Genomic DNA, 86,547 nt, shown 5'->3' with positions numbered 1-86,547 from the left:
CCGACCACCACCAGTTCCTTGATGCCTTGTTCGTCGAGGATCGCTTGCAGTTCGGTTTCGCGGAACGAGTTGACGAAGTGCTTGAGCACCACCGGTTCATCGGCGCGGTTGAGCACTTTCGGATGCAGCTTGGCGCCTTCCGAACCCGGGGTGAAAAACGGCGCGTCCGCTGAGGTGAATTCGTGGCGAATGTGTATTACCGAATCACTGTTCTCGCGGAACGCGGCGATCAGCCGGGCGGCATTGTCGGCGGCGGCATCAGCACCGGCCAGCGGCCACTTGCCTTGGGGGAAGTAGTCGTTCTGGATATCGACTACGATGAGCGCTTGCTTGGCCATGGGTGTGTCCTCGATGTATTGGCTGGAAGTGGCTTCAGTATTGGTGCTGACCAGCGATTCGAGGATTGGCCGCACCGACAATAGACAGGGGAAAACTGACAATGGGCGCAGAAAGGGCTGCCATCGCTGAACTGGGCGTGCTGATCTATCCCGGCGCGCAGATGGCAGCGGTGCATGGTTTGACTGATCTGTTTGCGGTGGCCAACCGGATTGCTGCCGAACATCAGGCCGCGCAGTTGCCGGTGCTGCGGGTCAGTCACTGGCAGGTCGAAGGTAATCAGCCGCCAACGCGCACTTACGCCAGTCATGCGAGTGACGACAGCGCTTTGCTGGCGGTGCTGATTCCGCCATCGATCGGCGGGTTCTCGGCGGCGCAGGCGCCGGCCAGCCTGATGCAATGGTTACGGGATCAACATGCCCGCGGTGCGACGCTGGGCGGGGTTTGCGTAGGCTCGCTGATGCTGGCCGAGAGCGGTCTGCTCGATGGCCGCAGTGCTACCACTCACTGGACTTCGGCCAAATCTTTTGCCGAGCGTTACCCGAAGATCAGGCTCAAGGCGGATACGCCGATTGTCGATGACGGCGACTTGATCACCACGGCTGGATTGATGGCTTGGTCGGAACTGGGATTACGTCTGGTCGACAGGTTGCTCGGGCCGAGCATTGCCACCGGCACCGCGCGATTTCTGGTGATCGAGCACAGTGACAGCGCCAGTGAGTGCGGCAGTAACTTCGCGCCGATTCTCGGGCATGGCGATGCGGCGATTCTCAAGGTGCAGCACTGGCTGCAAAGCACCGGTGCGACGGATGTTTCGCTGACGGCGATGGCGGAGCGGGCGGGGTTGGAGAAGCGCACCTTTCTGCGGCGTTTTCGCGCGGCGAGCGGGTTGAAACCGACCGAGTACTGCCAGCATCTGCGGGTGGGCAAGGCACGCGAGATGCTGGAATTCAGCAATGGCACGATCGATCACATTGCCTGGACGGTGGGCTATCAGGATCCGGGCGCGTTTCGCGCGATATTCAAGAAGATCACCGGGCTGGCGCCGAGTGATTATCGGGCGCGGTTTGGTGTGACCCCAAACCCTAAAGCATCCATTACCTAATGTGGGAGCGAGCCTGCTCGCGAAAGCGGTGGATCTGCGAAATTGCTGTCCGCTGACACTACGCCTTCGCGAGCAGGCTCGCTCCCACATTGAATTCCACAGGGCCATAGATCGTGCAAATTGCCTGGATTTTACGGGCCGTCGTGCAGATTGAAACAGGCGTGGTGCCAGCACGATTCTGGCAAGTTTCTGATTGGACTAGGATTTTCGTAGAGCGGCCGTTGGCCTGATCTCTGCACCTCTCATCGCTACAGTCATCGAACCGATGGAAGGGGGACGCATGACCCCGACACCCCGCAGGAAAATCGTCGTCGCCCACTCGGTGCGCGCCGACGCACCGCAACATGAAGTACAGACCAACAAGTCTCTGGCGCGATGGCTGGCGCAGATTCTCGGATGCAAATTCGGCGGCAGCTACGACCCGGACAAACACCGTGGCCGTGACCTGTATCTGCTACCGACGCAAACCATCGTCGGCACGGCCAGCGCTAATCAGCTCGGCATCAAAGGCCCTGATGATCTGTGGGGCGGCTTTGTGGAACATGACTTCATCTGCACCAAAGCCATCAGCCACGGTTTGCGCAGTCATCTGGCCCATGCGCCGCAAGGCTGGTCGCCATTATTTTCCGAGCGCGTGCGTAACGTGGTGCTCGATGGCCTCAGCGTGTTTGCGCTGGAAGATGCGCGGCCTGCTGCCGAGCATTTGCTGTACAGCGGCCCTATTCGCTTGAAGCCGGTTCACGCCTGCGCTGGTCGTGGCCAGGAAGTGATCAAAAGCCTCGACGCCTTCGACGAAATCCTCGCCCGCCCCGACAGTGCAAAGCAGTTCAGCGAGGGCGTAGTGCTGGAACAGGACTTGAGTGATGTCGTCACCCACAGCGTCGGCCAGTCATTCATCGGCGACAAGGTGCTGAGCTACTGCGGCGATCAATACTTGACCAAGGATGCCCACGGCGAAGACGTTTACGGCGGCTCGAACCTGTTGGTGGTGCAGGGTGGCTATGATGATCTGCTGGCGCTGGATCTGGCGGATGATGTGCGCCTGGCCATCGAACAGGCGCAGGTTTTCGACAGCGCCGCCGATGAAGCTTACCCGCGTTTCTACGCTTCACGACGCAACTATGACATCGCCCAAGGCCTGGACAGCAACGGCAAAACCCGCAGCGGCGTGCTCGAGCAATCCTGGCGCATGGGCGGTGCCAGCAGTGCCGAGGTCGCGGCGCTGCAAAGCTTCGTCAACGATCCGGGAATGCGCGCGATTCGTGTGTCTTCGGTAGAAACCTACATCGATCAGCCGCTACCGGCGGACGCCATTGAGGTCTATCGCGGACCGGCTGAGAACAGCGAATTTCTCCTTAAATACGTAACGGTCAAATCCTATGACGGCTAGAAGCGAAAGCATTCAAATCGACATTGATGATGAACAGATGAGCGGGACCTTTCTCAGTCCCAAATCGAAAGTGCCGGGGGTGTTGTTCGTGCACGGTTGGGGCGGTAGTCAGGAGCGTGATCTTGAGCGCGCCAAAGGCATCGCCGGTCTTGGTTGCGTGTGCCTGACCTTCGACCTGCGCGGGCATACCGGCGGCACCGGGATTCCGCTGACCCGCGTTACCCGCGAGGATAACCTGCGTGATTTGCTCGCGGCGTATGACCGCTTGCTCGCGCATCCGGCGCTCGACACCTCGGCGATTGCCGTGGTCGGCACCAGTTATGGCGGTTACCTGGCGGCGATCCTCACCTCGCTACGCCCTGTGCGCTGGCTGGCGTTGCGGGTGCCGGCGCTGTATCGCGACGAGCAATGGCACACGCCCAAGCGTGAACTGGACAAGGCTGATTTGCGTGATTACCGCAGCACGCTGGTGCGCGCGGACACCAATCGCGCCTTGCACGCCTGCTCGCAATTCACCGGGGATGTGTTGTTGGTGGAATCGGAAACCGACGATTACGTGCCTCACGCGGCGATCATGAGTTATCGCGCGGCGTGCCAGCAGACGCATTCACTGACCCACCGGATTATCGACGGCGCCGATCATGCGCTGAGTGAACCGGTGTCGCAGCAGGCGTACACCTCGATTCTGGTGGACTGGATTACCGAGATGGTCGTGGGTGAACGGTTGAGCATCATTCAGTCGGCTTGATCTTTCAGTGTTCTCTCGGACGCCTTCGCGAGCAGGCTCGCTCCCACATTTGGAATGCATTCAACCTGTGGGAGCGAGCCTGCTCGCGAAGAGGGCATCAGCCTCAGCACGCCTCTCAGGAAGGTTTCTTCTCTATTCGCAGCGCCTTGGCCTTGGCCTCAACCACCAAATACATCACCACCGTAATCAACAACGGCAGCAGAAAATAAATCGCCCGATACGCCAACAGTCCCGCCACCAGACTGCCGCGCGAAGCCTCATGTTGCAGCAACGCCACAAACACCGCCTCCAACACCCCAAGCCCCGCCGGAATATGCGTAATGACCCCGGCAATCGCGCTGATCAACAACACCCCCAGCACCAGCGGATAATCCAGTTTGCTCGGCAGCAACGTGAAAATCACCGCCGCCATCAGTGACCAGTTCAACGCCCCCAGCAGCAATTGCAGGACTGCCATACGCAACGACGGCAGGTTGATTTCCACGCCGCGAATCGACCACTCGCGACGTTTGGAAAACTGACACGCGGCCAGATAGCCGACGCTGATCAGCAGCAACAGCACGCCGATGCCTTGCAGCGCACTGCTGCTGATTTTCCAGCCCGGCGGCATTGTCACCAATCCACTGCTGAACACTACGCCAGCAATGGTCATGTAGCCGAACCAGTTGGTCGCCAGGCTCAAACCGAGAATCTTGGCGATGTTGCTTTTGCTCACGCCAAGACGCGAATACAGCCGATAGCGCATGGCGATGCCGCCCACCCACGCGCTCAGGTTCAGGTTGAACGCATAGCTGATGATCCCCACCGGCAGAATCTGTTTCCAGGTCAGGTCCTGGCGAATGTAGGTACGGCCGATCAGGTCGAAACTGGCGTACACCAGAAAGCTCAGCAGTGTCAGGCTGGCGGCGATGATCAGTGTGCGCACCTTGAAGTCGGCGAGGGTTTGCAGCACCTCGGCCCATTCGATGCGCGTGGCGAACATCGTCAGCAACACGATCAGCGCGAGGAAAAACAGCAAGGTCAACGGGCGTTTCCAGCGGCTCCATTTCGAGTGCGTTGCTGGCGCCGAATGCTGGGCGGAATGCACCTCGGAATGGCTCATGAGCGGTCACCTCGAAACGGCTTGAGTCTTGGTTTGTGCGCTGGCAGCCAACCGGCCATCGCCGGGAAATGCCGCAGGAAGTGGAACACCAGAAAACCTACGGTCATGTGCCAGATGCGGCCACGCGGCGACTTGCTGGGGTCCATGGCTTTGCAATGGTTTTGACTGAGGTCTTCGAGGCGTTCGAACAGATGCTGATTGAACGCGCGGTCGCGGATCAGCACGTTGGCTTCGAGGTTGAGCGACAGGCTCAGCGGGTCGAGATTGCTTGAGCCGACGGTGCTCCATTCGTCGTCAACCAGCGCGACTTTGCCGTGCAGCGGGCGCTGACAATATTCGTGAATCTGTACGCCGGCCTTGAGCAAATAATCGTAGGTCATGCGCGCGGCGAGTTTGGCCACCAGCATGTCCGGCTGGCCTTGCAGAATCAGCCGCACTTCGACCCCGCGCCGCGCTGCATTGCGGATTTCCCTTAGCAAGCGGTAACCGGGGAAGAAGTAGGCGTTGGCGATTACCACGCGGCGTTTGGCACGGCGCAGTACCTGTAAATACACGTCTTCGATGTCGGAGTGGTGCTGGTCGTTATCGCGGAAGACCAGGCGCACCTGACCATCGTGATCAGTGAAGGCCATCTCGGCGCGACGCTGGCGCCGGCGTTGCCACCAGAAGCGTGCACGACCGGGACGACCACTTTGCAGTAGGGCGAAGTGGTGAATGTCGGCGACCGCTGGCCCCTGCACTTGCACCGAGTAGTCCTGCTTGGCTTCGGGGCCGAAATCGGCCAGGTGATCGCCGGAAAAGTTGATCCCGCCAATGAACGCGATCAACCCGTCGACCACCACGATCTTGCGGTGCAAACGACGGAACCAATTGGTGCGGATACCCAGACGTTTCGGTGCCGGGTCAAAGATTTGCAGGTGTACGCCGGCTTCGCTCAGCGCGGTCAGATAACCGGTAGTCAACTCACCGCAACCGAAACCGTCGAGACTGACCGTGGTGCGCACACCGCGCCGGGCAGCGTCGATCAGAATCTCCTGTAATTCGGCACCGACCTTGTCTTCGAAAACGATAAAGGTCTCGAGGAGGATTTCACTCTTCGCCGCGCGCATCGCTTCGAACACCCGCGGGAAATATTCCTCACCGTTTTCCAGCAACTCGACCCGATTGTTGCCCTGCCAGCGGTACTCGACATCAACGTGGCCGGGCTCGCGGATCGGCGGGTTGATGGCGATCGGTTCCACGGCGGATTTCTCCAGCGGCGCGCTGCTCATAGTTCGATCTCTACCGATAAAGGAACGTGGTCGGAAAGGTGCGACCATGGCCGGTTCGCCAGGACTTTCGGCTGGCTGGCCTTGAGGTTGCGCACGTAAATACGATCCAGCCGAAGTGCTGGCAGGCGCGCCGGAAAACTGCGCGCCGGCTTGCCTTGATGCTCGGCGAACACCTCGCGCAGGCCACAGGGTTTTAGTTGCACATCGGCGCGCTGGCGCCAGTCGTTGAAGTCGCCCGCGACAATCACCGGTGCGTCATCCGGCAGCTCCGCTAGGCGTTGCATGAGCAAATCCAGCTGGGCGTTGCGATGACTTTCGCGCAGACCCAAATGCACGCAGATGGCATGCACTTCGGTGCCGTCACCGGGCAGGCGCAGCACGCAATGCAGCAGGCCACGGTTCTCATGGCCGGTGATTGAAACATCAAGGTTGTCGTGGCGGATGATCTGGAATTTCGACAGCAGTGCGTTGCCGTGGTCACCCTCCGGGTACACCGCGTTGCGCCCGTAGGCGAACTGCGGCCAGAGGCTGTCGGCGAGGAATTCATATTGCGGCATCGTCGGCCAGTTGCTGTAGCGCTTGGGATGATGCTCATGGGTGCCATGGACTTCCTGCAGGAACACCACATCGGCGGCAACGCTGCGCACCGCTTCGCGCAGTTCCGGCAGGATGAAGCGCCGGTTGAGCGCGGTAAAACCCTTGTGGGTGTTGACCGTCAGCACGGTGAAGGTGCGCACAGAAGGCGCGACCACCGAGCCTTCATCCGTGAAGCCGACCGGTTCTGGAATGCTCATGCCAACACTCCTTCGCCAGCAGGTTCGCCGGGGCGGGTGGCGAGGTTTTTATCCAGTTCGAAGCGATGTAGCAGATCGCGGGCGTCATAGGGCGCGCGGACTTTGATGTCGTTGTCGAAGTAGCAGAACACTTCGCGGGATTTGCGCGCGCGCGGCTTCAGGCGTGGTGCAATCAAATGCGCATCTTTGGGTTGCTCGCCGTGGTGCCAGGCGTCAATGCGTTCAGCCCAGCGCTTGAGGGCCGGGGCGGTGTAGCCGCTGGCGTAGAGTTCTTCGGCACCGTGCAGGCGCAGATAAACAAAGTCGCTGGTGAGATCTTCGCGATACGGCCATTTGTTGGCGGTGTCGGCGATCACCAGCGCGGTGTTGTGGCGTTTCAACAAGCGCACGAATTGCGGATCGATGAAGCTTTCGTTGCGGATTTCCACCGCGTGGCGCAACGGTTTCTTGCGCCAGGCTTTCAGGCTCGCGTGGCCGTGCAGGTGCGAGTCATGCTGATGGGCGAGGGTGGCGGCGGCTTCGGTGTCGTGGGGCAGTAGCGCGAGGAAATGTTCGAAGCGCTCGGGATCGAATTTGAAGTTTGGCGGGAATTGCCAAAGGATCGGGCCAAGTTTTTCCTTGAGTTCCAGCACCCCGGAGGCAAAGAAATTGGCCAGCGGTTTTTCGATCTCGCGCAAGCGACGGATGTGGGTGATAAAACGCGGGGCTTTGACGCTGAAGACGAAATCGTCGGGTGTTTCGGCGTACCACTGCGCATAGCGTTCGGGCCGTTGCAGGGCGTAGAACGATCCATTGATTTCGATGCTGTTGACCGCCCGCGACGCGAACTGCAATTCGCGTTTTTGCGCCAGTCCCTTGGGGTAGAAGTCCCCGCGCCACGGTGCGTAGCGCCAGCCGGAAATACCGATGTGAATCGTTGCCATGCCGCCCTCCCGTCGAAAGTCCTCGTGTTGCCGGTATCTTTTGATGACTGCGGGCGGTGCGGGAAAGTTTCGATGGTATTACGGACGGTCACGTCTTAAGGCCTAAGATCAAAAGCGCTCCCCCTCACCCCAACCCTCTCCCCCAAGGGGGCGAGGGGGAAGGGAGCCGATCTTCAGGGTTCTCAGGATTCGAATTCGACTCAGGACTTTCAGATCGGTGCAGTCAGATCAGGCAACTCGGTCAGTTCCCTCTCCCTCTGGGAGAGGGCTAGGGTGAGGGCGCTCTTGAACTTGCTGTGCAATTACCGATCAGTTCCTTACAGGTTCAGCCAAGGGAGATCGGAGTTTTGGTCAAGTTCAGGATCGCCATTCTGCTGGGAGCATTGCTGTTTCTCGGTGCCAGTGAAATCGACGCCGCCGCGCTACCGGGCATCCCGGCCGCCACCGAAGAAGCGGCCAAACCCGAACCGATTGTGCAGGGTGGTCTGCTCGGTGCAATCAGTTCGAGCATCGACGACGTACAGGACAAACTCGATCTCAACGAACATTTGGTCGACGCCTGGCGCCTGCGTGCCGACCGTGCAGCCGATGAAGTCGACAAACTGGTCAACCAACCGTCGAATCGCTCTGGCTGGAGCGTCGCTGGGGATTTTCTTACGCTATCGGGCGTCTGGCTCGGTAGTTTCGCGTTATTGACCGTATTGGGCAGTCTGTTGGCCAAGCGCCTGCGTCAGGGCCGCTGGTTGCGCACCCGTCAGCGCAGCCAGGATTTGCTCGGTTACTTGCTGCCCTACACCGTGCCGGCGCTGATCTGTCTGCCGCTGACCCTGTACGTCAGCCATTTTCTACAGGCCTCAGTGGGACGCGCGCTGGCGCTGTGTCTGGCCTACGCCACCAGCAGCGGCATCTTTTCCACTTCGATGTTGCTGTGCGTGGTGGTGATGTTCAACGTCGGCCATAAACGTCCGGCGGCGCGGATCATTCGTGATTATTGCCCGCGTCCGCTGTTCCTGATCGGCTTCCTCGCTGCTCTCAGTGATGCGCTGACCAGCCCGCAGATCGCCCGTCAATTGGGTGGCAATATCACCAGCAGCGTCGCGGTGTTTACCGGGTTGGTCGCCTCGATCATTTTCGGTTTGCTGGTGATTCGCCTGCGTCGCCCAGTGGCACACCTGATCCGCAATCGCTCGCTGAGCCAACGGCTGAAACAGCCCTCGTTGCAGGAGTCGTTGCGGATTTTTTCCGGGTTGTGGTATTGGCCGATCGTGCTGATGGTGCTGGTCTCGGCGGTAAATCTGATCGGCATCGGCGAGGACAATCAGAAAGCTTTGCGCTGCGCGCTGTTCACCACAGTGCTGCTGATCGGCACGGTGTTCCTCAGCACGATCCTGCAGCATCTGTTCAAGTCACGAAAGGCAGAAGCAATCCAGCGCAGCAGTGCCTACAAGGAGCGGTTTCTCAGCCTGTTGCACGCCTTGCTGCGGATTGTCATCGCCATTGCTTTCATCGATATTCTCGGGCGGATCTGGGGCGTGTCGTTGCTCGATTTCGCTCAGAGCAGCACGGTCGGCCGTGCGATCAGCAACGCGCTGAGCAGCATCGGTCTGATCTTCCTGGTGACGTGGTTACTGTGGGTGGTACTCGACACGGCGATTCAGGAAGCGCTGAAACCGCCGGTCAGCAAGCGCGGCGCACGCCAGCCAAGTACGCGGGTAAAAACCATCCTGCCGCTGTTGCGCAACGCGATCAAAATCATCCTCGTGGTGATCTGCGCGATCACCACCATGGCTAACCTGGGGATCAACGTTGCGCCACTGCTGGCTGGTGCCGGGGTGGTCGGCCTGGCCATCGGTTTCGGTTCGCAGCAACTGGTGCAGGACGTGATCACCGGGCTGTTCATCATCATCGAAGATACCCTGTCGATTGGTGATTGGGTGGTGCTCGATTCCGGGCATGCCGGCACGGTCGAAGGGCTGACCATTCGTACTTTGCGTCTGCGCGACGGCAAGGGTTTTGTGCACTCGGTGCCGTTCGGCCAGATCAAGGCTGTGACCAATCAATCGCGGCAGTTTGCCTTTGCGTTTTTCTCGGTGCAGTTCACTTATGACACGGACGTGGATAAAGCCATCGAGCTGATCCGCGAGACTGGAGATTCGATCCGCGAAGACCCGTTCCTCAAGTACAACCTGCAAGGGCCGCTGGATGTGTTTGGCGTCGACAAGATGGATTTGAACGGCGTGGTGCTGACGGCGCAGTTCCGTACGGTGTCCGGTGGGCAATATGCGGTGAGCCGGGCGTTCAACCAGCGTTTGAAGAAGCTTGTGGATAACAGCCCGGTGGTGCACTTCGCGCAGACTTATCCACAGCAGGTTTTGTTGCCGAAGCGGTCGCAGGAGGGGGCAGTGGTGGCGAGCGAGGTGCCGCAGGAATCGCGGACTTAACGCAAGATTATGTGGGGCAGTGCCGGCCTCTTCGCGAGCAAGCTCGCTCCCACAGGGGGAACGCGATCAAACTGTGGGAGCGAGCCTGCTCGCGAAGACGTCAGCCCAAACACCCTCAATGCCGGATCAGCTTGCTGCGCACCTGCTCCATACAAATCTGATCCAGCTCCAGCCAGAATTGCTGCTTACCGGCAATCTCCGCCGCCGCCGGCAACCCATCGCGATACACCAACCGATTACTCACCAGTGCCGGCACTTTCACCCCCGGCAACAACGTCCCGGCCAGGTTCAGCGGATCGACCCCGCACACCGCGACCAGACTGCCGTCATGCGGCCGCCGTCGAACTTCGCGCAACAACGGAATCGCTTCGGGCAAGGCAAACTGTTCCCCCGCCAAGCCACTGACAAACCGCCCGCCGCGAATCTCGCCGCGCGCTTCCAGCCGATGAAACGTGCGCAGCAATTCGCGCCAACTCGGCAACCAGTCCGCCTCACGCTCCAGCAAACGCCAGAACACCACGCCATAGCGGCGCAGCAAGGTCATGGCTACGTGCTCTAGCGCCTCGCTGTTATCCACAGCCGCCCCGCGCCGCAGCAAGGCCCAGCGCCCGGCATCATCCATCCCACCGATGAACGCCCCGCGCCCGCGACGACTGCTGCGCTGCTGGCGCTTGCTCGCCGGGGTGATCAGCGCGCGCAGGCCGGCGAAGCTGTCGGCGTTCACCAACCCGGCGCCGACCAGTTCCTGCAAGGCAATCTCCAGTTCGGTGCGCAGCAGATGTGCTTCATGAATCAACTCATCGAAAAACAGTGCGCCCTGCTGACTCAATGCTTCGAACACCTTCTGGGTTTTCGGCGAGAGTTCGCTCACCGGCGTCTGTTCAGCCAACGCACTCCACAAACCGACCTGACTGCGCGGCAGCAATACAATCGGCGTGCTGCGCAACGCCGTGCCGCTGATTTTTTGCCGGGCACTGAGGCGCGTCCATACCAGTCTGCCGTTGCGGCACAGATCATCCAGCCAGCTCGGCGAATAATCCTTGAGCCGCGCCGGGAGAATGTCGCTGTCCCACGCTGAAGCCGCCGCCGCGTAGCCTTCGAACTGGCTGACAATCTCTGGTAACACGGTGCTGCCCTGACCGCGTGTCGAAGGCGAGAGATGCTGCCAGTCGAACAGAAACCGCATGAAATCCTGCAGCGCTACCGGTTCGATTTCCCGGCGCAGGCGTTTGACCGTGTAGCGATGAATGCGCGCGAGCAAATGCCGTTCGCACCATTCCTCAACGTTGACCTTGGGCGTGAATTGACCGCGCAGCACGTAACCTTCGCGCTCCAGTTGCGCGAGGGCTTGATGGACTTGAGCGGCCGGCAGCGCCAGCGGCTCGGCAATGGCGGATAACGGCAGAGGGCCGAACGCACCGAGACGGGCGCGGAGCACTTCGACCAGCGCCTCATCGAAAGTCCAGGCTTCATCGAACCCCGGTAACGCCTCCAGTTCGTCTTGCAATTTGGCCTGTGGATAAAGCGCTTGCAGACAGGTCAGGCGTTCGCGCGCGAACCACAAGCCATGCTCCGGGTCGATCTGCAAATGACCGGCGCGACCGCTGCTGGACAGGGTTTCCAGCCACTCTCGCCAGCCTTCGTTCGCTTGCACTTCCGCCTCGCTGATACACGCCAGGCTCATCAGCGCTTCATGCATTTCATCCACAGCATTCGGCGTCGGCCAGGCTTCTTCGCGCACCGCGTTAATGGCGTCCGCATCCAGCGCACCGAGATCATCGGTCGATTGCGGATCGCTCCAGCGCCGGTTGATCACCGCTTGCGTACGCCGTTCTTCCAACGGAGCATCGTCGAGAAAGCTGTACGGCCGCGCACTGAGGATTTCTGCCGCGAGCGGCGAGGGCGCCGGCAGATCACGACTGATCAAACGCACCTCGCCACGCTCCATGCGCCGCAACAGATTGAGCCAGCCTTCGCTGTCCATCGCCTCGTGCAGGCAATCGTCCAGCGTCTGTTCGATCAGCGGATGCTCGGGGATTTCCCGCTCACCGGCGAGGTTTTCCAGGCAGGCGATCTGATCGGGAAACACGCTGGCAATCAGATCTTCGCTTTTCATCCGCTGCAACTGCGGCGCGACTTTGCGTCCGCCGGTAAAACGCGGCAATGCCAGCGCCACCCCGGCATTCCAGCGCCAGCGCACGCCGAACAGCGGCGCATCGAGTACCGCTTGAATGAGGACGTGCTCGGCGCTGTTGCTGTGCAGGTAGCGCCAGATGTCATCGAGTTCAAAACTGTGGCTGGTGGACAGCGACAGCACGATCGCGTCTTCGCTGGCGGCCGCCTGCAATTCGAAATTGAAGGTGCGGCAGAATCGCTTGCGCAGGGCCAGACCCCAGGCGCGGTTGATGCGGCTGCCGAACGGCGAGTGGATGATCAATTGCGTGCCGCCGGACTCGTCGAAAAAACGCTCCATCAAAAGTGTGTCTTGCGAGGGCAGGGCGCCGAGGGTCTGGCGGGCGCGGGCGAGGTATTCAACCAGTTGTTCGGCGCTGGCGCGGTTGAGGCCGAGGGTCTGCGTCAGCCAGTCGAGCGCGGGTTGCAAGTCTCCGGGGCTGGCGCCGAGCAACGCGTCGAGCTGTGCTTGCAGGCGCGCCACGGCGAACGACAATTCATCGCTGCGCCCCGGCGCTTCGCCGAGCCAGAACGGAATGGTTGGCGGCTGGCCGTGGGCATCCTCGACCCGCACCTTGCCGGTTTCCACGCGCAGAATACGATAGGACGTGTTGCCGAGCTGGAACACGTCGCCAGCGATACTTTCTACGGCGAAGTCTTCGTTGACGCTGCCGATGTTCAGGCCTTGCGGCTCGAGCATCACGCTGTAGTCGGCATTATCGGGAATGGTGCCGCCGCTGGTTACGGCGGTCAGTTGCGAACCACGCCGCCCCCGCAAAGTGCGGCTGACGGCGTCGCGGTGCAGGTACGCGCTGCGGATGCCCTGGCGACCGTTGTAGCCTTCGGCGAGCATGCTCAGCAGGGCCTGATAGTGTTTTTCGTCAAGGTCACGGTAGGGCGAGGCTTGGCGGAACATCGCGAGCAAGGCGTCCTCCGGCCATTCCTGACAACTGACTTCGGCGATGATTTGCTGGGCCAAAACATCCAGCGGCGCGACGGGAATGTGCAGGGTATCGAGTTCGCCACGGCGCACGCAGTCGAGCAGGGCGGCGCATTCGATCAGGTCGTCGCGGGTGGTGGCAAACAACCGACCCTTGGGCGTACCGCCGACCTGGTGCCCGGAACGGCCGACCCTTTGCAGAAAACCGGCGATGGAACGGGGCGAGGCGATCTGACAGACCAGATCGACTTCGCCGATATCGATACCCAGTTCCAGCGAGGCGGTGGCGATCAACACCTGCAACTCGCCGCGCTTGAGCCGTTGTTCGGCGTCGAGACGGAACTCCTTGGCCAGACTGCCGTGGTGCGCGGCTACCGCGTGCTTGCCAAGGCGTTCGCTGAGGTGCCGGCTCAGGCGTTCGGCCAAGCGTCGCGTGTTGACGAAAATCAGCGTGGTGCGGTGCTCGCGGGCGAGTTCGGCGAGGCGGTCGTAGACCAGCTCCCAGACATCGTTGGCCATGACTGCCGACAACGGCACGGGCGGCACCTCGATGCCCAGATCCCGTGGTCGGGCGTGGCCGATATCGATGATTTCGCAGGGGCGCTCATGACCGACCAGAAATTGCGCCACGGCTTCGACCGGTTTCTGCGTGGCGGACAGGCCGATGCGGGTCAGCGGTTCGGCGCAAAGCGCCTGCAGGCGCTCAAGGCTCAACGCCAGGTGACTGCCGCGTTTGCCGGCGGCTATCGCGTGGATTTCATCGATGATCACGGTGCGCGTGGTGCCGAGCATTTTTCGCCCGGATTCCGAGCCGAGTAGAACGTAAAGCGACTCCGGTGTGGTCACCAGAATGTGCGGTGCCGATTTGCGCATGGCCGCACGTTCTTTCTGCGGCGTGTCACCGGTGCGCACAGCGGTGGTGATTTGCAGCTCGGGCAGGTTCATCTGCCGCAGTTGCCCGGTAATTCCGGCCAGCGGGTTTTGCAGGTTGATGCGGATGTCGTTGGACAGCGCTTTCAATGGCGAGACGTAGACCACCAGGGTTTCGTCGGGCAGGCCGTCGGGGTTTTCCAGGCCACGGTGGACGAGGTCGTCGAGCACGGCGAGAAACGCGGTGAGGGTTTTGCCCGAGCCGGTGGGCGCGGCGATCAGCGTCGAGCGGCGCTGGCGGATCAACGGCCATGCGCGGGCCTGGGCGGCGGTAACCGTCGGGAACGTGTTGCTGAACCAGGCGCTGACGGCGGGGTGAAAGCCTGCCAGGGCCGCGTCCGTGGGGATGGGCAGATTCATGGATTAAGTTATGCGGGTGCAGGGGGGAAGATGCAAGTACCGCTCAGGATCTTCAGCGTCTAGGCGGGCCTCTTCGCGAGCAAGCTCGCTCCCACAGTGGATTTCTGTAAGCCGCAGACCTCTTGTGGGAGCGAGCTTGCTCGCGAAGGGGCCAGTTGCCACGACACAAATCCCGGCGATGTACACTTTACGGATGACGGTTGCGCACTAAACCCGCAAAATGCAACGATTCCGGCAATTATCGACGACGGTTCCACAAGAGCCGTCGCTAAAGCCATCGTTCCAATCAGACTGGGCCTGCTGACTCTATGCGAATGCGCCTTATGTTACTGGGCGGCGGAAATGCCCTTGGGCAGGCGCTGATTCGCCTCGGTGCGGAGGAAGACATCGGTTTCCTCGCCCCCCGCCCGCCCGAAAACGGCTGGGATGCCGCGAGCCTGACCCAATTGCTCGACGACACCCGTCCCGATGCATTGATCAACCTCGCCTACTATTTCGACTGGTTCCAGGCCGAAACCGTCAGCGAAAGCCGCATGGCCGGGCAGGAACGCGCGGTTGAGCGTCTGGCCGAACTGTGCCAGCACCACAACATCGTCCTTGTGCAGCCCTCCAGTTATCGAGTGTTCGATGGTTCGCGCGCCACGGCGTACAGCGAAAAAGACGAACCGGTGCCACTGGGCTTGCGCGGTCAAGCGTTGTGGCGCATCGAACAAAGCGTTCGCGCCACTTGCCCGCAACATGTCCTGCTGCGTTTCGGCTGGCTGCTCGATGACAGCCCGGACGGCACCCTCGGACGTTTTCTCGCCCGCGCCGAACAACCTGAAGAATTGCTCCTGGCCGATGACCGTCGTGGCAATCCGACGCCGGTCGATGATGCCGCGCGAGTGATCATTTCGGTGCTCAAACAACTTGATTGCGCCGCGCCGCTGTGGGGCACTTACCATTACGCAGGCCACGAAGCGACCACGCCGCTGGCGCTGGGGCAAGCGATTCTGACCGAAGCACGCAGCCTGCATGCGCTGGCTATCGAAGCACCGACCGCCCAGGCCCACGCCGCGCGGCCGGACGCTGCCGAGGAACCGCAACACGCGGTGCTGGCCTGCAAGAAAATTCTGCACACTTTCGGGATCAAGCCGCGCGCCTGGCGTGCTGCACTCCCGGGCTTACTGGACAGGTTCTACCGTCATGGCTAAAGGGACTGTATTAATCACCGGGGGAGCCGGTTTCATTGGCTCGCACCTGACCGATGCGTTGCTCGCTGCCGGGCATTCGGTGCGCATCCTCGACGACTTGTCGACTGGCAAACGCAGCAACCTGCCGCTGGACAATCCGAAGGTTGAACTGATTGTTGGTGACGTCGCTGATGCGGCGCTGGTGGCCAAGGCCATGCACGGCTGCAGCGCGGTCGCTCACCTGGCGGCTGTGGCGTCGGTGCAGGCGTCGGTGGACGATCCGGTGAAGACTCACCAGAGCAACTTCATCGGCACGCTGAACGTCTGCGAAGCCATGCGTCTGGCCGGCGTCAAGCGCGTGGTGTATGCCTCCAGTGCGGCGGTGTACGGCAACAACGGAGAGGGCGAGTCGATTGATGAGGACACGCCCAAAGCGCCACTGACGCCTTACGCCGCGGACAAGTTGGCGGGCGAGCATTATTTCGATTTCTATCGTCGCCAGCATGCGCTGGAGCCAGTGATTTTCCGCTTCTTCAACATTTTTGGCCCGCGTCAGGATCCGTCCTCGCCGTATTCCGGGGTGATCAGCATCTTCAGCGAACGCGCGCAGAAAGGCTTGCCGATTACCGTGTTCGGCGATGGTGAACAGACGCGTGATTTCCTTTATGTCGAAGATCTGGTCGATCTGCTGGTGCAGGCGATCGAAAAGCCTGAGGTGGAGGTCGGTGCGGTGAACGTCGGCTGGAATCAGTCGATGAGCCTCAAGCAGATGCTTGAAGCACTGCAAGCGGTAGTCGGTGAGCTGCCGCCCGTCAGCTACGGCCCGGCGCGTTCCGGCGACATCCGGCATTCGCGGGCGAACAACGCTCGTTTGCTGGAGCGCTTCAAGCTGCCGCAGCAGACGGCGATGAGTGTGGGGCTGGCGCGGTTGCTCGGTCGCTCCTGAAAATCCCCTCACCCTAGCCCTCTCCCAGAGGGAGAGGGGACTGACCGAGGTGTTCTTTCGAGTTACACCGACGTGAAATACCGAGTCGAACTCAGGTTTGAAAGGCACCCAAATCGGCTCCCTTTCCCCCTCTCCCTGAGGGAGAGGGCTGGGGTGAGGGGGATGATCAACTCACGCTACACAATTGCGGCAAACATGAAAAAGGCGCCCTTTGACAGGCGCCTTTTTCACGGCCGGAATATGTCGCTATTCCTGTGGCGAGGGGATGTTATCCCCCGATCAACTGCGTACGGTCGCCGTCAGTTCTATGCCTGCTCACCACCAAGCCTCATTCACCACCACGTGAACGTTCGGTAACTCGACTTAGAACTTATAGCCCAAACCAACCATGTAGATGAACGGATCGACGTCGACGTTGACCCGTGCGCGAGTGCCCGGTGCAACGGCGTTGTTCTCGACGGTGGCGCGGGTGTCGATGTCGATGTAACGCACTTGGGCGTTGAGCATGATGTTATCGGTCAGCATGTAGTCGGCACCGACCTGCCAGGCCAGACCCCATGAGTTTTTCGCCTTGAAGTTGCTGAAACCGTTGGCGCTGGCTTCGCTGCCGACGTGTTCGTCATAGATCCAGGTGTAGTTGATGCCACCGCCGACGTAAGGCTGGAACGGCGACTTCGAATCCAGCGGGTAGTAGACAACGCTGAGAGTTGGCGGCAGGTGTTTCAGGGTGCCGAGCTTGCCATTGGCCGCTGGCAGGGCAGTGCCCTTGAGCTTGACGTCATGCTCGAACGGCGTGGCCGCGAGCAACTCGAGGCCGACGTGATCGGTGAGCATGTAGGCGAAGTTCAGACCCAGTTGGGTGTCGCTGCTCATGGTCGCCTTGCCGCCCAGATTGGTGCCGCTCAACGGACCCTGATCGACCTTGACGCTGGAGCTGTCGGCCTTCGGGTTGACGGTGATCGCACCGGCGCGGATGAGGATGTCACCGGCTTCGTGGGCGTGGGCGAGCGGGGCTGCGAGCGCAAGGGCAAACAGCGAAGCGCTGAGCAAGGACTTGTTCATGGGGGCTCCGAAAGGACGTTAGAAATGTCTGATGTCCTATGGTACGAAGCCAACTGATACGGTCTTTTGACTCAGCTCAATGAAACAGTGAAGGGGCAGATTTCTGTGGAACCTTGAGGGCCTCTTCGCGAGCAGGCTCGCTCCCACCCTGGAATGTGATCACCTGTGGGAGCGAGCCTGCTCGCGAAGACGATAGATCAGCCAATACAGAACTACCGGGATTCACTCCGGCAGCTCATACACATAGATCTTGTCGGCATCCATCTGATACCCGGCATCCGCCAGCTCGCTGCTCGACGCCTTGACCTGCAACGGCCCTTCGACCCAGTACGGCTGATACAGCTCATCGAGCTTCACGCCCAACTCGCTTTTGACATGCACAATCTGGTTCGACGGCGGTGGCGGCACATGGATGCAGGCGCCGAAATAAGGCACCAGCAAAAAGTCTGTGGTGCGCCCTTCTTCGTTGACTTCCAGCGGCACGATGTAGCCCGGCAAACGAATGTTCTGCCCGTCGAGCGACTTCACCACCGGCGCATTCGGCATGTCCTGCTTCGCCGCTGGCGCCGCCTCGGCAGACAACGCATCGCCCATCTTCGACAGGTCGTGCAGTGGGGTCATGTTCGGCACTTCCGGCGCGGCGTCCGGCGGAATCATTTCCGACCACGTCAGGTCTTTCGGCGCCGCTGCCCACACGGGTAGGGCGATCAGCAACAGCAGCGCGAGTGCAGCGCGGGGCATGGTGAACATCCTCATAAACGGATCGACAGGCCATCGGCCAGGGATTGGCGATAAGCGCGCCAGGCCGGCACGCTGCCCATCAGCAGCGCGGCCGCCAGAATGCCACCGAGCAGCGTCCATTCATACTCGCTCGGCCATGCCAGCGGCAGATACAAACCGTAATTGGCCTGCACGTAACCCTGCGCAGCGGCGATGCCAACGTACAGCAGCGCTACCCCGGCGATCACCCCGGTCAGCGCCAGTGCGAAAGCTTCGAGCACCAGCAGACTTGCGATGTGCCACGGCCGCGCACCGACCGAACGTAGAATCGCCATCTCGCGGCGACGTTCGTTGAGGCTGGTAAGGATTGCCGTGAGCATGCCGATCAACCCGGTCAGCACCACGAACAATGAGACCACGAACAGCGCTTTTTCGGCGGTGCTCATCAGGCTCCACAACTCCTGCAGGGCCACGCCCGGCAGGATCGCCAGCATCGGTTCGCCACGGAATTCATTGATTTCGCGTTGCAATGCAAACGTGGAGATTTTGCTGTTGAGGCCGAGCATAAACGCGGTGATTGCTTGCGGCGTCAGGTCCATGTTGCGGGCCTGATCCGCCGTGATCCGGCCGTTACCTCGCGCGGGCACACCGTTGTGCCAGTCGATGTGAATCGCCTCCATGCCGCCGAGGCTGATGTGCAGCGTGCGATCGACCGGGGTGCCGGTGCGCTTGAGAATGCCGACCACGGTGAACGGTTTGTCATCGTGTTTGACCAGGCTGATTGCCGCCACACCGTGGGCCAGCACCAGTTGGTCGCCTAGCTTGTAGTGCAGCGCGCCGGCCACTTCCGCACCGAGCACCACTTCAAAAGGATCGGTGGCAAACGCACGACCGTCGGCCAATTCCAGATGCTGCTGGCGACCGTACTGGTAATGCTCGAAATACGCTTCAGTGGTGCCCATCACCCGGTAACCACGATGCGAGTCGCCGAGGGACATCGGGATCGCCCACTTCACTTTCGGGTTGCTGGCGAAGTGTTCGAAGCTGTCCCAGCGAATGTTGTTGGTGGCATTGCCGATGCGGAACACCGAGTACAGCAGCAGGTTTACCGAGCCGGAGCGCGCGCCGACGATCAGGTCGGTGCCGCTGATGGTGCTGGCGAAACTGGCTTTGGCCTCGGTGCGTACCCGCTCAACGGCGAGCAACAAGCAAACCGATAGAGCGATCGCAAATGCGGTGAGCAGAGCAGTAAAGCGGCGGTTGGCCAGGCTGGCCATGGCCAAACGAAACAGATACATCTCAGACCTCGGCAGACGTGGCGGCGCGATTGAGTTCGGCCAGGGACAGATGACGGTCGAACAGCGGCGCCAGGCTCTGGTCGTGGCTGACGAACAGCAGACTGGAACCGGCCTCGCGGCATTCGGCGAACAGCAGGCGAATGAAGTTTTCCCGGGCGTCGTAATCCAGTGCCGAAGTCGGTTCGTCGGCGATCACCAACTCTGGCTGGCCGATCAATGCGCGTGCGGCGGCAACCCGTTGCTGTTGGCCGATCGACAGTGAATCAGCACGACGACTGAGGATGCTTTCATCCTTCAAACCCAAGTGGGCGAGCAGGGTGGCGGCGGCTTGATCGACACTGCCATGTCGCTGTTTCGCTCGCTGGGCGCGCAGTTTGGAAAAGTGACACGGCAGCTCAACGTTCTCGCGGACCGAGAGAAACGGCAGCAAGTTGAACTGCTGGAAAATGTAGCCGGTGTGATCGACGCGGAAGGTGTCGCGAGCGCCGGCGGAGAGTTCGGTCAGCTCCTGGCCGAGCAGGCGAATGCTGCCGCGAACGGGTTTCTGCACGCCGCCGAGCAGACCGAGCAGGGTGGTCTTGCCGCTGCCGCTGGGGCCTTTGAGGAACAGGGTTTCGCCGGCTTCCAGACGAAACGCCGGGATGTCCAGCAACGGCGGGTGACCGGGCCAGTTGAAGCCCAGGTCGGACAGTTCGATGAGTGCTTGGGTCATGGCACCAGTTTCAAAGTTGTAGACAGAACCCCTGTAGGAGCTGCCGAAGGCTGCGATCTTTTGATCCTGATCTTCTTAAAGCAAGATCAAAAGATCGCAGCCTTCGGCAGCTCCTACATTGGATCGCGGTGGATCACAGGGGATTTTCGGTGTGATCAGAATTTCAGCGAGGCAGCCTTGGCCGTCACTTCAGTACCTTGCTGGCCGCTGGCGCTGATCAGTTGTACCTGAATTTTCTGCGTCGCCGGGAAGGTCTTGAAGACGTTCGCCAGATCCAGCGTCTTCAACGCGCCCGGTGTGGCGCAGTTGAACTGATAGTGCGCGTGGATTTCGCTGTGGTCGTGGTGATGCTCGTGCCCGTCCTTGTCCGCTTCATCGTCGTCGTGATCATCGGCATCCGGTTTGTCGCCGAACAGCGGGCTTTCCAGTTCCTGGCTGACCACTTTGCAACCGGCAGCAACAGGCAGGCTGAACAGGGCCAGCGGTTTTTCCAGCTGCGCACGGGCAGCGGCAACTTTGGCTTTGTCGGCATCCGAAGTGGCGATGTGTTCGAACCCGACGAGGTTCATCGCCGGGCTTTCCAGCTCAAGCTCCAGGGTCTGGCCATCGAGCGCAGCGTTCAGGCGACCCACGCCATGTTCGTGCGCGCCAAGGCTGCCGTGTTCATGGTCGTGATCGTGCTCATCGGCAGCATGGGCGATAGCCAGCGGCAACAGGGCAAACGGCAAAGCGAGCAGCAGACGACGCATGGCGGTCTCCGGGAAGTAAAGTGAAGAGTTTGTTATGTAATCTTATAACGAAAGTGCGCAGAGTTTGCCCGTGCGCTTGGCGTTGCACAAGTCCCGTGGGAGCATGCACGTCAGAAAAGTGCGGGAGCGAACTCAATGTTGCGGATACGCGGAACCGTCGGCGATGTGCCGGTGGATTTGACGGTGGAACTGGATGACGGCGATTGGGCGAAGCTCGGTTCAGCGCTGAATGGGCAGGCGCCGGTTGCTCAATCTGAGGCGGTCGCATCAGCCCCGGCGGCGAAACCGCTGAATCAGGACGATGCCTTGTGGCAGTTGGCCAAGGATCTGTTGCGCAAGGCCGGACAGCTCAGTGGGCCGGATCTGCTTGATCAACTGGAAGGCCTGACCGGCAGCGCGGCGGCGGGCAAACGCTTGTTGGTGCGCCTGCGTCACAGTGCGGACGTGAAAGTGGTGAGCGGCGGGGATACGCCGCTCTACAGCTGGATCGAATGAACCGCAAAAGATCGCAGCCTGCGGCAGCTCCTACATTGGAATGGGATTACACCCCTGTAGGAGCTGCCGAAGGCTGCGATCTTTTGATTTAATAAAGCGCAGCAAACATCTTGCGGCGGTACACCGTCACCAGCGGGTGATCATTGCCCAGCAGCTCGAACACCTGCAGCAAGGTCTTGTGCGGCAAGCCTTCGCTGTAGCTGCGGTTGCGGATGAACAGTTTCAGGAGTGCATCCAGCGCCGCTTCGTATTGCTGGCGAGCGAGTTGCTGGATCGCCAGTTGATACACCGCTTCATCGTCCAGCGGATCTTTCGCCAAACGCGCTTTCAGGTCAGCGGCATCCGGCAGATCACGCGCCAGGCCAAGGAATTTGATCTGCGCCTTGGCCCCGGCCAGTGCGGCGTTGTGTTCGTCGCTCTTGACTGCATCCAGCACGGTTTGCGCTTCGTCCAGCTCGCCGCGTTCAGTCAGGCAGCGCGCGTAGAGGATCAGCGCTTTGGCATTGGTGTTGTCTTCATTGAGCATCACCACCAGCGCCGCTTCGGCGTCGGCGTAACGGCCGTCATCGAACAACGCCTGAGCCTGCTCGAACGGATCGGCGTCAGCGGGCGGCGGCATCTGCACATGCGGCTCAAGCAGGGCGCGCACGGCGGATTCCGGTTGTGCACCGGCAAAACCGTCGATCGGTTGACCGTCCTTGAACAGCACTACGGTCGGCAGGCTGCGAATGCCGAAGCGGGCGACGATGTCCTGCTCGATGTCGCAGTTGACCTTGGCCAGCAGCAACTCGCCCTGATAGCTCTCGGCAATGCCTTGCAGCATCGGCATCAGCGCCTTGCACGGCGCACACCATTCGGCCCAGAAATCCACCAGCACCGGTTTGTTGAAGGAAGCCTCGATCACCGACTGGTCGAAATCGGCAGTCGTGGCGTCGAAGATGTACGGCGTTTGCTGACTCATGGGGGATCTCGTCAAAGCGTGGATGGGGCAACTATACGGCTTGGCGGGGTGTGGCCGGAAGGCAGAGATGAGTTGTCCGGCAGGACGCCTTCGCGAGCAGGCTCGCTCCCACAGGGGAACGCATTCCAAATGTGGGAGCGAGCTTGCTCGCGAAACTTTTAGTCACGCCGCGCGTGGTAAAGGCTGACATGCCTGAACTCTTCCGGCTCAGCCAGATCCGGCAAGGTCATCGCCTCAAGCATTTCAATCCGCTGATACAACGGATGGCGAAAATCCCGAACCCGCGAATCCGCCACCAGCGCCTCGCGGCCACGGCTTAAAAACGCATCGAGCAACGGCAGATTCGCCCGGTCATACAACACGTCCGCCACCAGAATCAGATCAAACCGATCAGCCTCGGCAAAGAAATCTGTCGAGTAGCTCATCTGCACATCATTGAGCTCGGTATTCGCCCGGCACGCGGCAATCGCCAGTGGATCGAGATCGCATGCCACGACTTCCAGCGCGCCGGCCTTGACCGCCGCGATCCCGGCGATCCCGGAACCGGCGCCGAAATCCAGCACACGTTTACCGCGCACCCACTCGGGAAATTCCGCCAGATACCGCGCCACCGCCAGACCACTGGCCCAGCAGAAACCCCAATACGGTGGCTCGTGCAGAATTCGTTGAATTTCTTCCTGACTGAATTCGCGATCCATGTTGTCGCCATCGATCAGCCATAGCTGTAAATCAGTATCCGGCAACGCACAGACCTTGAGTCTGGCGTCGCCGAGCAATTCACCTAACGCCCGTTGCAGGTCGAGCGGTGCATTCATGGTGCTTTGACAAACTGCAGTTGGCCCAGCGCCTGAGTGGTCGGCTGGCTGATGGTTTGCGAAGGCAGATGCAGGATCAACTGACCGGACTGGCTGGCGCGCCCGCGCAGTTCAACCCGCGCACCGGCGGGGAAGGCGTCCGGGTTGAAGCGCAGGCGGAACGGCAGAATCTGGTTGTTGCCGATCAGGCTGGAACTGGCGAGCAATTGTTGCGGGCGATCCTTTTCATCGATCACCAGCAGCGCCAGTTCGACTTCGGCACCGGCCGGCACGCCTTGCAGGGTGCCGCTCAGTTCGCGTTGATAGGCCGGCAGCGGGCCAAGCTCGGCGGCTTCCTTGGCTTTTTTCTGCGCCTGTTGCGGCGCAGGGCCCGGCGTTGGCGGCTGGGGCTTGGGTGCATCGCTGCCACAGGCCACCAGCAGGCTGAAAAGACTGAGCAAAACGAGCGGACGTAACGGCATTGGATGCTCCGGCAAAATGAAATCCATGGATCAAACGATCATGCCGTTCTGTATACCGCAAAGCCTATGGCTTGTCTTGCCACCGGGATGCGCTACCATGGCCCTCCCTTTTTTTGTTGCCAGCCACCATGCACTGTCCCTTCTGCGGTGCCAACGACACCAAGGTCATCGACTCGCGTCTGGTCGCCGAGGGCGAACAGGTGCGCCGCCGGCGTGAATGCCTGGCCTGCGGCGAACGTTTCACGACGTTCGAGACGGCCGAACTGGTGTTGCCGCGCCTGATCAAAACCGACGGCAGCCGCCAACCGTTCGACGAAGAAAAACTCCGCGCCGGCATGCAACGCGCGCTGGAGAAACGTCCGGTGAGCGTCGAGCGCCTCGAATCCTCTCTGGTCCACATCAAGCACAAGCTGCGCGCCACCGGCGAGCGCGAGGTCAAATCCCTCGTGGTCGGCGAACTGGTCATGGCCGAGCTGCAAAAGCTTGATGAAGTCGCTTACATCCGTTTCGCTTCGGTGTACAAGCGCTTCCAGGACCTCAACGAGTTCCGCGAAGAAATCGACCGCCTCGCCCGCGAACCGGTGAAAGAATGACCACTGCCGCCGAGCAGGCCATCCTCGACGCCCACTTCATGGCTCGCGCGCTGGAACTGGCGCGCAAAGGTCACTACACCACCCACCCCAATCCTCGGGTGGGCTGCGTGGTGGTGCGTGACGGGCAGATTGTCGGCGAAGGCTGGCATGAACGTGCCGGCGAACCGCATGCCGAAGTCCATGCCCTGCGCGCCGCCGGTGAGCTGGCCCGGGGCGCGACCGCTTATGTGACCCTCGAACCGTGCAGCCACCACGGCCGTACGCCGCCGTGCGCCGATGCGCTGGTGAATGCCGGTGTCGCTCGAGTGGTGGCAGCGATGCGTGATCCCAATCCGCAAGTCGCCGGACGTGGTTTGCAGCGCCTGGCCGACGCGGGTATCGCCACCGAAAGCGGTGTGCTCGAAGCTGAGGCGCGCAAGCTCAATCAAGGCTTTCTGAAGCGCATGGAGCACGGCTTGCCGTTCGTGCGGGTCAAGTTGGCCATGAGCCTCGATGGTCGCACAGCGATGGAAAGCGGCGAGAGCCAATGGATCACCGGTCCCGCTGCTCGTTCGGCAGTCCAGCGTCTGCGCGCTCAGGCCGCCGTGGTGCTGACCGGCGCCGACACCGTGCTGGCCGATGGCGCGCGCTTGACTGTTCGTGCTGACGAACTCGGTCTGGACAGTGAGCAAACCGCGCTGGCCATGAGTCGCCCGCCGCTGCGCGTGCTGATCGACGGCCGCCTGCGCGTGCCGCTGGATGCGCCGTTCTTCAAGGCCGGCCCGGCGTTGGTCGCCACCTGCGTCGCGATCGAAGAGCAATACGCTCACGGCCCCGAGTGCCTGATCGTGCCGGGTGATGACGGTCAGGTCGATCTGCATCAATTGCTGATCGAACTGGCCAACCGTGGCGTCAACGAGGTGTTGATCGAGGCCGGTCCGCGTCTGGCCGGCGCTTTTGCTCAGCTCGGTCTGGTCGACGAGTTCGTGATCTTCATCGCCGGCAAGTTCCTCGGCTCCACGGCGCGTCCGCTGCTGGACTGGCCACTGGCTTATATGAAGGATGCGCCGGAGCTGAAAATCACTGAAATTCGCGCGGTGGGCGATGACTGGCGAGTCACTGCCATCCCTGCTCAAGCGGCGAGCGTATAATTCCCGGCCATTGCGTTAGCGCTGGCTTAGTTCTCAAGGAGAACCCCATGTTTACCGGCATCATCGAATCCATCGGCAGTATCCGCGCACTGACCCCAAAGGGCGGTGATGTGCGGGTCCACGTCGCCACCGGCAAGCTTGACCTGAGCGACGTCAAACTCGGCGACAGCATCGCGGTCAACGGCGTTTGCCTGACGGCGGTTGAGCTGCCGGGCGACGGCTTCGCGGCCGACGTCAGCCGCGAAACCCTCGACTGCACCGCCATGAATGACCTGAAAAGCGGCAGCCCGGTCAATCTGGAAAAAGCCCTGACCCCGACCACCCGTCTCGGCGGGCATCTGGTCAGCGGCCACGTCGACGGCGTCGGTGAAATCGTCTCGCGCAGCGACAATGCCCGCGCCGTGGAATTTCGCATCCGCGCGCCGAAGGAACTGGCCAAGTACATCGCCCATAAAGGCTCGATCACCGTCGACGGCACCAGCCTCACCGTGAACGCAGTCGATGGCGCCGAGTTCATGCTGACGATCATCCCGCACACCCTGAGCGAAACCATCATGGCGTCGTACAAGCCAGGTCGTCGGGTGAATCTGGAAGTCGACTTGCTGGCGCGTTATCTGGAGCGTCTGCTTTTGGGCGACAAGGCCGCAGAGTCGGCATCCGGCGGCACGATCACCGAAAGCTTTCTGGCCGCCAACGGCTACCTCAAATCCTGACTGAAGGGGGTGCCTTGTGGCGCTCAATAGCATCGAAGAACTGGTCGAAGACATCCGCCAAGGCAAGATGGTCATCCTCATGGATGACGAAGACCGCGAGAACGAAGGCGACCTGATCATGGCCGCCGAATGCTGCCAGGCCGAACACATCAACTTCATGGCCAAGCACGCCCGCGGCCTGATCTGCATGCCGATGAGCCGCGAACGCTGCGAACTGTTGAAGCTGCCGTTGATGGCGCCGCGCAACGGTTCCGGTTTCGGTACCAAGTTCACTGTGTCGATCGAAGCCGCCGAAGGCGTGACCACCGGCATCTCCGCCGCTGACCGTGCGCGCACTGTGCAAGCGGCTGCCGCCAAAGACGCCAAGGCGGAAGACATCGTCAGTCCGGGCCACATCTTCCCGTTGATGGCTCAGGCCGGCGGCACCCTTGCTCGCGCCGGCCACACTGAAGCGGCTTGCGACCTCGCGCGCATGGCCGGTTTCGAACCGAGCGGTGTGATCTGCGAAGTGATGAACGACGACGGCACCATGTCCCGTCGCGCTGAGCTGGAAGCTTTCGCCGCTGAGCACAACATCAAGATCGGCACCATTGCCGACCTGATTCACTACCGCATGATCCACGAACGTACCGTTCAGCGGATTGCCGAGCAGCCACTGGACAGCGAACTGGGCCAATTCAACCTGGTGACCTATCGTGATTCGGTGGAAGGCGACGTGCACATGGCGCTGACCCTGGGCACTGTTTGCGCTGAAGAACCGACGCTGGTTCGTGTGCACAACATGGACCCGCTGCGCGACCTGCTGATGGTCAAGCAACCGGGCCGCTGGAGCCTGCGCGCCGCCATGGCGGCGGTTGCCGAGGCGGGCAGCGGTGTGGTGCTGTTGCTCGGTCACCCGCTCGATGGCGACGTGTTGCTGGCGCACATCCGCGAAACCGGTGATCAGGCTGCGCCGAAAAAACCGACCACCTACAGCATTGTCGGTGCCGGTTCGCAGATCCTGCGTGACCTCGGCGTACGCAAAATGCGCTTGATGTCTGCGCCAATGAAATTTAATGCGATATCCGGTTTCGATCTGGAAGTTGTAGAATACGTGCCCTCCGAATAATGACCGGTTGTTTCCGGACTCCGATTCGCGGCAAATAAATCACTGAGGGACGCGTAGCAGACGCGTCCCGGCTCTTTAAGAGAACTGACGAATGACCCTGAAGACCATCGAAGGTACCTTCATCGCCCCTAAAGGCCGCTACGCTTTGGTAGTGGGCCGGTTCAACAGCTTCGTGGTTGAAAGCCTGGTCAGCGGTGCAGTTGATGCCCTGGTTCGCCACGGCGTGAGCGAAAGCGACATCACCATCATCCGCGCACCTGGCGCCTTCGAAATCCCGCTGGTAGCGCAGAAAGTCGCCCAGAAAGGTGAATTCGCAGCCATCATCGCCCTCGGCGCGGTCATTCGTGGCGGTACTCCGCACTTCGAATACGTGGCAGGCGAGTGCACCAAGGGCCTGGCCCAGGTGTCCATGGAGTTCGGCGTGCCGGTCGCTTTCGGCGTCCTGACCGTTGATTCCATCGAGCAAGCCATCGAACGTTCCGGCACCAAGGCCGGTAACAAAGGTGCCGAAGCTGCCCTGTCCGCTCTGGAAATGGTCAGCCTGCTGGCACAGTTGGAGGCCAAGTGATTAGCGACGAAAGCGATCGTTTCAACCCGCGCGATCCAAAACCAGCGGATGCCGGCAAGCCCTCGAAAAGCGTCAAGCGTCGCGAAGCCCGTCAGCTCGCGACCCAGGCGCTGTACCAGTGGCACATGGCCAAGCAATCGCTGAACGAGATCGAAGCGCAGTTTCGCGTTGATAACGATTTCACCGATGTCGACGGTGCCTACTTCCGCGAAATCCTCCACGGGGTTCCGCAGTTCAAGACCGAAATCGACAACGCCCTGACGCCTTGCCTGGACCTGGCGATCGAAGAGCTCGACCCGGTTGAACTGGCCGTTCTGCGCCTGTCGACCTGGGAATTGCTCAAGCGCGTCGACGTGCCGTACCGCGTGGTGATCAACGAAGGTATCGAGCTGGCGAAAGTCTTCGGTTCGACCGACGGCCACAAGTTCGTCAACGGCGTGCTCGACAAGCTGGCCCCGCGCCTGCGTGAAGCTGAAGTGAAGGCGTTCAAGCGCTGAAACGCGCTTGAAACCTCAATGGGCGAATTCGAGCTGATCCGCAATTTCTTCGCCGCCGCGCCCTGTGCGCAGGGCGGCGAAGGCGTTGCTCTGGGGATCGGTGATGACTGCGCCTTGCTCGCTGTTTCCTCCGGGGAACAACTGGCAATCTCTACCGATACGCTGGTGGCCGGTGTGCATTTCGCCGATCCCTGCGATCCGTTTCTGCTCGGTCAGCGCTCGCTGGCCGTCGCGGTCAGCGATCTGGCCGCCATGGGCGCCACGCCCGTTGCCTTTACCCTTGCCCTGACTGTGCCGACGGTGACCGCCGATTGGCTGCAAGCCTATGCCCGCGGTTTGAACCGTATGGCGCAGAGCTGCGGCGTTACATTGGTCGGCGGCGATACCACGCGTGGGCCGTTGAGCCTGACGGTGACGGTGTTCGGTCGCGTGCCTGCTGGTCAGGCATTGACCCGTAGCGGTGCGCAGCCGGGCGACTTGCTCTGTGTCGGTGGCGAACTGGGCAATGCGGCCGGCGCCTTGCCTTTGGTGCTCGGTCAGCGTGAGGCCGAAGCACACATCGCCCAACCGCTGCTCGATCATTACTGGTCGCCGCAACCGCAACTCGCCCTCGGCCAGGCCCTGCGCAGTAAAGCCACCTCGGCGCTGGATATCTCCGATGGCCTGCTCGCCGACTGTGGCCACATCGCACTGGCATCGAAGGTGCGACTTGAGATTGAACGCGAGCGCGTACCGCTGTCGGATGCTTTAGTGGCGTTTCTCGGTCAGCGCGGCGCCGAGCGTGCCGCGCTGAGCGGTGGCGATGATTACGTGCTGGCCTTCACCCTGCCGTCCGTCGAGTTGCCGGCGCTGCTGGCCAATGGCTGGCCGATCCATGTGATCGGTCGTGTGTCAGAAGGTCAGGGCGTGATTCTGCTGGATCGCGAAGGGCACGACATCACCCCGCAAATCCGGGGCTATCAACATTTTCAGGAGACACCGTGACAGATCACCCGAAACAGGTTCCGGCCGAATTCGTTCCGCCGTCGGTCTGGCGCAATCCCTGGCATTTCCTCGCGTTCGGCTTTGGTTCCGGCACCCTGCCGAAAGCTCCGGGCACTTGGGGTTCGTTAGTTGCACTACCCTTTATCCCGTTGTGGCAGATGTTGCCCGACTGGGGTTACTGGCTGATGCTCGGCATCACCATGCTGTTCGGCTTCTGGCTGTGCGGCAAAGTCGCCGACGATCTGCGGGTACACGACCACGAAGGCATCGTCTGGGACGAGATGGTCGGCATGTGGATTACCCTGTGGCTGGTACCGGAAGGCTGGTACTGGTTGCTCGCGGGTTTTCTGGTGTTCCGCTTCTTCGACATTCTCAAGCCATGGCCGATTCGCTGGATCGACCGGCATGTGCATGGCGGCGTCGGCATCATGCTCGACGACGTGCTGGCCGGTGTGTTCGCTTGGCTGGCGATGCAGGGGCTGGTGTGGGTTTTCGCCTGATTCCAAGGGATATCAGGGTCAAGTGAGGGGACTAGGGATGGCTCGACGCTGGTTGGCGTTAGTGGTTTTGGCTTTGCTGAGTACCGTGGCCGGTGCGCAGGAAGCAGCGCCGACGCCGGCGGTCATCCATCTGGCCAGCGAAGACTGGGAAGACTACACCGCCGCTGATGGCCATGGCCTTGGCTGGGACGTGTTGCGCAAAGTGTTCGAACCGGCCGGAGTAAAGCTGGATATCCGCAGCGTGCCATACACCCGTTCGGTCGGGCTGGTGCAGTTGAAGGAAGTCGACGCGCTGGTCGGTTCCTATCGCGACGAAGCCGAGCAGGTGTTGTATCCACACTGGAACTTCGATTCCGACCACATCTACGCGTTGGGTCTGGCGAGCAATCCATCGCCGACCCAGGCGACGCTGGGCAAATATCGTCTGGCCTGGGTGCGCGGTTATCGCTACGAAAACTACCTGCCGAATATCAAGCGTTACAACCAGATCCAACGGCGCACCGGCATTTTATCGATGCTCAAGCAGGGGCGGGCGGATTACTACATCGATGCGTTGACCGAGATCGAGGCAGTGCTCAAAACCGCAGCAGATCCGGCGCTGTATCGCTATTCACATCTGATCGAGCTGCCGTTGTTTCTCGGCTTTGCCGACACTCCGCAGGCGCGGGCACTGATGGCGCTGTATGACCAGCGTATGGAGCAGTTGGTGAAGAGCGGCGAGTTGAAGCCGATCTTCGAGAAGTGGAAGCAGCCGTATCCATTCACCTCGAATTGACCACGTACCCTTGTGGGAGCGAGCCTGCTCGCGAAAGCGATGGTTCAGTCAGCATTGGGGCGACTGACATGACGCCTTCGCGAGCAGGCTCGCTCCCACAAGGACCTACGCTAGTCAGTAGTTATCAAACTTTTTGATCGTTATGCCCGATAATTCAGCCTAAGCGTCTGTAGGAACCTGCTGTTACAATGCCGGCCTGCGAATTTTCAGACTCTTTAGATCAGGAGCACACCGGTGCCTGTCGTCTTTGTCGCCGCTTCCAAGCTGCCAACGCCTTTTGCGCAATTCACCATGCACGGTTTTCTCGATGAAGCCACTGGCCGCGAGCACGTCGTGCTGAGCCTGGGTGAAATTGCCGACGGTGCCCCGGTTCTCGGCCGTTTGCACTCCGAATGCCTGACCGGCGACGCTTTGTTCAGCCAGCGCTGCGACTGCGGCTCGCAACTAGAAGGCGCGCTCAAAGCCATCGCCCGTGAAGGCCGCGGCGTATTGCTTTACCTGCGTCAGGAAGGTCGCGGTATTGGTCTGCTGAACAAGATCCGTGCCTACGAATTGCAGGACGGAGGCGCCGACACCGTTGAAGCCAACGAGCGTCTGGGCTTTGCCGCTGACCAGCGCGACTACGCGATGTGCCTGCCGATGCTTGAACATCTGGGCGTGAAATCCCTGCGCCTGATGACCAACAACCCGCGCAAGGTCAAAGCCTTGACCGACATGGGCATCACCGTCGCCGAGCGTGTGCCGCTGCACACCGGGCACAACCCGCACAACAAACTCTACCTGGCGACCAAGGCCAGCAAGCTCGACCACATGATGGGCAATGAGCATCAGGGCGAGGTTGATCGCGCGTGACCCGAGGTCAGGTGCGGCGCCGATTGTCGGTCGATTGGTGGAAATACCTCGCGCTGGCGCTGGTGCCGTTGTTCGTGCTCAACGCGTTGTTTGGTCAGGGCGCAGGGATTCTGCCGGTACTGGCGATGCCGTTTTTCATTGCCGGCGTCGCGTCGATGTTTGTCAGCCTGAAGTTTTTCGGTCGCTATAAACATGCGCTGATCGCCACGCAAAAAGCCCTCGATACCCCGGATGAACCGGCCGCGTGGATTGCCCTCGCAGCCCGTCGCCGTGCGGCTTTTCTCGTGGCAGCCTTGCCGGCGTGGATCGGTGCACTGGCGGTGTTTGTCGGTCTTGAAGCCGTACCGCTGATGCTGCTGGCGCTGTCCACGGCGGTGCTGTTCTACCTCTACCGTATCCCGCGTCAACTCGGCTGATGCGCCGTCTGTGGCTGGCGGTTCTGCTGCTGGCCGTCAGTGGTCCTGCGCTGGCGCAACTGCGAGTTGTCAGCCTCGCACCGTCCCTTTCTGAAATCGTGGTTGAACTGGATTCGGCGGATCTGTTGGTCGGAGTGCTGGATGCCGGAGAGCGGCCGGCGGCGATTGCCAGCGTTCCGTCAGTCGGTCGCTATGGCCAACTTGATATGGAACAGCTGCTGAGCCTCCAGCCTGATTTGTTGTTGCTGTGGCCCGGGAGTGTCGGCCCGGCGCAACGTGATCAATTGAAACGTCTGGGTATCCCGACCTTCGTCGCCGAACCGCATTCCCTCGAACAACTCACCACCCAGATTGAAGCCATTGCCGCACAAATGGGGCGGCCGGAGCGTGGGGTGGTGCGAGCGACCGAACTGCGCAAACAACTCGCAGAACTCCGCCAACGCTATCGCCGCGATGTGCCGTTGCGGGTGTTTTATCAGGTGTGGGACAAGCCGCTGTACACCGTCGGTGGCGGGCAGATCATCAGTGATGCACTGCAAGTGTGCGGGGCGCTTAATGTGTTCAGCGATCTGAGTCTGCCGGCGCCGCAGGTGAGTATTGAGGCGGTGTTGCAGCGCGATCCTGAAGTGATTCTGGCGAGTGATCAGGCGCAGCTGAATGCGTGGAAGGCGTGGCCGCAAGTAGCAGCGGTGAAGCAGGCAAAGTTACTGTTGGTCACCGACAAAGGCCTTGAGCGCCCAAGCGGCCAGATGATCAGCGCCACCGCCAAGCTTTGCCAATTGATCGCGCCGGACAGGTAACCCTGTAGGAGCTGCCGAAGGCTGCGATCTTTTGATTTTGCTGTTTGACTGAGTCGGAGTCGCCGAAGATCAAGATCAAAAGATCGCAGCCTTCGGCAGCTCCTACAGGGGATTTCAGTGGATTTCGGGAGTCCAGGTTACCCCAAACATCCACACCCGACCTTCCTCGCGATAGCCATACTGGCTGCCGTCATAGCTGTAGTTCGCCCGGCTATAGCCCTTATCGAAAACGTTATCGACCTTCAGATCCAGCTTGATCTCGCGATTCAACGCCCAACTGCTGCGTAACCCGAACAGCGCATAGCCGCCCAGCGCCTGCGTATTGTCCTTATCGTCATAATTGCTGCTGACCGCCTGCCAACTGGCACCGACGCTGATTTGGTCAAACTGGCGATCGAGATCCCAACTCAACGTCCGCCGCGCACGCCGGGCCAAGGTGTGCCCGGTATCCCGATCGCGGGGATCGATGATCGCTACGCCAAGGTTGCTCTGCCAGCCGAACAGTTCCTGCTTCAATGCCGCTTCAAAACCGTTGATCCGCGCCGACGCGACATTCTCCGGGCGTGAATTGCTGCCGAAGATAATCGCGTCTTCCAGGTCCGTACGGTAAATCGAGGCTTCGAGGCGGCTGCTGTCGCTCAACTGGCTGCGCCATTGCAGCTCGTAGCTTTTCGAGGTTTCCGGTTTCAGATCCGGGTTGCTGAAGTCCGGGTAGTACAGGTCGTTGAAGGTCGGCGCGCGGAAGCCTTCGCTGTAGCTCAGCAACAGATCGTTGTCCGGGTTCAGCGGCAGGGTGAACGTGCCGCTCCAGGTGTTCTGGCTGCCGAATTGTTGATTGTCGTCATGGCGCAGACCCAGCTCCGTGGAAAAACTGTCGGCCTGATAACGATGCTGAATAAATGCGGCGCGGTTCCAGCGGCTGTCCTCGTCAAACGCGGTGCTGCTGTTGACCCGGTCTTCGTACCAGTCGCCGCCGAGGATCAGGCTGTTGCGCGCGTCCAGTGTCAGGTCGTTCTGCCAGTTCACCGAGTCGCGGTAGGTGTTGAACACCGTGCGTTCGTCGCTGAGCTTGTCGAGGGTCTTCTCGCGGTTCTCTGTGTGGCCGAGCTCGACGCGGGTTTTCCAGATCTCGTTGACCCGGGCATCGACGTAACTGCTGACGCTGCTGACGTTGAAATCGCTGTACGGCTGCTGTTGCACAGACTCGAACGTAGTCATGTCGAAGCGGCCGAACGGGTTGTCGAACTCGCCCTTGCCACGGTTATCCAGCAGGTTGGCGCCGACTTCGATGTCATCGGTCAGCGCATGGCTGAGGCTCAAGCTGACGGATTTATTGCGGTAGGCGTCGTGATCGCCATCGCTTGGATACGACTCATGGGTGCGATCAATCCCGGCAGTCTCATCTAGGCTGGCACCGAGATTGAAGCGGGTTTTGTCATCGCCCCCGGACAAGCCGAGACTGCGCTGCCACGTTTGGTTGCTGCCGAAACCGACGTGCATCCGGGGCTGCAAACCCTGCTCAGTGCCGCGTCGGGTGAAGATCTGAATCACCCCGCCAATCGCATCGCTGCCGTAAATCACTGAACGCGAACCGCGCAGCACTTCCACGCGCTCGATCTGCTCGATGTTCAGATGCTGCAGGTTGCTGTCGCCGGAAGTGGAACTGCCGATGCGCTGGCCATCGACCAAAACCAGACTTTGCGCCGACTGCGTGCCGCGAATGTAAATCCCCGGCAGACTGCCACGCCCGCCGGCCTGCGCCACTTGCACACCGGGGACGCGCCGCAGCAGGTCCGACACGTCGCTCGGTTGCAGGCGGTCGATGTCTTCGCGGGTAAATACCGTATTGGCGGCGCTGCTGTCGTTGCGGGCTTCGACCTGGCGATTGGCTGAGATCAGCGTGTCCGGCAGTTTCAATGCCTGATCACGCTCGAAGGTGTCGGCGAGCGCTTTGACGGATGGCAGCAGGAAGAAGGGCAGGGCGAGGCGCGAGAGTTTCATCGGTGGTCCGTTGACGCTTGGGGCGGATTCAATTTGGCAGTGACACAAACCACTGTGGGAGCGAGCTTGCTCGCGAATACGGTGTGTCAGTCAAAAATGAGTCGACTGACAGTCCGCTTTCGCGAGCAAGCTCGCTCCCACAGGGTTTTGCACAGGTATTGCGTTTATTTGTCGAGTAAAGCCAGACGCTGACGAATCGACGCTTCGATCCCGGCCTCATCCAGCCCGCACTCGGCCAGCATTTGCGCAGGCTTGGCGTGCTCGACGTAGACATCCGGCAAGCCCAGATGCAGCATCGACTTGAGAATGTTCTCGCGCGCGAGGAACTCGCTGACCGCGCCACCGGCGCCGCCCATGATCGCGTTCTCTTCGATGGTCACCAGCAGTTCGTGGCTGTCGGCAATCTCGCGCACCAGCTCTTCGTCGAGCGGTTTGACGAAACGCATGTCGACCACAGTGGCATCGAGTTTTTCAGCGACTTTCAGCGCTTCGGCCAGTTGCACACCAAATACCAGCAGGGCGACTTTGCTGCCCTGACGACGGACGATGCCCTTACCGATTTCGATCGGCTCGAGGTCTTTCTCGATGGTCGCATTCGGACCATTGCCACGCGGGTAACGCACTGCCGCCGGGCCGTTGTAGAGGTGGCCGGTGGTGAGCATCTTGCGCAGCTCGTTTTCATCGCTCGGGGTCATGATGACCATGCCCGGGATGCAACGCAGGTAGGACAAGTCGAAGCTACCAGCGTGCGTCGGGCCGTCTTCGCCCACCAGACCGGCACGATCGATAGCGAACAGCACATCGAGGTTCTGCACCGCAACGTCATGCACTAACTGGTCGTAACCGCGCTGGAGGAACGTCGAGTAGATCGCCACCACCGGTTTTGCGCCTTCACAGGCTATGCCGGCAGCGAATGTCACAGCGTGTTGTTCGGCAATCGCCACGTCGAAGTAGCGCAGCGGGAAACGTTCACTGAACGCCACCAGATCCGAGCCTTCCTTCATCGCCGGGGTAATCCCGACCAGACGTGGATCAGCGGCGGCCATGTCGCACAGCCACTCGCCAAACACTGCCGAATACTTCGGCCCGCTGGCTTTCTTCGGCGCGGCGGCCGGAGCGTCAAGCGGTTCGAGTTTGGTGATCGCGTGGTAGCCAATCGGGTCAACTTCCGCCGGGGCGAAGCCTTTGCCTTTCTTGGTGACGATGTGCAGGAACTGCGGGCCTTTCAGATCGCGCATGTTGCGCAGCGTGGCGATCAGCGTTGGCAGGTCGTGGCCGTCGATCGGGCCGATGTAGTTCCAGCCCAGCTCCTCAAACAGCGTGCCGGGGACCAGCATGCCTTTGGCGTATTCTTCGGTACGACGGGCGATTTCCCAGGCGCCGGGCAGGCGCGACAGGACTTTCTTGCTGCCCTCACGCATGCTCGCGTAAGTGCGGCTGGAGAGGATCTTCGCCAGATAATTCGACAGACCGCCGACATTGCGCGAGATCGACATGTCATTGTCATTGAGGATCACCAGCATGTTGGCGTTCACTTCCGGCGCATGGTTCAGCGCCTCGAAGGCCATGCCGGCGGTCAACGCGCCGTCACCGATCACCGCAATCGCCTTGCGATCACTGTCTTGCAGGCGGGCGGCAATGGCCATGCCCAGCGCTGCGCTGATCGAGGTGCTGGAGTGGCCGACGCCAAAGGTGTCGTACTCGCTCTCTGAGCGGCGCGGGAAAGCGGCGATGCCGTCCTTCTGACGCAGGGTGCCCATGCGCTCGCGGCGACCGGTAAGGATCTTGTGCGGATACGCCTGATGCCCGACGTCCCACAGCAGACGGTCGTCCGGCGTGTCGAAGACGTAATGCAGCGCGATGGTCAGCTCGATCACGCCCAGGCCGGCACCGAAATGCCCACCGGTCTGACCGACCGTGTAGAGCAATTCCAGGCGCAACTCATCGGCCAGGGTTTCCAGCTCGGCTTCGCCTAACCGGCGCAGGCCGTCCGGCGTATTCGCGCGGTCGAGCAGGGGCGTGGTCGGGCGCTTGCGGGGAATCTCATGAAACGTCGTGGGCATCAGGCGAATCGTTATAGGTATAAAAGATGCGGCAGTTTACCTGATGCATCGCCCCCTGCCCACGCGTTGGTCTTTTTTGGCGGATACGCCGTCAGTTGCGCCGCTCGACGATATACCGGGCCAGCTCGCGCAACGGCTCGGCGGCCGCGTCAAACGGTCGCAGGGCGTGCAGGGCCTGATCGCGCAGTTCCAGCGCGTAAGCCTTGGCCGCGTCGAGACCGAGCAGCGCCGGGTAGGTCGGTTTGTCGCGGGCAATGTCGGCGCCCTGGCGTTTACCGAGGGTTTCGGTATCGCTTTCGACGTCGAGGATGTCGTCCTGCACCTGAAAGGCCAGGCCGATGGCCTGTGCATAAGTCTGCAGGGCGCGGAGTTCATCCTGCTCGGCACGGCCACTGGCCAGAGCACCGAGTTTGACGCTGACTTCGATCAGCGCGCCGGTCTTGTGCCGGTGCATCTGTTCGAGGGCTTTCTGATCGAGTTTGAGGCCGACCGAACCGAGGTCGATGGCTTGACCGCCGACCATGCCTGCCGGACCAGCGGCGTTAGCCAGCGCGGTGACCATTTGCAGGCGGATGTCACTGCTGCAATCGCTCAGGCGCGGGTCGAGCAGGGCGCTGAAGGCCAGACTCTGCAAGCCGTCACCGGCGAGAATCGCGCAGGCTTCGTCGAATTTCTTGTGAGTGGTCGGCTGGCCGCGACGCAGATCGTCGTCGTCCATCGCCGGCAAATCATCGTGAACCAGCGAGTAGGCGTGGATCAGCTCAACCGCGCAGGCCGCACCGTTGGCTTGCTCAGCCTTGCCACCGAGCGCTTCGCACGCAGCGTAAGCCAGCAGCGGACGCACGCGTTTGCCGCCGTTCATCACGCTGTAGCGCATGGCTTCGTAAAGCCGCGCCAGCTCCGGCAGCGGCGCGTTGAACAGGGTTTCCAGCGCCGCGTTGACCCGGGTCTGGCTGCTCGCCGTATACGCCGCAATCATTCTGGCTGTTCCGCGTCGAAGGGTTCCTCGGCGAGTTCGCCATCGCGCTCCAGCAGCACTTGCACCTTCTGCTCGGCTTGCGCCAGCGCTGCCTGGCAGTCACGGGTCAGACCGATGCCCTGCTCGAAAGCGGTCAGCGAGTCTTCCAGCGACAGTTCACCATTCTCCAGACGCTCGACCAGTGTTTGCAGGTCGGCGAGGGACTGTTCGAAATCCAGTGCAGCTTTTTTGCGGGCCATGGCGGCGATTTCCGGTTGACGTTAAACCGGCGCGACACTAGCAGATAGGGGGGTTATGGGCAAATGAGTAGGGGGTCTACGCTCATGCAAATGACCAAGATTTTTCCTAGGCTTTTGTATTAGCAGAATCAGCATGTGTTGGCATTCGATCAAGGTCGTAGAGAAGAAGGAGTGGCGGTGTGCCATCTTCAGTGTGTCTATAAAGGAGATAACCCAGATGGATGTTGCACACTGCACTTTGAATGGTGAGAGCTACACCGTTCGGCAATTTGAAGGTTTGAGTGAACACCATGTCGCACAGCTTCGCCGTTTTTTGGCTTGCCCAGTATGCGCTGGCCCGGCGTTCTATCGAAAAGAGTCAACAAGTGGGCAGGCGGCTTGCTTTGGTGCTAGACCACACACGCCCGGGTGTTCCTTGGCCGCCGCAGAGCCACGATATCGTGGAGGTGCAGGACCTGATCAAGTCGAGCGCATTAATTCAGGTGAACGGATTGAAATCGATTTTGTTTACGGTGCAGGCCCAGTAACTCATATAAATCCGAATGATCCAGCGAATCCACAAGGGCGAGGAGGGCGATTCGTAGGAGGAGGAAGCGGTCCTCGTAATGCCGTCATGCATCGACGTCTAAGCACGTTGCTAAAAAATCTTATGCATAGTGATGGTTTCAGGAACTCAGACCAATTAATTGCCATGCCAGCAGGTGAGTTCCGAGTCAGGAACTTTTTTGTCGAGTTCTCTGATATCGACGGGAGTCATGAACGGGCGTATCGCGGCTACTGGGGCATGATTTCCGATGCTAAGGGCGATGGTGGCGGAAGCCTTTGGTTAAACAGTGGCGGACGTGATGATGTGAGTATCGTGATTCCCAATGAGCTTGTGAACGTGTTCGCGCAGCGGTTCAACGTCGACGATATTGAGGAATTGGCGGGTGCTTATGCGCTTTTCCTGGGTGAGCTAAAAGTCTCGCAAAACGGCAAGGCTTATTTGGCTTGCAATGATATTCAGGCGATCTCCGTGAGTCTCGCCGAGTAACAATGGGTCGAGAGATTTCAACTTTGTAGCCCTTCACATGCTTATTCGGCTCATTTTGTGAGCCGAATAACGCCGCTATTCGGCTCACGTCCAACATACCTGCGTGATTCCCGCCGCAAATCCACATGTATCCGATTGTTAAAAAACCGCCGAATCGCTAATCTTCGCGCCTTCTACGACCCCATATTCACGGGTCTTTCAGACGAAACGCAGTTTTCACCGCTGTGAAGTACCGAGGATCGGGTGCAAGGTTTCGTTCAGGCATGGCAGGAGGCTTACATGCGTTCATTTCTTTGGCTGCTGATCGGCCTGGCCTGCGCGCCGGCGCTGCTGGCGGCGCCGACGGCCGAGGTATCGGAACCGGTGGGTGGCTGGCGTTACCACGGCCTGCTCGATCGCACGGAAAACCCGCAAGTCGCCTACCCGACGCCGCCGATCGATCGCGGCATTCAGCGCAATCGCACGATGATCCAGGGCCAGCTCAAGGCCATCGGCCATATGCGCCCGCCGCACAGTCTCGCTGTGAATGGCAATCCACTGAATCTGTACACCGACGACCAAGGCCGTTTCGCTCGGCCGTACGCGTTCGGCGCCGGCTCCAACAGCGTCGAGGTGATCAGCGCCGAAGGCCAGTCGCTCAAGCGCGTGCAATTTTATGAAGCAAATAACCTGCGCACGCCGGCGCGTATTCGTCTTGTCTTGGGCTGGGACGATCCGAAAGCCGAACTCGATCTGCACATTGTCACGCCGGACGGTCAGCATGCCTTCTGGGCTCGGCCGGCGCTGAGCAACGGCGGCGGTCTCGACCCGGATGGCGTCGATGGCCCCGGCCCGGAAATGTTCACCATGACCGCGCCGCTGCATGGCACTTATCTGGTTTACGTCAACTATTGGGGCAACTTCGGCAACGGCGGCTATAACTTCGAGGAGACCAGCAACCAGAACGAGGTGATTACCTCGCAAATCACGCTGGTGCTCAACGAAAACACCGTCGACGAAAAACGCGAAACGTTCATCGTGCCCCTGCGGGCGATCGGTGATCTGCTGCTGGTCAAGACTTTCAACTATTAAGCATTCCGCCACGGATGAAATCCTGAGCTTTGGGAAATGAGCGAGAAGATGAGCGATAACACTGTTACTCCGGCTGCCGTCACGCCAGCGGCCAAACCTTCGCGGCGCTGGCCTTTGCTCCTGGCCGGGTTGTGCCTGGTGGCCGGCGTGGCGGGTGGTTTTGGCTGGCTGCTGCTCAAGCCCAAGGCGCCGCCGGCGGAATTGGCCAGTGACAAGCTTGGCCTCAGTCGCCCGGATGCGTTGCTGGAAACCCGCTCGCTGAGCCAGTTGCCCAAGGACCTGCTGACGGTGCCGTTCCTTAAGGCCACGCTCACCGAAGATTTCGTCTTCTATTACGAGACCCATGCTGATCGCCTCGGCTTGATCGGCAGCCTGCGCCGGATCATCTACGAGCATGACCTGAAGTTGCAGGACAGCCTGATCGAACAGCTTTTCGATCAGCCTGCCGATGTCGCACTGTGGCGTGGCGCGGATGGTCGTTTGAAGGATTTCCTGTTGGTGATGGATCGCGGCGGGCTGGCGAAGCTGCTTGAGCCACTGGCAAAGGTTGCGCTGGATGACACGCAGCTCAGTCAGATGGGCGAACTCAAGGTCGGCGGCGATAGCGTGCCGCTGTACCAACTGACCTACAACGCCGGCAAAGCCCTGCTGTTCGCCTCCCACGGCGACAAACTGGTGGTGCTGTCGAACCCGGCCAAGTATTACGACCCGGAGAGCGGCGTGTCCGAAGAAGCCGGCCACGTTTCACCGCAAGCGCTGGCGGCGTTGCTCAATGGAGAAAAACTGTTCCCTGACGCGTTCGGCCTGCCAGCGAAAACCCCGGAAACCAAGCAGCGTCTGTCGGTCAATTCCAGTGTTCTGGCCATGGGTTATCAACGCTTCATCCCGAACTTCGCCGGGCTGCGCTTCGACATGGACGACAAGGGTTGGCACAGCTACCTCGCCATGGACGAGCTGGAAAACCAGCCCGACTTCGATTTCAAACCGGTCTGGCAAGCCATGCCGCTGGGGGCTAGTGCCTGCGTAACCCTGCCGGTCGCGGCAGAACCGCAAAAACCACTGCTGGTAAAACTCGGCGCCGAAGAAGCGGTGGCGCAAACCCTCACCGAACACGTGGCCGGCGCGGCGGGCCTGTGCTGGTACGCCGATTCGCGTTTGTACACACCGTTGCTGGTGGCCAGTCTGAAAGACGAAGACAGTAGCAAACTCGATGGCGACCTCGGCAAGCTGTTCGGTTCGATGGTCGGCGCATTCGAAGCCAACGTCGAAGAAAACGTCTTCCCCGTGGTCGAGAAACAGGAAGGTCAGAACCACGTCTGGCAGCGTCAGGTCAGCTCCAACTTCGGCCCGTATGCGGCGAAGACTGCCGAGAACCCGGACGCAATCAGCGGCAAGGCGTTCATGAAAGTCAGCCTCGCCCGTCGCGGCTCGACACTGCTGTTCTCTCTTGATGACAAACTGGTCGACAAGGCCCTCGGCACCCTCGACAAACGCTTCCCGCCAATGGCCGACGTGCTGCCCAAAGACGTGCTGATGCCGATCTACTTCGGCCCGGACTCGATGGCGCAACTGATGCAGCAGGAAACCCTCGACAGCCTGCCGCAGGACATGGAACCGGTGTTCTACAACGCCGCGCAAACCTATCTGATCCCGAAACTGCGCACCCTCGGCGGCTACGGCAAATATGCCCTGACTTTGCCTGAAGGCAGCGAGCCTGACGGCCACTGGCAGTGGCTGCCGCTGGAGTGGAAAGCGCTGTGACGACACTGATCCGCAGCCTCGGCCTGATTGCGCTGCTATTGAGTGCGGGTGCCCGAGCCGTTGAAGCACCTGCACTGGATCCGGCGCAATCCCAGGTGTTTCGCGCCTGGTTCGTGCGCATCGCCCAGGAGCAACTGAGCCAAGGCCCAAGTCCGCGCTGGTATCAGCAGGACTGTGCCGGGCTGGTGCGTTTCGCCGCCAACGAAGCGCTGAAAGTCCATGACGACAAATGGCTGCGCAGCAATGGGCTGTCCAATCGCTATTTGCCGCCGGAGCTGTCGCTCAGCGATGAGCAGCGCAAGCTCGCCCAGCAATGGCAGCAGGGCGGCGGCAAGGTCGGGCCGTACGTCAACGCGATCAAACTGATTCAGTTCAACAGCCACCTGGTCAGCCGTGACGTGTCGCAGGCGCGGCCCGGTGACCTGATGTTTTTCGATCAGGGCGACGACCAGCACCTGATGATCTGGATGGGCCGCTACATCGCCTATCACACCGGCACCACCACCCCGACTGACAACGGCATGCGTTCGGCAAGCCTGCAGCAACTCATGACATGGAAGGACACCCGATGGATACCCGACGCAGCCAACCCCAACTTCATCGGCGTCTATCGACTGAACTTTCTCTCCCAATGACCGGTGCCCGCATGTTGCGTATCTGCTCGCGAATTCCTTTGCTGCTGGCGCTGTTGCTGCCATTGGCGACCGTTAACGCCGAAGATTCGGTCGAGCCGAGCGGCTATACGCCGGTGTCCGGTGAGAGCTTTTTCCTCCTCGCCGACAGTAGTTTCGCCGCAGACGAGCAGGCGATGGTGCGCCTCGAAGCGCCGGGCCGTGATTACCGTCGTTTCCGCATGGAACCCTATGGCGGCGCCGACATTCGTGTGTATCGCATCGACAAGCCGCTGGATTTCCTCAAGCGCCAGAAGAACCTGCACCGCGTAGTCAGCGATGGCCAGTTCAAGGGCGAAGGCTTGTCCAACACCCTCGCGTACCTGTGGGACAACTGGTACCGCAAATCCCGTCGGGTGATGCAGCGCGCGTTCTCCTATGAATCGCGCAAACAGGTCACCGAAGAAGTGCCGGAACTGAAGATGGGCAACGCCATTGCCGCGCCGACACCGTACGATGCACAGCCGCAATTTGCGCTGATTCCGGGTCTGCCGGTGGTCAGCCAGTTCCGTTATCCATTGTGGCAAGCCAAGCCGATTCAGCCGCCAGCCGGGGTCAATCTCGCGGGCTCTTCGAGCGACTTCGTCAGCGTCGCGCCGGGCAACGTTTACATCCCGTTGGGCAATCTGAAACCGGGTCTGTATCTGGTCGAAGCGCTGATCGGTAAATATCGCGCGACCACCATGGTGTTCGTCTCCAACACCGTCGCGGTGAGCAAGATTGCCGGCGATGAATTGCTGGTCTGGGCTGCGCGCAAACACGAAGGCAGCTCGGTACCGAAGGTGAATGTGCTGTGGACTGACGGCCTCGGCGTGATGAGCAGCGGTGCGACTGATACCGATGGTTTGCTGCGCCTGAAACACGTCAGTCCGGAGCGTTCGTTCGTCATCGGCGAGGATGAAGAGGGCGGCGTCTTTGTTTCTGAAAACTTCTATTACGACAGCGAAATCTACGACACCAAACTCTATGCGTTCACCGACCGGCCGCTGTATCGCCCGGGTGATTGGGTGTCGCTGAAAATCGTCGGTCGCGAGTTCAAGAATGCGCGGGATTCGGTGTTGCCGGGTGCGGCGGACGTTACGGTCAGCGTGCTCGATGCCACCGGTACCGAGTTGCAGCACCTCGACCTGAAGCTTGATTCGAAGGCCGGTACTCAGGGCCGTTTCCAGTTACCGGACAACGCGGTGGCGGGCGGTTACGAGATTCGGTTCAACTATAAGGATCAGGCTTACAGCAGCGCCTTTCGTGTCGCCGAGTACATCAAGCCGCACTTCGAGATTTCGCTGAATTTGGCCAAGCAGGATTACCGCACCGGCGAACCGGTGAAGGGCAGTCTGGTGCTGCTCTACCCGGACGGCAAACCGGTGGCCAACGCCAAACTGACCCTGAGCCTGCGTGCCCAGCAACTGTCGATGGTCGACAACGAGCTGCAATACCTCGGGCAATTCCCGGTGGAACTGACCAGCACCGAGCTGACCACCGACAGCAAAGGCAATGCGAGCCTCGACTTGCCGGCCGCCGACAAGCCGAGCCGTTACATGCTCACCGTGTTTGCCAGCGATGGCGCGGCGTATCGGGTCAAGACCACCAAGGAAATCCTCATCGACCGTGGCGCGGCGAGCTTCCGCTTGAGCGCTCCGCAACGCTTCAGCGCGGTCGGCGACAAGGTTGCGTTCAGTTACGCCAACGAGGGCGGCACCGAGCAAAGCAAAGCGGTGACGCCGAGCACGTATGGCTGGGTGCGTCTGGAAGATCAGAGCACGGGCGAAGGCAAGCTTGCGGCGGCTGACAAGGGCTTCAGCATTGCCTTCGAACGTCCTGGCACTTACAACCTGACCTTGAAAGATCAACACGGTCGCGTCCTCGGTGCCACCGGGCATGAGGTCACTGGAGATGGCGTAAAAGCGGTGCCGGGCACCGTGGAAATCGTCCTCGATAAAGCCGAGTACAAGTCTGGCGATGAAGCGCTGGCGCTGATCACTTTCCCTGAGCCGGTCAGCGATGCATTGCTCTCGCTGGAACGTGACAAGGTCGAGGCCACTGCGCTGCTGGCCAAGGGCGGCGACTGGCTGAAACTGGAAAAACTCAGCGACACCCAATACCGCGCGCGTATCCCGGTGAAGGACAACTTTGCACCGAACCTGACCTTCTCCGTGCTCTACACCAAGGGCGGTCAGTACAGCTTCCAGAACGCCGGGATCAAAGTGGTCGCGCCGCAAATCGACGTGGCGATCAGCACCGACAAAGCGGTGTATCTGCCGGGCGACACGGTCACGGTTGACTTGACCACGCAGTTCGCCGGCAAAGCGGTTCCGGCGCATCTGACCGTTAGCGTCGTCGACGAAATGGTCTACGCGCTGCAACCGGAAGTCGCACCGACCATCGACCAGTTCTTCTATCACCCGCGCCGCAACAATGTGCGCACCAGCGCCAGTCTGTCGTTCATCAGTTACGACGTCGCGCTGCCGGGCAGCCCCGGTGCGCCGGGCAAGGCCAACCGCAGCGAGCGCGGGGTGAAAGTGCTGGAGCGGCCGCGTCGTGAAGACGTCGATACCGCTGCGTGGCAGCCGGAGTTGTTGACCGGTGCTGACGGCAAAACCCGCTTCACTTTCAAGATGCCGGACTCGCTGACCCGCTGGCGCATCACCGCCCGCGCCATTGCCGATGACGGTCAGGTGGGACAAAAGAAACAGTTCGTGCGTTCGGAAAAACCGCTGTACCTGAAGTGGAGCGGGCCGAGCAAATTCCGCAAGGGCGATCAGCCGAAGCTTGGCGTGTTTGCGTTCAGTCAGGCCGAGAAATCGGTCAAGGCTGAACTGGTCACTCACTACGCTGGCATCGAACAACGCCTGCCGGTGACCCTGAACAACGGCATCAACTACCTGCCGCTGCCGGCGTTCACATTGGCTTCTGGCGAGTGGACGGCGGAGCTGGTGCAGGACGGCAAAACCGCCGACTCCCTCGCCGTGCGCCTGAGTGCGACCGGTGACGGTTGGCAGGTGACACAGACGCAAAGCCTTGATGTCGCCAGTGGCGACACGCCGTTGAGTTTGCCGGCGGACGCTGCCGATATTCGTCTGCGTCTGGATGACAGTCCGCAAGCGCTGTTCCGTTCGGCTCTCGATGATCTGCTGAGTTATCCGTACGGTGGCGTCGAACAGACTGCCAGTCGTTTGCTGCCACTGAGTATTGCTTATCCGTCGCTGGCGTCGAACCCGCAGATCCGTGATCGCCTGCGCCTGATCATGCAGAACAGCCGCCTGCGTCTGGTGCAAATGGCCGGACCGTCGGCGAGCTTCACTTGGTGGGGTTACGACGGTGAGCCGGATGCGTTCCTCACCGCTTACGCTTATTACGCCGACTGGAATGCCAGCCAAGTGTTGGAGCTGACCTTGCCGCCGGAGCACTGGCAGCGGGTGCTGGAGGTCTACGCCAAGCAAGCGCCAAACACGCCATTGCTGCAACGGGCGCTGATTCTGTCGTTCGCCAAGCAGATGCATTTGCCGGTGAACACATTGCTCAGCGGTTTGATCGACGATCTGGCCAAGGCCGGTGAAGGTAACGCCGAAACCCTGATGGACGATGGCGAAGACAGTCTGGTGATGAGTGATCCGGATTCGGCACTCGGTCTGGCGGCGGCGCGGGTGTTGACCGCTTCGTTGGCCACGCAGTCGAAAGTGGCCTTGCCGGAAGTGTTCAATCGTCAGGTGGGCGCTGCACAACAGCGTCTGTCGGTCAGCTCGCAGCCATTTGTCGAAGCGTTGAACCTGTCGCTGCAACCGTTCGATCAGGCGCGTGCTACAGCGTTGTTGCAACGACTGTTGCCACAGCAATCGACCCTCGAACGTGCGCTGGCACTGACCTGGCTACAACGCAGCATCGCCCAGGCGTCGCCGACCATTGCGCTGACGCCGGGTGAAGGCTGGAAGAAGAACTACGGTGCAACCGGTGAGATGTACTGGACGTGGCAGGGCGCGACGCCGGTGCCAAGCGTGTTGACCGTGTCCGGCACGCAAGAGCGTCCATTGCGCGCGGCGTTGAGCTTCCAGACCCAGCAACCGCCGGTCGATCCAATGGCCGTGACCATCACCCGTCGCCTGTCGCGACTGGTGCCGGGCGATGAAGCGTTCACCTTTAAACTGGAGCCGATCGGCAGCAAGCCGCTGTCCAGCGACAGCCTGTATCTGGACGAAGTGATCCTCACCAGCAAAGCGCCGAAACCACTGCGCTACGGCATGCTCGAAGTGCCGCTACCACCGGGCGCTGATGTCGAGCGCACGACGTGGGGCATCAAGTTGCAGGGCAAGGACGGCACCGAGCCGACGGCGCTGGAGAAGGCGCGTTTCGAACCGGGCCAGTTGGCCTACGCGGTGCCGGTCGATGCGCTGAGCGGCGAGTTGCGACTGCGCCATCTGGTGCGATTCTCGCAGAAGGGCCAGTTCAACTTGCCGCCGGTGCGTTTCAAGCAGGTCTATGCGCCGCAGTATCAGGCCCAGGAAGCGAAAGCCGCCCTCGGTCAGGTCACGGTCAACTGACATGAACCGGCCGCTGCTGTGGCTGCTGATGTGTGTGATGCCTGCGCTGGCGACGGCGCAGGATGAGCCGCTGCGCGTGGCCTATAAGGGCGAGTTGTTGTCGTTGAGTCAGACGCAACTGATCAAGCGTGAACCGTTGCCGTCGTCGCTGGATGCGCCGCTGGGGAGTCTGTGGAAGCTGTTTGTTTACGCGTGGCTGGTGGATACCGGCGCGCGGGAACCGGCGTATGAGTGTCGCGGGCAGTCGAAGGAAGAGGTTTATTGCTGCGCGGCGGGTGGCAAGATCGAGCGTGATCAGGCGTTGGTGAAATCCTGCGGGTTGTACTTTGACCCAGCGCGGTTAGGGATTTCGGCGGCGGATTGGCGAACCTATTGGCAGGCGCGGAGGGCGCCGTCGTGGTTGCTGGATCTGCCTTCGGTGCAACCGGCTCAACGGGTTTCCGTGGTTGAACTGCTGAAGGTTATGGCCTCGTTGCCGGCGCAGGATCAGGCGCGTCGAGTGCTGCTCGATGTGGTGCTGAATGCGGCGGATGGCAATGTCGTCGGTGAACTCGGCGGACGTTTACGGGTGAAAACCTGGACCTGGCTCGGTGATCAGGATCCGCAATCGCGGCAGGGCGGGTTTGCCGGTTGGACGGCTGATGGCGCGCCGGTATGGGCAGGTGGACGCGGCACCAGTCAGATGGTCTTGCGGCATTACGGTCAGGCGCTTTCGACTTTGCTGCCAGCGGCTTGGCCGGCAGACGCGGGGCGTTGTGTCGAGGTCAGCCTGTTTTCGAAGTACCCAGTTTCGAAAGTGTTGGCGGGTGATCGCGTCGCGACATCCGGCCCGTTGCAGGGCAACTACCGCGTCGAATTCGCCAATGGCAACGCGCTGGATATCCACAGCGATGGCGAACTGTTTCTGCTCAACGACAAACTCGTCGCAAGGCTTGATCGCGAAGAATACGTCGCCCGCGTGCTGGAGCGCGAAGCCAAACCGGAACCTGCCGAAGCGGCCAAAGCGTTGGCCGTGGCGATTCGTACTTATCTGCTGCAAAACGCCACACGTAACGGCGACTGCCTGAACATCGATGACAGCAGCAATCGCCAACGCGTCGCGCCACGGCCAGCTTCGGTGGATTCACGCAGCATCGCCGCATGGACGGCAGACCTCGTGCTGGCTGGTAGCACCGTCACCTATCACTCCGATCAACCCGGTCCGGACAAGCTCGCCTGGCAACAAGCCGTCGAGCAAGCCAACGCCGGTCAACGTTACGACGCGATTCTGTTGCACGCCTATCCGCGCGCCAGCCTGAGCCGTTGGGACAACCCGGTCGCCTCCTGCGAAGCATTGCCCGCAGCCCAAGACTGGCTGCAAAAACAGCGACGCGGCTGGCGTCCGAAGCTGGAGAGCGAAACCGGCTACAACGAAGTCAGCACATTCGCCGTGTGCAAACTGGCCTTCGGCCGGCCCTTCGTCGACCGCGAACGCCAACGCATCTACGTACGCGGCGTGCTGACCCTGCAGGATCGCCTCGACCTGACACACGAATATCTGCACCTGGCCTTTGAAGCACACCCCAACGGCCTGGATGAAATCTACATCGAAGGGCTCGCCCGTCATCTTTTGCTGGAATAGACCATGACACTCCGTTATCCACAGGTCTTGCTGCTGCTCTGCACCTTGACCGCGCTATCGCCGGTCATCGCCGCCGACAGCGTCAAACTCGACACCCCGGTCGGCGGCTGGCGCAGCGGCGCCCCCGAAGGCGAGGGCGAAAGCTTCCGCCAGACCGTCAACTACCCGGCCTCATCGGTCAACACCCCGGTGGGCCAAGCCAACACCGCACGCATCAGCGGCGACATCAAAGCTGTGCGGAAGGACAACGAACCCGGTCGCTTGATCGTCAACGGCGTGAGCATGCCGCTGAAAATTGACGACAGCGGCCACTTCGACCGCCCGTTCTCGTTCCCCAACGGCAGCAACAGCGTCGAAGTGCGCAGCCCCGACGGTCAGCAGCGTCACCGCACGCAATTCCTCAACACCAGCGGCGGCGCCACCCCAGCGAAACTGCGCGTACTGCTGGCGTGGGACAGCGACGGCACCGACCTCGACCTGCACCTCGTCACCCCCGACGGCGCGCACATCTGGTACGGCAACCGCAGCGCCGCCAACGGCGCCGCGCTCGACGTCGACGTCACCACCGGCTACGGCCCGGAAATCTTCGCCATGCCGGCGCCGATCAAGGGCCAGTATCTGGTGTATGTGAATTATTACGGCGGTGGCTATCGCGGGGATGACGAGGGCGGCGGTGAGGCGGTGCAGGCGCTGACCACGGCGCAGGTGACGGTGATTACTGAAGAAGGAACGCCGAGCGAGAAGATGGAGACGTTTTTGATCCCGATGCGCGCGGTGGGTGAGCTGACGTTGGTGAAGTCGTTCAGTTATCCCTGAGCAGGTTCTGGCTCAGGGACAGCACTAGAATCCGGGCGGAATGTAACCGGGTACGAACGGAACGTTGATGCATTTGCCATGAATGATTTTTCCGTCCTCAATCCTGAACAGCACGATCTTTTTGGCTTTATTGACGGTGGCTTCCAGTTTGCAGTCAGAACTATGCCCGACGGTCTCGTAGTACTCGGTGTACACCATGCCGTTGCCGGTGTGATTCATGGAGGTACCGGCCGCTTCAGTGGTGGTCCAACTGGAGGACTTGTACCACGTGAGAACGGCCAGGTTCTCCCCGCTGGCACCGGTTTGTTTTTTCATTGAGTCGGGTTTGCCGAACAGATCGAGTGCTTCCTGAACATCCCGTCCTTCCCAGCGCGACTGTGCAACAAGGTGGCAGCCATTCACCAACAAAGTTGTGGCTGTTATCAGCAGCGTCAGTAACGTTTTAGTCCATTGATTCATGATGACTCCCGATGTCATGTGCGATACGAAATAGCGCGCTGCAGCGTTAAGAGGTCAGGCTGTTACTTGTTGCCCAGTATCGAATCGAGGTTGTCCATCATCTGGCCTTTTTCCTGAATAGGTGCCAGTTTGAAGAACATTTGCTGCATGCCCTGAATCATCTGCAAGTGCTCCATCTTGCCCACCGCGATCATGTCTTTTTTCTCTGGGGAGCAAACGAAAGCGAGGGCACGCTGCACCCAGAACTCCTTCGGCTGCTGCCATTGCTCGTTCACTTTCAGGTGCCGCAGCATGTAGGCAATTCGATCCACCGACTGGCCATTAACAAACCGCAGCTTGTTGGTCTTGCACTGAACTTCCAGGTTGTAGGCATCGATCATTGGCTTGCCCGGCTCTTCATACACCAGCGTCACCGCCAACATCTGCGCGCCCTTGGTAAGTGTCGACGGCACCACAGAAGTTTTGTCGGCCACATACATGATGTTTTTGTGCGGGACGCCGTTGCCATAAATGATCCACCAGTCGCCGATGGGGTTCGGTTCTTCCGCTAACGCTGAAGTGGCTGACGATAGTGCGGTCAGTAAAGCGAGGGATTTACTCAGTTTGAAAAACGATGACATGGTGTTGCTCCATTCCTTGGCGCTTTTGTGATGCACAAAAACAGAATGGAAATTTAGTGGCGGGTGCCGACTGGGGCAATTAGGGCGGATGTGCTAATGGCTTATTGAAATGGTCGTTTGTTGAGCATTAATTATCGGTAAGGCTCAGGTACAACGAACGTAGCGTCTGCACGCGGTTGCGTCCCTGATTCTTGGCGCCGTACAGCGCCTGATCAGCTTCCGAGAGCAGGCGTGACAGGTCATGACCGGATTCGCGGGTGGTCACCACGCCGATACTGACACTAAGCAATCCAGGTTCAAGAATCGACAATTGCGAGAACGAACGACGGATCCGTTCGGCAATTTCCAGTGCAGTCTGTTCATCGCAATCGTTGAGCAAACAAGCAAATTCCTCACCCCCGACCCGCCCGCAAACATCTTCCTTGCGCAGGCTCTCGACCATTATCCGGCCAAACGCAATCAACGCCTGATCCCCAACGGGATGGCCATAGGTGTCATTCAGACGCTTGAAGTTATCCAGGTCGCACAGCAACAACGCTGCCGGTTCCCCGTATTGCTGACTTTCGGCAAGCAACTGCCCGGCGTTCATCATGAACGCACGACGATTGCCAATGCCCGTCAGCGGATCGCTGAACGCCGCCGCTTTGAGTTTGAGCTCGGCACGCTCCTTGACCATCGCCAGCGTGATGTAGGCAATGCCGATGACATACAGCATCGACTCGAACAGCATGAACGAGAAAAACGGCACACCCTCGCCACTGCCCAAGAGCGCCTTTGTCACCGGCAGCCCTTCATCGGTCGCACTGCGAACGGCGTAGAACACAGTGTGCAGCACGGTCAGCACCAGCGCCGGCATAAACGCGACGTCCAGAGTGTGGCGGCTGCGCCAGAGCTCCAGCGTTGTCAGCACGCCGTACCCGAATGCCAGCAAGGAGTAGATCAGAACCCGATTGGGCATCGACTCGTAGAAGGCGGGAATCAGGCACAAGGTCAGCCAGGCGAACGCCCCCGCCAGAATGCCGGACACAGAGGGCCTGCGCCCGACCAGCGTGCGCATGGCCGTCCAGTTCATCGCTGCACTGAGCAATAGAACAACATTGCCGAACACAATCGGAATGAAGTCGACGCCTCGATCACGCCAACTGACCAATACCACGCCCAAAGCGCCAAGCAGCATCATGCTGCCGAGGTAGGCCAGCGGCGGCTCACGGGTTTCGCGATACCAGGCGTGCAGCGTCAAAAGCCCCATCAAAAAGAAGACGAAGACCGAAACGACCAACAGGGTCGGGATATGCAGGACCATTCCATGGATTCCCGTGAGGCTCAATACCGGAATCCGGCCGGGGTCGGGGATGCGGGTAAAAACAGAGGGGGTGGGTGTTGGGCGGGATTTAGCACTGAGGGGGTTGAGGTTGGCAAGTGTTGAGTCAAGCTCGCCAAGGTAAACATGTTTTTTTGCAGGCATTAAAAAGCCGGCTTGTGGCCGGCTTCTCGGGGACTGGCTTGGCCTATTTTTGGTAAGCCTTGCCAGCCTTCAAAACGTACATCCGGATCTGCGTCCGGCTGCGGGACTTGGTCAGACGTTGGTCTGCCGCGTCGGGCGCTCTCCGAGCCGCGGGGCGGGTCGATGCGCAAATGTGGGGCGCAGGATACTGAGTTTTGCTGTGGATTCCCAGTCTGAAGTGCGGTTTAGAGCGACTTGTGCGTCAGAAATCCGGGATTTGTACCGAATGTCCGGGCCTCTTCGCGTGCAGGCTTGCTCCCACCGGGTTCAGTGCAAACTCGAAAAACTGCATCAAGTCAGAGAAACGGCACCACCGGCCGCCGCTTGCTTATCGTCGACCACCAGAACACCCAGCCCAATATATGAATCCGTTGCTCCTCGATCTGCGCCGCGCGGAACACTTCGTCCGGGTATTCGGCGCTGTTGTGGCTGCGCAGGCGCAGGCCGTTGCCGGGCATGCGGTGCAGGTATTTGATGCGCAGCATGCCGTCGTGTTCGATGGCGTAGATCTCGCCGTCCACCACTTGGGTCAGGCCGCGGTCGATGGCAACGACGGAGCCGTCTTCGATGCGTTCGGCCATGCTGTTGCCGATCATGTGTGCACAGATGGCGTCGGCGGGACGGATCTCCAGTTGATCAACCTGTGCACGCAGCAGGCGGATGGAGAGCTCCGGGTCCTGAATGACGTGGGTTTTGTCGGAGCCGTTGGTCAGTGGCGTTTCTTTGAAGAAGGCCAGTTCGATGTCGTTGGGATGGATGAATCGGTACGCGCCCTGGGGATCGTGGGCGTCAAAGCTGTCGCCGTTGCTGGCAGGTGGAGTCAGGCTTGGCAGCTCTTTAATGCCTTCACCGGTTTTCAGCCATTCGCTGTTGACAGACAGCAGGCGTGAGACTTCTTCCATGCGATACGCCGGGACGCCCCGGGTGTACCAGTTGTGGACATTTTGGGCTTCCGTGCCCCAGAACTTTGCGAAACCCGTTGTGGAGATGTTCGCTGCTTCCAGGAGTGCCTTGAATCTTGGACCGCTAGTGTTCTTTCTCATAAACACGGAGTCTACGGCCGTGCCAGAGCGGTTTGAATAAACCGGACGTTCAAAAACGGGCTGAATTTTGCGACGGGATGTAAGACGCTCTTGTGGGAAATTACACAGGCTAAAACTTTTCTGTAGTCCGTCGTAAACGCTCTGTTTAAGACGGCTTTTTCCGAGCACAAAAAACCCCGGATCAACCGGGGTTTTCTTCAAGCATCACGCGTAGTGCAGGTGCTTAACCTTTGTAGGCGGCAACCGACTTGGTGATCGCGTCGCGGGCGGCGTCTGCACCGGCCCAGCCTTCGATCTTGACCCATTTGCCTTTTTCGAGATCTTTGTAGTTCGCGAAGAAGTGCTCGATCTGCTGGATCAGCAGTGGCGGCAGGTCGGTGTATTCCTTCACATCGACGTACAGCTGGGACAGCTTGTCGTGTGGTACCGCGATAACTTTGGCATCGCCGCCGCCGTCGTCGGTCATGTTCAGGATGCCGACTGGACGGGCGCGGATCACCGAGCCAGGCGCAACCGGGTAAGGGGTCACAACCAGCACGTCGAGGGGATCACCGTCGTCAGCCAGGGTGTTCGGGATGTAACCGTAGTTGGCCGGGTAGAACATTGGGGTGGCCATGAAACGGTCAACGAACAGGCAATCGCTGTCTTTGTCGATTTCGTATTTGATCGGCGCGTGGTTGGCCGGGATCTCGATCGCGACGTAGATGTCGTTCGGCAGGTCTTTGCCAGCCGGAATCTTGCTGTAGCTCATTGGGCGTTGCCCCCGTAGTTGACCAAAAACACTTGGCCGGATTGACCAAAAAGTGGCGGCGATTATAGGCATATTCTGCCGTGGACGCCATGTACCGAAAGTCGTGCAGAGCTTAGTCGTGCGCCTGATAGACCGGGTCTGTGGCCTGAAGTTGCCGCAATCGGCTCAACGGGTCCTGGCGGTAGAAAAGCTGCAACTGCGCATACACCTGTGGATAAGCTTCATGCAGCAGATCCGGGGCGCTGAAGAAATATTCGCTGGTGACCGCAAAGAACTCCGCCGGGTTCTCGGCGGCGTAGGGATCAATGGCGGTTTCGGCGTCAGGGTCATGGTCGAGCTGACGGTTGAGTTCGTCGTAAGCCTTTTGCATAACGTTTGCCCAGTCGCTGACGCGCATATCGGCGTGTAGCGGTGGCAGGCCATTGGCGTCGCCGTTGAGCATGTCGAGTTTATGCGCGAGTTCGTGGATCACCAGGTTGTAGCCTTCCCAGCCACCACTGGCCATCACGCCGGGCCAGGCGAGGATGATCGGCCCCTGTTGCCAGGCTTCGCCGCTGTGTTCGCCGTCCCATTCGTGCTCGACACCGCTGGCGTCGCGATGACGTTGCGGACTGAGAAAATCGTCCGGGTAGAGCACGATTTCGTGGAAACCCTGATACCAGTTCAGATCGCCCAGGTTGAGCAGGGGCAATTGCGCTTGGGCGGCGAGCAGCAGGCGTTGTTCCTGATGCAGTTCGACGCCGGGCAGGGCGCTCAGGTGTTTGTCTTCGAGGAACAGCACGCAGGCTTCGCGCAGCCACTGGTCTTCGGCAGCGCTGATACCGTCAAGGAAACTCAGGTGATGACGCACCCGTTGCCACATGTCGTCGGCAATCGGGTGCTTCGCCAGAATGCGCCGGCGACGCCAGGCGCTCAGCGACCACATCGGCTTAGTGCGATTGAGCTTTGGTGCCGCCGAAACGGCTGCGAACCACGCCAAGGATCATCGGCACCAGCGACAGCAGAATGATCGCCACCACCAGCAATGACAGGTTTTTCTTGATGAACGGTACGTTGCCGAAGAAGTAGCCCAGCGTCACCAGGCCGCCGACCCAGAGGATGGTACCCAGCACGCTGAAACCAAAGAAACGCGGATACGGCATCTTCGCCACACCGGCGACGAATGGCGCAAAGGTGCGGATGATCGGCAGGAAGCGCGCCAAGGTGACAGTCTTGCCACCATGCTTGTCATAGAAGTCGTGGGTTTTTTGCAGGTAATCGCGACGGAAGATTTTCGAGTTCGGGTTGCTGAACAGCTTCTCGCCAGCCGTTCGTCCGATCACGTAGTTGGTGCTGTCGCCAAGGATCGCCGCGAGCATCAGCAAACCGCCCAACAACACCGGGTCCATCCCGCCACCGGCCGCAACGGCACCGGCGATGAATAGCAGCGAATCACCCGGCAGGAACGGCATCACCACCAGTCCGGTTTCACAGAAGATCACCAGAAACAGGATGGCGTAGATCCATGGCCCATAGTTGTTCACCAGCAAATCGAGGTACACATCGAGATGCAGGATAAGGTCGAGCGGGTTGAAATCCATGGGGGCACCTGTTTGACGGCCCGACTCGGCAGGCCTGTGCGGATGACTTCGTGTAAGCCTACAGCGGGGTGTAGTTTTTCTTACAAGCCGGAAAGATCGGGATTATACGGTCTAAAGGATGAAAAGCGCGTTGGTTTTGTAGCGGGGGATGTCGGGGTGTGAACAATTGTCAGGATGTATTGAGCGTGGCTGAGGGAGCGGGCTCCCTCATCACACGTTGCGTTTGCAGTCAGAGCTCTTCGCTGATCGGCAGCACGTAGTTCTTGAACTCGGTGTCTTCCTTGAACCCGATGGATTCGTAGGTTTTCTGCGCCACTTCGTTGTTGCTGCTGGTGGAAACACGCATGCGCACGGCCTGGGTTTCCTTGGCCATTTTTTTTGCGGTGCGGATAAGGTTGTCGGCGACCAGTTGGCGGCGCGCATCTTCAGCGACATAGATGTCGTTTAGGATCCACACGCGCTTGAGTGACAGCGAGGAGAAGCTTGGATAGAGCTGACAGAAGCCCATCAGTTTCTTGTCGTCATCATCGGCCAAGGCCAGGTAGATCACCGATTCCTTGCGGCGCAGGCGTTTTTCGAGGAATGCGCGGGAGGAATCCGGGTAAGGCAGGGAACCGTAGAACTCGCGATATTTGACGAACAGTGGAGTCAGTAAATCCAGATGTTCGAGGGTCGCTTGAATAATCCGCATGATAGGTCTCGTCTTCAAGTGGCTGTCTTCAACTGCTCTGACGGCGATGGGAAACCCGTGCGGCCGTGCATCGATCCTGCCTGAAACCGGCGCAGAAACGCAATGCGGAAACGGTTCAGGTTGTGGGCGGATCGAGTAGGAAATTGCCTTTCATGTCTACACCGGCGTCCGATTCCAGCGTCTGAACCTGTGCTTCGTCCTTCAGGTTGACCCCCGACAACTGCCGTCGACAGGCTTCGCGCATCAGATAGAGCAAGCGATGCGCCGCCATGCCGTAGCTCAAGCCTTCGAGCCGTACATTGGAAATACAGTTGCGGTAGGCGTCGGTCAGGCCGACTTTTGGATTGTAGGTGAAATATAAACCGAGGCTGTCCGGTGAACTGAGGCCCGGGCGCTCGCCGATCAACATCACCAGCATTTTTGCGCCGAGCAGTTGGCCGATTTCATCGCCAACAGCAACTCGGCCCTGTTCCACCAGAATAACGGGCGCCATCGACCAGCCGTCGGCGCTCATCTGTTCCTCCAGTCGTGTGAGAAACGGCAAGGTATGCCGATGCACCGCAAGCGCCGACAGGCCGTCAGCCACGACAATCGCCAGATCGACACCGCCCGGATGCGCCTGCGCGTATTCGCGCAAGCGTTGGGCCGAGTCGTCGCTGAGCTTGCGCCCCAGATCCGGGCGTTGCAGGTAGCTGTTGCGATCCACGGCGGCGCTGTGCAGTAACAAGGATTCGCGTCCGCGCTCGCTCAGTTGCGCGCTGAGGCCAGCGTGATCGAAGGGCAGATGCACGGCGTCGCGCGCCTGGGCGTGGGCGAATTGGAAATCCAGTTGCGCAGTGGTCGGCAGGCTGGTGCCAGTGCGGCCGAGGGCAATCCGCGCCGGAGTCAGGCGGCGTAGTTCCAGCCAAGGGTTTTGCGGGTCGATGGGCGGTTTTTCCATGTGACTCATCCCAGTTGCGCCAGCGCCTGGCGGAAGGCCGGCGGCAAGTTGTTACCGAAGCGAACCTTGCCATCCGCTTGGGTGAAGATGCCCATGTTGGCCAGCCATTGCTCGAACTCCGGCGCCGGTTTCAGGCCCAGAGTCTGCCGCGCATAGAGCGCGTCGTGGAACGAAGTGGTCTGGTAATTGAGCATGATGTCGTCGGAGCCGGGAATGCCCATGATGAAGTTGATCCCGGCGACACCGAGCAGCGTCAGCAAGGTGTCCATGTCGTCCTGATCGGCTTCGGCGTGGTTGGTGTAGCAGATATCGCAGCCCATCGGCACGCCGAGCAACTTGCCGCAGAAGTGGTCTTCGAGGCCGGCGCGGATGATCTGTTTGCCGTTGTAGAGGTACTCCGGGCCGATAAATCCTACAACCGTGTTGACCAGGAACGGCTTGAAATGTCGCGCCACGGCGTAGGCCCGGGTTTCGCAGGTTTGCTGATCGACACCGTGATGGGCGTTGGCCGACAGGGCGCTGCCTTGGCCGGTTTCGAAATACATCAGGTTTTGCCCGAGAGTGCCGCGATTCAGGCTCAGACCGGCGTCATAGCCTTCCTGCAATACGTTGAGGTTGATGCCGAAACTGGCGTTGGCCGCTTCGGTGCCAGCAATCGACTGGAACACCAGATCCAGCGGCACGCCACGGTTGATCGCCTCGATCGAGGTGGTGACGTGGGTCAGCACGCAGGCCTGGGTCGGGATGTCGTAGCGCTGGATGATCGCGTCGAGCATTTCCAGCATCGCGCAAATCGAGGCGATGCTGTCGGTGGCCGGGTTGATGCCGATCATCGCGTCGCCATTACCGTAGAGCAGGCCGTCGAGAATGCTTGCGGCGATGCCCGACGGTTCGTCGGTCGGGTGATTGGGTTGCAGGCGCGTCGACAGGCGCCCACGCAGGCCGAGGGTGCCGCGGAATTTGGTGACCACGCGGATCTTTTGCGCCACCAGCACCAGATCCTGCACGCGCATGATCTTTGATACCGCCGCGACCATTTCCGGAGTCAGGCCGGGGGCGAGATTACGCAGGCTGGTTTCGTCGGCGGCGTCGCTGAGCAGCCAGTCACGAAAGCCTCCTACGGTGAGGTGGCTGACCACGGCAAAGGCTTGCTTGTCGTGGGTGTCGATGATCAGCCGGGTGACTTCATCAGCCTCATAAGGAATCAGCGCTTCTTGCAGGAAGTGCGTGAGCGGGACGTCGGCCAGCGCCATTTGCGCGGCCACGCGCTCGCCGTCGTTGAGCGCGGCGACACCGGCGAGGAAGTCCCCGGAGCGCGCCGGGCTGGCCTTGGCCATGACGTCCTTGAGGCTGTCGAAGCGATAGGTCTGGGCGCCGACGGAATGGGCGAATGCGGCCATGGGGCGGTGTCCTCCTGATTCTGTGGATAACTAGTTCCCTGTGGGAGCGAGCCTGCCCGCGAAAGCGGACTGACATTCAAAACCGTCGTCGACTGAGACTCCGCTTTCGCGAGCAGGCTCGCTCCCACATTGGAACTTCATGCACTTCTATATAGCGGGCACCGGGCGAAAGGCCCGGTGCCGGTGCAACTAGATACCTTCGAGCATAGCGTCTGCCGGCGCTTCGGAGCGTTGCTTGGCGGTCAGCTGGAAATACAGGTAACCAGCAGCCATGAAGCCAAGGAACACACAGCCGATCAGCGTGTTGAACCACGCCATCGCGATCAGGCACACCACCGCCAGAAACAGCGCAATCGCCGGCACCACCGGATAGCCCGGCGCACGGAAGGTGCGCTCCAGGTTCGGCTCGGTCTTACGCAGTCTGAACAGGCTGAGCATGCTGATGATGTACATCACGATCGCGCCGAACACCGACATGGTGATCATCGCTGCGGTCAGGGTCATGCCTTGCAGATTGACCAGACCGTCGCTGTAAATCGCCGCAATGCCGATCACGCCACCGGCCAGAATCGCCCTATGTGGTGTCTGGAAACGCGACAGCTTGGCCAGGCCTTTAGGCAGATAACCGGCGCGGGCGAGGGCGAAGAACTGCCGCGAGTAGCCAAGAATGATCCCGTGGAAACTCGCCACCAGCCCGAACAGGCCGATCCACACCAGCATGTGCATCCACGACGAATTGTTGCCGACCACGGCTTTCATCGCTTGTGGCAGCGGGTCGTTGATGTTCGACAGTTGGCGCCAGTCGCCAACGCCGCCGGCCATGACCATTACGCCGATGGCGAGGAACACCAGGGTCAGAATGCCGCTGACGTAGGCTTTGGGAATCGTCCGTTTCGGGTCCTTCGCTTCTTCGGCGGCCATGGCGGCGCCCTCGATGGCGAGGAAGAACCAGATTGCGAACGGTATCGCCGCGAAGATTCCGGGGATCGACCCCAGGGTGAATTCATTCGAGCCCGACCAGCCATTCAGCACGAAGTTACTGAAGCTGAAGCCCGGCGCAACCACGCCCATGAACACCAGCAACTCGGCGACGGCGAGCACGGTGACTACCAGCTCAAAGGTCGCCGCGATGCTGACGCCGAGGATGTTCAACGTCATGAAGACGAAATACGCGCCGACGGCGGCGATCTTCGGATCAAGCTCCGGATATTGCACGTTGAGATAAGCGCCGATGGCCATGGCAATCGCCGGTGGCGCAAAGACGAACTCGATCAGCGTGGCGATGCCGGCGATCAATCCGCCTTTCTCGCCGAACGCCCGACGGCTGTAGGCAAACGGCCCGCCGGCGTGTGGGATCGCAGTAGTCAATTCGGTGAAACTGAAGATGAAGCAGGTGTACATGGTTGCGACCATCAAGGCCGTGACCAGAAAACCCAGGGTCCCGGCGGTACCCCAGCCGTAACTCCAGCCGAAGTATTCGCCGGAAATCACCAGGCCGACGGCAATGCCCCAGAGGTGCAGGGTGCCGAGTGTGGGTTTGAGCTGTGTGGTGGAAGTCATAAGTCCTCTCTGTTTTTTATTGTTCGATCTGTGGACTTTCGGGTGGAGCGGTTAGGTGGATGGATGCTGTTCACGCAGCGGCAGTTTCGGTGCAAATCCTGAATGACGGGTACGCAAGGGCCGTGCCAGAGCGGCCAGGCCTTTGGTGGTGTGTCAGACAGGACGCCTTCGCGAGCAAGCTCGCTCCCACAGGTTTCTGTGGTAAGCCCAATATCGAGACCTTGTAGAGATCCCTGTGGGAGCGAGCTTGCTCGCGAAAGCGGTTGAACGGGCGACACAGAAATATCTGAGTCGCCCTCAGGTTTTAGAAGAAGCCCAACGGATTGATGTCGTAGCTCACCAGCAGGTTTTTGGTTTGCTGGTAGTGATCGAGCATCATCTTGTGGGTCTCACGCCCCACACCGGACTTCTTGTACCCGCCAAACGCAGCATGCGCCGGGTACAGGTGGTAGCAGTTGGTCCACACGCGACCGGCCTTGATCGCGCGGCCCATGCGGTAGGCGCGGTTGATGTCGCGGGTCCACAGGCCGGCGCCGAGGCCGAATTCGGTGTCGTTGGCGATCGCCAGGGCCTCGGCTTCGTCCTTGAACGTGGTGATGCTCACCACCGGGCCAAAGATTTCTTCCTGGAACACGCGCATCTTGTTGGTGCCCTTGAGCAGGGTCGGCTGGATGTAATAGCCGGTCGACAGATTGCCCTCGAGTTTTTCCACTTTGCCGCCGGTCAACAGCTCGGCGCCTTCGCCCTTGGCGATTTCCAGGTAAGAAAGGATCTTGTCGAATTGCTGCTCGGACGCCTGCGCGCCGACCATGGTGTCGGTGTCCAGCGGATCGCCGCGTTTGATTTGCAGGACTTTCTTCATGACGACGGCCATGAACTCGTCGTAGATCGATTCCTGCACCAGCGCGCGGGATGGGCAGGTGCACACTTCGCCCTGGTTGAAGAACGCCAGCACCAGACCTTCAGCGGCTTTCTCAATGAAGGTCGGCTCGGCCTGCATGATGTCTTCGAAGAAGATGTTCGGCGATTTGCCGCCCAGTTCCACAGTGGAAGGGATGATGTTTTCGGCCGCGCATTTCATGATGTGCGAGCCAACCGGGGTCGAGCCGGTGAAAGCGATTTTGGCGATGCGTTTGCTGGTCGCCAGCGCTTCGCCGGCTTCTTTGCCATAGCCCTGAACAATGTTCAGCACGCCGGGTGGCAGCAAATCACCGATCAGTTCCAGCAACACGGTAATGCCCAACGGGGTTTGCTCGGCCGGTTTGAGTACCACGCAGTTGCCTGCGGCGAGTGCCGGGGCGAGTTTCCACGCGGCCATCAGGATCGGGAAGTTCCACGGGATGATCTGGCCGACCACGCCCAGCGGTTCATGAATGTGATACGCCACGGTGTTGCCGTCGATTTCGGCAGCGCTGCCTTCCTGGGCGCGCAGGCAGCCAGCGAAGTAGCGGAAATGGTCGGCGGCCAGCGGGATGTCGGCGTTGAGGGTTTCGCGGATGGCTTTGCCGTTGTCCCAGGTTTCGGTGATCGCCAGCAGCTCGAGGTTCTGTTCGATGCGGTCGGCGATTTTCAGCAGGATCAGCGAGCGCGCCTGCACGGAGGTCGCGCCCCACGCGTCGGCAGCGGCGTGGGCGGCGTCCAGTGCCTTGTCGATGTCTTCGGCAGTGGAGCGGGGGAATTCGGCAATCGGCTGGCCATTCACTGGCGAGGTGTTGGTGAAGTACTGACCTTTGACAGGCGCGACGAACTCGCCGCCGATGTAGTTACCGTACTTGGCTTTGAACGAGACTTTGGCGCCTTCAGTACCGGGGTGAGCGTAACGCATGATGATGTTCTCCTTGGCTTTGTACTTATTAGAGAAACGCGCAAGTGCGCTTGCTATAAGCGTAGAGCAAAGGTCGGGCCACTGCCGTGCAGGGTAGGTAAATCAAGGGCTTGGCTGGTTTGTGTCGGACGAGCGGATTTTGCCTGTGACGGTTTCGGTACAGATGGGGTGACAGTTTGTACCGCTTTCGGTACAGCCCGTGACCGGACAGTCTTGCCAGCATTGCAATGCGTCGGTGGCTGGGGGATGCTGGGCGTCACCTCAGCATTGGGCCGTCGAGCCTCGGGGAGAACAATAAGAAATGCACGACAACCATTTGAGTCGCCATGCCCAACAGGTTCTCACTGCTACCCAGGGCAAACCGCACCTGCACGGCCCCGGTGCCGATCCTTCGATTGCCCGCTCGTGGCTGCGTTGCCTTGAGGATTACCATCTCGATCCCGCCTTGGCTATCGCGCCGACCGTGCTTGAACACGGCCGGGTCCTCGAAAGCCGCGAGCGTCTGCAACAGGTATTGCAGATCGCCGGCAATGAAATGAGCAGCCTGCACCAACAACTCTCCGGCGCCGGCCACGCGGTGCTGCTGACCGACGCGCGCGGAGTGATCCTCAACTGCGTCACCGCGCCCGCCGAACGCAAGATCTTCGAGCGCGCCGGCCTGTGGCTTGGGGCTGACTGGAGCGAGGCTTGCGAAGGCACCAACGGCATCGGCACTTGCCTGGTCGAACGTCAGGCGCTGACCATTCACCAGGATGAGCACTTTCGTGGTCGCCACACCGGCCTGACCTGCTCGGCGAGCCCGGTGTTCGATCCCCACGGCGAACTGCTCGCGGTGCTCGACGTGTCGTCGGCTCGCCATGATGTCTCGCGGCAGAGCCAGTTCCACACCATGGCGCTGGTCAATCTGTCGGCGAAGATGATCGAGAGCTGCTACTTCCTGCGTTGTTTCGATAACCAATGGTTGCTGCGTTTCCACCTGCAAGCCGAGTCCGTCGGGCTGTTCAGCGAGGGCTTGCTGGCGTTTGACGGGGAAGGGCGGATCAGCGCGGTCAACCAGAGTGCGCTGAACTTGCTCGGGCACATTCGTGGCGGTTTGCTGGGCAAACCGGTCGAGGCTTTTTTCGATTGCTCGCTGGATGAATTGCTCGGTCGCGCCAGCGCTCATGCCAGCGCCAGTTGGCCGCTGCGCACCCGCGATGGCCGGCATTTGTTTGCGGTGTTGCGCGGTGAGTCGCGCAAATCTCTACCGATCATGCCGGCCCCGGTTGTGGCCAAGGCGCAATCATTGTCGGGCATTTGCCTCGGTGATCAGGCGCTGCAGGCCGATTTCCGCAAAGCCCTGCGCGTGTTCGAGCGTGATGTGCCGCTGTTGATCAACGGCGAAACCGGTTCCGGCAAAGAAGCCTTCGCCAAGGCTGTGCATCACGCCAGCCAGCGCTCAAACAAAGCCTTCGTCGCCCTCAACTGCGCGGCCATCCCGGAAAGCCTGATCGAGAGCGAATTGTTCGGCTATCGCGGCGGCAGTTTTACCGGCGCGCGCAAGGACGGCATGCGCGGCAAGTTGCAGCAGGCGGATGGTGGCACGCTGTTTCTCGATGAGATTGGCGACATGCCGCTGGCCTTGCAGACGCGGTTGTTGCGGGTGCTGGAGGACCGGCAAGTGGTGCCGATCGGTGGCGAACCGGAAGCGGTCAATGTGCGAATCATCAGCGCCACCCACCGCAATCTGCTGGAGCGGGTCGCGGATGGGAGCTTCCGCGAGGATTTGTATTACCGGCTCAACGGCCTGGAAGTGGCGTTGCCGGCATTACGCGCCCGCAGTGATAAATCGCAGTTGCTGGATTTTCTGCTGGCCGAAGAGGCGGGCGGTGAAACCATCGTGATCGACGAGGCCGCGCGTCAGGCGTTGCTGGCGTTCAACTGGCCGGGCAATGTGCGGCAGTTGCGTAATGTTCTGCGCACGCTGGCGGCGTTATGCGATGAAGGGCGGATCGGGGTTGAGGACTTGCCGGTGATGATTCGGCAGGGGAGTGCGGCAGTATTAGCGGTTAAGGAATCCGATCATCCACTGGAAGACGCCGAAAGGTCGGCTCTGCTCAATGCGCTGGAGCAAACCCGCTGGCACATGACCCATACGGCGCAGCAACTGGGTGTCAGTCGCAATACTCTTTATAGAAAGCTGCGTAAACACGGGATTGAGCGGCGAGTCAGTTAGAAGGCCCTCACCCTAGCCCTCTCCCAGAGGGAGAGGGGACTGACCGCGGTGTTTTGGTGATTTACGCCGACCTGAGTTATCGAGCCGAACTCAGGATTTGAAAGCAACCGAGATCGGCTCCCTCTCCCGCCGAAAAGTGGACTGACCGAGTCGCTCTACTGATTTACGCCGACCTGAGGTGTCGAGCCGAACTCAGGATTTGAAAACGACCGAGATCGGCTCCCTCTCTCGCCGAAAAGTGGACTGGGCGAGCGCTCTACTGATTTACGCCGACCTGAGGTATCGAGCCGAACTCGGGATTTGAAAGCAACCGAGATCGGCTCCCTCTCCCGCCGAAAAGTGGACTGGGCGAGTGCTCTACTGATTTACGCCGACCTGAGTTATCGAGCCGAACTCGGGATTTGAAAGCGACCGAGATCGGCTCCCTCTCCCTCGGGAGAGGGCTGGGGTGAGGGGCTACAATCTGCAGCAGAATCGAGATGCTGCGGCCAACCAGTCCCGCCCCTCACCTAAAGAGTGCGATTTCCCCCTCCCTACGCTAACCTGCGGCCATGTTTTACGAGGTCGACTATGCACATTCATATTCTGGGTATCTGCGGGACTTTCATGGGCTCGATGGCGGTGTTGGCCAAAGAGCTGGGCCATCACGTGACCGGTTCCGACGCCAACGTCTATCCGCCGATGAGCACGCAGCTTGAAGCACAAGGCATTCAGCTGACGCAAGGTTACGATCCGGCGCAGCTCGATCCGGCACCGGATCTGGTGGTGATCGGCAACGCCATGTCCCGCGGCAACCCGGCGGTGGAATATGTCCTGAACAAAGGCCTGCCGTACGTCTCCGGCCCGCAGTGGCTGGCTGATCACGTGCTGCAAGGTCGCTGGGTCTTGGCGGTGGCTGGCACTCACGGTAAAACCACCACCAGCAGCATGCTCGCCTGGGTCCTGGAACACGCCGGCATGAGTCCGGGCTTCCTGATTGGCGGCGTGCCGCAGAACTTTTCGGTATCGGCACGTCTGGGCGGCACGCCGTTCTTCGTGATCGAGGCCGACGAATACGACAGCGCCTTCTTCGACAAGCGCTCGAAGTTTGTTCATTACCGCCCACGCACCGCGATCCTCAATAACCTTGAGTTCGATCACGCCGATATCTTCCCGGATCTGCCGGCGATCGAGCGGCAATTCCACCACTTGGTGCGCACCATTCCGAGTGAAGGCCTGGTCATCCACCCGACCACCGAGCCGGCCTTGCGACGTGTGATCGAAATGGGCTGCTGGACCCCGGTGCAAACCACCGGTGCCGGCGGTCAGTGGCAGGTCAAACTGCTCAGCGAAGACGGCTCAGCGTTCGAAGTGATGTTCGAAGGCGTGTCGCAAGGCACCGTCGAGTGGGAGCTGACCGGTCAGCACAACGTCGCCAACGCCTTGGCCGCTTTGGCGGCGGCGCGGCATGTTGGCGTGGTGCCGTCGATGGGCATCGCCGGGTTGAGTGCGTTCAAGAACGTCAAACGCCGCATGGAAAAAGTCGCCGAAGTCCGCGGCATTACCATTTACGACGACTTCGCCCACCACCCGACTGCGATTGCCACCACCCTCGACGGTTTGCGCAAACGCATCGGCGACGCTCCGCTGATCGCGATCATCGAACCGCGTTCCAACTCGATGAAGCTCGGCGCCCACCGTGACGGCTTGCCGGACAGCGTGGTCGATGCCGATCAGGTGATCTGGTACGCCCCGGCCAACCTCGGCTGGGACCTGGCCGGCACCGCCGCGCTGTGCACGGTGCCGTCGATTGTCAGCGATTCGCTGGAAGGCATTATCGAGCGCGTGAAGAGCCAGGCCCAGCCCGGCACTCACGTAGTGATCATGAGCAACGGCGGCTTCGGCGGCCTGCACGGCAAACTCGCCGAGGCGCTGGTATGAACAATGGCCCCGAACGCATCACGCTGGCGATGACCGGTGCCTCCGGCGCCCAGTACGGTCTGCGCCTGCTCGATTGTCTGGTGCGGGAAGATCGCGAGGTGCACTTCCTGATCTCCAAGGCTGCGCAACTGGTGATGGCCACCGAGACCGATGTCACGCTGCCGCCCAAGCCGCAAATGATGCAGGCCTTCCTCACCGAATATACCGGGGCTGCCGCCGGGCAGATCCGCGTGTACGGCAAGGAAGACTGGATGTCGCCGGTAGCCTCGGGGTCTGGCGCTCCTGCGGCGATGGTCGTGGTGCCGTGCTCCACGGGCACGTTGTCGGCGATTGCCACCGGCGCCTGCAACAACCTGATCGAACGCGCCGCCGATGTCACTTTGAAGGAGCGCCGTCAGTTGATTCTGGTGCCGCGTGAAGCGCCGTATTCGAGCATTCATCTGGAGCACATGCTCAAGCTGTCGAACATGGGCGTGACGATTCTGCCGGCCTCGCCGGGGTTCTATCACCAGCCGCAGACTATCGACGACCTGATCGATTTCGTGGTGGCGCGGATTCTCAATCTGCTCGGCATTCCTCAGGACATGCTGCCGCGTTGGGGTGAGCATCACCTGAGCAGCGATGAATAAGCTGCTGGTCATCGGGCTGGCGTTGTTGCTGAACGGGTGCGCCACGGCGCGCACGTTGGACGCGGCCAAGCCGGGGGCGCCAGTGGTGTACTCCGGGACGCGGCTGGACTTGTATGCGCTGAATGGCGGGTGCTGCGCGATGGATCGTTTCGGGGCTGAGGCGCCGAGCTATCCGGGTTTGGATCTGCCGGGCAGTGCGTTGTTGGATACGCTGTTGTTGCCGCTGTCGCTTCTTACCGTGATCGGCGTGAGTTTTCAGGCAACAGGCGGATTGTAAACATCAAAAGATCGCAGCCTTCGGCAGCTCCTACACGGGGTTCGACTTGAACTTGTAGGAGCTGCCGAAGGCTGCGATCTTTTGCTTTTATTTGCCCAGCTTGCGCAGCTCATCCGACTCGATCACCCGTACCCCGTCCTGCTCTTCCAGCGCCAACCGCCACATCGCCCGCGCCAATTGGCACGCCTCGATGCCACGATATTTACCGGGAATCAGCTTCGACAACGGCCCGGCCAATTGCTCGGCCAGACGCGGTTCTGTCCGTTCACCCAACAACAGCGAAGGTCGGCAAATGGTCAATTGCGGCCAGTCCTGCGCGCGCAGTGCCTGCTCCATTTCGCCTTTGACCCGATTGTAGAAAACCGACGACTTCGGATCGGCGCCGATCGCACTGATGACGATCAGATGCCGCGCGCCCATCTCCCGCGCACGTTTGGCAAACGCCACCACCATGTCCAGATCCACCGCGCGAAACGCCGCTTCCGATCCGGCCTGCTTGATCGTGGTGCCGAGACAGCAATAGGCGATATCGACGCGGCCACTGAGCTGCGGCAGAAACGCCTGCGGATCACCCACCGGGTTTTCCAGATGTGGATGTTCCGCCAATGGCCGACGCGAAGGGGCGAGCACGCGAGAAATCGTTGGCTCGTTGAGCAAACGGTCGAGTAGATGTTCACCGGTCAAACCGGTGGCTCCGGCAAGCAATACGTGCTGAGGCGTCAAGTACATAGTGTCTCTCCCTTGATACTGTTCAGCTTAGTTGCTCTTTGTCGCTCCGTCGTTCAACGCAGCACTTTGCAATGCTTTTCTGGCTTGCTGTTTGCGCAGCAGTTGCCAGTGCGACAGCACGGTTTTCGGCGCCCAGATCTGCGGCTCCGACGCTTCGAAATTGTCCGCCAGTTCACGCTCGGCGACGGTCGCCCTGGCCAGTTTGAAGGCCTGCTCCAGATCATCGGTCTGGTTCAGCGCCTGGGCGAACAGCGCGTCGCCGAAGTAAGTGAAATTGGCTTCTTCCGAGCAGCCGAAGGACACGCGATCGGCGCGCGAGGCGGTCATGATCAGCGTGCGTTCGTCTTTCAGGGCCGGGATGAAACCGCCGGAGTAGCACGAAGAAATCACGATGATCTTATCGCGATTCTTCAGCGGCGCGAGTACGGCAGCGAGTTCGTCGGCGGGCAGGTCGGCCAGTTCCATGCGCGGTTGGTCGAGCACCAGTTCGTGTTCGGCAGTGCCGTGGCTGGTCAGGTAGATGAACAGCAGGTCTTCCGGGCCGCTGCGTTCGGCGAGGGTTTGTGCGGCGCGGCGCAGGTTTTCGCGCGTGGCCATCGGTCGGTCGCCGAGGTGATCGCGGTGGTTGACCAGACGGATCTGACCATAGGCGCCGAAGCGCGTATGGAGCATATTGGCCACGTAGTCGGATTCGCGCAGAAATACGCTTTGCTTGCCGTCGCCACCGAGTGTCAGGGTGTACAGCTCGACCGCTGGAGTCGAAGCAGGGATGGCGGCCAAGGCGTCGTCGAGCAAGCGGCCCTGAGCGAGCAAGCCGAGTTCGAGGGTGTCAGGCAGCAATTTGCCATCGGCGTCGCGCACGCGCTGGCCGTTGATCCAGGTGCCGCTCATCACGCTGCCATCGGTCAGCACCAGGGTGCCGCGTCCGGCGTAGCTGTCGTTGTCGAAACCGCCGATGTAGAAGCTGCCATCGGACAGGTTCAAGCGGCCCTGACCGCTGAAGCGCCAGTCACTGAATGCGCCGATGTAATGGCTGCCATCAGCACCGATCAGTTCGCCCTTGCCGGTTAGCGCGCCTTCTTTGAACTGGCCGAGCCAGACATCGCCGTCAGCGTTTTCGTAGCGGCCCTTGCCGTGCAATTGATTGTTCTTGAAGCCGCCGACGTAGATATCGCCGTCAGCGCTGTTGAAGGTGCCGTTGCCTTCCAGTTGTCCGTTGACGAAATGCCCGCTGAACGTGTTGCCACTGGAGTCGCCACGCTGGCCTTCACCGTTGGGTTTGCCATGGGCGAACTGGCCTTGATAGGAGCTGCCGTCGTCCATTTCCAGCCGACCGAGCCCGGAATACTGGTCGGCCTTGAATTCGCCACGGTAGGTCATGGCGTTTTCTTTCAGGGTGCCTTCGCCTTCGCGGCGTCCCTGCTTGAAGCCGCCGGTGTAACTGCTGGCGTTGGTGGTCAGGCTGCCCTGGCCGTCGAACAACCCCTGCTGGAACTGGCCGCGATAGACCTCGCCATTGCTGCCGTGCCATTCGCCCTGACCATGCCACTGACCTTTGTCGAACTGGCCGGCGTACCAACTGCCGTTGGGGTAGTCGACACGGCCCTGACCTTGCAGCAAGCCATCGACCAGTTCACCGCGATAGCGACCGCCGTCGGGCAGGCGCGCATCCGGGGGCAGCAGCGATTCGCCGTCGCCGCACGCGGTGAGCATCAGGGTCAAGGCAAGGGGTGCAAGACGAGCAAATGAGCGCATAGCGGGATCCGGGCAATTAGGCGACCGAGTATGCCGCAGCTATGCGTGGCATATATAGAGACGTGACGCGAAACAGCGTGCGCTGCTTCGCATCCGGAACGTTTACACGAAGCAGAGCGACAGTGGCTCGGCGATATAGGCCGGTTTGTCCGAGCCTTCTATCTCCAGGGTTGCGGTGGCTTTGAGCAACCACTGGCCCGGTTTTTTCTCGGTCACTTCGCCCAGATCGACCTTCAGGCGGACTTTCGAGTTGACCTTCACTGGCTGGATGAAACGCACGCTATCCAGACCGTAGTTGACCACCATCTTCACGCCTTGCGGCAGGATCAGGATGTCTTCCATCAATTTCGGGATGAGCGACAACGACAGGAAACCGTGGGCAATCGTGCTGCCAAAAGGTGTTTGCGCGGCTTTGACCGGGTCGACGTGAATGAACTGATAATCACCGGTGGCTTCGGCGAACAGGTTGATGCGTTCCTGATCGATGGTGAGCCATTCGGAACGTCCGAGTTCCTTGCCGACATAATCTTTGAGCTCTGCAACTGGAACATAGGGCATTGAGACTCTCCTTGGGTTCATCGGTTTTATAGTTTTTCAGGTGGGGGGATTTGACCTCCCTGCGAACCACTGTAGATCATCATGGCGATTTGCTCCGGTCAACCGACCATGCTTTTGGCGAATGCCGATCCATAGCGCAGGCGTGCTTATAATGCGGACGACTTGCACAGTGGAAAGTAAGACGGAGATGTCGGATGTTGCTACGTGGCCTGACCCTGCTGGTGCTGTTTCAACTGCTCGGCACGGCGCTCAATCATTTGCTGTTGCCGGTGCTGCCGGGGCCGATCATCGGTCTGTTGCTGTTGCTCGTATTCCTGATCGTTCGCGGTGAAGTCGGCGAACCGCTGAACCTTGCGGCCGGCAGTCTGTTGCGTTATCTGCCGTTGCTGCTGGTGCCGCCCGCCGTTGGCGTGATGGTCTATGCCACAGCAATTGCCGCAGACTTCTGGGCAATTGTCGGCGCGCTGGTGCTGTCGCTGATTCTGTCGATGGCCTTCGCCGGCGTGCTGATGCAGCGTCTGGTCAAGCGTCACGCGCCGTCGTCACCGGAGGAGTCCTGATGCTTTTTGACTGGCAGGGCGCCTGGGCTTCGGTGATTCATCATCCGCTGTTCGGTATCGGCATCACCCTCGGTGCCTATCAACTGGTGCTGGCGGCGTTCGAGAAAACCCGCTGGATCTTTCTGCAACCGGTGCTGGTCTCCATGCTGTTGGTGATCGGCGTGCTGGTCGGCTGCGGCCTGACTTACGCCGAGTACCGCAAGAGCACCGAGATCCTCAGTATTCTGCTCGGGCCGGCAACGGTGGCGCTGGCGGTGCCGCTTTACTTGAATCTGCGACGCATCCGCCAATTGTTCTGGCCGATTTTTACTACGCTGGTGATAGGCGGGGTAGTCGCCACAGGCATGGGTGTGTTGCTGGGCTGGTGGTTCGGCGCCGAGCACATGATCCTGATGACTATGGCGCCGAAGTCGGTGACTTCACCGATCGCCATGCTGGTGGCCGAGCAGATCGGCGGCGTTGCGGCGCTGGCGGCGGTGTTCGTGTTGATCACCGGGGTGATCGGTGCGATCTTCGGCCCGGCGCTGCTGACCCGTCTCGGCGTGCATAGCCCCGAGGCGCGTGGCATGGCGCTGGGCATGACCGCGCATGCGGTCGGCACCTCGGTGGCGTTGCAGGAAAGTGATGAGTGCGGTGCCTTTGCGGCGCTGGCGATGAGTCTGATGGGCGTGGCCACGGCGGTGTTCCTGCCGTTGGCGGTGTCGATGGTGGTGTAAGGAAATGTCTATGAGTCTGCCGCTTTTCCCGCTGAACACAGTGCTGTTTCCCGGCTGCAACCTCGACTTGCAGATCTTCGAGGCACGCTATCTGGACATGATCGGCCGCTGCATGAAGCAGGGCGGTGGTTTCGGTGTGGTGTGCATTCTCCAGGGCAGCGAAGTCGGGCTGGCGCCGGAAGGGTATGCGCTGGTCGGCTGCGAAGCACGCATCACCGATTTCCAGCAGCAGGACAACGGCTTGTTGGGCATACGTGTGCAAGGCGGGCGGCGGTTCACTGTGTTGCGTACTGAAGTGCAGCGCGATCAATTGATTCTCGCCGATGTCGAGTGGCTGGATGACGAGCCCGAGCAACCGCTGCAAGACGAAGACGCTGATCTGGTGGCGCTGCTCAAGGCACTGGCCGAGCACCCGATGGTGGAAGCGCTGAACATGGGCACCGAGGCGCTGGGTCAGCAATCGCTGGCTAATCAACTGGCCTATCTGCTGCCGTTCGCCGAAGAAGACAAGATCGATCTGCTGCAGCTCGACGATCCCCAGCAGCGACTGGATGCGATCCAGGCATTGCTCGACGAGCTTCAGGGTGAGTTGTTTGCCTAGTTGCACTTTGAATCAACTCATGGCGACTGCCAGCATTGTTTTGCTTTTGTCTTTGTCTTAATTTCAAGTTGTCCGCAGGAAGCGGGCAACCTGAATAACAACAAGGATGAAAGACATGACTGTCTATGAAGATGAGTGGGCGTTTTGGGATGATATCGCCAGCAAGTATATTTTTAAATATGCCGGGGCGGATCATAACGAGACACACATTATTGAAGCCGCAACGGTTTATGCAGACCGGATGGTGATTGCCCGGCGTAAACGAAAATCAGAAAAAGTTCCTGTTGGCGAAGTCCCGCGGATGTCTGCGAGCGCCAAAACAGTAACGGCCGCGACCGCCATTTGATCCTTTCTTTTTCCAGCATGGCCTGCCGTTACAGTTTTAGTCACAGCAGGCGTTTGCACGTGGGCAACTGTATGTCTTTAACAGAAAAAACCAACCAAACATTCACCGCGCATCTTTATCTTGATGGTCGGCCAGTGGTGCTTAATCAACAACGTCTGCAACAGTCTCTTCGCGACCTGCGGATAACCAAAGGCGAAAAACTGGATGCCGAAGTGGGCCTGGCGGATTGGCGTGTCTCCAGTTTCATCACCCTGGCGGATCATGAGAATGACGCGCCACTGCTGTTGAAATTCGTCGCACAGGGTGACGAATATGCAATCAACCTTGTACTTGCGGGAGCATTCGACGGTGCGCGGTTATTCATAGAGGACAAGACGCATAACCTGTTGGCCAGTACCCATGCGCCAACACAGTCTTTTTCAATCAGCACACCTGCCGCGACGAGGGCTTCTCTGCGCCACCTCGAATCCGGGCCGGCCTATCTTGAATTGATCAGCGAGCCGAATGACCGGCCCTTGTATCGCAATGTGAGCAGTGGGATGAGCACCTTCCTGGATGCAGATCCTAATGTGACGGGGCATAACGCCTTCAATCAGAAACCGGCAAAATTCGTGATCAAGGTAATCAAATAGCGATCAGTCGCTGTTTCATAAAAGGCGCCATTCATTATCAATATGGATGGCGCCTTTCGTCAGGCTCGGTAATGTTCGGCCACCGGCCAGGTTATATCGTTGGAGTGGGTGTTTTTGCCTTTGGGCAACTTCAACACGATACCGCCGGAGTGGGCTATCTGGCTGATCAATCGGTCATAAGCAGTGGTTCCGAAAAAATAGCTGTCGCTCCCGTCGGTACCTGCCCATGTCGCCTTCTCTATCTGCTCGGCGTTGTCACCGGCCTGCCGCAAAATATCCCCGACTCTGGCCGCTTGGCTCAAGTCCGAACTCGCCAGCCAAATCCGCTCTGCACTGATACCTCGCGTCGGCATTGATATCCGGCCTTCCAGTTTGTCTCCGTCGAAATCCTTGTCGTTCAGGTAAATGTTTTCCACTCGCGGGACGACTTCGATACCACGGGTGTCGATGACATACAGGAAGCCAAGCGTTTGCTTGCGCCGTAGCAATGGGTAGTCGCGTGAGTCGTCCATTTCAAACGAGGTGTCAGACTCCTCAGCCGAATTGTGTCGATACCCGCTCGACGAATCGCTGTCGGAAAAATGCCCTGGATAGCGGTTGGCCTGGCTGTTGTAGTGCCGAGGGTTGGAGTAGTAATCAAATCCCATGTAGCTCAAAGCATTGGCCGCACCGAATGTCGCGCTGAAAGCCGATTTGGTCGTGGAGTCAGAAGGATTGCCCCGCAATTTTACCAAGCGTTTGTCCCGAGCCAGTTCGAAAGGCGTACGCAAATCGGCGCGGAACATCGCCGGAATGTCTATCCGATAAAGATAGTCATGCTTATTGCGTTTGTAGCCGGCGTGCTCCAGATAACTTTTCAGGAAGTTTTCTTCATAACGTTGTTCGACGGGATGTGAGTCGAAATCATGGTTCTCGCCTTCATTTCTCATTTTTAGAATGAATGGCTCCAGTTCTTCTGCAATCTGCTCAAAGCGTGAGTCGTCCAACGGATTCTGACTCAAGCGTTTGTGCTGTTCGGCCCAATCGGGGAACCGTCCATGTTCCATGTCTTGTCGCAGACGATTTTGCTGAGCCATGCTCAAGTTGTAGCTGCGCAGGATTTGCGCACGTTCAGTCTCGGATTTTTGTGGGTAAGACCATCTCGATGAGTCGATCAAAAATGTGTGAGTATCCGGCTCGTTGAAACGCGTAGCCCAGTCAGGTGCTTTTCCCAGGGCTTGTGCTTCGATTCGAAATACCAAGGCCTGCGCGCCCTCCAGGCGGTACATCTTCCAAATATCTCCATCGCTCCAATGCGCAAGTTTCAGCGGGACAGCTGTCTCTCCTCGTGCCTCACTCGGATCAACCCGAATCAAACGTCGATGCTCATCGGCAAAGGCGAAACCTGCGTCTCGTTGCACCACTTCGAATTCAGTCCACTTGCCATACGGGCCAGAGTGCTCAATCGCCCGGTGTTTGTGAACAGAGTAGTAGCCCTGAGCATCCGCGGTATGAGACGAGGCGAACTGCATGGGGTCGTAATATTCGATCGGCTTCTTCAGGCTCCAGACGTTACTGTCGGCCACACGATAGAGGGGAGGTCCCGAGGGAGTCAGCTCACTGGGTAACCTGGCCCGGTAGGCCTTGATCAAATCGTGGAACGCCACCATTACCGTCAGCCCGGCGGCGGATCCATCTTCGTTGGCGATGTCCGCGAATCTGCGACCCTTGTGCATCTTCAACCCGTCTACATCGTGGTGCAAAGACGCGTCGACACTCTGCAAATAAGGCTCCAGGGGCGACGTCGCTATACGAGTCCGGAGCGTCTGCGTTTCGGACATCTGTGTAATCGTTATGCCAGGCTCGACTCTCGCGCTGCTGCCGTGAGGGCCGTCGGGGTTTATGCCCGGCGGCTCGTTCGAGCCATCCGGCCTGACGCGGCCAGGCAAGCGGGAATCCAGGTCAATGGGCCGATCGTAGGACGCAGGACGAGAAACCGGGGGGGCGGGTGTATCGGTCGTTGGCGGTGGGCGCAGCGGCCCTGGTTTTTGGCGCATAAAGGTCACTCCATGTGGTTGGGTCAGCCATCCGTTGGCTCAGTTGTGTTGTCAGCGCACCGCGCGCAATCAAGACCGGTCATGCTCGGGAACCGGCCAGACGATGTCGTCGGCGAACGTCTTGTCGCCCTTGGGCAGCTCAAGTATCAGGCCGCCTGAACCGGCAATCTCGTCGATCAGGCTGTCATAGGCATTGCTGGCGAAGTTACCGGCCGCTCGACTGTCGGTGCCTGCCCAGGTGGCCTGTTCGAGGGCCGCGACACGGTCACCCGCCTGCTCCAGCACATCTTTGACCCGGGCGGCTCGCGTCAGGTCGGAGCGTACCAGCCAGATCCGCTCGGCACTGATGCCGCGTGTGGGGGTGGAGATATGCCCCTCCAGGTCGTCGAAGAGGAATTTTCCGTTAGCGGGGTTGAAGGCCTTGTTTTCCGCTCCCGGCACCACCTCCAGGCCTCGGGTATCTATGGCGTAGACAAATGACGTGGTTTGCTTGCGGCGTGTGGATTCATAACCTTTCGAATCATCGAAAACAAAAGAACTGTCAGAGTCGCCCTCGTCACCGGTTCGTTTACCCTCAGATACCGAGCTGCCCGAGTCGGAGGACTCGCCGGTCTGGCCTTTGGAACGCTGCGGATTCACCCCGGGAAAACGATTGGCCTGCGAGTTGTAATGCAGCTCGTGATAGAAACCGCCCTTGGTCGCCGCGTAGGCGGTGGCGTCATGCAGTCCGAATGTTGCACTTAACGCGCGCTTGTTCGTGGTGCCCGTGGGATTGCCTTTGCGGTACATCATCCGCCCGTCCCGGGCCAGTTCGAACGGTAACCGGGTTTCGCCGCGGAACATCGCCGGGATGTCGGTGCGGTACAGCATGTCGTGTTTGCTTCGCAGATAGCCGAGATGAGCGGCGTAGTCAGCTAGAAAAACATCGCTGTAGCGGGTGGCGGGCCAGTGATGGTCGAGAGCCAGCCCTTGGGATCTCAAATCTCGAACGTAGTGTTCCAGCTCTTCGCCGATCAGGTTGAAGCGCTGCACGTTGTTCGAGTCAAGCGTCAGGCGTTTATGCTGTTCAGCCCATTCGGGGATCTGGCCGTCACCCGACTCTGTGCGTAACCGGCAGAGTTGGTCCTTGGTCAGGTTATAGCTGCGCTGCAATTCCAGACGCTGGGCCAAAGACATTTGTGGATGCAGCCACTTCAATGAGTCGGCTACGAAGAGAGCGTCTTCGGTGTTCTGCACTCGAGGTGCCCATTCCGGCGCTTTGCCGGACGCTTGCGCGTGTGTGCGGAAGTCCGAAATCCGTACTTCATCCACAATGTACATGCGCTGGATGTCCTGATCCGACCATTGCGCAACAGCTGATCTCTTGTCCTTTGCTCGCGCGGGATCAATGGCAACCCAATGATGCTCCGGGTGCTTGATGGCATAACCGAGGATGGCAGCATCACTGCTCGATCCGAGGGCGCGGAACGCGTAGTAGCCATCAGCATCCGGTGTCTCTGAAAAGGCGTAGTCATCGCCGTTCAGCAAGGTGAGGTGTCGATCCAGACTCCACAGATTGCCCTGCGTGGTTCGATAGATCGGTGGGCCAGGTGCCAGGCGCCGAAACGACATCACCCGATACGCCTTGAGGTCTGCATCGTATTGCACGCAAACGTGGTGTCGGCCTTCAGTGCCTGGAGGGTGTACATCGACCCAGTCCTTGGCCAGATAACGCCGGATGCCGGATTCATTCGGCTCTGGAAGATCGCCAAAATACGGATGCGCAAAATCTTCCAGCGACGTTATCGAAAATGTTGGCGTATCTGCGCGAGATCTCGGCACAACGCTCACTTCGATGGGTGAGGTTTGTGGTCGAGAGCTGCCTGGCTCGTCCAGTCGAGGTCGCTTGGGTGAAGAAGGCGAATCGACCGGTAAATGGTCCGGAATGCTATCGGGGGCGGGGAGTATCGGGTTGTTTGCCGAACGATCCACAGGTAGCGATGCTGAGGTCGCCGGTGTGTCGACTGTCGGTGATTTGGGGCGTGGGCCCGGTTTTTGGCGCATGCATAAACTCCGTTTTTGCGAGTCAGCCTGTCCGTAGGCTGAAGTGAGCAGGTGCCCGTGTGGACGTCAGATCCACACGGGCACGTCGATGAAACCTGGCAGAGCGCGATCAGGTCTTGTTGCTTGGCATGATCAGGTCTTCGGATTTGATTCGCGCCTGTGGATCGGAGTCCAGGCCCCAGTACTTGCTCACTGAGTTGTAAACCACTGTGCCGATGGTTCCGGCCTTGACAGCAAGGTGGGTTACATGAACCCTCGCGGCCAGTTCGTTGCGCTGCTGATGCGCATTGATCTCGGCCAGCAGCGCTTCGATGCTGGTGTAGCCACGCGCATCGATCACGTAAAGCTGCAGCACTTCAAACAGCAGCGAAACCTCATAAATATTGCCGGCCGAAGTGGCCACGTTGATGGACTCCACGGGGACGTCGTCCTCGATATCGGGCAACTCGATCGTGACACTGGCGATGCGCAAGCGGTTGCCGTCCAGTTGTATGTCGTCGCGTGTGACGGTTTCTTTCATCGTGCGGGTGTACAGGGTCCAGGTCGAAGCATCGGCGGTTTTGGCCTCAGCGCCTGGCGTCGAAAGGCGAATGATCGTGTTGCTGGCAAGATGTACGTCGTAAGTCGAACTCTGGCCCTCAAGCACATAAATGCCGGTGTGCGAACCGGTGTCGATCGTAATGCGGCTGGGCTCTGCTGTTATCAGCGGCTTCACGCTGGCCAACGGTCTGACAAACCGATAATTGCCATTGCGTCGCTTGAGGACACTGCGGGTGCTGCGTACGCGGATGCCAGGGTTTTTCACATCCTCTTCATAGTCCATTTCCGGGACTTGCAACCGGTACGAAACCTGATCCTGCATGATCAGCACGACGTTATGCCGTAAGCGTGGCGTGGTGACTTTCAAGCTGTTCCTGCCGCTGTAACCCGTGGCCGCCGAGATGGGCTGAACGACGCCTTTGAAGGTCAGGACTTTCGACGGCAGCAGAACAGACAGGTTGATGTCCTGATAGTACAGATGAGTATTGCCCGACACGCCTTTACGCGCTTGAACTTCATAGGTGAGCAATACGTCGACAATGTCGGCGTCGTTGAACTCCAGATAAACGGAGCGGGATGTCTCGGGTGTATTGGACTTGGCGACAAACGTCACTAGGCGGTCCGTGCGCGACACGAAATGTCGCTTCAAACCTTGCTCTGCTATCTCGACCGTGCCGCCGTTGACGATCTGCGGCGCCGCTGCCGGTTGGCCAATCACGACCACGGCGGGCTCGATATCCTGAAGCGCAACCTCACCCGGCTGCTGAGGTAGCTGAACCAGCAACTCGTAACCGTCTTGGGTCTTGAAGCGCAATCGATCATTTTTCAGCTGGCGATTGCCATCGACCCACTGGTAGACATTTTCCAGCGTGAGTACGTGCTCGGGGTCGATGCCATCCTCGCCGCGCAATGAGCTGACCACCAGCGAAGTGCCGACGATCTGCCAGCGCTGGATGACGTCCGCCGGCCAGCCGAACTCGATCAGGCTCGACTGTTCGCCGTCTTCGATAATGGTTGTGCGAGCGTTGCTGCTGGCGATGTAATAACGATCCGCGCCGCTGCCACCTTCGACCCGACAGTCCAGTCCATAGAGGGCAATCGTGTCATCGCCGCCGCCAGCATTGATGCGGTCGTAGCCATTGGCGGAAATCTGGTTGGCCTCATCGTTTCCGCTGACACGGCTGGTGCCTTTGCGCAGTGTCGAGACGTTTTCGATCGAGGTGAGTTGTGCGACCTCAACAGCATCGACGTCAGGATCAAGGCCTCGCAACGCCACTCTGCCGCTGTGCAGGTCGATATTGTGGCCGATGTGCCGAGTGTCGCTGAGCGGTCGGCTGCCTTCGAAAGCCAGTGTGTCGGCACCGGCGCCGCCATCCAGCACATTGAGGTGCGCCGGTTTGCTGATGCGGTTCAACTCCTGTTCGGTGATGTCCTGATAAAACGCATCGTTCCGGTCACCCCCGGTCAGTGCCTTGTGATCCGCGCGATAGGTAAACAGATTTGGCTTGTCCCGGACGCCGATGACCCGGTCATTACCGTCACCCAGGCGCCAGAAAATGCCTTTGTCGTCACCGGCACTGCCCGATACTTTGCCTTTGAGGCTGGCGGGCAGACCGTTGCCGGCATCGATCACGTCGTCACCCGCGACAACGACTGCCTGGTTGTCGAGCTTGAACGGCTGTTGGCCGGCGCTTTCGTCCCATTGGTAACGCCAGATTTCAACGGGCTTCAATTCAACCTGAAAGGCACCGTTGATCACGTGTTCAATGGAGTGCTTGTAGGCGCCCTCCAGCATATCCCTGGCCGACAATTCGAGCTGCTGCTGGTGGTCACGATAGCCCTTGGAAAGCTTGAAGCGATCCAGTACGTCCTGGTCCAGTTCCTGGTAGGTGAAGGCGAACCAGCCGGAGCGCAGGCGTTCTTCAAAGGTGAGTTCGATGTAGTCATCAATGTCGTCCACCACTCGGGCGGCCTGGTAGATCATCGAAGCGGCGATGAGCAATCCGGCGGCGACGAGCCCGACCGGCCCGGCGACGCTGCCAAAACCAGCCAGCGCAGCAACGCCCAGCACCAGGCTGATGCCCGCACCCGCTACGCTCAGACCGCCACTGACGTAGTGATCCTGGGCCTCTTTGCCCTGCGCTGCGGCGGCGGCATTGAACGATTTGATCGCATCGGTGATGTCGAAGGGCAGGGTGATTGCGCTGGCGAACATCCCGGCGCCGCGGCTCATGTATTTGCCTACCGATGTCAGCGGAAAGTACTTCAGCGCAGTGCCGCCATTCCTGAGCATGGCCTCGCCGGTCTTGGTCAGTCCCCGCTCGATGATCAACGAGCCAAATTCAGCGGCGATCGAGCCGCCCTGGAAAACCGCTTCCAGGGTGTCGCCTTGTTTGATCGCATCGATCATCGCCTTGTAGCCGCTGTAGATGCCAAATGCCTGCATGCCGACGCCCGCGCCGCTCATCAAATAGCTTTTGTTTTTGCTGACCCAGCCCGGCGCATTTTCCAGCGCGTCGGCGCGATGGATATCCAGCTTTTGCGCAGCCTTGCCCAACTGATTCAGGCGATCCACTGCACTGCCGGAGGCGATGGTTGCATCAGCGACGAAGAGCGCCCCGGCGTCGACCGAACGCTTGCAGGCGATCTCGTAGAACAACATCGCCGCTACATTGCTGTCGGGCGTGTCCACGGACATCAAGCGCGCCTGCACCCGGTCTGCGTCGAAATTGAGCCCGTCGAGAAAGGTTTGATCCACGCGCTGCATGCCGGCATTCGCCGGACTGATGGGCTGGCCATGAACGGTCGCGCCCAAGGCCAGGAGTTCTACACGGCTGGTGAGCATTTCACCGATGCGCAGAGGGCCGAAATGTTTGTCGAGGGATTTCAGCGTGCGTCGATAGGGGGCGTCAGCATCGTCCGCCGACGTAGCGCTATTGAGCGTGCCCGCCTGCGGTGCATGGGGGTTGGCCGAGGCGCTGACGGGAATGACCTGAACGGGGCTGATAGTGGGTATTTGTGGTGGAGCGATAATTTTTGACATGACATTAATCCGTTAATGAAAGCGCAGGGCCGGTGTCCGTACCGGTGTGTGTTACTGATTTTGAGGCGTCGGCTTTGCCGGCTCAGGCCACTTGATGTCGTAGGCGAATTCATCGCCTCTGCCCGACAGCCTGAGCACGGGTTTGCCGGCGGCCTCGGCTTTATCGATCAATAGGTCGTACTCGAATCTGTTCCGGTGTCCGGCGTGGGTGGCGGCCTCGATGCGCTCAGCACTTGCGCCGGCCAGGTCGTTGAGGTCGTCGATCTTCACCGCTTTGTTCAGGGCAGAATTGAGCAGCCAGATACGCTCGGCATCCAGTCCACTGCGGCTGACCGATATCAACCCTTCGAAGTCATCGTCGGGAAACCAGGTGCGGGGTGTGTCACGGGCCGTTGAATTGAAGCTCATGTTTTCTTCATGAGGCACCACTTCCAAATGTCGGGTGTCGAGCACATAAAGGAACATTTCCTTCTGGCGTGTGCGGGTTGATTCATAGTCGCGATCGTGATCCCACGGCACCGTGCTTGCGGCATCGGACCATTCGGATGATGTGGTGCTTTCTGTGTCACTGGCATCGCTGCCCGAGGCGCTATCGTCAGCATCCCGGCCCGGGTATTTGTTGGTCTGACTGTTGAAGCGCAAGTACTCGGGGTCGGGCTCTCTTGCGTACATTTTTCCTTCATTGAGGCTGAAGGTCGCGCTCATCGGTTTTTGAGTGGTTGCACCGGGTGCGTGGTGATAGCGCGGCAGCATGAAGCCATCATTGGCGAGTTCGAACGGTGTGCGTTCATCGCCACGGAACAACCCCGGAATGTCCATCCGGTACAGGCAATTGTTCTCGTTGCGCAGATAGCCGAGTTTGTTCAGCAGCGTTTCGCGTACTGGCTCGGTCATGCTGGTTTCGGGGCTGTACCAGTCATGCCGGGCATCGCGCTTGAGGTTGAGTTCCTCGACAGCATCCCGGCTCAGTTGCTCAAAACGCTGCGGATTGTCGATGTCGTCGATCAGGCGTTTGTGTGCTTGCGCCCATTGCGGCATGGTCAGTTCGGTCTTCAGGTCCTGTTGCAAGCGGGTCAACTGGCTGGGCAGCAGGTTGTAGGACTGCAGGAATGCCTGGCGCTGGGTGAGGTTCAAGCCCGGGTGCAGCCAGCGCAGGGTATCGCGCAGCAAGTCACGGTGCGGGTTCGTGACTTTCGGAACCGCCCATTGCGGACTCTTGCCGCTGGCATGGGCGTCGGTGCGAAAACGCAAGAGATCCTCGCCATGGATGTCATACATCTGCCAGATCTCGTGATCGGTCCAGTGCTTCAAGAGCGTGGGCTGGGCACCGAAACCGCCGGCCGGGGGATCGACCGGAATCCATTTGCCGAAGGGGTCCCGGAAGGCAAATTGCGTGATGGCTTTATTCGACCCGAATGCAGGTGCCATTTCGTAATAGCCTTGGGCATCCGGCGAACGGGATGATGGCCTGTACATATTCCAGTCGAGGGGGGCGGGGCGGGGCCGTTTTGCGACGGGGGCGGTTCCGGGCTGATCGCTGACGGGCGACGCAGGTCGTTTCGTCGAGGCCATGGTGGGCGCCGGATGCTCCGTCAGGCGCCAGGTCAATCGGCCTTCATTCCGGAAAAGCGCTGGCCCGGACGCCGATCGCTCGGTGACCAGCTTGCAGCGATAAACCCCGGCGGCATCCTGACCGACATGGGTGGTGCGCAAGCCTCCTTCATATTCGACGTCGACAAACCGGCGGCCGACGATCCAGCGAAAACCGTCATCTTCCGCCGATTTCATGCCGCGCAGGAAGTCGTCACGCAGCCAGTAAGTGTCCGGCGAATTGTCGCTTGCGAGTCGGCCAGGCGTTTTAGTCTGCATGGGTTGGATAACGACGGCAGGCGGGGTGTTATCCAGAATAGGGCGACCGCCAGCGGTGTGGACGGGGTCTTGGCCACTCGGTAAACCCGGTAAGCGGAAAATGGAAGGCCCGTCTGTAGCGAAGGGTGTATCGATTCGCAGGGGCGGGAATGTGCTCGAGTCAGGTTGTTGCGTTGAAGGCAGGGGCGGTTTGCGCGGTATCTTTGGACTCATGGAGTACTCGAAATCAGTTGATGTATTGAAACCCTCGCTTCGTCAGTTGAATTGATTGTCGGGCAGCCAAGTGCAAGCAGTCTCACTTTGCGGGGTGAGAATTTGCCGAAGGGTTTCAAATGTGTGGATTCAATCTAACTGGTTTTTCAAGTTATGGAAGACGTTGTTGTGGCGGTTTGCAGGTGATGTGTAACTTCTATTGTTTTTGGTTTTAAGTGTAGGAAGTTGCAGTTTCGTAAATAGGAAGTTTCAACTTGGGCGAGTAAGTTTTGATAAGGGAACAGCGCTGCTCATGTCGGACATTTCCGAAAAGAGCAGCGCGAAGGGAATAAGGCTTGTGTATTGCCTCATTTAATAGGCGTAACGCAGCAGCGTATGAGGCAGATGCCGCAGGACGAAAAAGCCAAACAGCGCCAGCATGGCCGGCAGGATCAACCACCAGATCTTGAACGGCATGGGGTTGAGCGGGGTTTTGCGCTGACTCAGCCACAGAGCGGCTGCGCAGACACAGGCGGCGAGCATGGCACCGGCCAATACGTCGGTTGGCCAATGAGCGCCCAGATAGACCCGCGACAGTGCGATGGAGAGGGCCGGAATACAGGCGATCAGCAACCAGGTCAGGCGCATGCGTGGCGGCTGGCCACGGCCGGCCAGCACCGCCAGGGTCAGAAATAACGCAAATGAACCTGAAGCGTGGCCGCTGGGCATGCTGTAGGTGGTCAGTGGGTCGGTCAGCACCTCCGGGCGCACCCGGGCGAAGAAGTACTTGGTCCCGGTATTGGCCAGCGCTGTAACCAGTAGCGCGCCGCCGACGAAGATCGCCTGGCGCCATTGCCGGCACAGCAGCAACAGCCCGGTCAGCAGAACACTGAACAGCAGCATGTTGCGGAATTCGCCGATCAGGGTCAGCGTGACCGCGATTTCATCCAGCACCGGTTGGCGATGCTCCTGCACCAGTGTCATTACACCTTGATCGAGAGCTGTCAGGTACGGATAGCCGATGAACAGACCGATCAGTATCAACAGGCTCATGCTGCTGATCCAGATCGTCGCGCGGCGGTGCCGGCGCAGACTGCTGTTCACGCTGAGGCCGACCATCACGGCGATGCTGCCGGCGACTATGCCGGCTTCCAGCCAGAACCCTTCTGGCAATGGCAGGCGGAAGGCCGCGCCGGTGGCCCAGCCCGGCAGCAGGTAGGCCAGACTCCAGCCAGCGGCGGCCAACAGACTGACAGCGGCGAAACGCGGGAAGGGCATGTCGCACATGCCGGCGACCATGGGCAGCATCGGCCGCAACGGCCCGATAAAGCGGCCGACCAACAGGCTGGCAATGCCGTAGCGCTGGAAGTACGACTCGGCGCCGGCCATCCACTCCGGATGATGGCGAAGCCCCGGCAGGCGGCGGATGTTCTGGTGGAAATGGCGGCCGAGGAAATACGAAACGGCATCGCCGAGAATCCCGCCGAGAAAACCCAACAGCAACGTTTCGCTCAACGACAGTGCGCCGCTGCCGGCGAGGACGGCGACGGCAAACAGCAGCACGGTGCCTGGCACGATCAAACCGGCAATCGCCAGGCATTCGACAAAGGCAACAATGAACACCGCAGCAGCCAGCCACTGTGGGTTGGCTGCCAGCCAGCCGGTCACACTATCGAGCCATGGGCCCATACAGAAAAACTCCAAACCGTTGATGATTCCTATGCAGGAGCTGCCGAAGCGATCTTTTGATATTGATCCTTAAAGCGAAGTCAAAAGATCACAGCCTTCGGCAGCCCCTGCACAGGTTTGTGTTTACAGCAGAAAATAATCCCGGTCTTCGACCTGACCGCGTCGCAGCGGGTTCCGCGTGCACCATTGCGCATAGGCTGAGTCGACAAAGCGGTACATCAAATGTTCGTCACGGCCGTGGGGAATGCCCAAACGTGTGGTTTGAATGATGTGCGAAGGTGCAGGCCCGGTGTCTTCGACGAGAAGCACCTCATGATCGAAACGTTTGGCGTCCCACACCGGCACTTTCAGCCCCAGCGCTTTGCACAGCAGGGTTTGCCCGGCGCAGAGCTTTTGCGAAGGACGCGCACGGCCCTGAGCATCGGGGTTATTCAACAGCATTTGCGCCAGACTCGCTGGCCCGCTGATTTCATCGACCCACGGATAGGCGGATTTGATCAACACCGCATTGCCCGGCCCTTGCGCGCTGAAATTCAACGAGTCACCGCCACGGGCGTAATACATATAGATGTGGCCGCCATCCAGAAATAAAGCCTTACGTTTTTCTGTGTAGCCCAACGAGGCGTGGCTGCCTTTTTCTGCGCAGTAATAGGCTTCGGTTTCGATGATTCGCGCGCTCAGCCACAGGTCGCCGACCCGGTGGCGAATGACTTTGCCGAGCAGATCTTGCGCCAGCACTTGCGCATCTCGGTCGAAAAAGGCGTCCGGGAGCCCTAGCGGCAGGCGTTCGGCGCGGCTGCGAACGGTCAGGTTGGACATGGCAGGTAACGTTTATCCAGGCTCAGGAGGTCGTGATGATAACAACGCACGGCTTAATTGGGCCTGAACGCCGGTGAATCTGCGTTCATTTTGACCATCCGCCCGTCACCGCTGTTAGTCCCGGGACGCGACAGCTATAATCTGCCGCTTTCCTCTTTGCCAAGACCCCAGCAGACCATGACTGAGTCCGTTCTTGACTACATGACCCGATTGGGTCGCGCCGCCCGCGAAGCCTCCCGGGTCATCGGCCGTGCCAGCACCGCGCAGAAAAACCGCGCCTTGCAGGCCGCAGCCAATGCCCTGGACGCTGCGCGTGCCGAGCTTGCCGCCGCCAATGAGCAGGATCTGGCTGCCGGTCGCGCCAATGGTCTGGAACCCGCTTTGCTGGAACGTCTGGAACTGACCCCGGCGCGCATCGACGGCATGATCGTTGGCCTGCGTCAGGTCGCCGCGCTGCCGGATCCGGTCGGCGCGATCCGCGACATGAGCTTCCGTCCGTCGGGGATTCAGGTCGGCAGGATGCGCGTGCCGCTGGGCGTGATCGGGATCATCTACGAATCCCGTCCCAACGTGACCATCGATGCCGCCAGCCTGTGCCTGAAGTCCGGCAACGCGACCATCCTGCGCGGTGGCTCCGAAGCGATTCACTCAAATCGGGCGATTGCCGCGTGCATTCAGCGTGGTCTGGCCGAAGCCGAACTGCCCGCCGCCGTGGTGCAAGTGGTCGAAACCACTGACCGTGCCGCCGTCGGCGCGATGATCACCATGCCCGAGTACGTCGACGTGATCGTGCCGCGTGGTGGCCGTGGCCTGATCGAACGCATCAGCCGCGATGCCCGGGTGCCGGTGATCAAGCATCTGGACGGCATCTGTCACGTTTACGTCAGTGCCCACGCCGACCTGCCGAAAGCCCAGCGCATTGCCTTCAATGCCAAGACGTATCGTTATGGCATCTGCGGTGCGATGGAGACGCTGCTGGTTGATCAAACAGTCGCGAAGGATTTCCTGCCGTCGATGGCCGCCCAGTTCCGCGAAAAAGGCGTCGAACTGCGCGGCTGCGAGCGCACCCGGGCGATTATTGACGCCGTTGCGGCGAGCGAAGACGACTGGAGCACCGAGTACCTGGCGCCGATCCTGTCGATCCGTGTAGTCGAGGGTCTGGATCAGGCGATCGAACACATCAACCATTACGGCTCCCATCACACCGACTCGATTGTCAGCGAAAACCTCGCCGATACCCGTCGCTTTGTGGCGGAAGTCGACTCGGCGTCGGTGATGATCAACACCCCGACGTGCTTCGCCGATGGATTTGAATACGGATTGGGTGCCGAGATCGGCATTTCTACTGATAAGCTGCACGCCCGCGGCCCGGTGGG

Annotated in this window: 75 protein-coding genes (1 of these 75 running past the window's edge); 36 read left to right on the top strand and 39 right to left on the bottom strand. The window is 60.1% G+C overall.

The genetic code is table 11. From position 1 onward, the window contains the following. Positions 1 to 338 (bottom strand): isochorismatase family protein (locus F8N44_RS31715; RefSeq protein ID WP_224794764.1); only part of this gene is annotated, 338 nt, incomplete at its 3' end. A gap of 101 nt (positions 339 to 439) precedes the next feature. Between F8N44_RS31715 and F8N44_RS13845 the strand changes: the two genes are divergently transcribed. The 3 genes from F8N44_RS13845 to F8N44_RS13835 all read left to right on the top strand — a co-directional run bounded on the left by F8N44_RS13845 (position 440) and on the right by F8N44_RS13835 (position 3,579). After that, entirely contained in the window at positions 440 to 1,441 is a 1,002-nt protein-coding gene (locus tag F8N44_RS13845; protein WP_150650677.1) for a GlxA family transcriptional regulator, read from the top strand. Positions 1,442 to 1,721: 280 nt separating this feature from the next. Further along, the gene (locus F8N44_RS13840; RefSeq protein ID WP_150650676.1) at positions 1,722 to 2,831 is read left to right on the top strand and encodes a DUF3182 family protein; all 1,110 of its coding nucleotides are present in this window, start codon (positions 1,722 to 1,724) and stop codon (positions 2,829 to 2,831) included. Next, a complete protein-coding gene (locus F8N44_RS13835) occupies positions 2,821 to 3,579 on the top strand; it encodes an alpha/beta hydrolase family protein (protein ID WP_007917206.1) in 759 nt (252 codons plus the stop codon). Before F8N44_RS13840 ends, F8N44_RS13835 begins: the two co-directional genes overlap by 11 nt. Positions 3,580 to 3,694: 115 nt before the next feature. Here the strand turns inward: F8N44_RS13835 and F8N44_RS13830 are convergent, their stop codons facing one another. Genes F8N44_RS13830 through F8N44_RS13815 form a run of 4 tightly spaced genes read right to left on the bottom strand, consistent with a single transcriptional unit; the run spans position 3,695 to position 7,669 of the window. Further along, positions 3,695 to 4,681, bottom strand: a complete 987-nt coding sequence (locus F8N44_RS13830) for a lysylphosphatidylglycerol synthase domain-containing protein (protein WP_150650675.1) — start codon at positions 4,679 to 4,681, stop codon at positions 3,695 to 3,697. Further along, positions 4,678 to 5,952 carry a cardiolipin synthase ClsB gene (gene clsB / locus F8N44_RS13825; protein ID WP_150650674.1) on the bottom strand — a complete coding sequence of 425 codons (1,275 nt, stop codon included), beginning with the start codon at positions 5,950 to 5,952 and terminating at the stop codon, positions 4,678 to 4,680. The genes F8N44_RS13830 and clsB overlap by 4 nt, the downstream gene beginning before the upstream one ends. After that, a complete protein-coding gene (locus tag F8N44_RS13820) occupies positions 5,949 to 6,746 on the bottom strand; it encodes an endonuclease/exonuclease/phosphatase family protein (RefSeq protein WP_150650673.1) in 798 nt (265 codons plus the stop codon). The genes clsB and F8N44_RS13820 overlap by 4 nt, the downstream gene beginning before the upstream one ends. Then, positions 6,743 to 7,669, bottom strand: coding sequence for a DUF72 domain-containing protein (locus F8N44_RS13815; RefSeq protein ID WP_150650672.1), 927 nt, complete (start codon positions 7,667 to 7,669; stop codon positions 6,743 to 6,745). The genes F8N44_RS13820 and F8N44_RS13815 overlap by 4 nt, the downstream gene beginning before the upstream one ends. A gap of 347 nt (positions 7,670 to 8,016) precedes the next feature. Between F8N44_RS13815 and F8N44_RS13810 the strand changes: the two genes are divergently transcribed. After that, positions 8,017 to 10,110 (top strand): mechanosensitive ion channel family protein, encoded by a 2,094-nt coding sequence (locus F8N44_RS13810; protein ID WP_150650671.1) that lies wholly within the window; start codon positions 8,017 to 8,019, stop codon positions 10,108 to 10,110. A gap of 115 nt (positions 10,111 to 10,225) precedes the next feature. Here F8N44_RS13810 and F8N44_RS13805 read toward each other — a convergent pair whose 3' ends face one another. After that, entirely contained in the window at positions 10,226 to 14,512 is a 4,287-nt protein-coding gene (locus F8N44_RS13805; RefSeq protein WP_150650670.1) for a DEAD/DEAH box helicase, read from the bottom strand. A 308-nt stretch (positions 14,513 to 14,820) separates the two neighbouring features. Here F8N44_RS13805 and F8N44_RS13795 point away from each other — a divergent pair, with 308 nt between their 5' ends. Both F8N44_RS13795 and F8N44_RS13790 read left to right on the top strand, forming a co-directional pair. Next, on the top strand, positions 14,821 to 15,705 hold the full coding sequence (locus F8N44_RS13795) for a sugar nucleotide-binding protein (protein WP_150650668.1): 885 nt from the start codon (positions 14,821 to 14,823) through the stop codon (positions 15,703 to 15,705). Further along, on the top strand, positions 15,698 to 16,630 hold the full coding sequence (locus tag F8N44_RS13790; protein WP_150650667.1) for an NAD-dependent epimerase/dehydratase family protein: 933 nt from the start codon (positions 15,698 to 15,700) through the stop codon (positions 16,628 to 16,630). Before F8N44_RS13795 ends, F8N44_RS13790 begins: the two co-directional genes overlap by 8 nt. 363 nt (positions 16,631 to 16,993) lie before the next feature. Here F8N44_RS13790 and F8N44_RS13785 read toward each other — a convergent pair whose 3' ends face one another. The 5 genes from F8N44_RS13785 to F8N44_RS13765 form a co-directional block, all read right to left on the bottom strand. Beyond that, complete coding sequence (locus F8N44_RS13785) at positions 16,994 to 17,692, bottom strand: OmpW/AlkL family protein (RefSeq protein WP_007910962.1); 699 nt, start codon at positions 17,690 to 17,692, stop codon at positions 16,994 to 16,996. Between the two features lie 222 nt (positions 17,693 to 17,914). After that, positions 17,915 to 18,433 carry a DUF3299 domain-containing protein gene (locus tag F8N44_RS13780; RefSeq protein WP_150650666.1) on the bottom strand — a complete coding sequence of 173 codons (519 nt, stop codon included), beginning with the start codon at positions 18,431 to 18,433 and terminating at the stop codon, positions 17,915 to 17,917. 11 nt (positions 18,434 to 18,444) lie between these two features. After that, positions 18,445 to 19,710: an ABC transporter permease gene (locus F8N44_RS13775; RefSeq protein ID WP_150650665.1), complete on the bottom strand. Its 1,266-nt coding sequence runs from the start codon at positions 19,708 to 19,710 to the stop codon at positions 18,445 to 18,447. A 1-nt stretch (position 19,711) separates the two neighbouring features. Further along, entirely contained in the window at positions 19,712 to 20,422 is a 711-nt protein-coding gene (locus tag F8N44_RS13770) for an ABC transporter ATP-binding protein (protein ID WP_150650664.1), read from the bottom strand. A gap of 155 nt (positions 20,423 to 20,577) precedes the next feature. Then, positions 20,578 to 21,171 carry a DUF2796 domain-containing protein gene (locus tag F8N44_RS13765; RefSeq protein WP_150650663.1) on the bottom strand — a complete coding sequence of 198 codons (594 nt, stop codon included), beginning with the start codon at positions 21,169 to 21,171 and terminating at the stop codon, positions 20,578 to 20,580. A gap of 135 nt (positions 21,172 to 21,306) precedes the next feature. On the opposite strand from F8N44_RS13765, the gene F8N44_RS13760 reads away from it, so the two are divergent. Beyond that, positions 21,307 to 21,666 carry a hypothetical protein gene (locus F8N44_RS13760; RefSeq protein WP_150650662.1) on the top strand — a complete coding sequence of 120 codons (360 nt, stop codon included), beginning with the start codon at positions 21,307 to 21,309 and terminating at the stop codon, positions 21,664 to 21,666. Positions 21,667 to 21,754: 88 nt separating this feature from the next. Here the strand turns inward: F8N44_RS13760 and trxA are convergent, their stop codons facing one another. The 3 genes from trxA to F8N44_RS13745 all read right to left on the bottom strand — a co-directional run bounded on the left by trxA (position 21,755) and on the right by F8N44_RS13745 (position 23,903). Beyond that, the gene (gene trxA / locus F8N44_RS13755; RefSeq protein WP_150650661.1) at positions 21,755 to 22,627 is read right to left on the bottom strand and encodes a thioredoxin; all 873 of its coding nucleotides are present in this window, start codon (positions 22,625 to 22,627) and stop codon (positions 21,755 to 21,757) included. Between the two features lie 158 nt (positions 22,628 to 22,785). After that, on the bottom strand, positions 22,786 to 23,442 hold the full coding sequence (locus F8N44_RS13750; protein ID WP_150650660.1) for a class I SAM-dependent methyltransferase: 657 nt from the start codon (positions 23,440 to 23,442) through the stop codon (positions 22,786 to 22,788). After that, a complete protein-coding gene (locus tag F8N44_RS13745; protein ID WP_053124259.1) occupies positions 23,439 to 23,903 on the bottom strand; it encodes a YbaY family lipoprotein in 465 nt (154 codons plus the stop codon). Before F8N44_RS13745 ends, F8N44_RS13750 begins: the two co-directional genes overlap by 4 nt. Before the next feature lie 128 nt (positions 23,904 to 24,031). On the opposite strand from F8N44_RS13745, the gene nrdR reads away from it, so the two are divergent. From nrdR to F8N44_RS13685, 12 genes are all read left to right on the top strand, one after another. Further along, on the top strand, positions 24,032 to 24,496 hold the full coding sequence (nrdR, locus tag F8N44_RS13740; protein WP_007910946.1) for a transcriptional regulator NrdR: 465 nt from the start codon (positions 24,032 to 24,034) through the stop codon (positions 24,494 to 24,496). Beyond that, entirely contained in the window at positions 24,493 to 25,626 is a 1,134-nt protein-coding gene (ribD, locus tag F8N44_RS13735; protein WP_150650659.1) for a bifunctional diaminohydroxyphosphoribosylaminopyrimidine deaminase/5-amino-6-(5-phosphoribosylamino)uracil reductase RibD, read from the top strand. The genes nrdR and ribD overlap by 4 nt, the downstream gene beginning before the upstream one ends. A gap of 47 nt (positions 25,627 to 25,673) precedes the next feature. Beyond that, positions 25,674 to 26,339 carry a riboflavin synthase gene (locus F8N44_RS13730; RefSeq protein WP_127929943.1) on the top strand — a complete coding sequence of 222 codons (666 nt, stop codon included), beginning with the start codon at positions 25,674 to 25,676 and terminating at the stop codon, positions 26,337 to 26,339. A gap of 16 nt (positions 26,340 to 26,355) precedes the next feature. Beyond that, positions 26,356 to 27,447, top strand: coding sequence for a bifunctional 3,4-dihydroxy-2-butanone-4-phosphate synthase/GTP cyclohydrolase II (gene ribBA / locus F8N44_RS13725; RefSeq protein WP_034153727.1), 1,092 nt, complete (start codon positions 26,356 to 26,358; stop codon positions 27,445 to 27,447). A 91-nt stretch (positions 27,448 to 27,538) separates the two neighbouring features. After that, complete coding sequence (gene ribE, locus F8N44_RS13720) at positions 27,539 to 28,015, top strand: 6,7-dimethyl-8-ribityllumazine synthase (RefSeq protein WP_003228649.1); 477 nt, start codon at positions 27,539 to 27,541, stop codon at positions 28,013 to 28,015. Next, entirely contained in the window at positions 28,012 to 28,512 is a 501-nt protein-coding gene (nusB, locus tag F8N44_RS13715; RefSeq protein WP_123448286.1) for a transcription antitermination factor NusB, read from the top strand. The genes ribE and nusB overlap by 4 nt, the downstream gene beginning before the upstream one ends. A gap of 18 nt (positions 28,513 to 28,530) precedes the next feature. Continuing rightward, the gene (thiL, locus tag F8N44_RS13710; RefSeq protein WP_150650658.1) at positions 28,531 to 29,496 is read left to right on the top strand and encodes a thiamine-phosphate kinase; all 966 of its coding nucleotides are present in this window, start codon (positions 28,531 to 28,533) and stop codon (positions 29,494 to 29,496) included. Then, entirely contained in the window at positions 29,493 to 29,996 is a 504-nt protein-coding gene (locus F8N44_RS13705) for a phosphatidylglycerophosphatase A (RefSeq protein ID WP_011336134.1), read from the top strand. Before thiL ends, F8N44_RS13705 begins: the two co-directional genes overlap by 4 nt. Before the next feature lie 37 nt (positions 29,997 to 30,033). Beyond that, positions 30,034 to 30,771 carry a substrate-binding periplasmic protein gene (locus F8N44_RS13700; RefSeq protein WP_150650657.1) on the top strand — a complete coding sequence of 246 codons (738 nt, stop codon included), beginning with the start codon at positions 30,034 to 30,036 and terminating at the stop codon, positions 30,769 to 30,771. 234 nt (positions 30,772 to 31,005) lie between these two features. Then, positions 31,006 to 31,623, top strand: a complete 618-nt coding sequence (gene ribA, locus F8N44_RS13695; protein WP_016984117.1) for a GTP cyclohydrolase II — start codon at positions 31,006 to 31,008, stop codon at positions 31,621 to 31,623. Beyond that, on the top strand, positions 31,620 to 32,039 hold the full coding sequence (locus tag F8N44_RS13690; RefSeq protein ID WP_150650656.1) for an MFS transporter: 420 nt from the start codon (positions 31,620 to 31,622) through the stop codon (positions 32,037 to 32,039). The genes ribA and F8N44_RS13690 overlap by 4 nt, the downstream gene beginning before the upstream one ends. Next, the gene (locus F8N44_RS13685) at positions 32,039 to 32,839 is read left to right on the top strand and encodes a cobalamin-binding protein (protein WP_150650655.1); all 801 of its coding nucleotides are present in this window, start codon (positions 32,039 to 32,041) and stop codon (positions 32,837 to 32,839) included. The genes F8N44_RS13690 and F8N44_RS13685 overlap by 1 nt, the downstream gene beginning before the upstream one ends. A gap of 114 nt (positions 32,840 to 32,953) precedes the next feature. Here the strand turns inward: F8N44_RS13685 and F8N44_RS13680 are convergent, their stop codons facing one another. From F8N44_RS13680 to F8N44_RS13665, 4 genes are all read right to left on the bottom strand, one after another. Beyond that, entirely contained in the window at positions 32,954 to 34,840 is a 1,887-nt protein-coding gene (locus F8N44_RS13680) for a TonB-dependent receptor domain-containing protein (RefSeq protein ID WP_150650654.1), read from the bottom strand. A gap of 164 nt (positions 34,841 to 35,004) precedes the next feature. Further along, on the bottom strand, positions 35,005 to 36,903 hold the full coding sequence (gene dxs, locus F8N44_RS13675) for a 1-deoxy-D-xylulose-5-phosphate synthase (RefSeq protein WP_150650653.1): 1,899 nt from the start codon (positions 36,901 to 36,903) through the stop codon (positions 35,005 to 35,007). Positions 36,904 to 36,994: 91 nt separating this feature from the next. Next, entirely contained in the window at positions 36,995 to 37,882 is an 888-nt protein-coding gene (gene ispA / locus F8N44_RS13670) for a (2E,6E)-farnesyl diphosphate synthase (protein WP_099757289.1), read from the bottom strand. Further along, positions 37,879 to 38,121: an exodeoxyribonuclease VII small subunit gene (locus tag F8N44_RS13665; protein ID WP_003228627.1), complete on the bottom strand. Its 243-nt coding sequence runs from the start codon at positions 38,119 to 38,121 to the stop codon at positions 37,879 to 37,881. The genes ispA and F8N44_RS13665 overlap by 4 nt, the downstream gene beginning before the upstream one ends. A 217-nt stretch (positions 38,122 to 38,338) precedes the next feature. Here F8N44_RS13665 and F8N44_RS13660 point away from each other — a divergent pair, with 217 nt between their 5' ends. The 7 genes from F8N44_RS13660 to F8N44_RS13630 all read left to right on the top strand — a co-directional run bounded on the left by F8N44_RS13660 (position 38,339) and on the right by F8N44_RS13630 (position 49,629). Next, complete coding sequence (locus F8N44_RS13660) at positions 38,339 to 39,154, top strand: hypothetical protein (RefSeq protein ID WP_150650652.1); 816 nt, start codon at positions 38,339 to 38,341, stop codon at positions 39,152 to 39,154. A 279-nt stretch (positions 39,155 to 39,433) separates the two neighbouring features. Beyond that, positions 39,434 to 40,225: a YfaP family protein gene (locus F8N44_RS13655; RefSeq protein ID WP_007910916.1), complete on the top strand. Its 792-nt coding sequence runs from the start codon at positions 39,434 to 39,436 to the stop codon at positions 40,223 to 40,225. Between the two features lie 48 nt (positions 40,226 to 40,273). Further along, positions 40,274 to 41,986, top strand: a complete 1,713-nt coding sequence (locus F8N44_RS13650) for a DUF2138 domain-containing protein (RefSeq protein ID WP_150650651.1) — start codon at positions 40,274 to 40,276, stop codon at positions 41,984 to 41,986. Next, positions 41,983 to 42,621, top strand: a complete 639-nt coding sequence (locus F8N44_RS13645) for a DUF1175 domain-containing protein (protein ID WP_150650650.1) — start codon at positions 41,983 to 41,985, stop codon at positions 42,619 to 42,621. Before F8N44_RS13650 ends, F8N44_RS13645 begins: the two co-directional genes overlap by 4 nt. Continuing rightward, positions 42,618 to 47,192 (top strand): alpha-2-macroglobulin family protein, encoded by a 4,575-nt coding sequence (locus F8N44_RS13640; protein ID WP_150650649.1) that lies wholly within the window; start codon positions 42,618 to 42,620, stop codon positions 47,190 to 47,192. The genes F8N44_RS13645 and F8N44_RS13640 overlap by 4 nt, the downstream gene beginning before the upstream one ends. A 1-nt stretch (position 47,193) precedes the next feature. Further along, positions 47,194 to 48,813 carry a DUF2300 domain-containing protein gene (locus tag F8N44_RS13635; protein ID WP_150650648.1) on the top strand — a complete coding sequence of 540 codons (1,620 nt, stop codon included), beginning with the start codon at positions 47,194 to 47,196 and terminating at the stop codon, positions 48,811 to 48,813. A gap of 3 nt (positions 48,814 to 48,816) precedes the next feature. After that, positions 48,817 to 49,629: a YfaP family protein gene (locus F8N44_RS13630; protein ID WP_150650647.1), complete on the top strand. Its 813-nt coding sequence runs from the start codon at positions 48,817 to 48,819 to the stop codon at positions 49,627 to 49,629. Between the two features lie 24 nt (positions 49,630 to 49,653). On the opposite strand, the gene F8N44_RS13625 is transcribed toward F8N44_RS13630, so the two are convergent. The 12 genes from F8N44_RS13625 to F8N44_RS13570 form a co-directional block, all read right to left on the bottom strand. Continuing rightward, positions 49,654 to 50,088 carry a hypothetical protein gene (locus F8N44_RS13625; RefSeq protein WP_150650646.1) on the bottom strand — a complete coding sequence of 145 codons (435 nt, stop codon included), beginning with the start codon at positions 50,086 to 50,088 and terminating at the stop codon, positions 49,654 to 49,656. 62 nt (positions 50,089 to 50,150) lie between these two features. Further along, the gene (locus F8N44_RS13620) at positions 50,151 to 50,708 is read right to left on the bottom strand and encodes a hypothetical protein (RefSeq protein WP_150650645.1); all 558 of its coding nucleotides are present in this window, start codon (positions 50,706 to 50,708) and stop codon (positions 50,151 to 50,153) included. 127 nt (positions 50,709 to 50,835) lie between these two features. After that, positions 50,836 to 52,011, bottom strand: coding sequence for a GGDEF domain-containing protein (locus F8N44_RS13615; RefSeq protein WP_150650644.1), 1,176 nt, complete (start codon positions 52,009 to 52,011; stop codon positions 50,836 to 50,838). Positions 52,012 to 52,508: 497 nt separating this feature from the next. Next, entirely contained in the window at positions 52,509 to 53,255 is a 747-nt protein-coding gene (locus tag F8N44_RS13610) for a helix-turn-helix transcriptional regulator (protein WP_150650643.1), read from the bottom strand. Between the two features lie 223 nt (positions 53,256 to 53,478). Then, positions 53,479 to 54,006: an inorganic diphosphatase gene (gene ppa, locus F8N44_RS13605; RefSeq protein WP_008052339.1), complete on the bottom strand. Its 528-nt coding sequence runs from the start codon at positions 54,004 to 54,006 to the stop codon at positions 53,479 to 53,481. A 112-nt stretch (positions 54,007 to 54,118) separates the two neighbouring features. Then, positions 54,119 to 54,931 carry a zinc-dependent peptidase gene (locus F8N44_RS13600; RefSeq protein WP_150650692.1) on the bottom strand — a complete coding sequence of 271 codons (813 nt, stop codon included), beginning with the start codon at positions 54,929 to 54,931 and terminating at the stop codon, positions 54,119 to 54,121. Between the two features lie 4 nt (positions 54,932 to 54,935). Next, positions 54,936 to 55,586, bottom strand: coding sequence for a DedA family protein (locus F8N44_RS13595; RefSeq protein ID WP_007910892.1), 651 nt, complete (start codon positions 55,584 to 55,586; stop codon positions 54,936 to 54,938). A 229-nt stretch (positions 55,587 to 55,815) separates the two neighbouring features. Then, a complete protein-coding gene (locus tag F8N44_RS13590; protein WP_007910890.1) occupies positions 55,816 to 56,277 on the bottom strand; it encodes a GNAT family N-acetyltransferase in 462 nt (153 codons plus the stop codon). Between the two features lie 115 nt (positions 56,278 to 56,392). Next, positions 56,393 to 57,226 carry an ethanolamine ammonia-lyase subunit EutC gene (eutC, locus tag F8N44_RS13585; protein WP_412071512.1) on the bottom strand — a complete coding sequence of 278 codons (834 nt, stop codon included), beginning with the start codon at positions 57,224 to 57,226 and terminating at the stop codon, positions 56,393 to 56,395. Then, positions 57,223 to 58,617 carry an ethanolamine ammonia-lyase subunit EutB gene (locus tag F8N44_RS13580; protein ID WP_150650641.1) on the bottom strand — a complete coding sequence of 465 codons (1,395 nt, stop codon included), beginning with the start codon at positions 58,615 to 58,617 and terminating at the stop codon, positions 57,223 to 57,225. Before F8N44_RS13580 ends, eutC begins: the two co-directional genes overlap by 4 nt. 189 nt (positions 58,618 to 58,806) lie before the next feature. Continuing rightward, entirely contained in the window at positions 58,807 to 60,177 is a 1,371-nt protein-coding gene (gene eat / locus F8N44_RS13575) for an ethanolamine permease (protein WP_150650640.1), read from the bottom strand. Between the two features lie 304 nt (positions 60,178 to 60,481). Further along, on the bottom strand, positions 60,482 to 62,002 hold the full coding sequence (locus F8N44_RS13570) for an aldehyde dehydrogenase family protein (protein ID WP_016984137.1): 1,521 nt from the start codon (positions 62,000 to 62,002) through the stop codon (positions 60,482 to 60,484). A 301-nt stretch (positions 62,003 to 62,303) separates the two neighbouring features. On the opposite strand from F8N44_RS13570, the gene F8N44_RS13565 reads away from it, so the two are divergent. From F8N44_RS13565 to F8N44_RS13550, 4 genes are all read left to right on the top strand, one after another. After that, complete coding sequence (locus tag F8N44_RS13565) at positions 62,304 to 64,217, top strand: sigma-54-dependent Fis family transcriptional regulator (protein ID WP_150650639.1); 1,914 nt, start codon at positions 62,304 to 62,306, stop codon at positions 64,215 to 64,217. 570 nt (positions 64,218 to 64,787) lie between these two features. After that, a complete protein-coding gene (gene mpl / locus F8N44_RS13560; RefSeq protein WP_150650638.1) occupies positions 64,788 to 66,137 on the top strand; it encodes a UDP-N-acetylmuramate:L-alanyl-gamma-D-glutamyl-meso-diaminopimelate ligase in 1,350 nt (449 codons plus the stop codon). Then, positions 66,134 to 66,766 (top strand): flavin prenyltransferase UbiX, encoded by a 633-nt coding sequence (gene ubiX / locus F8N44_RS13555; RefSeq protein WP_095122104.1) that lies wholly within the window; start codon positions 66,134 to 66,136, stop codon positions 66,764 to 66,766. The genes mpl and ubiX overlap by 4 nt, the downstream gene beginning before the upstream one ends. Beyond that, a complete protein-coding gene (locus F8N44_RS13550; RefSeq protein ID WP_150650637.1) occupies positions 66,759 to 67,043 on the top strand; it encodes a YceK/YidQ family lipoprotein in 285 nt (94 codons plus the stop codon). The genes ubiX and F8N44_RS13550 overlap by 8 nt, the downstream gene beginning before the upstream one ends. A gap of 87 nt (positions 67,044 to 67,130) precedes the next feature. On the opposite strand, the gene F8N44_RS13545 is transcribed toward F8N44_RS13550, so the two are convergent. From F8N44_RS13545 to F8N44_RS13535, 3 genes are all read right to left on the bottom strand, one after another. Beyond that, entirely contained in the window at positions 67,131 to 67,772 is a 642-nt protein-coding gene (locus F8N44_RS13545; protein ID WP_034153753.1) for an oxidoreductase, read from the bottom strand. 27 nt (positions 67,773 to 67,799) lie between these two features. Then, positions 67,800 to 69,527 (bottom strand): C13 family peptidase, encoded by a 1,728-nt coding sequence (locus F8N44_RS13540; RefSeq protein WP_150650636.1) that lies wholly within the window; start codon positions 69,525 to 69,527, stop codon positions 67,800 to 67,802. A gap of 102 nt (positions 69,528 to 69,629) precedes the next feature. Continuing rightward, positions 69,630 to 70,085, bottom strand: a complete 456-nt coding sequence (locus F8N44_RS13535; RefSeq protein ID WP_007909575.1) for a MaoC family dehydratase — start codon at positions 70,083 to 70,085, stop codon at positions 69,630 to 69,632. Positions 70,086 to 70,279: 194 nt separating this feature from the next. Between F8N44_RS13535 and F8N44_RS13530 the strand changes: the two genes are divergently transcribed. The 5 genes from F8N44_RS13530 to F8N44_RS13510 all read left to right on the top strand — a co-directional run bounded on the left by F8N44_RS13530 (position 70,280) and on the right by F8N44_RS13510 (position 72,940). Then, entirely contained in the window at positions 70,280 to 70,645 is a 366-nt protein-coding gene (locus tag F8N44_RS13530; protein ID WP_150650635.1) for a CidA/LrgA family protein, read from the top strand. Beyond that, a complete protein-coding gene (locus F8N44_RS13525; RefSeq protein ID WP_053124192.1) occupies positions 70,645 to 71,361 on the top strand; it encodes an LrgB family protein in 717 nt (238 codons plus the stop codon). Before F8N44_RS13530 ends, F8N44_RS13525 begins: the two co-directional genes overlap by 1 nt. A gap of 10 nt (positions 71,362 to 71,371) precedes the next feature. Next, positions 71,372 to 71,962 (top strand): LON peptidase substrate-binding domain-containing protein, encoded by a 591-nt coding sequence (locus tag F8N44_RS13520; protein WP_150650634.1) that lies wholly within the window; start codon positions 71,372 to 71,374, stop codon positions 71,960 to 71,962. A 115-nt stretch (positions 71,963 to 72,077) separates the two neighbouring features. After that, positions 72,078 to 72,308: a hypothetical protein gene (locus F8N44_RS13515; protein ID WP_150650633.1), complete on the top strand. Its 231-nt coding sequence runs from the start codon at positions 72,078 to 72,080 to the stop codon at positions 72,306 to 72,308. 71 nt (positions 72,309 to 72,379) lie between these two features. Then, complete coding sequence (locus tag F8N44_RS13510) at positions 72,380 to 72,940, top strand: hypothetical protein (protein WP_150650632.1); 561 nt, start codon at positions 72,380 to 72,382, stop codon at positions 72,938 to 72,940. 59 nt (positions 72,941 to 72,999) lie between these two features. Here F8N44_RS13510 and F8N44_RS13505 read toward each other — a convergent pair whose 3' ends face one another. From F8N44_RS13505 to F8N44_RS13480, 6 genes are all read right to left on the bottom strand, one after another. After that, a complete protein-coding gene (locus tag F8N44_RS13505) occupies positions 73,000 to 74,760 on the bottom strand; it encodes a hypothetical protein (protein WP_224794763.1) in 1,761 nt (586 codons plus the stop codon). Positions 74,761 to 75,045: 285 nt separating this feature from the next. Next, entirely contained in the window at positions 75,046 to 77,019 is a 1,974-nt protein-coding gene (locus F8N44_RS13500; protein WP_150650630.1) for a hypothetical protein, read from the bottom strand. Between the two features lie 109 nt (positions 77,020 to 77,128). After that, positions 77,129 to 80,602, bottom strand: coding sequence for a calcium-binding protein (locus F8N44_RS13495; RefSeq protein WP_150650629.1), 3,474 nt, complete (start codon positions 80,600 to 80,602; stop codon positions 77,129 to 77,131). Positions 80,603 to 80,653: 51 nt separating this feature from the next. Beyond that, a complete protein-coding gene (locus tag F8N44_RS13490; RefSeq protein WP_224794762.1) occupies positions 80,654 to 82,471 on the bottom strand; it encodes a hypothetical protein in 1,818 nt (605 codons plus the stop codon). 564 nt (positions 82,472 to 83,035) lie between these two features. Next, positions 83,036 to 84,352, bottom strand: coding sequence for a bifunctional DedA family/phosphatase PAP2 family protein (locus tag F8N44_RS13485; protein WP_150650627.1), 1,317 nt, complete (start codon positions 84,350 to 84,352; stop codon positions 83,036 to 83,038). Between the two features lie 123 nt (positions 84,353 to 84,475). Then, the gene (locus F8N44_RS13480; protein ID WP_150650626.1) at positions 84,476 to 85,171 is read right to left on the bottom strand and encodes a DNA-3-methyladenine glycosylase; all 696 of its coding nucleotides are present in this window, start codon (positions 85,169 to 85,171) and stop codon (positions 84,476 to 84,478) included. A 177-nt stretch (positions 85,172 to 85,348) separates the two neighbouring features. Here F8N44_RS13480 and F8N44_RS13475 point away from each other — a divergent pair, with 177 nt between their 5' ends. Then, positions 85,349 to 86,547 carry the 5' portion of a glutamate-5-semialdehyde dehydrogenase gene (locus F8N44_RS13475; RefSeq protein ID WP_150650625.1) on the top strand. Its footprint extends 73 nt past the window's final position, so only the first 1,199 of its 1,272 coding nucleotides appear in the window; its start codon is at positions 85,349 to 85,351; its stop codon lies beyond the right edge, outside the window.

This window comes from Pseudomonas fluorescens (assembly GCF_902497745.1).
GTDB classification, from domain to species: Bacteria; Pseudomonadota; Gammaproteobacteria; order Pseudomonadales; family Pseudomonadaceae; genus Aquipseudomonas; species Aquipseudomonas fluorescens_BM.
The sequence above is the reverse complement of the archived record's forward strand: the minus strand, read 5'-3'. Positions and strand labels throughout refer to the sequence as shown.

What these genes read in the sequence shown, in the direction of transcription:
- F8N44_RS13550 (WP_150650637.1), top strand. Translation starts at nt 66,759, where the DNA reads ATGAATAAGCTGCTGGTCATCGGGCTGGCGTTGTTGCTGAACGGGTGC.
- F8N44_RS13580 (WP_150650641.1), bottom strand. Translation starts at nt 58,617, where the DNA reads ATGGCCGCATTCGCCCATTCCGTCGGCGCCCAGACCTATCGCTTCGAC.
- F8N44_RS13485 (WP_150650627.1), bottom strand. Translation starts at nt 84,352, where the DNA reads ATGGGCCCATGGCTCGATAGTGTGACCGGCTGGCTGGCAGCCAACCCA.
- F8N44_RS13650 (WP_150650651.1), top strand. Translation starts at nt 40,274, where the DNA reads ATGAGCGATAACACTGTTACTCCGGCTGCCGTCACGCCAGCGGCCAAA.
- F8N44_RS13730 (WP_127929943.1), top strand. Translation starts at nt 25,674, where the DNA reads ATGTTTACCGGCATCATCGAATCCATCGGCAGTATCCGCGCACTGACC.
- F8N44_RS13820 (WP_150650673.1), bottom strand. Translation starts at nt 6,746, where the DNA reads ATGAGCATTCCAGAACCGGTCGGCTTCACGGATGAAGGCTCGGTGGTC.
- F8N44_RS13660 (WP_150650652.1), top strand. Translation starts at nt 38,339, where the DNA reads ATGGATGTTGCACACTGCACTTTGAATGGTGAGAGCTACACCGTTCGG.
- F8N44_RS13620 (WP_150650645.1), bottom strand. Translation starts at nt 50,708, where the DNA reads ATGTCATCGTTTTTCAAACTGAGTAAATCCCTCGCTTTACTGACCGCA.
- F8N44_RS13840 (WP_150650676.1), top strand. Translation starts at nt 1,722, where the DNA reads ATGACCCCGACACCCCGCAGGAAAATCGTCGTCGCCCACTCGGTGCGC.
- F8N44_RS13535 (WP_007909575.1), bottom strand. Translation starts at nt 70,085, where the DNA reads ATGCCCTATGTTCCAGTTGCAGAGCTCAAAGATTATGTCGGCAAGGAA.
- F8N44_RS13835 (WP_007917206.1), top strand. Translation starts at nt 2,821, where the DNA reads ATGACGGCTAGAAGCGAAAGCATTCAAATCGACATTGATGATGAACAG.
- F8N44_RS13500 (WP_150650630.1), bottom strand. Translation starts at nt 77,019, where the DNA reads ATGCGCCAAAAACCGGGCCCACGCCCCAAATCACCGACAGTCGACACA.
- trxA (WP_150650661.1), bottom strand. Translation starts at nt 22,627, where the DNA reads ATGAGTCAGCAAACGCCGTACATCTTCGACGCCACGACTGCCGATTTC.
- F8N44_RS13610 (WP_150650643.1), bottom strand. Translation starts at nt 53,255, where the DNA reads ATGAGAAAGAACACTAGCGGTCCAAGATTCAAGGCACTCCTGGAAGCA.
- F8N44_RS13515 (WP_150650633.1), top strand. Translation starts at nt 72,078, where the DNA reads ATGACTGTCTATGAAGATGAGTGGGCGTTTTGGGATGATATCGCCAGC.
- F8N44_RS13570 (WP_016984137.1), bottom strand. Translation starts at nt 62,002, where the DNA reads ATGCGTTACGCTCACCCCGGTACTGAAGGCGCCAAAGTCTCGTTCAAA.
- eutC (WP_412071512.1), bottom strand. Translation starts at nt 57,226, where the DNA reads ATGAGTCACATGGAAAAACCGCCCATCGACCCGCAAAACCCTTGGCTG.
- F8N44_RS13680 (WP_150650654.1), bottom strand. Translation starts at nt 34,840, where the DNA reads ATGAAACTCTCGCGCCTCGCCCTGCCCTTCTTCCTGCTGCCATCCGTC.
- F8N44_RS13540 (WP_150650636.1), bottom strand. Translation starts at nt 69,527, where the DNA reads ATGCGCTCATTTGCTCGTCTTGCACCCCTTGCCTTGACCCTGATGCTC.
- F8N44_RS13545 (WP_034153753.1), bottom strand. Translation starts at nt 67,772, where the DNA reads ATGTACTTGACGCCTCAGCACGTATTGCTTGCCGGAGCCACCGGTTTG.
- F8N44_RS13760 (WP_150650662.1), top strand. Translation starts at nt 21,307, where the DNA reads ATGTTGCGGATACGCGGAACCGTCGGCGATGTGCCGGTGGATTTGACG.
- F8N44_RS13480 (WP_150650626.1), bottom strand. Translation starts at nt 85,171, where the DNA reads ATGTCCAACCTGACCGTTCGCAGCCGCGCCGAACGCCTGCCGCTAGGG.
- F8N44_RS13510 (WP_150650632.1), top strand. Translation starts at nt 72,380, where the DNA reads ATGTCTTTAACAGAAAAAACCAACCAAACATTCACCGCGCATCTTTAT.
- F8N44_RS13655 (WP_007910916.1), top strand. Translation starts at nt 39,434, where the DNA reads ATGCGTTCATTTCTTTGGCTGCTGATCGGCCTGGCCTGCGCGCCGGCG.
- F8N44_RS13565 (WP_150650639.1), top strand. Translation starts at nt 62,304, where the DNA reads ATGCACGACAACCATTTGAGTCGCCATGCCCAACAGGTTCTCACTGCT.
- F8N44_RS13700 (WP_150650657.1), top strand. Translation starts at nt 30,034, where the DNA reads ATGGCTCGACGCTGGTTGGCGTTAGTGGTTTTGGCTTTGCTGAGTACC.
- F8N44_RS13595 (WP_007910892.1), bottom strand. Translation starts at nt 55,586, where the DNA reads ATGGATTTCAACCCGCTCGACCTTATCCTGCATCTCGATGTGTACCTC.
- F8N44_RS13745 (WP_053124259.1), bottom strand. Translation starts at nt 23,903, where the DNA reads ATGCCGTTACGTCCGCTCGTTTTGCTCAGTCTTTTCAGCCTGCTGGTG.
- F8N44_RS13805 (WP_150650670.1), bottom strand. Translation starts at nt 14,512, where the DNA reads ATGAATCTGCCCATCCCCACGGACGCGGCCCTGGCAGGCTTTCACCCC.
- F8N44_RS13790 (WP_150650667.1), top strand. Translation starts at nt 15,698, where the DNA reads ATGGCTAAAGGGACTGTATTAATCACCGGGGGAGCCGGTTTCATTGGC.
- F8N44_RS13780 (WP_150650666.1), bottom strand. Translation starts at nt 18,433, where the DNA reads ATGCCCCGCGCTGCACTCGCGCTGCTGTTGCTGATCGCCCTACCCGTG.
- F8N44_RS13590 (WP_007910890.1), bottom strand. Translation starts at nt 56,277, where the DNA reads ATGCGGATTATTCAAGCGACCCTCGAACATCTGGATTTACTGACTCCA.
- F8N44_RS13765 (WP_150650663.1), bottom strand. Translation starts at nt 21,171, where the DNA reads ATGCGTCGTCTGCTGCTCGCTTTGCCGTTTGCCCTGTTGCCGCTGGCT.
- ubiX (WP_095122104.1), top strand. Translation starts at nt 66,134, where the DNA reads ATGAACAATGGCCCCGAACGCATCACGCTGGCGATGACCGGTGCCTCC.
- ribE (WP_003228649.1), top strand. Translation starts at nt 27,539, where the DNA reads ATGACCCTGAAGACCATCGAAGGTACCTTCATCGCCCCTAAAGGCCGC.
- F8N44_RS13525 (WP_053124192.1), top strand. Translation starts at nt 70,645, where the DNA reads ATGCTTTTTGACTGGCAGGGCGCCTGGGCTTCGGTGATTCATCATCCG.
- F8N44_RS13845 (WP_150650677.1), top strand. Translation starts at nt 440, where the DNA reads ATGGGCGCAGAAAGGGCTGCCATCGCTGAACTGGGCGTGCTGATCTAT.
- F8N44_RS13615 (WP_150650644.1), bottom strand. Translation starts at nt 52,011, where the DNA reads ATGGTCCTGCATATCCCGACCCTGTTGGTCGTTTCGGTCTTCGTCTTC.
- eat (WP_150650640.1), bottom strand. Translation starts at nt 60,177, where the DNA reads ATGACTTCCACCACACAGCTCAAACCCACACTCGGCACCCTGCACCTC.
- mpl (WP_150650638.1), top strand. Translation starts at nt 64,788, where the DNA reads ATGCACATTCATATTCTGGGTATCTGCGGGACTTTCATGGGCTCGATG.
- F8N44_RS13490 (WP_224794762.1), bottom strand. Translation starts at nt 82,471, where the DNA reads ATGCAGACTAAAACGCCTGGCCGACTCGCAAGCGACAATTCGCCGGAC.
- ispA (WP_099757289.1), bottom strand. Translation starts at nt 37,882, where the DNA reads ATGATTGCGGCGTATACGGCGAGCAGCCAGACCCGGGTCAACGCGGCG.
- F8N44_RS13635 (WP_150650648.1), top strand. Translation starts at nt 47,194, where the DNA reads ATGAACCGGCCGCTGCTGTGGCTGCTGATGTGTGTGATGCCTGCGCTG.
- clsB (WP_150650674.1), bottom strand. Translation starts at nt 5,952, where the DNA reads ATGAGCAGCGCGCCGCTGGAGAAATCCGCCGTGGAACCGATCGCCATC.
- ribD (WP_150650659.1), top strand. Translation starts at nt 24,493, where the DNA reads ATGACCACTGCCGCCGAGCAGGCCATCCTCGACGCCCACTTCATGGCT.
- F8N44_RS13665 (WP_003228627.1), bottom strand. Translation starts at nt 38,121, where the DNA reads ATGGCCCGCAAAAAAGCTGCACTGGATTTCGAACAGTCCCTCGCCGAC.
- F8N44_RS13750 (WP_150650660.1), bottom strand. Translation starts at nt 23,442, where the DNA reads ATGAATGCACCGCTCGACCTGCAACGGGCGTTAGGTGAATTGCTCGGC.
- F8N44_RS13495 (WP_150650629.1), bottom strand. Translation starts at nt 80,602, where the DNA reads ATGTCAAAAATTATCGCTCCACCACAAATACCCACTATCAGCCCCGTT.
- F8N44_RS13685 (WP_150650655.1), top strand. Translation starts at nt 32,039, where the DNA reads ATGCGCCGTCTGTGGCTGGCGGTTCTGCTGCTGGCCGTCAGTGGTCCT.
- dxs (WP_150650653.1), bottom strand. Translation starts at nt 36,903, where the DNA reads ATGCCCACGACGTTTCATGAGATTCCCCGCAAGCGCCCGACCACGCCC.
- F8N44_RS13785 (WP_007910962.1), bottom strand. Translation starts at nt 17,692, where the DNA reads ATGAACAAGTCCTTGCTCAGCGCTTCGCTGTTTGCCCTTGCGCTCGCA.
- F8N44_RS13775 (WP_150650665.1), bottom strand. Translation starts at nt 19,710, where the DNA reads ATGTATCTGTTTCGTTTGGCCATGGCCAGCCTGGCCAACCGCCGCTTT.
- nrdR (WP_007910946.1), top strand. Translation starts at nt 24,032, where the DNA reads ATGCACTGTCCCTTCTGCGGTGCCAACGACACCAAGGTCATCGACTCG.
- F8N44_RS13770 (WP_150650664.1), bottom strand. Translation starts at nt 20,422, where the DNA reads ATGACCCAAGCACTCATCGAACTGTCCGACCTGGGCTTCAACTGGCCC.
- F8N44_RS13795 (WP_150650668.1), top strand. Translation starts at nt 14,821, where the DNA reads ATGCGAATGCGCCTTATGTTACTGGGCGGCGGAAATGCCCTTGGGCAG.
- F8N44_RS13640 (WP_150650649.1), top strand. Translation starts at nt 42,618, where the DNA reads ATGACCGGTGCCCGCATGTTGCGTATCTGCTCGCGAATTCCTTTGCTG.
- thiL (WP_150650658.1), top strand. Translation starts at nt 28,531, where the DNA reads ATGGGCGAATTCGAGCTGATCCGCAATTTCTTCGCCGCCGCGCCCTGT.
- ppa (WP_008052339.1), bottom strand. Translation starts at nt 54,006, where the DNA reads ATGAGCTACAGCAAGATTCCGGCTGGCAAAGACCTGCCGAACGACATC.
- F8N44_RS13600 (WP_150650692.1), bottom strand. Translation starts at nt 54,931, where the DNA reads ATGTGGTCGCTGAGCGCCTGGCGTCGCCGGCGCATTCTGGCGAAGCAC.
- F8N44_RS13630 (WP_150650647.1), top strand. Translation starts at nt 48,817, where the DNA reads ATGACACTCCGTTATCCACAGGTCTTGCTGCTGCTCTGCACCTTGACC.
- F8N44_RS13625 (WP_150650646.1), bottom strand. Translation starts at nt 50,088, where the DNA reads ATGAATCAATGGACTAAAACGTTACTGACGCTGCTGATAACAGCCACA.
- F8N44_RS13830 (WP_150650675.1), bottom strand. Translation starts at nt 4,681, where the DNA reads ATGAGCCATTCCGAGGTGCATTCCGCCCAGCATTCGGCGCCAGCAACG.
- F8N44_RS13505 (WP_224794763.1), bottom strand. Translation starts at nt 74,760, where the DNA reads ATGTCCGAAACGCAGACGCTCCGGACTCGTATAGCGACGTCGCCCCTG.
- F8N44_RS13815 (WP_150650672.1), bottom strand. Translation starts at nt 7,669, where the DNA reads ATGGCAACGATTCACATCGGTATTTCCGGCTGGCGCTACGCACCGTGG.
- F8N44_RS13520 (WP_150650634.1), top strand. Translation starts at nt 71,372, where the DNA reads ATGAGTCTGCCGCTTTTCCCGCTGAACACAGTGCTGTTTCCCGGCTGC.
- F8N44_RS13530 (WP_150650635.1), top strand. Translation starts at nt 70,280, where the DNA reads ATGTTGCTACGTGGCCTGACCCTGCTGGTGCTGTTTCAACTGCTCGGC.